The following is a 112,921-nucleotide window of genomic DNA, read 5'->3' on the forward strand; positions in this document are numbered from 1 at the left end:
CAGTGTGTCACAAGCGCCTCAGCAGCGCCGGTGAAGGGGGTTCTAAGCATTACAAACATACACCGCAAGCAGAAAATTCCCGAAACTCTCGAAAATCTTCAAAACAATTATTTACTGAAATAAAACAAATGCTTACAAATAGAACCGCGCCCAAATACGGCGACCAACCGCCAAGATGCGTACGGAAAATTGTGTTTCGCACAGGCTTGCTGGCAGACTCAGGCCGAGTCGGGCGGAATCGCACCTCGGAATCGGCTCATCAGGGTCGAGATCGGTAGGCGCAAAGCAAGCAAAGCCAAAATCACGGACAAATAGATCAAGGGTTCGATCTGAAATCCTTTGGCCTGCATTACATAATGCACGCCCCCCAGAACTGCTGCCGGATAGACCAAACGCTGAAGCGCGCGCCAGCCCGGGCCAAGCTGCCGTACTGAAAAGTTGTTCGACGTCACGGCCAGTGGCAGCGTCAGAACAAATGCCGCCATACCCACAGTTATATAGGGGCGCTTCAGGATGTCCGCCCAGATCTGCCCGGGGGCCTGCACATCCAATACCAGCCAAACCAAAAGATGCAGACTGATATATATAAATGTCAAAACGCCCAGCGCCCGCCTGAACTTGATCAGGTTCACGCCGACAAACCTGCGCAGGGGCGATATAGCCAGAACAACAATCAAAAACTGCAATGCCAGTTTGCCGTACTTATGCTCAAGAGCCTCAATCGGGTCGGCACCCAAACCTCCGGTCAGCCCTTGATAGAACAGCCAGGGTGCCGGCAGGACCCCCAGCAAATAGACGGCCCAATCAGGGATCCGACGGAATATCTGGTTCAGCGCGCTCATACTCTCAATAATGCTTGGACAGATCCATGCCTTCGTAAAGCCCGGCGACCTCGTCCTCGTAGCCATTGAACATGAGCGTCGGGATGCGCTTGGCAAACAGCCCACCGCCGATTTGACGCTCCGAGGCCTGCGACCAGCGCGGGTGATCCACATTGGGGTTCACGTTACTATAGAAACCATATTCGCGCGGACCGGCCATGTTCCAGCTTGTCGGTGGCTCAACATCTGACACCGTAATGCGAACGATCGACTTGATGGATTTGAACCCGTATTTCCACGGAACCACCAGACGCAATGGTGCGCCGTTCTGGTTCGGGATCGGCCGGCCATAAATACCAGTGGCCATCAGGGTCAGCGGGTGCATTGCTTCGTCCAGCCGCAGACCTTCACGGTACGGCCAGTCCAGAACCGGATACTGAACACCCGGCATTTCATCTGGACGATAAGCGGTTTCAAAGGCCACGTATTTGGCGCCTTCCTGAACACCGGCCATGTTCAGCAGGTCGGCCAGTTCAAACCCGTTCCAAGGGATCACCATCGACCATGCCTCGACACAGCGAAACCGGTATATCCGTTCTTCGACGGTCATTTCGGACAGGATGTCCTTGAAATTGTAATCGCCGGGCTTGTCCACCAGACCGTCAATTTTGATGCTCCACGGCTCAGTAACAAGAGTATAGGCGTATTTTGCAGGATCTTCTTTCCGCGTACCAAACTCGTAATAATTGTTATAACCGGTGATCTCTTCCCAGGTATTCGGCTCCAGCGCCTCTTGCGCGGTTGCCCCCTGCGCCAGCCCTGCCAATCCGACACCCGCCATCCCGACCATCATCTGGCGCCGGTTCAGAAACGCCGCCCGGGGGGTGACGTCGGCATGTGTCAATGTGTTGGTCCAGCGATGCGCCATCTAAGTCTCCGTCTTCATACATCCTCTGAGGTGAGGTAGTCTGCTGATAGCATAGAGCCAAGGAAACAGGCCTCACGATTGAGCGACCAGTTTGTAACGTATCAAGGGGGTGAGGCTGTTGTCGCGGCACCACCTGTGGTCACCACCTTTACAACGCAGGCCTCAAAAATGCAGGCTGGGCCGCAGGTATTACCAACAAGGGAAAAGATGGACGACCCATCCAACGATTGAAATCCACCAGTGGGAGAAGAAGAATGTGTGACATCTGCGTTATGAATGCCGTCAAAGACAGAATGCTGTCGCGGCGGAGTTTCTTCAAAGCTGCTGCCGCCACGAGCGTTGCGGCTGCGACCACCGGAGCGATTGCACCAGCAGCGCTGGCCGCAGGTCATGGCGGGGTCGAGGACATGACCCATACGCTCAGCCCCGACTTTCCGACCTGGGGAGGCGAACCCGGCATTTCGGCCGAACAGGCGTTCAACTTCGCGGATCACGGCTTTAACCTGTTCAATCTGTCGATCAACGAACATACCGGCACGCATATAGATGCGCCCCTGCATTTCTCCGCAGATGGCATGTCGGTTGATGAGATCCCGGTGACCGATCTGGTCGCGCCGCTTTGTGTCGTCAATATCGCCGCCCGCGCGGCCGAAGACGCCGACACCCGCGTTACCCCGGACGATCTGAAGGCGTGGATTGCGGCCAACGGAGACATCCCCGACGGCGCTTGCGTAGCGATGCATTCCGGTTGGTCCGGCAAGACCGCCACGGACGGGTTCCGCAATTTCGACGGTGAGGCGCAGCACTATCCAGGGTTTCACGTCGAAGCGGCGCAGATGTTAATGGAAGACACCGGCGCGCGGTCGATTGCGGTGGATACCCTGTCGCTGGATCACGGCATGTCCGCTGATTTCGCCACCCACTATACCTGGCTGCCCTCGGGCCGGTTTGGCATCGAATGCCTTGCGGGCCTGGATCGGGTTCCGACCGCGGGGGCCACGCTGGTCATCGGCGCACCGAAACATGCTGGCGGCACCGGAGGTCCGGCACGGATATTCGCGTTGGTCTAAAGCCACGATGCACTAGTGATACAGCATACCTTCAAAGCACGGACCAATGCCCAAACCCATTGCCGAAATCACGCATCGTTACGATACAGCCGCGCCCCGGTGGCGGGACAAGATGCGCGCGCTTGGGTACTATGATGGCTACCTAGAATTCCTGACCTCGAGATTGCCTGTCGCTGACGACGTGACACATGTGGTCGATATTGGGGCTGGCACTGCGTCCTTCGCCGAGGCCTGGGTAGCGGTCCACGGAAAACCGGCCAGGATAACCTTACTTGAACCCAGCGCGGGGATGATCAGGCAAGGCCAAAAGGCTCTGCGGGCGCGGGGGGTCGAACCAGAACTAGCCCAAGGGGTGCTAGGTAATGTCAATCTAGACCCCGTGAGCGTAGCTCTTGCGGCCCATGTGATTGAACATTGCGCAGATCCGTCCCAAGCCTTGCAAGACATTCACAGACTGCTGCGCCCGGGGGGTCGCCTGTTTTTGGTGGTATCAAAGCCACATTGGTGTAACGCCATCATCTGGTTGCAATGGCGACATAGAACGTTTCAGCGCGCGGAGATCTTAGAGCTGCTAGATGAAGCAGGTTTTGATTGCGAAACGGTCTATTCTTTCCCATCTGGCCCACCCTCTCGGACAAGCCGGGGGTTAGTCGCAAAAAAACGCGGGTAAATTCAAGAATGGACCCACCAGTCAAGCGGGTCCATTCAACAATCAGTTTAGGTTCAATGCACCACGGCATCATCCGGTCGTGGTCGCTCAGACGTGCCCAGCCGATCGCCTATGATCAGGCCCTCGGCCCCGGCGGTGACCGGAATAGACTCGCCATCCTTGATCTCACCCGCCAGCAGCGCCTCGGCCAGCGGGTTCTGCAAGGCGCGTTGGATCACGCGTTTCAGTGGGCGAGCACCGAAGACCGGGTCATAGCCCTCGTTGGCCAGCCATTCCTTAGCCCCGTCGTCCAGAACCAGCTCGATCTTCCGCGCGGCCAGGCGTTTTTGCAGGCGTGCCATTTGGATATCGACAATGCCATCCATATCACCCCGTTTCAGGCGGTCGAAGATGATCGTTTCGTCCAGACGGTTCAGGAATTCGGGCCGGAAATGCGCCCGGACCGCATCCATCACATCCCGCCGCGCTTGTGCACTGTCGGCACCGTCGGGCAACTGGCTGAGCGCCTGAGAGCCGAGGTTCGAGGTCAGGATGATCAGCGTTTGCTTGAAGTCCACGGTACGGCCCTGACCATCGGTCAGCACACCATCATCCAGTACCTGCAACAGCACGTTGAACACATCCGGATGCGCCTTTTCGACCTCGTCAAACAGCACAACCTGATAGGGCCTGCGCCGCACGGCTTCGGTCAGCACACCGCCTTCGTCATAGCCGACATAGCCCGGAGGGGCGCCGATCAGACGGGCAACCGCGTGTTTCTCCATGAACTCGGACATGTCGATGCGCACCATCGCGTTGTCGTCGTCGAACAGGAAGTTTGCCACTGCCTTGGTCAGCTCGGTTTTCCCCACGCCGGTTGGTCCGAGGAACAGGAACGAACCCAACGGACGGCCTTCGTCGTTCAAACCTGCACGAGCACGGCGCACAGCGTTGGACACGGCGGTCACCGCTGCATCCTGACCGATCACGCGTGAATGCAGATCGTCTTCCATCCGCAGCAGCTTTTCGCGCTCACCTTCCAGCATTTTCGAGGTCGGGATTCCCGTCCAGCGTTCGACAACGCTTGCGATCTGTTCGGGGCGCACCGTTTCTTCGGCCATCATCTGGCTGCTTTCGGCGTTTTCGGCTTCGGTCAGCTTCTTCTCAAGCTCGGGGATGACGCCATAGGACAGCTCACCCGCCTTGGCGAGGTTGCCTTCGCGCTTGGCGATTTCCAGATCGGCCCGTGCCTTGTCGAGCTGTTCCTTCAGATCGCGCGCACCAGCCAGCTTGTCACGTTCGGCTTGCCACTGGGCAGTCATCTCGGCAGATTGCTCCTGCAGATCGGCCAGATCCTTTTGCAAGGTTTCCAGACGATCCTTCGATGCCGCATCATCTTCGAGCTTCAGCGCCTGTTCCTCGATCTGCATCTGCAGAATCTGGCGATCCAGCTGATCGAGTTCTTCGGGCTTGCTGTCCACTTCCATCCGCAAGCGAGCCGACGCTTCATCGACAAGGTCGATAGCTTTATCGGGCAGGAAGCGATCAGTGATGTAGCGATGCGACAGGGTCGCTGCCGACACCAAAGCCGAGTCCGAGATACGCACACCATGGTGCAACTCGTACTTTTCCTTGATACCGCGCAGGATGCTGATCGTGTCCTCGACAGTCGGTTCCTGAACCACAACCGGCTGGAACCGGCGCGCCAAAGCCGCGTCTTTTTCCACGTATTTACGATACTCATCCAGCGTGGTGGCACCGATACAATGCAGCTCACCCCGGGCAAGCGCAGGCTTGATCAGGTTGGCAGCATCCATCGCGCCGTCGGATTTGCCCGCACCCACTAGCGTGTGCATCTCATCAATGAACAAGATGATTTCACCGGCGGCTTCGGTCACTTCGGTCAAAACCGCCTTGAGGCGTTCTTCGAACTCACCACGGTATTTCGCACCTGCGATCAGCGCACCCATGTCGAGCGCGAGCAGCTTTTTATCCTTTAGCGATTCCGGCACATCCCCATTGATGATGCGCAGGGCCATACCTTCGGCAATCGCGGTTTTACCCACGCCGGGCTCGCCGATTAGAACGGGGTTGTTCTTGGTGCGGCGCGACAGAACCTGCATCGAGCGGCGGATTTCCTCATCCCGCCCGATAATCGGGTCGATCTTGCCCTCAGCCGCCGCTTCGGTCAGGTCACGCGCGTATTTCTTGAGCGCATCATAGCCCTCTTCCGCCGATGCGGTGTCAGCAGTGCGGCCCTTGCGGATGTCATTGATGGCTTCGTTCAGTTTCTGCGCCGTCACCGCGCCATCTTCCAAAGCATCCTTGGCTTTGGATTTCACCATGCAAAGCGCCATCAGAATACGTTCAACCGGCACGAAACTATCGCCTGCCTTGGTGGCGATCTTTTCAGCTTCATCCAGAACTTTGGCGGTCTGACCATCCAGATAAACCTGGCCCGCATCGCCACTGACCTTGGGAATTTTGGCCATGGACGCATCCAGTGCGTTAACGACACGGCTGGGCGCTCCGCCTGCGCGGGTGATCAGATTGCTGGCCAGCCCCTGATCATCGTCCATCAAGGCTTTGAGTATATGTTCAGGGGTCAACCTCTGGTGCCCCTCGCGCATCGCAATCGTTTGCGCTGCCTGCACGAAACCTCGTGCCCGCTCGGTGAACTTGTTCAAGTCCATATTTTGCTCCTTCTCTAAGCGCCCGGTTTTGACGCGCCCGCCTGGCAGCGCGCGTCGGTCTGGGCCTCACATTCAATCTGGGAAATATCTTGCGCGGTTCAAGGGGTCTGCCAACAGAATCCAACCTACCGACGCGGCACAGAATAAACTGTATACCCCCCAGTTTTCGCCACAGAACGCGCACCGTACATATCGACAAGCGATTGCGCCGCATCGCTGCCTGTCGGGCAGGAAACCAGATCGGCGGCGTCATCCAGAAAATCCACGGTAAAGGCGGATTCCCCTGTAACCTGACAGTCATCATCCATCGAACGATAACCACCAATCAGCCGGAGGTTGTCGTTTGTCGGAGACCTCAGGACTGTATCAGCAGCCTCTTTTTCCAGCGCCATGTCCTGACACCCGGCCAGCATCAGCCCCGCGCAGATTGCGATAGTGGGTTTCGTAAACTGTCTCATTCCGAATTCCGTCCCAGTTGCACAACGCGATAATAGCACAGTTGGAAACCTCTGCCGTGATCTGAATCACGCAAGGCGCGCATGGACAGAAGCGCACGAAACCGTTAGGACGCAGACGTTTGCCAAAAAGGAGCCCCCAATGTCCGATGACCGCCTGATTGTAGCCCTTGATGTCCCCAACGCCCTGGACGGTCTGGCCTTGGCCGAGAGGTTGGGGGACAGTGTCTCATTCTACAAGATCGGTCTGGGAATGCTGACAGGGGGCGGGCTAGCCCTGGCGAACGAGTTAAAGCAGGATCAGGGCAAGCGCATCTTTCTGGACATGAAACTGTTCGACATCGGTAATACGGTGGAAAATGCGGTGCGCGGTCTGGCACAGTTCGATTTGGATTTCCTGACCGTACATGGTGACCCGCACGTGGTGCGGGCCGCCAAAGAGGGTGCGTCTGGCAAAGACCTCAAGATACTGGCCGTGACCATCCTGACCTCGTTGAACCGGGATGATCTGGATGCCAGCCTGCTGAAGTCGGGCGATGTCCGGGACCTGGTTGTCGAACGCGCAGCCAAAGCGTTGGAGGCGGGTGCCGATGGCGTCATCGCCAGCCCGCAAGAGGCCGCGCTGATCCGTGCCCTGCCCCAAGCCGAAAACCGCTTGATCGTGACACCCGGCGTTCGGCCCGCCGGTGCCGCTCTGGGAGATCAGAAACGGGTCGCAACCCCGGCAAATGCCATCGGTGATGGTGCCGATCACATCGTCGTCGGGCGCCCAATCTATCAGGCGCAAGACCCTAAAGCCGCCGCAGAGGCGGTGCTTGCAGAGTTAAATTCCTTATCCCGACACTAGGGCAATCCGGCTAAATCAGGCTAAATTTTCGCAAGAACAACCCGCAAACAGTTGACCTTAGGTCACTTTTCACCTGATCCGCGCCAAATCGTCCCTGTGCCCCAAAACACACATGCAAAACACGAGTTTCCACTGTGTGAACTGGGTTCTATCGAAAAATTCGATTTTGAGAGAATCTAAGTAGGTGATACTCCCCGCGGACCATCTCTTCCTGAGGTCCGTCACCTCCCCCCGCCACTTTGCGGGGGGCCTTCTTTTGGCAGATCTGGTTCCTACCCTCACTGTGCGGGTTTTGCCCGTGGCATGCGAATGATATAGTCACCGAACCTTACGGACCGCATGGAAGACGGGAAAAGAAAATGCCCGGCCTCTGCCGAGATTGCCTGACAGAACTGACTAAGGAACGCCGCTGCCCGGTCTGCGGCAGCCCGCGCGTCAAAACGCATCCTGAATTGTTTGACCTGTCCATCGCACATATGGATTGCGATGCCTTCTACGCCTCTGTCGAAAAACGGGACAATCCGGAGCTGGCCGACAAACCCGTCATTATCGGGGGCGGCAAGCGCGGTGTTGTTTCTACGGCTTGTTATGTAGCCCGGATTCGCGGCGTCCGTTCGGCAATGCCGATGTTCAAAGCGTTGCAACTATGCCCCGACGCTGTCGTGATCAAACCGCGCATGTCGGTCTATGCCGAGGCTTCGCGCCAAATCAGGTCGATGATGGACGAGCTGACGCCGATTGTTGAACCGCTGTCCCTGGACGAAGCGTTCATGGACCTATCCGGCACGCAACGTCTGCACGGCGCTCCACCCGCCGTCATGCTTGCACGATTGGTCAAGCGGATGAAGGCCGAGTTGGGGCTGACCGGGTCAATCGGGCTGTCACATAACAAGTTTCTGGCCAAGGTCGCATCCGATCTGGACAAGCCGCGCGGATTTTCGGTGATCGGCAAGGAAGAGACATCCGCGTTTCTGAACGACAAGCCAGTGCGCCTGATCTGGGGCATAGGCCCTGCGGCGCAGGAATCGCTGGACCGCGCAGGCATACGCTTGTTCTCGGACCTGTTGCGCTGGGACCAAGAGGATCTGACCGCGCGGTTTGGCTCCATGGGCTACCGGCTGTGGCATCTGGCCCGCGGTCAGGACAAGCGCCGGGTTTCGGCACATGAACCGATGAAGTCCATCAGCAACGAAACGACCTTTTTTGAGGATACGGCCAATGCCGACATTCTGGATGGGCACCTTTGGCGGATGGCGGAAAAAGTCTCGGATCGGGCCAAGGCCAAGGGGCTGGCCGGGCGGGTTGTGACGCTCAAACTGAAAAGAGCCAATCACAAACTCATTACGCGACGCGTTTCTCTTCGCGATGCCACACAGATTGCCGATCGGATCTATCGCACAGCACGGGCGCTGTTCGATAAGGTTGGTGATCAGGGCCCCTATCGGCTGTTGGGGTGTGGCCTGTCGGATCTGTGCCCCGAGGATCAGGCGGATATTTCAGGGGATCTGCTGGATCCGGATGCCTCGCGCAGGTCGCAGGCCGAACGCGCCACGGATGAGATTCGCCGCCGTTTTGGGACGGATGCCATCGTCAAAGGACGTGCCCTGCGCTGAGGTTATTCGGCTGCGAGCTGCAGCGGCTCAGGTCCGATCCGCGCAATATCCATGATGATTTCGCCCAGGGTCTCTTTGAAGGCAGCGAAATTGTCATTCGGCTCGATCCTGCTTTCATCCATATACAGGGATCTGTCGATCTCGATCTGTACAGCATGCTGGTGGCGGCTGGGGCGTCCATAGGTCTGGGTCACATAGGCCCCGGCAAACGGCGTATTTCGGGCCACACTCAGACCCGCCGAGACGAAAGCGGCCTCTATCTGTTCGACGACCTCTGGCGCTGCAGAGGCACCGAACCGATCCCCCAGCACGATCTCGGGACGTCTGGAATTGACTGTTGACGCAAGGGCCACGGCTTCGTGCGGCATCGAATGACAGTCGATCAGAATCGCCTGCCCGAATTCCTGATGCGACTCTGCCAACAACGATTTGATCCGGGCATGATAGGGACGCCAACAGGTATCGATTCGCAGACGCGCCTCATCCATGGTCAGCTTACCGCGATAGATTTCTCGACCATTGGCGACCACACGCGGAATCACCCCCAGCCCGGACGCTACCCGCGGGTTATGGCCTTGGCGGCGCGCGCCCTGAATAAGGGCTGGATCCAGCTCTTCTGCGCTGCGGTTCAGATCGACATAGGCGCGTGGCATCATCGCCGAAATCAGTGGCGCACCATGGTCCGCCGCTGATGAAAACAACTGATCCACAAAAGCATCCTCGGAAGATCGAATCACATCTTGGCTGAGAATCGATCGCTTCATCAGCCCATTTGGATAGTTTCGACCGCTATGCGGAGAGGAAAAAACCACACAGGACGTGCGCTTGGCAGGCATATCCAGTAGGTAAGCAGCGTTTTGCATGGCGACTCCTTGTTCGCACCAAACATAGACCGGAAAATAGTTCTACCAAACCCCTTGAACCCTTTTGCGACTCCTTTTATAGACCCCGCTACCGGCGCGGGGTTCCGCGCCCCATTTCGTTATGGGGTTGGCCACGCGACGGTTTCATGGGCGGTTAGCTCAGCGGTAGAGCACTTCGTTGACATCGAAGGGGTCACAAGTTCGATCCTTGTACCGCCCACCATGAACTCACTGCTTCGGATTTCCGGGGCACCCGCAAACCCAGGCGCTGGCCACGTCCTTGATGAAGGCGCCGCAGATTGGAGACAGACCCATGAAGGTCAAGAACTCGCTCCGCTCGCTCAAGAACCGGCACCGTGATTGCCGGGTTGTGCGTCGCAAAGGCCGCGTCTACGTGATCAACAAGACGCAGCGTCGGTTCAAAGCTCGTCAGGGCTAAGAACTGCACATACTGAATTCAAAGAACCGCGCCTTCGGGTGCGGTTTTTTTTGTCCGGCATTTCAACCAGATGTAATGCGGACGGAACTGCAGGAATTCGCTCAGAAAGTTCGGTTCTAAGATTCAACGTTGTGATAGGGCGATCTCGTGCTACGCTTTCCGTGATTTTATGACGGGAGGTCGGATTGGCCAACGATGATCTGGACAAGATATTCGGAACAACTCTGACCGACATGGTAGCCGATATAGGCCGCAGTGTGGCCCAGGCGGCCGAACAGCTTAGCATTGATCAGCTGAAAGCGCTGAAGAACTACCCCCAGGAACTGCGCGATCTTGGCATCCCGCCGGTCTTTTATCACATGCAGGATGTCGATGTGGAACTGAAGGTCGTCATGGAGATGAGCAGTTCCACCGAAGAAGGCCAACGCAGCAGGATTGGCACCTTTATTTTTGGCCCGAAGCTGACTCAGACAGACACGCTCGATTCCAAAAGCGCGTCCACGATGCGAATGCGTTTCGCGCCCGGTCCCGTAGATGAGAGCAGATCTTTGGATGGCAATGATGGCAACTAAGAAAGTCAAAGCCCCAAAAAGAGCGCCCATAGATGTCCGCGTCACCGAGATGCCCGAGGCATTCACCACTCTGCTTCAGTCACTTGAAAACCGCATGACGGCAATGGAGGCGCGCGAAGTCGCGCTGCTCGAGACGATCAACGACCTCCAAGAACGGATCGACGATCTGGAAGAAGGCAGCGGCGGCATGTTGATGGGCGCGGGTAACCCGGTGATGAACCCGATGGCCGAGGGCCGCGCGGCAATGGGAGCGGACGATCCTGACACACAGGTCGTCAACGCGCAGGAATTCTCGCAAGCCCTGGGTGAACAGATCCTCGCCGGGTCTGATGGGAGCAGTGATTTCACCATCGACAACGTCAAAGTCGAAGCGGTTGTTGGGTTGGGTCAGGACGGCACCAAAGCCCAAATCGCGACGAATGCCCGAAAACAGGCGATCAGCCAGAACGCTTCCAAGGTCACTTTTTCCGTCAGGAGGCGGACCGCCACGCAAATTATTGAGAAAGACTGAATTAACAGAGGAGATTGGAAATGAGTATCGGGCAGGAACTGCTAAACGTCCCGTTTGCGGAAATGGTTCAAAAGCTTGCGCTTTCCGTTGCCGAGTCGCAGACCGAGTTGGATCGACATTCTACAGATGTCGCCAAATATATGGCCGATCAGAAGATCCAGCTTCCGGACCTGTCCAATCCCAATGGCCCCCCCAAAGAATTCAGTTTGGTTTCCATGGGCTTTCTACCCGCATTCTACGCGGTGCAAGAAGCCGAAATTGAGGTCAAAATGGCGATCTCAATGACTAAGCAAACCGAAAAAGCGGGCAGCGCTTCGGTCAAAGGTGGTTGGGGCCCTGTCGCAGCGCAGGTCAATGCCAGCTATTCCTCGCGCTATGCTTACAGCCAAGAAGGCGCAAGCAGGCTGACCATCAAACTGGCCCCGGCCGATCCGCCGGTCCTGCTGCAGAAATACATGGAAGCTGTCACACAGGTCATGCTGAAAAAAGAACCGGTGTTGACCGACGACCCGGACCCTGAGCCGGCCCCCGCACCTGTCCCGGACCCGTCTCCACCTGAACCTGAAAAAAGACAGAGAAAGCGCTAAGCAGCGTCTCTCGATCTTTCAGTTTTTAAATCAACACGACTAGGCCAGCCATGACGGCGTAGCCAGGATGGGCTTTGCCGACCCTAAGGCCCCGCTGTGCTGCACCACTTGGTCGGAGCCAGCGACATGTTGGCGGTGATTTGACCAACTAATTTTGTCGGAATTTCTTGCATCCCCCTGAGAATCGTTTAATTGACCATTTCAGTCGGGTTATTACCCGCGCCGATTTTCAATGTTGGGACACATGATGCTGAAATCCTCTACCTGCGTTGCCGCCGCCCTGACGGCCCTGATCGCGACCTCTGCCGCTGCCGAGGGCGAACTGAACCTTTATTCTTCGCGCCACTACGACACTGACGAACGCCTCTATTCCGATTTCGAAGAGGCCACCGGTATCACCATCAACCGCATCGAAGGCAAAGCGGACGAGCTGATTGCTCGGATGGAGGCCGAGGGCGCGAACTCACCCGCAGATATCTTGCTGACCGTTGATACCTCGCGTCTGGCGCGCGCCAAGAACGCAGGTATCCTGCAGCCGGTCGAAAGCGCGGTTCTGGAAGAACGTATTCCCGCCAACCTGCAGGACGAAGACAACCAGTGGTATGGCTTTTCGCAGCGCGCGCGGATCATCTTCTTTGACAAGGCCGATGTGACCAACCCGCCCGCGTCTTATCTGGATCTGGCCAAGCCCGAATACAAAGGTCTGGTCTGCATCCGGTCGTCCAGCAACACCTATAACCAGACCCTGCTGGCCTCGATCATCACAAACCACGGCACGGAAACCGCCAAGACCTGGGCCGAAGGCATGGTCGCGAACATGGCGCGCGAACCGCAAGGCGGCGACACTGACCAGCTGCGCGGCATTGTTTCGGGTGAATGCGAGATCGCCGTTTCGAACTCCTACTACTTTGCCCGTGCAATGCGTAAAGACGTCAAAGGCCTGAGCGCAGAGATTGACATGATCGGCGTCCAGTTCCCAGCGCAAGAAGCCGAAGGCGCACATATGAACTTGTCCGGTGCTGGCGTTGCCGCAAATGCTCCGAACAAGGACAACGCGATCAAGTTTCTGGAATACCTCGCCAGCGATCAGGCACAGGTTTATTTCTCGAATGGCAATGACGAATTCCCGGCGGTCGAAGACGTCGCCCTTGCGGATAACGTGGCAGCGCTGGGTGAGTTCAAAGCCGACGAGATCAACCTGTCCGAGGTTGCCAAGAACATCCCCGAGGCACAGAAGATCTTTAACGAGGCCGGCTGGAAGTAATCTTTCATTCTATCGAGCAGAAGGGCGCAGTTTTCTGCGCCCTTTTTCTATTGTGAAGTTATGTTTTCTGGTCAATAATCTCATATACGGAAATGTTTCCCATATACGAGCTATGCCTGATACCCTATCCGACCGCCTTGCAAACCACCTGAATCATCTTCGCCAAACGCGGAGATGGTCGCTGGATCAGTTGGCGGAACACAGCGGTGTCAGCCGAGCCACCCTGTCGCGTATGGAAAAGGGGGATGTCAGCCCCACCGCGGAAACTCTGGGCCGGTTATGTGCCGCCTATGGGCTGCCGATGTCGCGCCTATTGATGATGGTCGAGGACAGTTTCGCCCCGCGCGTTCCCTTCGAAAATCAACCCGAATGGCGCGACCCCGAAACCGGCTTTACCCGCCGGTCCGTCTCCCCTCCGGCCGCGGGCCTGAGCGGAGAGGTCATGGAAGGCCATCTGCCCCCTGGCGTTGTGATCACCTATGACACGCCGCCAAAACACGGGCAGGAGCATCACCTGATCATGCTGGATGGTGGCCTGACCCTGACCGTGGATGGAACCGCGCATCATCTGACCAGCGGGGATTGCCTGCGCTATCACCTGTCTGGCCCGACACGTTTCGAAACCCACGCCGAGCGCGGTGCGCGGTATTTGATGGTGCTGATATGATATCGCGACTGACAGCCAATGACCTGAACAACGCTCTGGATGACCTGACAGAGATACTGCACGCCTGCGTGCATGACGGGGCGAGTATCGGGTTCATTCAGCCATTTCCGTCGGACGACGCGCAGCGCTATTGGCAGTCCCATGTCTGGCCAAACATCCAGACCGGCGCGGCCGAGATATTCGTCTATCGTGATGGCGAACGGATTGTCGGCACCGCACAGCTGGTGCCTGCCGCGATGCCCAACCAAGCGCATCGCGCCGACGTATCCAAGCTGCTTGTTCATCCCCGCGCGCGACGGCGGGGCATTGGGCGGGCGCTTATGGCGGCGGTTGAGGCGCGGGCACGCGAACTGGGGCGGTCCCTTTTGGTGCTGGACACGCGCAGCACGGACCCGTCGCTCCTCCTCTATCAAAGCCTTGGGTTTGAAATTGCCGGAGAGATTCCGAACTACTGCCGCAGCCCGGAAAATGATCGGCTGGAACCAACAACCTTCATGTTCAAAGACCTTAGCTGAGAGGGCGATCAGTCCACGGTGCTAACGGCAGTATAAAGCCGCCGAAACCGCCCCAGGCGTTCAAATAACGCATACATTTCAACAGGCTCGAACCTGTCCGTCGTCGCAGGTTGCTCGGCCAAATCAGCTATGGTCAGCGCACCGTCAGCACAGGCCGCCAGCCGGGCGGCACCATAGGCCGGGCCGGATTCCGCCCCCACTGATCGCACTATGGGCTTCTCGGTTACGGCTGAAATCAGACCCAGCAACAGATCAGATCGACTGCCCCCGCCAATCGCTGCAAGCTCTGGCAAACTGCCAATGGTGTCGCCAAAACTCTGTGCCGCATCAGCAAAACAAAAGGCAATTGCCTCGACCACCGAGCGGCAGATCTCGGCACGCGTTGTGGCGTCCTCAAGGCCAAAGAAACAGGCTCGGATATGCGGGTCCCCCAGGGGGCTGCGCTCACCTGTCAGGTAGGGCAGAAATATGGGCACGCGATCACCACTGACGGTTTCTGCAAGCCCGACAATCTCTGCAGCAGACAGCCCCAGCTGATCACCAATCCACGAAATGGGCCTTGCCCCGTTCAGCATCGCCGCCATTTGATACCAGCGGTCGGGCAATGTATGCGCAAACGCATGGACATAGCGTTCGGGGTTGGGCTTGTATTTACGATCCGCAACAAACAACTGACCGGATGTCCCCAACGAGATAAACCCACGTCCAGGTTCGGTTGCGCCCAATGACACCGCACCGGTTGCCGCATCCCCTCCCCCGGCCACGACAGGCACGCCGGAGTTCAATCCGGTCTCAGCTGCAGCCCGAACTGTTACCGTGCCAACGACATTGTGGCCGTCGAACATCTGCGGCAGCCAGTCAACAGCGACATCCGTGGCTTCCGCCATTCCGGTATGCCAGCGGCGTGAAGCCTGATCGAGCCACATTGTTCCTGCGGCATCGGAAGTATCGGTTGCCAGCTCTCCATGCAGACGCAGGCCGATATAATCCTTGGGCAGCAGGATATGGGAGAGTCGGGCATAATTGTGCGGTTCATGCCGTTTCAGCCAGGCAATCTTGGGGGCCGTAAAGCCGGGCAAAGGCAGGACGCCTGCGATGTGACCAACCTGTGGCTGTGCCGCGCGAATGTCGTCGCATTCGCGGACCGCGCGGCTGTCATTCCACAGAATTGCCGGACGGATGGGGCATTGGTCGCGGTCCAACAGCACGGCCCCGTGCATCTGCCCCGACAATCCGACTGCTTTCACATCCGACAGGGAGATTTCGCCAGCAAGCAGGCCCAACGCATCGCGCGTCGCCTGCCACCAAATCTCCGGGTTCTGCTCGGACCAGCCGGGCTGTGGCGACGACGTCCCGATGCCGACTGACGAGGTCGCAAGAATTCGGCCGGCATCCGCGCAGACAAGTTTGACCGCTGACGTTCCGATGTCGATCCCAAGATACATTCACACCCCTTGCCTTGCATAATTCCGATATCACCGGCCAGGCTATTGATTTTTTTGCGCGCGCAAAGAATATGTAAAACTATGATAAGATCAAGGCGGACGAACAGACTGGCATGACGAAGATCAGGAACATGGAAGAGTTTGCGGCCCTCAGCGGCATCTCTCGGCCCACAGTATCGAAATATTTCCAGGACCCAGACAGTGTTCGACCCACAACACGGCTCCGTATCGAAGAGGCGCTTGAGCGGTTCGACTATCGCCCCAACATCTATGCGGTGAACCAAAACCGGAAACTGACCAAGAATATCGGCATCGTGGTTCCCTATCTTGCCGATCCGTTCTTTGCCGAAATCGCGCGCTATCTGGAACAAAGCTGTATTGCTGCGGGGTATCGCCCGTCGCTGTTCAGCTCGCATGGTGATCCCAAGCTGGAAATCGAAATTCTTGACGGCCTTAAATCCATGAAGCCTGCCGGGGTCCTGCTGGCACCTTTGGGGCGCACGTCGGATCGGTCAGCGATCGAAAAGTTTTGCGCCAATGTGCCGACAGTCCTGTTTGACAGTAATCTTGAAGGTTTGGGTGCAGCCTTTATTGGATCGGACAATTTCAGTTTCGTCTCGCAGACAGTCGAATACATGACCCGCACCGGCGAACCGCCTTCATTCTTCGAAATGCGCACCCCCGCCAACCCAAACGCCAACAAGCGACGGAAGGCCTATATCGAAGTGATGGAGCGCCTTGGGTTCGATCCTCATATCATCAAAGTCGACGGCAAGGGTTGGGCATTTGAGGAAATCGGTCACAGGGGGGCGCTGAAAGTTCTGTCAGATCGCGAGCTGAGGACGGACTCGGTCTTGTGCAGCAACGACCGTTTGGCCATCGGCTTTCTTGCTGCTTGCTATGAACAAGGGATTCGGGTCGGTCGCAAAGACGATTCTACGCTGCGCTTGGCCTCAAATGATGACCATCCCTTTGCAAAATTCACATGCCCATCCCTGACTACAGCAGCTCATGATTATGACAACGTAGCCGGGCGCAGTGTGGAGACTTTGTTTGAACTCATTGAAAACGGGGGGAAATTTGACACTCGAACCGAGACTCTTTTCCCCGCGAGGTTGGTTTTAAGGGATTCCGCGTGACCTCATATTTTTAACGCGCGTAAAGTTTTTATTGACGGCGCGACAATTTTAAAACTACCCTCTCTGCACGACATCCAAGCTCAGGGAGGACAGGGATGTATCTCAAGAACGCACTTCGTGCGGCGACAGCAATGACTTTCGTCGCCACGGCAGCAGCCCAAGCGGATACCTTAACAATAGCGACCGTGAACAACGGCGACATGATCCGGATGCAGGGCTATACCGATAAATTCACCGAAGCGACCGGCATCGATGTCGAGTGGGTTACGTTGGAAGAGAACGTGCTGCGCCAGCGCGTGACAACGGATATCACGACCAAAGGTGGCCAATTCGACATCATGACCATCGGTATGTACGAGACGCCGATCTGGGGCGCGAACGGCTGGTTGGTTCCCCTAGACGGGCTGTCGGATGAATACGACGTAGGTGACATCCTGCCCGCCATGTCAGGCGGCCTTAGCCATGATGGAACGCTCTACGCGGCTCCGTTCTACGGCGAAAGCTCGATGATCATGTATCGCACTGACCTGATGGAAAAAGCCGGTATGGAAATGCCGGATGCTCCTACTTGGGAGTTCATCCGCGAAGCGGCTGCTGCGATGACCGATCGCGACGCTGATATCAACGGTATCTGCCTGCGCGGCAAGGCCGGTTGGGGCGAAGGCGGTGCTTTCATCACAGCGATGTCCAATTCCTTTGGTGCGCGCTGGTTTGATGAAGATTGGAAGCCGCAGTTCGATCAGCCTGAATGGGCTGACACGTTGAACTTCTACGTAGGTATGATGAACGAGTCCGGCCCCGCAGGTTACGCCACTAACGGATTTAACGAAAACCTGTCGTTGTTCCAGCAGGGCAAATGCGGCATGTGGATCGACGCAACGGTCGCGGCTTCTTTCGTGACCAACCCGACAGACTCGACAGTCGCGGATAGCGTCAGCTTTGCACTTGCACCCGACACGGGGCTTGGCAAGCGCTCGAATTGGTTGTGGGCGTGGGCTCTGGCAATTCCGGCTGGTACGGAACAGGCAGACTCGGCCAAACAGTTCATCGAGTGGGCAACATCCAAAGACTACATCGAACTCGTAGCCGAGAACGAAGGTTGGGCCAACGTGCCTCCGGGTGCACGTACGTCGCTGTACGAAAATCCGGACTATCAGGCGGTTCCGTTCGCCAAGATGACGTTGGACTCGATCCTGTCGGCTGATCCGAACAATCCGACTGTAAAGCCAGTGCCTTACGTTGGTATCCAGTTTGCAGCGATCCCGGAATTCGCAGGTATTGCCACGCAGGTGAGCCAGGAGTTCTCGGCAGTTTATGCCGGGCAGCAGACAGTAGAAGAAGCTCTTGCCAAAGCGCAAGCCTTCACTGCCGAAGAAATGGAAGCCGCAGGCTACTAAGGCCTCCTTCCCAGCGGGTGGACAGAGGTCTGTCCCCCGCTTCACCCTTCCACAACTCGCGTTTTTCTCGCAGGCTGAGCTATGCCTGAACAGAGAGGTTTTGCGTCATGGCTACTCAACATTCCCGATCAGTTGCACGCCTGATGATGGCACCTGCGGTGATCCTGCTTCTTGGCTGGATGCTCGTGCCTCTGACGATGACGCTGTATTTTTCCTTCAAGAAATACCTGCCCCTGCGCGGCGGTGATCTGGGATGGGTCGGCTTGGACAACTACGTCCGGTTCGTCTCCTCCAGTTCCTTCTGGCCCGCGGTTCAGGCCACGCTGATGATCGTCGGCGGCGTGCTTGCCATCACGGTTGTTCTGGGCATCCTTCTGGCAATGCTGCTGGATCAGCCGATGTGGGGCCAAGGCGTTGTCCGCATCCTAGTGATCGCACCGTTCTTTGTGATGCCGACCGTTTCCGCATTGGTCTGGAAGAACATGTTCATGGACCCGGTCAACGGGTTGCTGGCTCATCTGTGGCGCTTTTTCGGGGCTGAGCCAGTTTCCTGGCTATCCGAGGCGTCGATGACGTCAATCATCATGATCGTATCGTGGCAATGGCTGCCGTTTGCGACGCTGATCCTGCTGACCGCGATCCAGTCGCTGGACAGTGAACAGTTGGAGGCCGCAGAAATGGACGGCGCGCCACCGCTCAAGCGCTTTTACCATATCATCCTGCCGCATCTAAGCCGCGCGATCACCATTGTGATCCTGATCCAGACGATTTTCCTGTTGTCGATCTTCGCCGAAATCTTCGTGACCACCGGCGGCGCCTTCGGCACCCGTACACTCACCTACCTGATCTTCCAGCGCGTGCTAGAGGGCCAGAACGTCGGCCTTGGATCAGCCGGAGGTGTCTATGCAATCATCCTTGCCAATATCGTTGCGATCTTCCTGATGCGCATCGTCGGCAAGAACCTGGACGCGTGAGGAGGTAACGATATGAGCCGCTCAGTTACACCCCGTCGCAAGTCGCTTAACACCGCCCTGGCATGGGCCGTTGGTCTGCTGATCTTTTTCCCGATCCTCTGGACCATCCTGACCAGCTTCAAGACCGAAGCACAGGCCATCGCCAGCCCGCCGCTGTTTCTGAACTTTGACTGGACGCTGGAAAACTATGCCATCGTTCAGGAACGCTCAGACTATATGCGGTTCCTGTGGAATTCGGTGATCATCGCGGGTGGTTCGACCATATTGGGCGTGATCATCGCGGTGCCCGCCGCCTGGGCGATGGCCTTTGTGCCATCAAAACGCACCAAGGACATCCTGCTGTGGATGCTGTCCACCAAGATGCTGCCTGCGGTCGGTGTTCTATACCCGATCTACCTGCTGTTCATCCGGCTTGGGCTTTTGGACAGTCGCGCAGGTCTGGTTGTGGTTCTGATGCTGATCAACCTGCCGATCATTGTATGGATGCTCTACACCTATTTCCGCGAAATCCCCGGCGAGATCCTGGAAGCCGCCCGCATGGACGGGGCAACGCTGAAGGAAGAAATCCTTTACGTGCTGACGCCGATGGCGGTGCCCGGTATCGCCTCGACCATCCTGTTGAACTTTATCCTCGCCTGGAACGAGGCGTTCTGGACCCTCAACCTGACCGCAGTTGACGCGGCACCGCTGACGGCCTTCATCGCCAGCTACTCCAGCCCCGAGGGCCTGTTCTTTGCCAAACTCAGCGCGGCATCGACCATGGCAATAGCACCAATCCTGATCCTTGGCTGGTTCAGCCAGAAACAACTTGTCCGCGGCCTGACCTTCGGCGCCGTGAAATAAGGAAAACTCCGCATGGGACGCATTCAACTCAAATCCGTGACCAAGAAATTTGGCGACGTTGAAGTCATTCCGCCGCTGGACCTGACCATTCAAGATGGCGAGTTCACTGTCTTCGTCGGCCCCTCTGGCTGCGGCAAGTCCACCTTGTTGCGGCTGATTGCCGGGCTCGAGGACATCACTTCGGGCAGTATCGACATTGACGGGGCGGACGCCACCGATGTCCCACCCGCAAAGCGCGGTCTGGCGATGGTGTTCCAGTCCTACGCGCTGTACCCGCATATGACGGTGCGCAAGAACATCGCGTTCCCGCTACGCATGGCCAAGCTGGACCAGGCCGAGATTGACCGCCGCGTAGAAGGCGCTGCTGATGTTCTAAACCTGACCGATTACCTGGATCGCCGACCGGGCCAACTGTCCGGCGGTCAACGCCAGCGCGTTGCCATTGGCCGCGCCATCGTACGTGAGCCTGCGGCGTTTCTGTTTGACGAACCACTCTCGAACCTCGACGCCGCCTTGCGCGTTGGAATGCGGCTTGAAATCAGCGAGCTACACAAGCGTCTTGCAACCACGATGATCTATGTGACCCATGATCAGGTCGAGGCGATGACGATGGCCGACAAGATCGTCGTGCTGCAGGCCGGTGTGATCGAACAGGTGGGCAGCCCGCTCGAGCTGTATAAGACTCCGCGAAACCTGTTTGTCGCGGGCTTTATCGGCTCACCCAAAATGAACTTCATTGCGGGCGAAGAGGCCGCGAAACATGACGCCCATACGATCGGGGTCCGCCCCGAGCATCTGGAGGTATCCGACAGTTCCGGCACCTGGTCCGGGGTGGTTGGGGTTTCCGAACATCTGGGCTCGGACACGTTCTTCCACATTCACGAAACCGGCCTTGCGGACACGATCACCGTACGAGCGGGGGGTGAAGTTGGCTTCAACCACGGCGACCGTATCTATCTGACGCCACGCGCGGATGTGATCCATCGGTTTGACGCAAAGGGCCTGCGGATCGAATGACACGTCTGGTCGGTAAAACCGCCCTGATCACCGGGGCCGCGCGTGGCATTGGACTGGCCTTTGCCAAAGCCTATGTTGCCGAAGGGGCCCGTGTCGCGCTGGCCGACATTGACGGCGCGCGCGTGCAAGCCGCGGCCGCCGAAATCGGTGAGGCCGCTTTGGCTATCGAGATGGATGTGACCAACCAGCAGAGCATCGATGCCGCGGTGGCAAAGACGGCTTCACATTTCGGTCCCATCGACATTCTGATCAATAACGCTGCCATCTTTACCGCAGCACCCATCATCGAAATCGAGCGCACCGACTACAACCGAGTTTTCGACATCAATGTCTCAGGCGCCCTGTTCACGATGCAGGCCGTCGCGCGCCACATGATCGAACACGGGACCAAAGGCCGGATCATCAACATGGCATCGCAAGCCGGACGACGGGGCGAGCCTCTGGTCGCCGTCTATTGCGCAAGCAAAGCCGCTATCATTTCGCTTACCCAATCTGCAGGGCTGAACCTGATCCAACACGGCATCAACGTGAATGCCATCGCTCCGGGTGTTGTCGATGGCGAACACTGGGATGGTGTGGACGCCTTTTTTGCAAAGCATGAGGGTAAAGAGCCCGGGCAGAAGAAACGCGAAGTAGCCGCAGCGGTGCCGCTCGGACGGATGGGCCGTGCCGAGGACCTGACCGGAATGGCCGTGTTTCTGGCCTCAGACGAGGCGCAGTATATCGTCGCGCAAACCTATAATGTCGACGGCGGGAACTGGATGAGCTGATGGATCCTCTGGCAAACGCAAATCCCCCGGTGCGGCTGCGGCGCGACAGCCTTGCAGATATGCCTGCGACTGTCAGGACACCGAATTACCTGCCCACAGACCTGAAACCCGGCATCGTCCATATCGGGCTGGGCAATTTTCACCGCGCGCATCAGGCCTGGTATATCCACCAGTTGATGCAACAGGGCCAAGCACTGGACTGGGCGATCATCGGGGCCGGTGTCCGCAGCTATGATGCCGAAATGCGAGAGAGGTTGCTGGCGCAGGACTGTCTGACAACACTGATCGAGCTGGACCCAAAGGGAATATCCGCCGAAATTGTCGGAGCCCTGATCGACTACCTGCCAATCGAAGAGGGCAATGCGACGCTGATCCGGCAGATGGCCGATCCGTCCATCCGGATTGTGTCGCTTACAGTGACCGAGGGCGGCTATTTTCTGGACGCCAATACCGGCGCGTTCAACGCCGATCACGAAGACATTCGATACGATGCCGCCCATCCAGACCAGCCGCGAACCGCGTTTGGCGCCATTGTTGCAGCTCTTCGACAGCGCAAGAAGGAGGGTTTGAAACCCTTTACCACGCTCAGCTGCGACAACCTTCAGGGCAACGGGGTGATCCTGCGAAACTGCATTGTTGGTTTGGCGCGTATGTCTGACCCGAATCTAGCCACATGGATCGACCAATATGGCGCATTTCCCAATTCGATGGTGGATTGCATTGTGCCTGCTACGACAGAGCAGGTTGTTTCGCAATGCCACGGACTTGGAATCGATGACCGCGTCCCTGTCTCACATGAAAACTTTCGCCAATGGGTGATCGAGGACAATTTTTGCGCAGGGCGTCCGCCGCTCGAACAAGTCGGTGTCACACTGACCCACGATGTTCATAGCTATGAGACGATGAAACTGCGTATTTTGAACGGCGGTCATCAGCTGCTTGCGAATGTCGGAGAAATCCTGAACGTCCCGACGATTTCACGATGCATGCAGGACTCTGATATCCTGGCGTTTTTCGCTAAAATTCAGGCAGAAGAAATCCTCCCGCATGTCGCTGCTGTCCCCGGCGCTAAACCAAGTGAATATCTTGATCTGGTCGAAAAGCGATTTGCAAACACCGCCATCCATGACACCACGCGCCGCGTCGCGTTTGACGGATCCTCACGGCATCCCGGGTTCTTGCTGCCTTCGCTGCGTGACGCAGTTGCCTCGGACCCTGCCCCCAGCGGGCTGGCCCTGGCCGAGGCATTCTGGTGCCGGATGTGTGCAGGCAGGCGCGAGGATGGGTCTGAAATTGCGCCAAACGACCCCCATTGGGACACTCTTCAGCACATCGCGCTGGCGTCCAGAGATGATCCGAAACTGTGGATCGAGCAGGATCAATATTACGGCGAGATTGGCCGTGATACCCGCTTTGGTCAGGACTTTTCTTTTTGGCTGACCAAGATCTGGAGACATGGCAGCCGCGCTGCGATAGCAGACTACGTCGCGCAGACGTCCACGTCAGAGTAACCGGTCAAAACACATGGAGATCAGTCGCGGGCCAAGACCGCGCAGTTCCGTGACGTATCACGTGCAAACGCGGCGCAGGGGTTCTGACACTGCAAATTGGCGCGCACCCATAAAAACTGTAGGTGCTCTCATAACGCTGCATCGCCGCCATCGATTTTACTCACAAAAATTGAAGACTTTTGCGCATGAATTTGCACGATTTGCCCATAACATTGCGCGGTTCGAGAAACGCGCTCAATTGATGGTAGTCACCAAACATCTTCTTCAACTAAAGCCGGGCGTTTCTCAATCAAGAGTAAATTCTTATTGGAAATATTCGACCCTGATCATAGGGAAGCAGTTCTTTCGAGGGCTTGTGATAGATCCTCGCTTCGAGAATGGATATTTCCGTAATTGCCAAGTGAGCGCGCCCAAACCGACGCGCTCACTTTGCTTGGTATTGCTTGTCACTACGGAGTTAAGAGCGATGTATCACTCTGCTGCAACAGCTTCCTCTTCCAGTGCCGGGTAGTCGGTGTACCCTTTTTCATTGCCGCCGTAGAGCGTGGTTGGATCGAGCTCATTCAGAGCGGCGCCTTTCTCCAACCGGTTGACGAGATCAGGGTTGGAAATAAACGGCCGGCCAAAGGCCACCAGATCGACGGCTCCGGTTTCAACAGCTTCAACCGCCATTTCCCGGTCATAAGCGTTGTTGCCCATTTTCGCACCGTCAAACAACTCATAGAGCGCCTTCAGATCGCCACCTTCCGGAATTTCGCGGGGGCCGCCGGTCTGCCCCTCCACAAGATGGAGATAGGCCAGCCCATACCCATTCAGCAATTTGACCGCATGAGTGAATGTCGCCTGCGGGTCGCTGTCGGAGATGTTGTTGGCGTCCGAGAACGGGCTTAGGCGGACACCAACACGGTCGGCGCCCCACACGTCAACAACTGCGTCCATGACCTCTTTCAGAAACCGTGCTCTGTTCTCGACAGGACCGCCGTATTCGTCTTCACGCTTGTTGGATTCGTCCCGCAGGAACTGATCGATAAGGTATCCGTTGGCTGCATGGACCTCGACACCGTCGAAACCGGCCTCCTTGGCGTTTTCCGCGGCCCTCCGGTAGTCAGCAACAATGCCAGCAATTTCTTCGACGGCCAGAGCCCGCGGCTCGGATGTTTCGACGAACTGCTCACCATCAAAGGTCTTGGCCTTAGCGCCGATCGCAGATGGCGCAACAGGGGCACCGCCATCCGGCTGTAAGCTTGTATGCGAAATCCGGCCCACATGCCAAAGCTGGATCACAATCTTGCCACCCTCAGCATGGACGGCCTCAGTCACTTTTCTCCAGCCGTCGATCTGCGTTTCGGAATAAATGCCAGGTGTCCAGGCATAGCCTTTGCCTTGGGGCGAGATTTGCGAAGCTTCCGTGATGATCAATCCAGCACCCGCCCGTTGCACGTAGTACTTGGTCTGCAATTCATGGACGCTGTCATCTTCGGCTCTTGCCCGGTTGCGGGTCAGTGGCGCCATGACAACGCGGTTTTTCAGCTCGATTGCACCAGCTTTGATGCCGGAGAACAGTTTTTCATCAGCCATTGCTGCTTCCTTCTTTGGTAAACTTCGTTCAGATATTATTGGACCAATTAGTCCAATATTAGGGTCACTGTCTCTTGTTTGAGTTTGTGTTACGTTTCATACCCTTATTTTTAGGGGAGGCCTTATGGCGAAATCACCAACCGGGCTTGTTTCAGGGTTTGTGATATCTGATCCGCGGGAACACCCGCTTTGCGCAAGGCTAGTGTGCCGATTGCAAGGGAGGCAAAGGCGCGTGCCTTGTTGAGTACCTGTCCCGGATCCGAAGGCTCAAGCGCTCTTGCAATAATCTCGTCAATACTCTCCAAATGCTGTCGCCCGAGAGCCGCCACTTCATTGTCATGCGGGGCAAGTTCCGTAAGGCAATTGATCAGCATGCAGCCGTCACGACCGCCTTGCGGGTTCGCCAAAGCTTCCATAATCGCACCAACGGGGTCATTTCCGCCCGCATCTGCAACGTCACGCAGATTTTTCAAACCACGCCTTGAATAGTGCCTGAGGGCTTTGTGAAACAAAGTCTGCTTGTTGACGAACGTTCCATAGAAGCTGGACCGGCTCAAACCCATGGCCTTGGTCAGATCATCCACAGATGCGGTCTCGTAGCCCTTGTGCCAAAAAACGCACAAGGCTTTTTCCAAAGCCTCAGCTTCGTCAAAGGCGCGAGGCCTACCCGGGCCTGCGGGTGATTTGATGTCGCCAACTGCGAGAGTTTCTTTGCTCATGAGCAAGATGTGGAATGGTTGGCCCAGAAATTCAAGGTGGCGGTAGGGAATTTTTGGAATGGTCAGTCCGTATTGTGACCAGAGAAAGCAATTTAGGTCCGTGGAAATGCAAAACCTCCCCGGCGCGCTTTGTGTCACGCTAATCTTAGGATCAGGACTGTTAGTCTTCTTGCGGGAGTGTCAGATGAAGAGGATCGTGTTCGTAGAAAAGAGAGGCCACGCTCGGTACTCGTTTCCAACACTTGACAGAGTGACTGGCGGCTTTGTCCAATACGTAGATGTTGATCACTCACAAACCAGAGATTGGTTCGGTAGATCCATGGCCAATGCCCTCAAATTGTGAGGATTACTACCCCAATGAGTAACAAAGCCACGAATTCAGAACTGGTTTTATGAGCATCAGTACGGCGGGCCGTTGTAAGCAAACCAACAATAATTTCAGCGCGCTAGGTTAAAATAGCGAGGTTAGCTGAAGTTTAATTCGCCCAATGTGAACTTCTTAACTTTGGCTAGAACGATTTCTTGTCAGTATCGTTTCATGAGTTGTTAGTGAGTTCGGTGAGTAAGTAGATGTATTTGCATAGTTTCGAGGGACATTGTAGCGCAGTCAATGACATCCGGATGGATGATTTTGCGCTTGAGTATCCGTTGTTGGACGATGCCGGAGTGCACGCACAATGGCAAAATGGCTCCTGGCAAATCACGCGGATAGCCGATATCTGGACAAGAACCGGGAAGGTACTTTCTTTGCCTTACAAAGGGGCCAACGCCTATCCATGTTTCCAGTTTGCTGAGGATGGAACCCCGCTTCCTTTGATGGAAAAAGTGTTGAAAGCCCTGCCACGTGAAATGACGCCGTGGCAATGCGCGTTCTGGTTAACCTCACCCAAATTGGAACTCGGAGGGGAAAGCCCGGCAATTCGCATTCAGACCGGCGATGACTGCATAGTCGATATCGCAGGCGAAGCTGGTTGTCTGATGGCAGCTTAGTTTTAGCTTTTGGTCACTCATACGTCGTACAACATCTGGCAAATTCGTGACTCCCCTGCTTTTTCTGCCACCGGCAAGAAAAGCAAGATCAGGGCACTCAACGCAGCACTCTTTAGCGTACTTAACTTAGTGTCTGACGTCAGCGCCAATGGGACAGTTTAGGTTGATTTGATAAGAGAGGGTTTCTGGCTCATCGTAACCGCCAAGGAGTGGAGATGGGAAAGAAACCCGGAACCAAGCAGAGCCACGGCGAGAAGGTTGTTAAAGACATCCGCCGCGCGACGCACAAACAGTATTCTGCCGAAGAGAAGTTCAGGGTCGTTCTGGATGGCCTGAAGGGCGAGGACAGTATTGCAGAGCTATGTCGTCGCGAAGGCATTGCTCAGAGCCTGTATTTCAGCTGGTCCAAGGAGTTCCCGGAAGCCGGAAAGAAACGTTTGGCTGGCGACACGGCACGTGCTGCGACATCAACCGAGGTCAAGGATCTGCGCCGTGAGGCGCGCGATCTGAAGGAGGTTGTTGTTGAACAGGCCCTTGAGCTGCGGCTTCTCAAAAAAAGCATGATCGCGGATGGGGACGACGACGAATGAGATACCCCGCATCTGAGAAGCTGGAGATCATCCAGCTGGTCGAACAATCCCATCTGCCGACCAAACGCACTTTGGAAAAGCTGGGTATCCCGATGACTACATTCTAACGCTGGTACGACCAATATCTTTCCGGTGGTCCTGAGGCGCTTGAAGACCGCTGCCCCCGGCCGTCACGGGTCTGGAACCGCATTCCCACGCCAGTGCGCGAGAAGATCAGGGATCTGGCCCTGAAGGAAAGTGAGCTTTCCCCGCGTGAGTTGGCTGTTCGCTTCGACGGGCCGCGCTGCACCATTCCGATAGAAGGGTGAATGTCCGGTAAGGGCCGGAAACACCAGTTCGGCAGATTGCCACGAACGGCAGAAAAGTCTGCATCTCGGAAACTGCAAAGACTAGTTTTGGATGTCCGCTTCGGGCTAGTAGCGGCTATCCGAAAATCTTCCCCGGTACTACGACTATGCTGCGAAACCAGCCAAGAATGAGACCCGAAGATATCGAACCTCAAACCAAAAAAGTTGTAGGTTAATGCGCCCAAGGTTTTGGGCGAGTTGCAAAGCTATGGGCGCACAAAAAAAATTGTAGGGACGCGCATAACGCTGCGCTTCTGCTATTGATTTCAATCATTAAATTCAGATGTTCTTGCCCATAACTTTGCGTGGTATTTGCGCATAATTTTGCACGATTTACCCAAAAGTTTGCACACTCTCCCTATCTGTGTCCAACTACATCCTTCCGAAAGCCTCTTTGAGTTCTGCGACTTGTTCTACATCCAACATCCGGGTTCGCATACCCTGCAGTGCCACGAGCAGCTTGGCTGTTTCTTCCAACTCTTCCGCTGCACAGACCGCTGAAAAGAGATCCTCTCCTGATACGACGGGACCGTGGTTGGCCAGCAGAACAGCACTATACTTGCCGCCCAGTTCGCGGATCAAATCACCGGATTTTGGATCACCCGGCTTAATGTATGGAACCAGTTTAACCGTGCCTACGCGCATGACCACGTATGGTGTAAGCGGCGGAATACAGTCATTGGGATCGGTGTCTTCCAGACACGACAGCGCGGTCGCCCAGGTCGAGTGCAGATGAACCACGGCGCCCACTTCAGGTCGCGTCTCATAGAAGGCTTGGTGCAGAAAGATCTCCTTGGTCGGCTTGTCACCGGACAGGTGGTTGCCATCCAAATCAATCTTGGCAATTCGCTCGGGGTCAACATTGCCCAAAGTCGAATTCGTTGGCGTCATGAGAATCCCGTCCGGTAAACGCGCAGAGACATTGCCCGCGGTGCCAACGGAAAAGCCACGCACAAACAGCGAGGCGCACAGCTCGGACATCTGCCGTCGCAGTGCCTGTTCTTCAGAACTCATTTGCCTGCCTCCATCATTCTCAGTGCCTTCGAGAAGAAATCTGGAGCGCCAAAGTTGCCGGATTTCAAAGCCATTGCAATGGGTTCAGTTTTTCCAACGCTCAGGACAGGTACGCCCGGGTCAATCTCTGGCCCGATTGACATAGCCGGTGACCCCAGTGCCTCAGAGACAGCCTGGGCGACAGCTCCCGACGTCTCACCTCCAGCTACAACCAACCGCTTGTAGCCCTTTTGGACAAGTTCTCGCGCGGTATCTTCAAAGAGATTGTCCAGCTTTTCCGCTACGGCTTCCTGACCAAACTGACCTTGGATCGCACGCACATCATCCGGGCTCCCCGATGAATACGCGAGCGGCGCCTGACCCGAATGCTCTTCAAAGAAATCCAGAAGCGTTTGCGTGGTCACATCCCCGAACATAACACCCGAAACATCAATTGCGAAAGTCGGATGGGACTTCGCGTGAATTTCAATCTGCCTGCGGGTCGCACCTGAACAAGAACCCGCAAGGATCGCGGCAGGCCCTGCGATACCAGTGAACACAGTGCCAGCACTTTTGGATGAAGTCTCTCTCAGGAAGTTTCTTGGTAGTCCCAGTGCTATACCCGATCCCCCAGTAATGAGCTTAGCATCCTTTAGAGCTTCTCCCCAGGCCAACAAATCTTCATCCGAAATCGCATCGCCAATTACAAATCGTTCGCCGGCCTTCTGCAAAGCATCAGCAATCGCCTCTGATCCTTGCTCCACGGCGTCAATTGACACCAACCCGACCGCTTCTTGGGTCTGATACTGCAACCATCGCCTGATGTTAGCATCCGTCATCGGAGTAAGAGGGTGATTTTCCATCCCCGACTCGTGCAACAGCTTACCTTGCACAAATAGGTGACCGTGATAGACGGTGCGCCCGGTTGTCGGAAAGGCCGGGCAGAAAACCACCTTTTGCGCGTCCAGCTCGTCGGCAAGCGCTTTCGCAACTGGGCCGATATTTCCTTCCGTCGTGGAATCGAAGGTCGAACAATACTTGAAGATGAACTGCTGGCATCCTTGATCCGCGAGCCACCGCAAAGCACTCAGACTGTCTGCAATGGCTTCTTCAACCGGTGCAGTGCGGCTTTTGAGTGAGATCACACCCGCTTCGATCTCTTCGTCGACCGGGATATTAGGAACACCCGGAAACTGCGCGGTTCGTATCCCACCTTCTGGCTCCATGCCCTTCGCCAAGGTGTTCGCAATATCACTCGCACCAGTAAAATCATCCGCTATGACACCAATTTTCATAGTTCGATGTCCCTCGTCGGCCCTGGGTCTAACCTATAGATATGCGGCGCTGCACCGACTGGAAAAACCTCACGCACAAGTGGATCATGGCCGGGCACGATAAGTCGAGGATGCGAGGCCAACCTCTCGAGTGTCTCGAAACCATCCATCATGTCCTGTAGGTCGACGACAATGGGAAAGGCTTTGCGCGCCATGAAATTCTCATAGTAATGCGAGGCATCAGAGGCGAGCACCATCCACCCGGCTTCCGTCCTTACGCGAACGCATTGCAACCCTCGCGAATGCCCACCAATGCAGTGCACCGTGACCCCATCTATAATCTCGGCTTCTCCATCGTAGAACACGACGTTCCCTGAATAGAGACGCTTTACGACCTCGCAAATATGGCTAGCCGTGAAAGGTGCGCGCAGATGGTCGTGGCACATGCAGGGGCCTGTGGCGAAGGCCATCTCCGCCGATTGCATATGCAACTTCGCGTTCGGGAACATATGCAGCCCCCCCGCGTGATCATAATGAAGATGGGTCACGATAACCTCGGTTACCGCTTCCGGTGAAATGCCTAGGGGCCGCAGAGCCTCGCGAGGATCCATCGCAATGGGACGACCACGGGCGGCGGCCTCATCGGAGTCGTAGCCAGTATCGACCAGAATGACTTTGTTGCCGCGTTTGAGCACCCAAACGAAGTAATCCATCGCATGAGGCGCGCTGTGATTATCATCGATGATGAAACTATCTGCTCGCGTCCGCGCATTTCGATCCGCGTATTTCACGGCGTGGATTTCCCAATCGTTCATCGGATGACCTCGGAGTACTGGTGAACTACCTTGGTAGCGATCATATCAGCCACTGCCGTATCGAAGGCCTGAAAATGCGCGCTTTCCAGGTGGGCGGAGAACGCAGCGCCGTCATCATAAACCTCATAGAGAAAAACTGTATCGGGATTGCCGCCGAGGCAAACGTCAAACTGCTGGCATCCGGCTTCTTCACACAAAGAGGTCGAAGCGTTTTCGACCATCAGCGGCAAAAAGATGTCTCTCGTACCGGGCTTGAGAGTGAAGGTGACAGTAACCACAAACATCAGACGGAAAGTCCTTTCAGACGTGAGAAAGCGCGCTTCGCAACGGGCAGTTGGCTGAGGATCAGGCCAATGTTGAGCACCAGCAGAATGGCCGCACCCGGGCGTGAAAAGAAGACCGAAAGATCCCCGTCCGACAAGAACAGCGACCGGCGGAAGGTTTCGTCAAACAGGCTGCCCAGAATAACCCCGATAACCAATGGCGCGATTGGGTATTTCATCAGGTTCATGAAATAGGCAACGGCGCCGACGCCAAGCATCAGGTAAAGATCATTGATGCCACCACCGACGCTGAAAGACCCAATTGTTGTTAGAACCATCACAACCGGCAAGAAGATAGTCTGCGGGATGGCGAGTATTCTGATGAAAACCCGAGCAGTGAACAAGCCCATCAGGAACATTGTCAGGGAGGCCAACACAAGTATTGCAACCACGCGCAGAATGATCTCGGGGTCTATCGTCGGACCTGGGATCACGTTGTTGATCTTGAAAGCCCCCATCAAAGCCGCGGCGGGTGGTGAACCGGGAATGCCCAACACCAAAAGCGGGATTAGTGCGCCCCCAATGCAGGCGTTGTTTGCCGTTTCAGAGCACAGCAGACCTTCCAATGACCCTTTTCCAAACTTATCGCCCTCAGCAGATACGGTCTTACCGACACCGTAGCTGACCCAACCGGCGACATCTTCGCCGACGCCGGGAAGTGCTCCTACCCCTGTCCCGATCACCCCTGACCGGCCAATGGTGGGCAGGTAGCGTCGGATGGAGCGTAGATTCGGAAGGATGCGACCTTTCAGGGCCAGAGCTTTCCCGGCCTCAACGTGCCTTAAACCGTCGATGATTTGGGGAATGGCAAATGCCCCCATCAAAACCGGCACGACCTGAAACCCGCTCATCAAGTAAGACCAGCCGAAGGTATAGCGCGGTTCAGACAACAGAGGGTCAAGCCCCACCATGGACATCGCAAGGCCGATCAGACCGGCGATCCATCCCTTGATCACCAGGTCTTCGCTCATCAAAGTGCCAGAAAGCAGAATGCCGAACAGGGCCAGCAGTGCTTTCTCCGGGCTTGCGATGTTTTTTGAAACCAAAAGCAACGCCCAGACAAAGATCAAAAGCGTGATGGTCCCGATAACTGTACCAATGAAACTGGCCGTTGTGGTCAGCCCTAGTGCTTCGCCCCCTCGACCCGCTTTAGCCAGAGGGTATCCATCCATGGCCGTCGCCGCACTGGCCGCCGTGCCCGGAATGTTCAGCAGGATTGACGGATAAGAGCCACCGTAAATCGCGCCGACATAGGCCCCGAGCAAAGCGATCAGCGAATAGTCCAATGGGATCTTGTTGCCGAAGAAACCCGTCAGGATCGTCACTGCCAGCGTTGCGGTCAGGCCGGGCAATGCGCCAAACGTTATACCCAGGAACACGGATGCAATCAAATACAGATAGGTCAGCGGGTCTACTGCCAGGCCCACGAATGCGGTCCCAAATCCAGCCAGTTGCGAAAGGATAAAGTCCATCCGGTCAATCTTTCCATAGCGGACGAAGCGTCACGTAGTAGTGGTATTCGATTTGCTCGAAGATCAGCCCGCCGCGCGCGGGCACGTTCTGTCGGAAAACAAAGGCCATCGCGCAAACCAGAATGAACGGGGCAAGTACTGCCACCAACGGAACGAATCGCAAAACGCGTTCGGAAACCGCCTTGCTCAACACCACAAGTGTGAGCGAGACCCATAAGGCCAGTGTAAACCAATCATCACTGTGTGCGTTCCAGTCCGCCTGCGCGGGAAATACAGCAAACGCAAATAGCCCGGCAGAGACAACCGCGCTACAGGCCACCAAAGCACGCCGCGCATGACCCCCGTAGTAGCCGTAAGTCAGAGCTGTAATTAGCAACCCAGAACACAGAATGAAGTCCACTCTGGGAACCAGTCCGACGACATATGCAAGAAGGATCAGGCCTATTGTAGAAGCTCGATAGGCTTCCGACTTATCCCATCCGATGCCCAAAGCACTAAGCGCGTTTTGGGCACCACCTGAGCGGATTGAAATAGCAAGCAAAACGAAGGACAAGCCAAGCAATCCACCGAAGATGAACAGCGGTACAATTGCGGCCGAGTTGTACCAATCGGATCCACTTACACCTGCGCGGTTTTCGCCCCAAAGTGGAATGTCCGATGTCTTCCAAAGAAAAAAGACGGACACTGTTATAAGAACAATTGCTGCCCAAAAGTCGCGCGACCGCATGACCAGTGTTTCGTCAGGTTTGTCCATTGCCTGCCTCCTGAGGGAAAGGGCGCGATCAAGCGCGCCCCTTCAAAATTGATCGGATTAGGGCTGCTCGATACCCAGCGAGGCCGGATCCACTGTGGCAGCGCCAAGGTCTTGCAAGGTATAGGCAAAAGTAGCCTCGAGGTTCGCAAACAGTTCTTGAGCTTCTTCACCGTGTTGACCACCGACATCATAATTGTTTGCAGAGGCCCATTCGGCGACGGTGTCGGAGGCAATAGCTTGCTCGAAGGCATCACCAAGCGCGGCCTTTACATCGTCCCCGGCTGAGCTGTGAACTGCAAACCCGATGGCCTGTTTGAGCGGCAAATACTGATCGAGACCGTCATAGATGCCGAAGGCAGAAGGCACTGTTGCCCCTGCAATCTGCGCATCTTCGGGCGTCAACATCGCGAGCGGTTTAAGTTGACCGCCTTCAATCAACGGAGCCTGTTCAGCCAGTGACGTCACAACCAACGCGACTTCGCCCGCTATCGCAGCTTCCTGACCGGGCGCTGAGCCTTTGTATGGAACAAACTTGAATTCTGCACCGGCCCCTTTTTCGATTGCCAGAAGATTCAAGTGGTGGATCGAACCTGCGCCGGAAGCCGCCGCAGGAATAGTGCCAGGAGCTGCTTTCGCAGCGTCGACTAGTTCTTCCAGAGTATTGTAAGGGCTGTCCGCCGGGACCGAGATCAGATCAGGTGATCCACCAACAATGAACGGATACCAAAAATCAAATTTCTTATCCCAACCACCCTGCACAGCAGCGGTGACGTTCGACTCTGACAGACCAACCAATGTATAGCCATCGTCTGGTTGGTTCATCACGTAAACCATACCGTTGGAGCCTGCGACACCACCTGTTTGATTGATCACATTGATCGAGACCGGAAGATGTTTTTCCATCTCGGCCATGATCATTCGGTTGATCGTGTCCGTGCCACCACCGGCCCCCCAGACCACAGCTGTGGTGATATCACGATAGGGATAATCCTGCGCAGCAGCTGCCCCTGTAATCCCGGTCGCCATCACGGCTGCGGCCGCCAACCGCCCTAGCTTTAGTTTCATTTCCAAATCCTCCCAAACAACTTTGCGTTTATTATTGCATTTATTTGCGTATACATTAAAGAATGCGTTGTCAACGGACTGTAGTGAGAGCTGCAATCGCGCTATGAATGCGAAACGGGAAGGAAGCGGGCTAAGATGAAGAAAAGTTATGATGTGGCAGTGTTCCACGGGGACGGAATCGGCCCTGAAATTATGGCCCCTACGCTTGAAATCCTGCGCCAGCTTTCGGGCAACAATCCCAGCTACGAGCTGGCGTTTACATACGCACCAGCAGGCGCAGGCCACTACGCCAAAACTGGAGATTCGTTTCCGGCTGGATCACTCGAAACTGCACGCAATGCTGACGCAATTCTGCTGTCTGCAATGGGCTTGCCGGATGTTCGATATCCTGACGGAACCGAGATTTCACCTCAGATTGATCTGCGAAAGCAACTGGGACTTTTCGCTGGTGTACGACCAGTAAAGGTAAGCAGCGGACAAATGACCCCCTTGACGCTGCCCCCCGGAAAAGAGATCGACTTTGTCTTGATACGCGAAAGCACAGAAGGACTGTTCTTCACCCAAGGCGCTGGCGAAGTTACTGAACACGAAGCACGTGAAACTCTGCTGATCACTCGTGAGGTGTCCGAAAAACTGTTCCGTTTCGCGTTTGAACTCGCCAAGAACCGCAAGGCATCCGGTCGCGGCCAAGGACGGGTTACATGTGTCGACAAAGCCAATGTTTTCAGGGCCTTTGCATTCTTCAGATCTATCTTTGACATGGAGGCCGCACGCCATCCCGATTTGAAAGCTGACCATGCCTATGTTGATGCCACCGCTCTATGGATGGTTCAAAAGCCTTGGGAATTTGACGTTTTGGTCACTGAGAACATGTTCGGAGACATCCTCTCAGACCTTGGTGCGGGTCTCATGGGTGGTCTAGGACTGGCGCCATCAGCGGATATCGGGTTGAATCACGCTGTATTCCAACCCTGCCATGGTTCCGCCCCGGACATTGCGGGACAGGGTATTGCAAACCCTTTTGCGATGATCCTGTCCGCAGCAATGATGCTTGAATGGTTGGGGTTCACCCATGATCATCCAGACCTGTCCAGCGACGGCGAACGATTGCGTGAAGCCGTGGAAAAGGTGACGGCGAACGGACAGAACCTGACCCGTGACCTAGGTGGAACGGCCGGAACGAAGGGTGCCGCCGCATCGGTATTGGAAGCAATGCGGACATGAATACTCAACAAGCCATCAGTGTCGCGTGTGTGGGTGCGGGGTATTTCAGCAGGTTCCACTACGAAAGCTGGTCCCGAATGCCCGGAGCGGTTCCGATTGCATCCTGCAACCGTGATATCAACAAGGCGAAAGAAACAGGACTGGCCGCTTACGATGATCTGTCAAGAATGTTGGAGGCGGAAAAACCAGATCTCGTGGACATCATCCTTCCGCCTGTGGCGCAGGCCGAGGCAATCCGCTCGGCATTGCGGTTTGGTATCAAGTGGCTGATCTGCCAAAAGCCATTTTGCTTATCTCTGGATGAAGCTGAGAAGATTGTTTCAGAGGCTGAGGCGGTAGGTGCAACTATTGTCGTGCATGAGAATTTTCGCTTTCAGCCCTGGTATCGTGCGATCAAGGTGGCGATGACCGAGGGTCGAATTGGTACACCTCTCCAAGCTACTTTCCGGCTTCGGCCCGGCGACGGACAGGGACCACGAGCCTACCTTGACCGGCAGCCGTACTTTCAGGAAATGCCGCGTTTCCTGGTTCATGAAACAGCGGTTCACTGGGTAGACACGTTCCGGTTTCTATTCGATGCGCCAAGCGCCGTTTATGCGGACTTGCGCCAAATTAACCCCGTTATCGCGGGCGAGGATGCAGGTTTCATCCTGTTTGACCACCCAAACGGTTTGAATGCTCTGTTCGATGGCAACAGATGCCTTGACCACAGCGCCAAAAACCTGCGTCAGACCATGGGCGAAGCGCTCATCGAAGGAACGGAAGGATCACTGGTTCTTAATGGCGATGGTTCAGTAGAACTCCGCGGTTTTGGAAAACAGGAGCGACAGCAGATTCTACCTCCAAGCGATCATGATGGATTTGGAGGAGACTGCGTCCACGCCTTGCAAAGTCACGTCATTTCGGGCCTTCTACGGGGCACGCCGCTGGAAAACACGGCCCGAGAATATTTGGATGTGATCCGCATTGAAGAGAATATCTATCTCTCAGCTGCGGAAGGACGAAAAATCAACCTGGAGACCCCGTGAAGGATCAGGACGCAAAAACTCTTTCTAATACACAACGCGCTGTCAGGGATTTGCGACAGATGATCCTGTCCGGCGAACTTGCGGCCGGAACTGATCATCTGGAATCGGAACTCGCCGAAACCCTTGGCATGTCCCGCACCCCGATACGGGAAGCTGCGCTGATGTTGGAAAGTAAAGGGTTGCTTGAAATGCGGCCCCGAAAGGGCGTTCGGATACTGCCTGTTTCATCAGATGATATGCGCGAAATCTACGACATCCTAACGGAACTCGAGAGTCTCGCAGCACAGCGCGCTGCCGAAGCGGGCTACTGCGAAGATGAACTGGCGGTACTTGCCGGATCAATTGCAAAGATGGACCAAGCCATCGAAGCCGAAGACCTTGAAGCCTGGGCCGAGGCCGACGAGTTGTTTCACCAGGAGCTCGTTCGGTTAGGCGGCAACAAACGAGTCGAAGCGATTGTCGCCATGATGAGCGACCAGGTACGTCGCGCGCGCGCAACGACGTTGTTCATCAGGCCCCTGCCCGTTAAATCTAATGAAGATCACCGGGTTGTTTTTCAAGCGATCAGTGAAGGTCGTCCAGATGCCGCCCGTGAACGTCATCGAGAACACAGGCTGCAAGCACAGGCTATGCTTTGCGGGATACTCGAAAAGCATCGGCTCAACAGCCTCTGATCTTCTCGTATCCGGTCGTTAATCACCTAAAATAACTGCCTATTTTCGGCATTAAAGGCGCTCCGAATACTTGTCTTCAACGGCAGTCCGCAGGTGCGTCCGGCTGCAGCCCTAAGGTATATGCTGATCTTGTGGCGTATTGCACGCGCGACACCTGGGCAATGGTCGCAATTCATCAGGAATTGCTGGCGATGTGAACTGTGGCGCGTATCCGCAGGAATTTGAAGCCTAATTTATTTGATCACGCGGGCTTTATCAGTGTTTCCAGATATTCTCGAGTATCGGCGTCCCACGAACTAGGATCTTCTCCATGGGCGACTACCGCGTGCAGTTCCATGAGTTTCCATACTTCGTCCTTAGTCGCTGCAACCACTTTACCTGGGCAGGCCTCCATGCCCTCGCAATCCTTGCAGGCATATGAGTATGCAGTGATCATCGCTTTCTCCTCCGTGCGCTCGGAAAGTTGGTTAGAACTCAAGAAACGTCGGCAGACCGTCGTCGAGTTTTATCCATGGCTGCTGATGTGACACGAAGACGTGGGCCTTGGGTTTCGCAATCGATGGGTCGTCCAACGTTACAGCAGAAAACCAAGCGTCAGCGCTCCAGTCTTGGCCCTCAATTTCATTTAGGGCGGCATAGGTCAACGTCGTTCCACAGTCCCGACAAAACCCGCGGCGAATACCCGGAGTTTTCTCAATGTGTTGGATTTCGCCTTTGATAACGGCGAAGTCTTCGGCGGCTACCTTAGCCCAAGTTACAAAGGCGCCGCCAAGGGCCAATTGGCATGAACGACAATGGCAATGTCCCGACCAGACAGGTGGTGTCGCGATCTGATATCGAACCGCACCACAGTAGCATCCACCTTGAAGTTTTTCCATCGTATGAAGATCTCCTGGCATGCGGCTAGGCTGACATCCATGATGATGCCTATACCTATTTTTCTTGGAGCTTATAAACAGATTTCGATATGAATATTGTCAAGAAAACCGATATCATGCGACTCAAATAGTTTAACCAAGCATTAGAAAATCTACAGTATGGATTGGTTGCACCTTCCCCCGATGAACGCTTTGCGCGCTTTCTCAGCAGTTGCGGAAGCAGGGAGTTACACCGTGGCAGCTGAACGCTTGAACGTGACCCAAGCGGCTGTCAGCCAGCAGGTGAAATCGTTGGAAAGACATTTGGGTGTAGCTCTCGTTGCCAGACGTGGGCGCAGCATTGAATTGACAGAGCCAGGCATCATTCTTTCACGTGAACTGGGTATCGGCTTTGAAATTATCGGAAGGGGTGTCGAACGACTGGCGGAACATGCAGCACACCGTCCCGTTCAAGTGACCATGTCACCAGCATTCGCGGTGGAGTGGCTATTGCCGAGAATGGCAGAGTTTCAACAACAACATCCAGAGATCACTTTGATGCTGAACCCAACTTCTGAACTGGTTCAGATAAAGCCAGGTGGTATCGATGTCGCCATTCGGTATCACGATAGACGCATGTCAAGAAAAGAAGAGGATACTGTCCTTGTATCCGACATGGTCGTGATCGGAGCACCTTCACTGGTGGAAGGCCAAGATCTGCGTGACCCGGCCTCTTTAACGAAACTGCCCTGGTTGCAGGAACTAGGCACAAACGAGGCGGCTGACTGGTTCACCTATCACGGGGTTGTTCCTGCCGAGCCATTGACCATAAATCACATGCCTGGGAACCTGATCATGACTGCGGTTCGCCGGGGTGACGGTATCACGTATTCTGCCAGAGCTTTTTTTGAGGACGATCTGTCATCTGGTCGGATGATTGAGTTGTTCTCTGAGCCACTCTTCGGCGTCTATTACATCCAGACTCAAGCAGAATTTCAGCGTCCCGAGGCTAAGGTGTTCGTCAACTGGCTTATATCTCAGTCGCAAGTCGTATCGAGACACAACTCTGGAAGCTGAGACGTATCTAATTCCCCCCCCCTGCTCTGTTTGCTCAAGACCGTTGGTTTCGCCGTTTCTTAAGGCTGCTCTGTGGAGGAGCCAGCAGCGATCAGAGCCGCCATCCCTCCATCGATGAACTGCACGTTTTGAGAACCCATCGCTGTCAATACATTTGCCGCTGCCGCGCCTCGGTAGCTTGGAGCTCCGCCACAAGTGGTGAAAATTCGCCTTCCACGATCCTGTAACTCTTGAGATCTGTATTCACTTTCAAGGTCTGCCATCCAAGCGACGGCGCGACCAGGAGCCGGAATTGCTCTAGGGCTGATACCTGTAGCCGCCATTTCAGCGCTATCCCTCACGTCCACTACAAGTGCGTTGGGGTCTTCGATCAGTACTGCCAGCGCGTCAGTTGCTGAAATCGGATTTGCTTTGGATATTTCCTGAGCTTCCATTTGTGCGAATGTTAAGACCATATTGCCCCCCGACTGCAAATCCTGCGCTATGCTACCATGCGGCTGATTTACCGCAAATCGGCACCGAAGCGATGCTTGGCAGTCTTGTCGTCGTCCAGACTGTTGCCATCAACGAAGTTAAATAAGTCCCGGTCAACGGCAGAAGCGGGCCTCGCAAATACCCCGGCCATTGCTGTTGATCAGTGATTACTGGGCGGCCAAAGCCTTCTGCCTGCAATAACACGATGCCTTGATCGGCACCTCGGCGCGAGCAGTGGCCTTGTCCAGTTGTGGCTTAATGTGGGCGGCTTCGACCGTTTCACCGCGCCGGGTGAGACATTCGTGCAAGCCATGCAGGCTCCAGACGTTGCCCGGATGCTGACAGGCCCGGCTAAGCGTTGCATCCAGGCCAAGGTCTGCACGGTAAACAGCTTCGGCTTCCTCCATCTGGCCCTGCTCAAGAAGAAGAGCACCCAGCGCATGACGGGTGGGTTGCATCCAGCCCCAAGGCTCGTCGTATGGCAAGTTGTCGTCGATCTCGACTGACTTTCGCAGGTGGTCAAAGGCCGTTTCGTGCTCTCCTGCGTGATAGGCCAACTCACCCAGCATCATTTGCTCAGCGACCTTCAGAATGTCCCGGCATGTGTTGTTGAACAGCATTCGGGTCTCAGGAACTCTGGCCAGAGCATCATAGAACTTGGCTTTTTCACTCTCGGCTTCGGCGACCCTGTGTAGGTTGGCCAAGGCAACCGTCCTTGCATACCGCATCATGGCAATGGTCACGCTGTAAAGCTCTTCATCCTCTGGCAGATCCTGATCGAGAATATCCTGCCAGAGACCAAACCTGATCAGCACATGTTGCTTCATTGGAATGAAGCCTTCAAACCAGTCCGCCATAGGCCGAAGAGTGTCTGACGGCAAGGTGTCGATCAGCTCATCGGCAGCTTCGATTGCTGCCGATGGTTGCCCCAAGAACATCGCACCGTATATTTTAAAGTGATAGTTGTGGCACCGATAGACGGAATAGAAATTGTCAGGGCCTTCGCGCTTCAGAAACTTGCGATCTGCCAATATGGCTTTGTGATTGCGCAGTACCACGTTCATATAGTCTCCGCACAACACGTCGATATGGGTCGGCATGTGCAACAAATGCCCGGCCTCGGGCACCAGCGTGCTGAGCACATCGCCCTGACGCAGTGCCCGTTCGGGGTGGGGCGACATTTCCATAAGGTGAATGTACATGTGCAATAGTCCTGCGTGCTCCCATGCTCCGGAAAGTGTATCGAACGCATTTTCGAGCACGGATATTGCCTCGAGCGTATCGGCCCCTTCGGCGGGCTTTCCGGTCGGCAAATCCCAAAGCTGCCAGGGTGTCCGGTTCATGAGCGACTCGGCCAGAATCGCAGACACGTCCAGGTCCTGATCGAATTCGGTGTGAACCTTTCGCATCGCATCAGCGAAGGCGTCATTCCACGGGCTGAAATCCTCAATATCCGACGAGGATGGATAACGCTCTGGAATGGCATCGATTAGCGCGCGTTCAACAGGCGTCAGCCGGTCCTTTAACGACGCAGCAGCCTCGATTGACGCTTTCGCCAAGGCGATACAGTCAGGCTTCTCGTCTTCTTCGAATGTTTCCCAGGGCTTGTTGTAGTTCGGCCCAATACAATACGCGATGCCCCAGTGCGCCATTGCGCAATTTGGATCCGCAGCCACGGCATTCTGAAAGCATACAATCGCTTCTTCGTGGTTGTACGCGTAAGTCCAAGCCAAACCACGATCAAACCAAAGCTGGGCTTCGTCCGACGAGGTTGTGATCTTTCGGCTGTAGCGACCGAGATCATAGTATTCCATCACAATAACCCCCTAATTAAAGGGAGAAGTTTACCACAATGGGCTGTTTCTCGATACTGGCTACATCAAAGCCGACCTAAGGCATAGACCCGACTTATATGAGCCCCATTTGATCGAAGCACTCTTCTTGGCAACTGATAAACTTGTCGGCCGCGTGAGTGACGGACGGTCCAATCCCTCCACAGTAGCCCGCCGACAAGACCACAATCACCGCTTGCACACCTAAGACGGGCATTTGAGAAAGCTGATGTCAGCAGTCAGATTGTTCTTTTCCGCCAACTAACACTTTTGGGACCTAGTAGCGTCGTGCGACAGCTTCCGTTCAAAGTGGCGTTGAAAACCTGTAATTTGCGCTCATTGCGGGCGTCAAAAATACGGGGGACCCTATTCTTCGAGCGTGGCAACTGCATGGTCGTGAGAGGTATGCGGTCGATGCATGTTGAGAATGCGTTGAGCTTCATTCGATTGTCCCGAAATTGCCAGCGCATGCGCCAATGAAAACTCAATAATGTCGCGTTGCGCCCGGCTACCACCAAGGCGTTCGTGCTCAGACATGACACTTACGAACTTCTCAATCGCTTCATCCGCATTTCCATCCGCCAACGCACGGAATGCGCCTGCGACAGAAACAACGGTGGGGCCTGCGGGTCCCTTTGCGCCGTCAATGGTTGATTCCAGACGCTCTCTGTTTCCAGCCATCGCATGCGCAAGAGCAGCGTGAACATCCGCAAAAGCCAAGCCAGGTGAAGGAAAGAACTCAACAGCATAGTCGCTGAGTTGTTGCCAACGCTCCTGGGGAATTTGCTCGCCAGCCAAAAAGGCGCGGTGAACAATTGCCACACTATCAGTCAGAACGTTCAGTGGTGGCGCAGGAGGTCGGTCGGGGGAAACATAATCATCGAACAGCTTCCACATACCCGCCACATCGCCGCTCTCAAGCGCCCACAGAGCGACGTGCCAACTGAGATGGCAGTGCAGATACGCTGTGGAGGGATAGTCTTGCCAAAACTCGCGCAGATAAGCGTAGCCAGCGTCCGTCTCACCGTTCTCATAGTAGAGATGGGCCCTGACATGTGCAGTGTGTGCGCTGTCTGGCTTCAACTCAAGTGCGCACTCGATGTTTTCCGCGGCCGGGCCAATCTGTCCGGCCTCCATCTGGGCAAATGCATGCTGACAGAGAAACCACCAGTCGTCGCCATAGTGTGGCTTTAACATGGTCGTGTACGCAAGCTGCTCCGCCTCGCGTCCAGCCTGACCTGAAAACCCTATTAAGCCAAATACGCTGGTACAGGTCTGAGCAAGCAAAATATCTCGTGGATGGTCAGCGACGTGATCCCGGATGCGCCTGTAAGCCTGCGGTGCACGCCCCTCAATGAGATCGCTGATAATGTCGATCTGGGCGGCTTCGCGCGAGCTGACGCCATGCGACAGTTCCTTTGCGACGGCTATTTCACGCTTTGCATCTTGTCCACGCCCGACGGTAACAAGGTATCGCGCAAGCCCAACATGGGGCATGGCAAAACTATCATCTGCCTGCATTGCAGAACGGTAAGCTTCTTCAACATCATCAAAAGCACCCAGAAAACGATCGATGCCTTCAACGTAGGCGTCTCGCGCAGCTTGTGATGTGGTCGTTAGCGGGCTTCCGTACCGATCTTCAAGCATCCAAACCTTCCACTATCTGTACCAAACCTGTCCGTCAGTGAGCTATATGAGCATGCCTAGCCATAAACGAGTCAAAGGAAATCGACGTTGCGAGGCGCCCTGATTTCAGCATCCGTTTCTTTCAGAAGTCTCATGAAATCATCGAAATGCCAATCAAACCATAGTTGCTTCATCAAATCCCAATTTCCTAAAATTGGACTCCGAAAGCAATTTTGGGGATTATTCCATACGGCCCGGCCCGCGTCCGGTTAGAGGAGAACGTAGGTATGACAACCCAAACTCGCCCGCTCATTGATACGGCTTGGTTGGCAGATAACCTGACTGACCCGAAACTACGCATCATTGATGTTCGCTGGAAGTTTAGGGAGGAAAACGGCAAAGGCTTGGCCTATGACGATAGGAGCGAGTTCCAAGCCGAGCACATTCCCGGCGCCGTGTATGTAGGCATGTCGACGGAGCTTGCAGACAGCAATCAGAACGTTCCCGATATGATGCTCGGGCCAGAGGATTTTGGGAAAAAGATGCGCGAGTTGGGTGTTTCCAACGACAGTCATGTCTTGGTCTACGATGATTCCGGGCTTCCGTTGGCTTCAGCGCGTCTTTGGTGGGCACTTTCGCACTATGGCCATAAAAACGCGCAGGTCTTGGACGGCGGCTTGCAGCAATGGAAACTCGAAGGTCGACCCACTGAAACTGGCGATCCATCCGTTGAGCCTGGCGACTTCGCTCCCAAGGTGCAGAGCAATTGGATTGCCAGCAAAACTGACGTTCTGGACGCGATAGGAAGGCCTGAGGTCAGAGTTGTGGACTTTCTGCCAAACGACCTCTTCCGAGGCGACGGTGTTCACACATGGGGAGGTCGCTCGGGACATATCCCCGGTGCAGTTAACATACCGGCGATATCGAACATCGATCCGGATTTGGCACACACACCCATTGCTGAGCGGGCAGCGAAACTAAAGGAACGAGGCTCATTCAGGTTGGCGGATCGCCTCCGCCTCCTTCAGCACTATCAGGACAAGGGAATTCAAACCGACGACGAGGTTATCGCGTATTGCGGTCGCGGTATTGCCGCCTCTTGCGGTCTCCTTGCGCTTCGCCACATGGGGTTCGACAAGTCGCGCCTCTATGATGGTTCCTGGGCTGAATGGAGCGCCGATGAGAGCCTTCCGGTTGAAACCTCGTGAGACTACGATTTTGGGTCACTTTGGGTGATCCAATTATTGACGCGTTGCTAGGAGGATATTTTTGATGACGGACAATTTCCGGCTGACCAAAGAAGCTGCGCAGAAGTACAACAACCATAGTGTGCCTGCGATGTTCGGCCCATTGGCTGAAGCAACAATGCAGAAGGTTCAGCTTCGAAGCGGCACTTGTGTTATCGACATTGCATGCGGCACCGGGGCTTTGACGCGAGAGATTGCAAGGAAACTGACGGGCGAAGGCCGGGTTGTTGGCGTAGATCTGAACGAAACCATGATTGAGGTCGCGCAGTCCAATCAGCTGGATTGTCGTCATGTGCTCGAGTGGTATGCAGCAGATGTAACCGAGTTACCTTTCGGAGACGCTACGTTTGACTATGCCTTCATACAACAGGGGCTTCAGTTCTTCCCCGACAAATCCGCCGCGTTGAAAGAAGTTCATAGGATCTTGCGCAATGACGGTCAGCTATTTTTGACATGTTGGCGCGCTGTGTCGCCCTTCAATGGAGCACTTGCAAAAGCTCTCGAACAGCATGTTGGAACAGATGCCGCAGTCAAGGCCAGAGCGCCTTTTTCGTTTCGAGATGGGGACCTCATTTCGAACTTGTTGGTCGATGCAGGCTTTAAGATAGCTCGTCACGAGCCATTGGTACTAGAGCGAAGATTTATTGACCTTCGTGCGCAAATCATGGCGCTGCCAATCGAAACTGATCTTAGGGATGCAGGTGATGACGTCACCAACAAGGTCGTGGAAGAGGTTGCAGACGTTTTGTCTAGATATGACAATGAAGGCGTATTGCACGTACCGCAAGAAGCGCACCTTTTTGTCGCCGCGGCATAGGTCAACGACCACTGGCTCAGTTCTCAATTACGATCTTTGCCATAGTCGAATGACAATGCGGCATTAGTGGCTGCCGAGCGTGGCTCCGCGTTGACGGTAGAGTGTGCATCAAACTATACTTTTGCCATGGCCAGCGGAAAATACATCGACGATTTGTCGGTTGGCGAAACTTTCGAAACCGGTGGCGTTACGCTGACCGAGGGAGCGATTGTTGACTTCGCACTGGTTCATGACCCGCAGCCCTTCCACGTTAACAAAGTGGCTGCTGCAAAGTCGATTTTCGGCGGTCTCATCGCCAGTGGATTTCAAACAATAGCGCTTACTTTCAGGTTGTTCCGCGACACTGGTGTACTTACCGGCACCAATCTGGGTGGACATGGTATGGACGAGGTACGGTGGCTGGCTCCGGTGTATTCCGGTGACACGATCAGCGTGCGCGTCACGGTTGAGGCAATTACACCATCACGTTCGAAGCCAGACCGGGGAACGGTCAAATTCCGATACCAGACATTTAACCAGAACGATGTTGAAGTTCTTAACCTGGTCATGCACCATGTGATGGCATGTCGGAGTTAAGGCGGTTTGCAGCGACTTGGGCGCGGCGATCAATTCGACCTCCCTTTGTCATCTTCAAGAGTATCCTTGGGCTCGCCACATAAGGCTTCTATTCGCAATTGCGGTCGTGGCGTACATGCAAACTAGCTTGTTCGCGTGTTCTCAATCCTTTTTTGCCTAAATAACTACTTGTAGATTGCCGCATAGCGAGGTGCGAAGAACTTAACGAAGGCTCTAACCTCTGGCCGACGATAGGCTTCCAGCGAAATGAGCATTAGGTGCGGCACCGCAAGTTCGGGGATTTCGTCGAAACATCGGATAAAAGACATGTCTGTTTCCACCAGCTTGACATTGCTGATCCCAAGGCCTTGCCCTGACCTGATCGCCGCATGCATTAGCTCCAGTTCAGTGAAAGACATGACGATCTGGTCCGGCTCCACGTGATTGGTCAACCATTCGTGGAATACATTTGGTACATCGTCCCGCTGAAAGGTTACAAACTGATGCCCGGCCAGATCATTCGTTGACCCCGGTAAGCCAAATTTGTCCGCGTAATTTCTGCTGCCGAACAAAGACCAGCGGGCCGTGCTGATCTTACGACAGATCAGGTCAGGATCAGGTTCAGTTCTTGCAAGGCGCAAAGCAATGTCGGCCTCGCCCGCCATCAGGTCCAGCGCCCGAACGCTGGACAAAAACTCGAATGCGACATCCTGATTGTCGGCGGAAAACTCGTTTACGATTTCAATCATGCGTGCAGAGAAGTTTGCTGAGTAAGCGGTGATACGGATGGGTTGTGTCGACGTCAATTCTTTCGCGCAATCGGCAAATTCAAGGACTGAAGTCTCGATTGCTTCGGCGAGGGGAACGAGGCGAAGGGCTTCTGGGGTCGGTTTGAACCCGTGCGTACCGCGCTCAAAAAGCGTCAAGCCTGTTTCTCTTTCGAGAACATCAATGCGTCGGGCAACCGTTGGTTGGGAGACCTTTAGCTTTCTAGAGGCCGCAAGCGTCGACCCTTCTCTGAAGACAGAGAGGAACACACGAATATCCGACCAATTTCGGAACCCGTTCTTCATTTTTGTAGAACAGCACAATTTTGTGCCGGATACCAGAAAAACGGGAGAACAGTTACTGTTGTTGCGACAGTGCAATTAACTCGGAAAGGACCATGAGATGGCTTCCCATACAATGTCACCCAGCCTCTGGGCCGTATTTGGTGGACTGTTCGGTTGGACCAAAAGAGCCTTCCCCGAAACCCGGAAGCTGCGGCCTACAGCCAACGATCTTCACGCGGAACGCGACTATATTAATGACGTGATCTGGAGTAATCCCGATGCGTTTTCGAGTGAGCTTGACGTGCAGAACATGATGAACCTGTATCCAGGAAAGTTCTGACAACACTTGGTGACAATCGGCCGAATAAGGCGATTAGATCGCACCAAAATGCAGCTGCAAGCTGGAAGTGACAGCCACGCACCTGTGTTGTCGCCATAGAGTAAGTAGCAACACGAGACCTTCTGTCATCACACCTATCACTGCGGTCGTTCGAACGTCTGATCAATGCCTGCACGTCTGGCACTTCCTTGGGGCATCACCGACGACAATTAAATATGGACAAAAGATTTGCAGCACCAATTGGGGCGACTGTGACACCAATGGGGGTCTCTTCAACCGCGACTTTCAGGAAGCCTGCGGAAGAACCTATGCCGAATTACTTCGCTCGATCACCCTTTTCTACGCGCCACGACGACAAATTGGGTCATCGAAAAGAAGAAGCGTCCAACTTTTGCAAGGCTGAACTGTTCGTCAAACCACGATTGCGCAACTGCGGGATCAACATAGTCATTTGCGACAGCGTATTGCTTCATGAGGTGCATCATCATGATTGCGAGGCCATCAGGCTTTAGCTGGTGATCTGTCATAGTGAACGACAAGACATCTTCCACATGGTCGCCGCGAGCCTTTATCAGTGCGGGCAGTCTTTCCGGGAGGGAACCACTCACAAAGTGCTGGTTCCAGGAAGTCAGCATCTTTTGCATTCTGTCGGGCTCATCGCTGAACCAAATCAAGCTACCAAAGTGCAGATCACTGATGACAAGCCGCCCGCCGGGTTTGACGCACCGCAGCGTGTCAGCCAACGCACCGTCTACGTCTTCGATGTACTCAAAGACTTGTACCGAGACCGCTTTGTCAGCACTCTCATTCTCAATGGGCAAGCTATTTGCAGCACCAGCACGAAACTCCACGTTTGCGTAGTCGCTGCATCGTTCTTTAGCGGCTGCTGTCATGTCAGTGCTTGGGTCGATCCCGATGACACAGCCATCCGAGCCAACTGCGCGAGCCAACTCTGCTGTCAACAGCCCGTTGCCACATCCGATGTCCAAAATAGTTTCACCGGGAGAAGGGCACAGCGCATCAAATGACACCTGTCGTCGCCGCGTCAATTCGGCTCCCTGATAGGCGGTTTCTAGTAATTTCGTTGTTTCAGCGTCAAACTTAAGCAACTCTCCACCCTTACAAAGCCCACCAGTCCCCGAAACTCTAGTCCGAAATGGCCCATAACATGGGGGCTAGACAGCTTCTTGGCAAGTTCGAGGTTCAGTAGGATGCGGCCTGTGGCAGGTTTACAGCTCCCCCACCGGGTTTTCATCTTTTGAGAATCCTAGTTTCCGTGGGTACAACGCCCAAGCGTGCTGCCCATCCGTCGTTGTGATCAGACACAAACTGCTTCAGGTGCGCACGGTAGAATTTAGCCATTGCATTGGACCTAGTTGCCAAATCAGACCCAGGTCGTGCAGTCATCCGAAGCCGACCGTTGACTGCCAAAGGGTCACCTCAGGGTTCGATAGGTACAGCGCCCAACTGGCCGCGGTGATTTGTTGCCGCGATCAGTGGGCCTATTGGAGATTTCAAATCAGAGGATGCCGCAGCCGCCACGCATTCGCTATCGCCTAAAAGTTGAGTTCGCACTCAAGAAACTAAAAATTTCAACTCTTGATTGCATCGCCAATAGAACTTTGGGCAATTTAGTCAGAGCTTTGGGTCAAAACAGGAATTTGGGCGATCCTACACAAAAATTGTAGGGACGCGCATAACGCTGCATTCTTATCATTGATTTTATTCAGAAAATCTGGGTGTCTTCGCCCATAATTTTGCACAGCATTTGCGCATAGGTTTGCACGATTTTCCCATAAGATTGCACGGTTCACTATACGCGCTCAATTTTCGATTGTCGTACAGTGGCTTGATCAACTTGAACGCACCATAACTCAGCCAAAAGTGCGTTATTCTTGGAACAATTCAACCCAAAACCGAACAAAACAACTCAATTGCGAGGCTATCGTAGATTCCTTTCAATTTAGCTCGGCACGGTTGGTTTAGATAAAAACTATTTAACATCGGCAATTCGACGCATGGGAACAGACGGCAGCAAGCTGTTTAAATTCTAGGGATGCGTCTCATTAAGACTGCATAGGGTGATTAGCCATCGACCATCTGGTTGTCGCTCAAGCACATTCAGCGAAACGCCTTCACCTGTCGTGCCTTCGCTAAATTCTGCAAGACACCAGCCGAGTTCGCCGTCTCGACCTGCACTAGAGACATTGATTTTTTTGTCTTCTCCACCTTCCGCGACCCACTCTGCATGTGTGTCTTCAATAGCTTGCCTTCCAATGGAAGGTGGGCCGAAGGGAGAGTACATCTCTGCTTGCGCTGCAAACACGGAAGCGCATCCATTGGCGTCCCCTTGTCGGTAGCAGGCGACATAGTGGTCGAATACCTCCTGGCACTGTTGTTTGAAGGACATACAAACACTCCTAATTTCGCTGTCCTAGCATCAGGTTCTGCAATTCTACTGTCAAATCAACCTCGATCAGATTGTTTGCGTCGCTTCTACCTAGGACAAACCCGTCTTTGGTTTTGCGCCTGGGAACTGACATCTAAGCAAGATGCAGCATTTGACTCTTTGGGCTCAAGTAGACAATCGCTGTACAAGGCATAAATGACTGCTATGCGGACAAAGCAGGCATTCGAAGACTGGTCTCGCGACCCACAAGTCAACTATGGTCGGAGTTCATCTTGCGATAGTCAGAGGGCGCCAGTCCCGTCAAATTCCTAAATGCGCGGCTGAAATTGTTTGCGGTTTCATATCCTAGCATGGAGGAGATACTGGAGACTGTCTCGCGCGTATCCGTTAGGAGTTCCTCGGCCCTTGCTACCCTAACATCGTTGACGATTTCGCGAAAACGAACCCCTTCGCTTGCTAACTTCCGTTGTAGTGTGCGAACGCCAAGATCGAGCGAACGCGCGGTGGCATCAATCGACATTTCCTCCCGATGAAGTTGTTGCCAAACCACCTCTTCGACTTGTCCTCGAAGTGTTTGGGGGGGGCCGCCCAATCGTTCACGAGAAATATCTCCGACAGTTGTCGAGCCGCCGCTAAGTTTTTTGGGCGTGGCTTCGGCTCGCAAAGTCGATGCATCAAACTCAACCCCAAGCCGGGTGGCGTTCCAGATTACAGGACAAGCGTAGGTGTCTTCTGCCTCGACAAATCCAGGAACCTTCGGGAAGTCCAAGAGCACGGCCGATGGCTTCCAGTCGTTTCCTAAATACGCGCGGAATATGCTCAGAAAAACCCCAACGGCCGAGAAACCGATGTCCGGATACGCGAAATGCGAGCGAAGTCCAAAACGATAACAGTAACGCGCGCTACTGCCCGTAGTTTCAAGCCACGCGCGATCCGCGGACGAATGAAATGGCATGACGGCAGAAGCTCGTATTAGCGCTGCCCCCAGCGTTGGAGCAGAAAGAACGTAGCTCCCCCAGGCGCCGTAATCAGCGACGGTGAGATACGGTGACCACAACAATCCGATGTTTTGTTGTCCCGCGGATCGTGCGGCTTCGTGCACAAAAGTCGCCAAGGCATGCTCCGAGATGTAACCGCCTCTTTCCTCAATGAAGTGAACAGGAAGATCGGCCGAGTCAAAAGCACGCAACAGGCGCCTTTCCCCTGCGGCCTCAAGCACAAACTGGGGCATCGCGCCCAAGGCCTTGGCCGAAATCATCGGTGGTAGGTTCAATCCGTCAACCCGCTTGTTTGCCCGCGTGTCGTGAAATGATACGCATCGGCTGAACGGATGTGCAAGCTTTCCCTAAACAGCAGGGAGCATTGCAATATGAAAATACTTCGGCCATTACACGGCGGTTTTTCGATGCATTTTTTGGGAATGGTGCTCGGCGCAGGTATTTCTGCTTCACCAGTTTTCTCCCAGTCCTTCAACGACACGGGCGACATCCTTGCACGATCAGCCGAGGTCGAGGACATCGAGTACAAGATCATGGTGCAGCGCGCCACTCAGACGGCCATCTGGGGAATGCCCGCCGCTGGTATGATCGATTTTCTGAAGGGTATTCGCCGCGACCTCGGTGGCGACTACAACGACATCATTTATCTCAACAAGCCGTTCGATTCCAAACATGGGTTTCTTACGGCTAACGATGTTACGGCCTATGCTTGGGCTTCAATGACCTCCGAACCCGGTCCTCTTGTCATTGAAGTGCCCGCAGCTACCGACAAGGTGAACTACTTCGGTACAATCGTGAATGCTTGGGATGTTCCTATCGTGGACGTTGGTCCCGATGGTTTCGATGAAGGTGCCGGCGGCAAGTACCTCATGCTACCCCCAGGCTACGAAGGGGATATGTCCCTAGAGGAATTAACTGAGGCGGGATACCTTCCCTTTGAAACAGATACCTACGAGTATGGTTTTTCGTTCCGGCCAAAACTGACGAATGGCGGAACGGACGCCGATGCGGCCGACTACGCTCAGACAATAAAGGTCTACTATTTGTCTGAGGCCGACAATCCACCGCCAAACAACTATTTCGAAGCGTCCGAAGTCCCGTACGACTCGCTTCCTTACTACAACGAGACCTTCTTTCAGGACTTGAACGATTACGTTCAAAACAACCCGATACGTCCACAAGACAAGGTTATGGTGAATTTTTTGAAAGATCTCGGGATCGAAAAGGGAAAGCCTTTCGAGCCAAGTGAACTTCAGATGCAGGCAATGAACGAGGGCTTGCTGCTCGCATATGCCTCGATGCAGAATTACTTTGTGACGCCTGGGAAAGCCATGATCCCACTTTGGGTCGACGATAGCGGCGAGATGAGGAGCCAGTGGCTGATTTGGGACTTCGCCGAAGGTCAACCGGAGGCTGGTTTCCCGTATGAGACAGAGACCGAAGTCCTTGTGGATGCGCGTGCGGGCGGCAGTTATTTCTGGATTACATACCTGCCGAAACAACTGGGCGGAGGTACATTTTATCTGACAGGTCTGCGCGACAGCGACGGAGAAATGTACGATCACAATCAGACCTATAGACTGAACGTCCCAGCGGACACACCTGCCGACGATTTTTGGTCCGTGATTGTTTATTCGATGGAGACCAAGAGCTTCATTCGGAACGTTGATCCTGTCGGTTTGTCCGAGCGCGACACTGATGCGATGCAGGCTAATGAAGACGGCTCCTACGACATTTATTTTGGCCCAGAGGCTCCGGACGGAAAGGAAAGCAACTGGGTACCAACCACAGAGCCGTACTTCCTGTTATTCCGCCTTTACGGGCCGCAAGACGGTTGGTTGGAAAGTGGCTGGATGTTGGGAGATCTCGAAAAAGTAAACTGACCACAAAACCAAAAAAACCAATGGAGGTAATAGTGAAAGCAAAGTCAGTTGCCTCGCTGTTCGCACTAGTAGTCGGATCGCAATCTACAGCCCAAGAGTTCAAAGCCGACGTGCCTGACAATATTCTAACTCCAGACCGAGTCGAGACCCAGACGCTTGGTGATCTTGAATTCTTCGATGGTATGCCATCGCCCGAGACGGTGGAGAAGGTCTTCGATAACCTTGATCTGATTAGGGCTACGACGGCGTTCTTAGATGGTATGAAAATCGCTTCGCTTCGGGCAATGTTTCAGGGGTACGAGGACTTAGGCGTCAATCCTAATGACGTCGTGATTGCAGAAGACCTGCTGGACGCGCGATCCATCTGGCTGACGCCCAATACCACCACAATCTACATTGGTTCGAATGTCGATATCTCTGATGGCCCGATGGTGATTGAGGTTCCGGCAGGTCTGCTTGGGTTGCTGGATGATGCCGCATTTGACTACGTGACGGATATCGGGGCGCTCGGCGCGGATAAGGGAGAAGGCGGCAAATACCTACTCTTGCACAACGATGATGAAACGCCGGTGCCCGACGGGTTCTTCGAGCTTCGCACCAAGACAAACGAGCACTGGTTGTTGCTGAGACGCTCACCGGACGCAGACGGAGATACAGCTGGGCCCGTTGCCGAGATCAAGGCGGGTCTGAATGTATATCCGCTTAGTGAAGCAGATAATCCACCCGCGGAAACTTTCCTGAATATCTCAGGCGTCCAACACAACACCGTTCACGCGAACAACGAAGACTTTTTTGAAGAGATCCACGTCGCGCTCGAAAACAATCCAATTGGTGCGTTCAGTCCGGAAATTGTAGGAACGTTTGCTTCCATAGGGATCAGGAAGGGCGAGCCCTTCGAACCCGATGCCCGTATGCAGGCCATTTTCAAGGAGGCGGCAGCGATAGCAAACGCCACGGCGCGAGCGATTACGTATGCCTCGCGCGATCCGGGAGTTTTCTTTTATGAAGACCGGCAATGGAACTCACCGTTTCAACGTCAGAGCTATCTGTTTCTTGAGGATGGTGCACGCATACTCGATGACCGTTCATACTTTTTCTATATGGCGACGGGCATAACGCCTGCGATGACCTCGCCACCGGTCGGTACGGGGTCTGTCTATGCGATGACGGCGCGAGACAACAACGGACAGTACCTGGATGGCTCAAAAACCTACAAGGTAACTCTCCCGGCACCCGTTCCCGCGAAAAACTTTGCGTCGTTTATGTTGTATAGCGGACAGACACGGTCGATCCTTGAAACTGACCTGGAATCCGGTGGTATCGACTCTAATCGACCGGGGATAAAGCCGAATGAGGATGGGAGTACCAGCATCTATTTTGGCCCGGAAGCCCCAGAAGGTTGGGAGAACAACTGGACGCAAACCATGCCCGGGCAAAGCTTCAACGTGATGATGCGCCTCTACGGACCGCTCGAGCCTTGGTTCGACAAGACCTGGCGTCCTGGTGATCTGGAACTGGTAGAATAAAGCGACAGCCGCGACTATCGGGCGACGCTACTTTTTGGCGTCGTCTTGCATTTTCTTCGGTGTCGGTTTTGGGCTCAAAGCGGTCGTCGGCGGCGGCGTGTCAGAATGGCGGTCTGGACAGTCTTACAAGGGAGCGTGGTGTGGGGAATGGACTTCTACCGCGGATCTGGACGTACTAGGCAACGCAAGGAGCGTGCCAACGGATCGAAGGCAAATGTTGTGATAGCACGACATGCTTCACGCCTGTCCTAAGCGGCGCTAGTCTCCCGTCATAGCAACGCTGAAAGGAGCCGCCCAATGTCCTCTTCTCTAAACTCTTCGGTGGTGGTGAAAAGTCGGAGCCGGAGCCAGTCTCTTACAGAGGGTTCGAAATCTTTCCGGACCTGATGCCCGAAGGTGGCAAGTACCGCCTTATAGCCCGTATCGAAAAGACCATCGGCGGAAATCGCAAGACCCATACAGTGATCCGGGCGGATGTTTTTGAGACCCGGGATCAGGGCGAAAGCTTCAGCATCGCAAAGGCGAAACAGGTGATCGACGAGCAGGGCAACCGCATTTTCGATTAAGCAAACAGACAGCCTAATTTATGCGATGCAATCGACGGATGGTTCCGCAAATTAGACATCCGCCCCGATCTGGTGAAAGAACGCTAAGCAAGCCAAGCAGTCATTGGAAGTCTTAGATGCCCGATACATGCAGCTGCAATCTGGGTCCCAATTTCGTCTATTTTACAGCATGTGCTACCCTGTTGCATTTATCGTATGCAATTGAGGGCTGAAGATATGTGGAACATGGAACAGTTTGTAGCGGACTGCCGGACCGCAGTAGATCAGGACGCGTCTCACAAATCGGTGGCTGAGGCGGTGGACCGGGCGATGCGCGATCCCGCGGGCGTGACGCAAGCCTTGGGAGAGCCGACCGAAAGCGGTATCTTTCCCATTTACAAGTCAGGTGATCTGACAATCGTCAACGTCGTATGGAAGCCAGGAATGACCATAATGCCCCACAATCACGAAATGTGGGCCGTGATCGGTATTTATGGTGGCCGAGAAGATAACATTTTTTGGCGGCGCGTAGCAGATGACCCTAACGGACGCATTGAAGCGGCGGGGGCTCGAGCATTGTCGACGGGTGGATATGCTCCGCTTGGTAAGGACCTCATTCACTCGGTTACAAACCCTATCCCCAAGTTGACCGGAGCAATCCACTTATACGGCGGGGATTTTTTTGAAGCTGAGCGAAGCGAATGGGATCCTGAAAACCTGACGGAACATGCCTATGACATGTCGAAGGTTCGCGCGTTATTCGAGGACTAGTTTGCAGTTTGACAATCTGCGCTGGCAATGCCTTAGGCATGTTCCGTCTATACGTCAGGCTTCGCTGATAGCCGATTACTATCTCGTTGAATTGACACGGGGTGATGATCTCGGATTATGGACAGATGAGCAAATTACAACGCCCCCCGAAGCCTCGGCCACGCCCATTTCTTCCTAATCCGGACCGCTACGAGCAAATGGTCTATCGCCGTTGTGGGCAGTCTGGCATAAAGCTACCCGCGATAAGCCTTGGGCTATGGCACAACTTTGGTGGGGATACCCCGCACCAGACAAAGCGCGATCTCTGCCGCACTGCTTTTGACTTGGGTGTAACGCACTTTGATTTAGCAAATAACTATGGCCCACCACCGGGATCGGCGGAAGAAGCATTCGGTGAAATTTTAAAAACTGATTTCGCAGGCTATCGGGACGAACTCATCATATCTACCAAGGCAGGGTATGATATGTGGCCGGGCCCCTATGGGGAGTGGGGATCACGAAAGTATCTTGTGGCCTCTTGTGATCAGTCGCTCAAGCGGATGGGGTTAGAATACGCAGATATCTTTTATTCCCACCGTTACGATCCAGATACCCCTCTGGAAGAAACTATGGGGGCCTTAGACTATATAGTGCGCTCTGGGCGCGCACTTTACGTCGGAGTTTCAAGCTACAACTCGCAACGAACGCGCGAAGCGCTGGCCATCTTGAAAGACCTTGGCACGCCGTGCCTGATTCATCAGCCGTCGTATAACCTACTCAACCGTTGGGTTGAGCGGGACGGGCTGTTGGATACGCTTGACGAATTGAACGTGGGATCGATTGCGTTCACGCCACTTGCCCAGGGTATTTTGACATCGAAGTATCTGAACGGCATTCCCGAAGACAGTCGTGCGACCCAAGGCAAGTCTTTATTGGACGGCATGATCAACGAACGTTCATTGACGAGTGTCAGGGCTCTAAACGACATAGCGGCGTCACGCGGTCAATCATTAGCTCAGATGGCGCTTGCTTGGGTGCTGAGAGGTGACCGGATTACGACAGCCCTTGTTGGCGCTTCGCGACCTGAGCAGATCGTGGATTGCGTAGGTGCGGTCCAGAATTTGGAATTTACCGAAGCGGAACTCGCTAAGATTGACGAGGTAAGCTCGGAAGAGGAAATCAATCTCTGGGCGCGATCCTCGGAAATTGAGTAAGATTGTTGACCACTGATTTTTGGTGCTAGCAGGTTCTTCTGCTTAATCGCATGGCGTTTCTGCTTTGGGCTCGAAGCAGACGTTCGGTTAATTCCGCTGAATGTCCGCCTTGCGGACCAAGCCGCCCTCAGATGGTATCGCTTGCATGTCTGCGTTACATTGGAACGGTCGTCGCCTAGAACAGCTTGCAATTCTATCGCGACGGAAACCCGAATAGTGGATGTCCATGTCCGACACAATCCTAGCTGCTGAACCAACTATCCGCATTATTGCCTTCCTATCCGTCCTGGCGGCGATGGCACTTTGGGAAGTGGCCGCACCCCGGCGAAGTCGGGATATTCCGCGCGTTATCCGATGGACAAACAACCTTGCGCTCGTGGTGCTCGACACCGCCATCCTGCGGCTGACCTTTCCAATCCTCGCAGTTGGTCTCGCAGCCATGGCCGAGGATCGCGGATGGGGGCTCTTCAATAACATCGAGGCGCCGGTTTGGGTTGCCATCGTGGTCTCCATGCTGCTTCTAGATCTCGCAATTTATCTTCAGCATGTGATGTTCCACGCCGTACCGGGGCTTTGGCGTCTGCACCGGATGCATCACGCCGACCTTGATTTTGACGCGACTACTGGCTTGCGTTTCCATCCGGTAGAAATCCTCATCTCGATGGGGATCAAGCTAGCGGTCGTAGCAACCTTGGGGCCACCCGCTGTCGCCGTGCTCCTTTTCGAGGTGACCCTGAACGCTACCGCGCTCTTCAATCACGCAAACATTGAATTGCCGCGTCCTGTGGATCGAATTCTCAGATGGATCGTCGTCACACCAGACATGCACCGAGTCCACCATTCAGTCGATCCAAGCGAGACCAACTCGAACTTTGGCTTTAATCTACCGTGGTGGGACCGACTTCTAGGCACTTACGTTGCGCAACCCAAGAAGGGGCACAAAAGCATGGAAATCGGCATCAAGCAGTTTCGCACACGCCGAGACCTCTGGCTCGACCGAATGCTGATTCAGCCGCTGCGCGGCCCGGCGAGCGGAGGTGCCCTCGACGCCGCGGGCCAACAGATGCGATCTTCATCTGTCTCGTCCGGGCAAACCAAGCTTGGCAATGACCAAATAGACCAATAGCGCTGATGCGGCCATTCTCCGCGGCTTGCATGTTTGGCAGGTCCAGCCCAATCCGGACACTTAATCCAAGACTTTGCAATTCCGACTTGCGGACAAAACTGACCTTGGCGTCTACACCTTCGCTGACGCAGGATCCACCGCACTGGCAACAACAGCTCTTCCCTTCAACAGGGAAAATCGCCAAGGCGGCCGTTCCACAACGGGCTTTGGAGCTCCTTGGTCGCTCTTTGACCAGACGGCGCTCTGGCATGGAAACAAAGGGGCTTGGCTCAGCGCATAACCAAAGCTAGCGAATAGGCGTCAGGATCATGAAATTGGGCTTCTTCGCGCAAGGAGGGCGAAGACAGGCAACATTGTTACGATCCAGACCACGCTATAAATTGCGGATGGTATGGCATATTCGCTTAACCCATTGGTGTTAGGCAACAGCAAAGTAGCAATTGCGATTCCCAAAGCTCCGTTTTGAACGCCGGTCTCAATTGAAATCGTCTTCGCCTCGATGTCTGTGCATCCGAGCATCCCTGAACTCATGATGCCAATAAACGTGAGTGACGCACCTACAACAAAAAGTGCGGGTCCAAGCCTAAGGTAGTTATCCGCGACCACCACCCAGTTTGAAATGATAGCGCCTCCGATGACCATCGCAAAAAGTAGCATAGAGACCTTGCTAAAGATTGGTTCGACCGCAGCTACAATTCGCGGCGCCAAGGATCGCGCGATCACCCCGGCTAGGATCGGTGAAGCTGTTAAAAAAAACATTGCTAAAGCCGTCGAAGAAATGTCGATAGCGGGCGCAGTTGCCCCCATGAACATCTGCATCGAAAACCCCAGGATGAGCGGTACGGTAACGACACAAGTCAGACTGAAGACTGCTGTAAGAGTAACGGACAAAGCGACATCCCAATTCGAAAGCTTGGTCACGATGTTACTGATCACCCCGCCCGGACAGGCCGCTAAAATCATGATGCCAACGGCTGCCTCAGCGGAAATCCCAAAGATAAAAGTCACCATCAAAGCGATGCAAGGCAGCAAAATGATCTGGTTGAGAGCGCCGACGCAAAAGGCCCGTGGACGTCGTCCGATGCGTTGAAAGTCAGCCGCTGTGAGTCCGAGGCCAAGGCAGAACATGATGACAACAACTGCGAGCGGCAGCAGCACAGATATGAAAATTTCGCCCATCTACCATGACCTCTATGGCTGCATGCTTCCGCACGCTTTCGGACGATACCGTTCAGAAAACCTGATGACGAGTGTTATCAGTTTGGCGCATTTATCCTCAAGCGCCCGAAGATCGAGGCTGTCTCTATTTATTATACCTATCACAGGGTTGGACGATCTGGCGTGAAAGAGCTTTCCAGTGCTAATCTCACTGTATGGCAAGTGTAACTTACGCATTCGCCCGCGCGATGGCCAACGCCGCCGGGATGACGCTAAACGACGATGGCGCCCTGATTTCAAATGGCGCTGTCGTGCTGCGTCTACCAGAAGCTCAAGACGGCCAATTGGCGGATGATGCGTATTTCGATCTGATCGATTGGATTCGTACGCAACAAGCGGACGAGGCCGCGTTGGTTGAGGCCTATGCGAACGCGATTGCGACCGATGATCTCGGCGTCCTTGGCCTAGCCGTAAAGACAGCTCCGACCTTGCGGCAATCTTTGCAACGGATCGAGCGTTATTTTCGTCTCGTAACGGACACCGCAGTTTACAGACTTGATGAAACCGGCGATCCGGTCCTTTGGATTTTTGAGGGACAAACATCACATCGCGCTGCCTTGGAGCTGCGCAACGAATGCGCGCTTGCGGCCTTTGCGAGGAACATGCATCGGTTTGTGGGTGATGGGTTGTCGCTCGCATATGTCACGTTTCAGCATCCATGCAGACAAGAACCAGAGCGTTACGCCGAATATTTCGGGTGCCCGGTTCGATTTGGGAGCGCCCACAACGCCATTGCTATGCGCCCTGCTATGCTGGAAAGCGAAAATCGTCTTGGCGATCCGGGCTTGTCAGATTTCATGACGAAGCACCTGGATGAGGAGTTCAACTCTCGCGATGACGACACCTCACTGAGCCAAGCAATTGTCCACCGGCTTACACCGGCCCTGAGTAACGGCGCGCCGCAAGCAGCGCATGTCGCACAAGAGATGGGAATGAGCGAGCGCACGCTTTACCGCAGGTTGGCCGAGGAAGGGCTGACCTATCGCGACGTTCTTGGTCAGGCACAAGTTGCACTTGCTCGTGACCTGCTCCGTGACGGTAAGGCTTCCATAGCCGAGATCGCCTTTATGACCGGGTTTTCGGAACAGAGCACGTTCAGCCGCGCCTTCAAGCGCTGGGTTGGCCAGGCTCCGGCACGATTCAGGCAGCAAGCGACCTCCGACTAGGCACACACCTCAAGACCACATGGCAGGTTCGGCCAAAACCTTGGCAGGGCGAGCCGATACCTCAATCGATGTGGTGCATAACTTCTTCTTTGTCAGATCCACCTGGGGCGCTGCCGAGTAAAGCAAACCCATTTGCCCCTCTCAGACAAAGGAAATTTGCAATGAGCAATCATGACCACAAACATGGAGCAAGCTGCGCTTGCGACGTCACGCCCGAACGCGTTGATATGGCGCGCCGGCGACTCTTGCAACAAGCCGCCGGTGCGGCCGCGGCAGGTACAACAATAGTGGCTGGCGGGCAGGCCCTTGCCGCGACCGACGAAGCACGCGCCTACTATGCTGACCCGGAAAATCCAGGCCTTCCCCAAATCGACATGACCATCGAGCCGGGGCGTACTGCGCTTGTGGTGACCGACCCCCAGATTGATTTTTTGTCAGAGGACGGTGTGACGTGGGGCGTCGTTGGCGAAAGCGTGACCGAACAGGGCACGGTCGACAATATCGAACGGCTTTTCATTGCCGCCAAGGCTGCGGGGATGCCGGTCTTCATCTCGCCCCACTATTACTACCCACATGACCACAAATGGGAGTTCGAGGGCACTCTGGAAGCGACGATGCACAGCATCGGCATGTTTGACCGCCTGGGACCGCTCAATTTGGACAACTTCGAGGGCTCAGGTGCCGACTGGATGCCGCAATACAAGAAGTACATCGAGGATGGCGAAACCATCATTTGCTCGCCACACAAGGTTTACAGCCCTGCTCAGAATGACCTGAACCTGCAATTGCGTAAACGCAAGATCGACAAGGTGATCCTCGCGGGGATGTCGGCGAACCTGTGTACGCAGGCGCATCTCTACGAGCTGCTGGAGCTGGGCTACGAAGTCGCTGTCGTTCGCGATGCCACAGCCGGGGCCAAGGTGCCTGAAGGTGACGGGTATCTCGCCGCCATCATCAACTTCCGCATGGTCGCCAACGGCGTCTGGTGGACCGACGACGCGGTTGAGCGCATTGGCCAATCGGCCTGACCCAAATCGATCTTCAAATTTGATCCTAGCATCCTGAAAGGACATATCATGACACGCATCTTTACACTTCCCACGCTTACAACAGCGTTGACTCTCGCCCTGGCGGCGGCGGCATTGGCTGACGATGAATACAACGTTTCGAACAGTCTTACCTTGACTGGGCAGCCCCTCGGCATGCATGGCGTCGATCCTGTATCGATGTTTGAAGCCGAAATACCCGAAATGGGCAACGCCACTTTTACATCGGCCCATGATGGAGTGGACTACTATTTTGCGTCGCAGGCAGCGAAAGCCACATTCGAGGCGGATCCGACGGCACATCTGCCTCAATTCGGCGGGTTCTGTGCCTTTGGCGTCTATGTAGGCAAGAAGCTTGATGGCGATGTTCGGTATGCCGATATCGTGGACGACAAGCTCTATCTCTTTGTGAATGAAGAAATCTTCAAGAAGTACCTTGAGGACAAAGAGACCGTGATCCAAGGCGCCCATGCCAAGTGGGCAGACATCCACCACACGCCTGTCGGCAGCCTTTGATCGAGGAATTTGGTGGCTTTTGCCGGTCGGAGCCACCGCTGCCTCTCCCCTCCCCAAAAGGCCGGCATTTCTCCAAGACACCCTGTCCGCAATGACAATTCGCGTGTGTCGAAAACTCTTCCCAAAGGAAACCAGACATGACTGATTTTGAGACATATACAATCGCCTCAGCCCCTGATGCCGCGAAACCAATTCTGGAAGCATCGCTGAAAGGATATGGTTTTGTACCCAACCTTTATGCGGCCATGGCCGAAGCGCCCGCAATTTTGGAAGGCTATACGACACTTTCCAGCATCTTTGGAAAGACCAGCCTGTCAGAGACTGAGCGCCAGATCATCCTTATGACTAACAACCGGTTGAACGGGTGCAAGTACTGCATGGCCGCCCATACCACTCTTTCACAGATGGCCGGTGTCCCCGAAGACGTGATCGCAGCGTTACGCGATGGCAGCCCTATCGCCGACCCCAAATTGGAAGCACTGCGCAAATTCGCCATCGTGATCAACGAAAGCCGAGGCTGGCCCAGCGACGCACAGGTCGAAGCGTTTCTGACGGCTGGTTACACACGCCGATCTATGCTGGAAGTCATCCTCGGCACAGCGTTGAAAACCCTGTCGAACTATACGAACCATGTGGCGGAAACCGCGTTGGATGATGCCTTTGTGCCAAATGCATGGATCGCCTCGGTCGCGGCAGTGGCTGAATAGCGCGACGCCCGCCCATTTGTTAATCTTGCTTTTGGACCTGTGTTTGATTCCCGACAAGAAGGGGATCTGATTTTAGACGTCCGACAGCAAAGTCAACAAAGGTGCGCACCTTCGCAGACACGGTTCGTCCCTCTTGATGCACAAGATGGATGGGGACTTCGGGTGGTTCATACGACTTTAGAACAGTCTTGAGCCGCCCATCTGCAATGTAGGGTGCGACTTGATAGGACAGAAGCCGCCCGACACCATGACCTTGCAAGGCCAACTCGATCACAGCGTCATTTGTGTTCATGCTGATGCGTGGGCTCATGCGTTTGGTGACAGTCTTTCTGCCCCGTTGAAAATGCCATTGGGCCGATGCATTCAAGGCAGTTGAATTAATGATTGCATGGCAGGATAAATCATCGGGCGTATCTGGTTCGCCATATTGGTCAAGATATTTACGGGAAGCAAACGCGACCTGCCTCACCGTACCACACCTGACAGCCATCAAACTGGAATCAGCGAGGTTGCCAATTCTGATCCCGACGTCGAGACCCTCATCAATCAGATTGACCACTCGGTCCACATAGAGCGTGCGCGCTGAGAGCTTTGGATACAGATCCAGAAATTCGCCCAAAATTGGAGTGACGAACATACGGCCAAACAGGACTGATGCAGTAACACTAATTTCCCCGGTCGGTTCGGCATAGGAACCGACAGCGGCGCGCTCGGCCTCTTCAAGGTCAGCCAGAATACGTCTGGCATCCTCAAAAAACCTTTGCCCGCTATCAGTCAGCATCACTGAGCGCGTTGTGCGTACAAAAAGACGTAGCCCGAGGCTGTCCTCAAGCATAGAAACCATTCGGGTCACTGTCGGTGGTGACATGTTGAGGTCGCGGGCCGCAGCAGCGAAACCTTTTAGTTCGGCGACCTTCACAAAGACTTTTAACGCGTGAAATCTGTCCAATATATTATTCCATATTTTTGAATAATATATTGCCAAGTATCCAAATTCCGCAACTTGAAAGCTCCAATTAACTTCACCTCAGTCCCAGGGCATCGCCCAGGCCGAGATGGAGAATTCAATGGCACGACCCTTTGCAGAGATCAGCTTCACGCCCTCCGTTCGCGAAACGCAGGCCAAAAACGGGTCAGCTAACGGCTACGCGAAGTTTCTGGACGGCACGCGTCAGGAGGACTCAATCAGCCCGGTCGAGGCCAGGTTCATCGGGCAAAGAGACGGCTTCTATCAGGCAACAGTCTCGGAAACCGGCTGGCCCTATGTACAATTTCGCGGTGGACCAGCGGGTTTTCTGAAAGTGTTGGATGAACGGACACTTGCCTACGCCGATTTCCTCGGCAACCGGCAATATCTCAGCACTGGGAATCTGCTGGGCAATGACCGAATCTCGCTGATCCTGATGGATTATCCCAATCAGCGACGCCTCAAGATCTGGGGTCGGGCGAAACTCATTGATGCCAATGCCGATCCGGCGCTGATGCAACGCCTGAGTGAGCCGGGCTATCGCGCTCATCCTGAGCGGGCGATTGTGATCAAGCTTGAGGCGATGGACTGGAACTGCCCGCAGCACATCCCCCAACGCCTGACCCTTGAAGAATTTGAAGATTACCTCGTCCCGCTTCGCACTGAGCTGGAAGCACTGAAAGCTCGAAACGCAAGGCTCGAAGAGGCACTGGGTCAGCAAAACTGACTGATATCAAGCCCCGCGCGTTCAAGCACGCACGCCGTAACCTGAAGAAAGGAAATATCCATGTCGCGCAATCTGAAATCCGTCCTGAGCGCCAGCATTCTCGCACTTTCCATTGCTGCGCCATTTACACCGGCGCCAGCAATCGCCGCAGAGACTGGAATTGAAGCTACGCAGGCTGTCAGCTTCCGCACGGAAGAAATCGGCGACATCGCTATCGCCTATCGTGAAGCAGGAGATCCAAACAGACCTACTGTCCTGCTGCTTCACGGCTTTCCGACCTCATCACATATGTTCCGCAACCTTATCCCTGAACTGGCCAAGCACTACCACGTGATCGCACCCGATTTTCCCGGATTTGGAGCGTCGGAGATGCCAAAGGCCGAAGGCTTCGAGTATTCCTTCGCGAATATCTCCGAAATGATGACATCGCTGCTCGACCGGAAGGGAGTCGAACAGTACTCGGTCTATTTGATGGACTATGGTGCCCCGGTTGGTTTCCGAATGTTTGCGGAACAGCCCGAGCGGGTAACCGGCTTCATCATTCAAAACGGGAATGCTTACGAGGAAGGGCTGCGCGAGTTCTGGGATCCAATCAAAGCCTATTGGGCCGAGCCATCGCAAGAGAACGGCGACCAGCTTCGTGGATTCCTCACTCTGGATGCAACCAAATGGCAGTTCACCCACGGCGTTAAAAAACCGGAACTGATCAGTCCCGACAATTATTGGCATGTCCAATACCTGCTCGACCGCGAAGGTAATCAAGAGGTGCAACTTGAACTCTTCCTAGACTACGGCACCAATGTTGCCGAGTACCCAAAATGGCAAGCGCTGTTTCGGAAGCATCAACCCCCGGCGCTACTGATGTGGGGTAAGAATGATCACATCTTTCCGGTCGAAGGCGCCTATCCCTATGAACGCGATCTGAATGATCTCGAGTTTCATCTGCTCGATACGGGTCACTTCGCGCTGGAAGAATATGGGCCCGAGATTGCGGCGCAAATGACCGCCTTTCTGAACCGCATCACCGCCGCCAGCAACTGACGTAAAACTGGCCGCACCATGCTCAAAGGTGCGGCCGACGTATGGAGAAAACCAATGAATACGCAAGCAAATAGTGTCAGACAGGTAACGGTTGAAATCGTACACGGCTTTGTCGACGGTGGCGCCGGTGGAAATCCCGCAGGCGTCGTCCTGGATGCTGATGAATTGGGCGAACAGGATATGCAAACCGTCGCGGCAAGGGTTGGATTGTCCGAAACGGCCTTTGTGTCGCAGTCCAAGACAGAGGGCTTCAAACTGGATTTCTTCACACCGAACAGGCGCATCGCTCATTGCGGTCATGCAACAATTGCCGCCTTCTCTCACCTTGACGCGCTGGGCCGGATTCCCAATCCCAACACCTCGAAGGAGACAGTTGATGGGCCAAGGCGCATACTAATGAAAGAGGGTGCCGCCTATATGGAACAGCTGGCCCCAAAATACGCGATACCAGAGGACTGGGTGGAAAAAGGTGTAAGCATCGACGATGTACTGAACTCCCTTGGGATCAACAGACATCATCTTGATCAGGAAATACCACCGGTTTTAGTCAATACCGGTAATAGTTTCATTGTCATCGGCCTCGCTGATGCCGATGGTCTTGCCAATGTGAAACCAGATTTTGCCAAAATCACGCAAATCAGCGAACGACTGGATTTGATCGGCTACTACGTCTTCACAAGAGACCCATCGGCGACCGACCGAGACGCTACAACCCGCATGTTTGCGCCCCGATACGCGATTGAGGAAGAAGCCGCGACGGGGATGGCTGCGGGGCCCTTAGCATGTGTATTGCACGACTTTGTCGTATCATCTCAACGATCATTTCAAATCGAACAAGGGGTGTTTATGAACCCGGCGAGTCCGAGCCTGATAAAAGTCGATCTGGAAATCGACAATGGAACAATCTCTGGCCTCTTGGCAGGTGGTTTCGGCAAGGTCATGTGCTCGCGTCGAATTAGTTTCTAGCGTTGCGCTCGCGGCGAATGGCTGGCTTGGCGGGCCGCACCGCAGCAACGACGCCCATCGGGCCACGTCCGAATTGGGCCGTCCGCTGAATTTTGCAAAGTCCGGATTCCTGCGCATCGCTGGCCTTACGGCACGGACAAGCACTTTGTGTTCTCGGCTCAACGCTACAACTGATCTAGATTTCACGACTGAGCTGATTGAACGGAATAGTTTCTCCCGCTTGAACTTTAGTGCAGTTTCGAATGTTTGTTGTGAGCTCTTTTAGGCTTTCACCGTCAATGCAGCCATCAACAAGTGGAGGACGGTATTCAGCAGCAACCTCGTGGATCAATTCTGACGCGCGAAGCAGATCAAATTGCTTTCTTGTAACACCAAGGTAGTCTCTGGCCTGCAACCCATCCCAATACCGCTTCCTATCCAGATAGATGTTCGAAATTTCGAAGCGTGGAATCATCGTATGCCGGTGCCCATACCCGCTACGGGCTTGCTTTCCGGCAATTTGACCTGACTGAACCTCAGCCACCAAGCGCTGTGCAGAAATTCCCAGTTCCTTGGCCGCTTGTTTAGCCGAGACTCATTCCCGAGCTTGCAACGGCGTTAGCTTTCCCAGGTAGGTTCCCTTGAACTCGGTTGAAGCAGCACGCGACACTGCATCTCTGAAAGGCTGGTACGCATCATCTTCGAACTTCATAAGTCTTTGATACCAGCTTCCGAGCATGGACGGCACAGAGTTGGATTCTGAATTTCCTGCCAGTATCAACCCTCGAACGTGTTCTTCGAACCCATTTGGCCAATGGTCAAATACAGTTGCCAACGGCTCAATCAGTTCCAACGAATCTGCAACGCTTTTGGGTGTTTGTGTTTTCCCAGACTTGCCCGTGCGGTTCTGAGCGAAACCACTCGCTAGGAAATTAATAAAAGCGCCAATGTCTTTTGGGACCTGACGCCCTCCTGCAAGGTCAAGAAACCGCTTGCCAACCGTTGAATCTCCCGCAATCAAGGCGGAGATGATCACTTCGTGGTCCTTTGCTGCCACCCGTGGGAAATTGGAGTAGCTAAAGCCACATCTGCATTTATCAAAGCCGCCGGACGTCGGACGCAATGTGGTTTTGCAGACAGGGCAAACATCTTGAAGACGCGTTTTGTGATGGTGACAGGCTGTCACCAAGTAATGACGCCAAGTTTGTTGAAAGGGTAAGCCATCGGCAAGACATGAAGGGCAAATCGGATCGCTATGATGCCGCTCGAAACGCCAGTTTAAGCTGGGTGACTCAGGTTTAGCAGAAGGGGAGATAGTAACCAACAAACCTTTCTCTAAGCCCATCTCTTGCTCAAAGTGCTCAATGTTCTCGACTAGAATTCGCCCATACTTCCGCCGGAACCGTGTCAAAAATTCAGAGACATCTCTGTATCCATTTACATGGGCTAGACGACGCAAGTATCCGATAAGGCTCTCGCCTTTCAATGGTGGTACTGCAAACAAACCCGGCACCTCATACACCTCGCATAATCGCAAGCTCATGCGACGTCATAGGCTCTACTTCGAGACCAGCATCTGCCATGACTCTGATGTATGACCTGATCAGCTCAGTATCCGATGGTGGTTCTTCTTGAAAAAACGACTGATACGGATCTCGCTCCAGGCCTGAATCCGTCGCTGCCCTGGCAATCGTTTTGGTGCTGTATTGTGAATTTTGGGCACCCAATGCCAGGGGCGCGCGCAGCACTTCCAACGCCACTGGCACACGTCCGCCGGAAACACCGTACAATCGCCGTACCATATCGTCTTGGTCAAACTCCAAAAGGATGCCGGACTCCTCAAGACAATAGAAGGCAGCAAAGATTGCATCGCAGAACGCGATACGATCAGCCTCAACGCTCCACCAATAGAGGGCGCGACGGACCCAATGATGCTTGGTTTTGTTTGGGACAGTCCACTTGGCACCGCCGCGATTTGGCGAGGAATGGGTGAACTCGCGATATTGGCAATTCTGCTCCCGCGCGTCGGGCAGTGGATCGCTTTGGCGGGCAGCCTTGCCATAGCGATTTCCTTTGCTCAGGTGGGACACTCGCTCGGAGAGCCCAGGGGGCTTCTCGCAGTCTTGCTGGTTCTGCATCTGCTGGCTGCCGCGTTTTGGGTCGGTGCTCTCCTGCCCTTACGCAAAGCAGCGCTCGCTTCCACTGGGGCCGATCTACTGCACCACTTTGGTAGTGCCGCTGCTTATGGAGTTGCCGTCCTGATTGTTGCGGGCGCAGCGCTCGCGTGGTTGCTTTCGGGTTCACTGGCCGCCTTGTTCGGAACGGCCTATGGATTGGTGCTTTTGGTCAAGGTAGTGATCGTTTCCGCCCTTCTTGGCATCGCGGCGCTGAACAAGCTGAGATTTGTTCCGGCTCTCAGGGCTGAGACGCGTGGCGCGACACTTGCTCTACGACGTTCGATTTCGATAGAGATTCTCGCTGTTGTTCTGATCCTGCTTGCAACGGCGACCCTAACCAGTGTGACGACACCTCCCATCAATCTCTGACGGCTTTGGGTCCGAAGCAGGAGCTGCAAATCCTTGTTACGAATGTCTGCTTTGGGCTGGAAGCGGCCATCCGAAAACCTTCCCCGGCAATACGGCGATGGCGCGAAACAAGCAAAGAATGAGACCCGAAGATATGGAGCCTCGAACCAAGAAAGTTGAAGGTTAATGCGCCCAAAGTTTTGGGCTAAAAATGCAACTCTTTGGGCGAAATGCAAAGCTATGGGCGCACCTACAAAAATTCAGAAGTCCAGATTTTCGACGCTCAGAGCATTTTTCTGTATGAATTCACGGCGCGGTTCCACGACATCACCCATCAATTTAGTAAACAGGTCATCAGCTTCGAGCATATCATTCACCCGCACCTGCAACAGCGTCCGTGCATCCGGGTCCAACGTGGTTTCCCACAGCTGATCTGGGTTCATCTCGCCCAGTCCCTTATAGCGCTGCAGGGACAGGCCCTTTTCACCCTCTTCCAGAATGGCACGCAACAGATCCAGCGGACCGTGGATGGCCTGCGACCGGTCGCGGCGGATCAGGGTTGCGGATGTGTTATAGATCTCCTGCAGGCTTTGGGTAAAGCTGCCGGTCTTGCGCGCTTCGCCCGAGCGCAGCATCGGGCCGTCCAGCGTACGCACCTCTTCAACGCCGCGCAGAATACGAGCCAGGCGGATGCCGTGATCCTGCGTGATCCGACCCTGCCAGCCACGTTCGTATTCCAATGCGATCAGGTCAAGACGGGCTGCGACCTTGTCGGCCACGCCTTGCAGATCGGCATCAACCGCACCGGGGACAAAGGCACCGGCCACGGCGGCCTGTTCCAGAATGTGGCGCGGATAGTGCGTCGGGAATGCATCCAGAACGCGTTTCAGCTGGCGCGCTTCGTCAACCACGCGCGCCAAGTCCTGGCCGGACAATTCCTCGCCCGAACCCAGTTTCAGCACCGCACCCTCGACGCCCTGATTGATCAGGTAGTCATCCAATGCCGCCTGATCTTTCAGATACACCTCGGACTTACCGCGCGCGACCTTATAAAGCGGCGGCTGCGCGATATACAGGTATCCGCCCTCGATCAGCTCTGGCATCTGCCGGAAGAAGAAGGTTAACAACAGCGTCCGGATATGTGCACCATCCACATCCGCATCCGTCATGATAACGATCTTGTGGTAGCGCAGCTTTTCGATATTGAACTCATCGCGGCCAATGCCCGTGCCCAGCGCCATTACCAGATTACCGATTTCCTGGCTCGACAGCATCCGGTCGAACCGTGCACGCTCCACGTTCAGGATTTTCCCACGCAGCGGCAACACGGCCTGTGTCAAACGATCCCGACCTGTCTGAGCCGAGCCGCCAGCCGAGTCCCCTTCGACCAGGAAAACTTCGGTCTTTGACGGGTCCTTCTCGGAACAATCCTTCAGCTTGCCGGCCAGATAGTTCACATCCATCGCCGTTTTGCGGCGGGTCAGTTCACGGGCTTTTCGTGCGGCTTCACGGGCCAGAGCAGCCTCGATGATTTTGCCCACGATGATTTTGGCTTCATTTGGGTTTTCCTCAAACCATTCAGCCAGCTTCTCGTTCACCATCCCTTCGACCGCCGGGCGGACCTCGGAACTGACCAGCTTGTCTTTGGTCTGTGAGGAAAACTTTGGATCCGGTACTTTGACCGACAACACGCAGGTCAGGCCCTCGCGCGCGTCATCGCCCGTAAAGCTGACCTTTTCCCTTTTCGCAATGCCGCTAGATTGGGCATAGTTGTTGATCGTGCGGGTCAGCGCACCCCGGAAACCCGCAATATGAGTACCGCCATCGCGCTGAGGGATGTTGTTGGTAAAGGGAAGAACTGACTCGTGATAGCTGTCATTCCACCACATCGCGATTTCGACACCGATATCGTCCCGCTCACCCTTGATATAAATCGGCTCGGGCATGGCAGACGACTTCGACCGGTCGAGGTATTTGACGAATTCCTTCACGCCGCCCTCATAAAACAGCTCGGTTTCCAGCCGTTCTGCGGGGCGTTCGTCGACCAGGATGATCCGCACACCCGAATTCAGGAAGGCAAGCTCGCGCAGGCGCTTTTCCAGCGTCTCGAACGAGTATTCGAGGTTCGAGAACGTATCAGTCGAGGCCAGAAAGCGCACCTCAGTCCCCGTACGGTCACCACATTCGCCGACCACTTTCAGATGCTCGACGGTTTCGCCCCCTTCGAACCGGGCAACATGTTCTTTGCCCTTGCGCCAGACGCGCAGTTCCAACCAGTTGGACAGCGCATTCACAACCGAAACGCCCACGCCGTGCAGACCACCAGACACTTTGTACGAGTTGCTGTCGAACTTACCGCCCGCATGCAGCTGGGTCATGATGACCTCGGCGGCGGACACGCCTTCTTCGGGATGGATATCCACCGGAATACCACGACCGTTGTCGCTGACTGAGACGCTGGAATCGGCGTGAATTTTCACTGTCACATGGTCGGCATGACCGGCCAGAGCTTCGTCAATTCCGTTGTCGACAACCTCATACACCATATGGTGCAGACCCGAGCCGTCATCGGTGTCGCCGATATACATGCCTGGGCGCTTTCGAACTGCCTCTAAGCCTTTGAGAACCTTGATTGAATCCGCGCCGTATTCTTGCGGTGCCTGTGCGTCTTCGGACATGCCGTTAGTACCTATATTATTTTGGTAACTTATACGTTCTCTGGTGGGGAATGTCACGCGATCCCCCAATATTTTGTGCCAGAGTTTGGATTTTCAGCCGATCAAAGCTGATCGAGGTCTGCGGCGATATCTGCGGCGATTTCCTTGGCGTCGACGTCTCTGCGTTCAGCGGACAATCGCAGGCCCAACAGGTCGGATTGATAGCGCGCCGCAAGCCGCTCTGGATCGTGGTCAGGACCGATCTCTCGGGCCTGTTGCGCCTGCCTAAACAGCGTTGCAAAACATTGCTTCATCTCAGCCATATGCCGGCTGGCTTTCTGCGCTAGCTGGTGATCCCTTGCCTGCAATTCGGCAAAGGTCTTGGCGAGCATACAGGCCTGCACCGGCGTTTGGCTGGAATCGATCACAATCTGCGGCTGCGTCTTTAACGCGGCCAGCGGCCCGATGTCTTCTGCCAGCGCTGTCAGCCGCGCTACACCGTCCTGCGTGTAACGTTCCAGCGCCAGCGCATAAAGCGCGTCTTTTGACCCAAAGGCCGCATAGAAACTGCCTGGCTTCAACTTCAGCTCGCGCTCCAGATCCTTCAACGACGTCCCGGCCCAGCCATGGCGCCAGAATATGTCGCGGGCCTGCGCGATCAGCGCGTCTCGGTCATAGGCAGGTTTGCGGGGCATCGACATCACCAATTCTTGAACGGTCACTCAAATATATACTTGAGTGATCGCTCAAGAAAGACTATTTCCGACTCAGACATCAAAAAATGGAGCATCCACATGGCCGATTTCCCATCCCACGACCTGACCACCGCCCCCGAAGGGTCCAAACCTCTGTTGGAAAAATCTCAGGCCGCGTTTGGCCGCTTGCCCGGCCTGCATAAGGTGATGGCCGAAAGCCCACAGCATCTGGAAGGCTACCAGGTTCTACATGGCCTCTTCATGCAGACCGATTTCGACAATGACGAAAAAACCGTCGTCTGGCAGACCATCAATGTCGAGAACGAGTGCCACTATTGCGTGCCCGCCCATACCGGCATCGCCAAGATGATGAAGGTGTCGGATGACATCACCGAAGCGCTGCGCAACGAAACCGCGCTGCCCAATGCCAAGCTCGAGGCGCTGCGGACATTTACGCTGCAGATGATGCAGACCCGTGGCAATCCCACCGAGGCGCAGCTGCAAGCCTTCTTTGACGCTGGTTATTCGCACCGCGCCGTGTTGGACGTGGTGCTGGGCCTGGCGCAGAAAACCATGTCGAATTACGTCAACCACATGGCACAGACCCCAGTCGACGAAGTAATGCGCGGCTTCTTGTGGGAACGTAAGGTCAGCGAACCGGCCTAATCGACGATCGAGCCCTCATCACCTTCGGTGACAACCAAGGTCTGGGCGCGGTCCCCCAATTCTGCAAACAGTTCAGGCCCGGTGCCCGTCATCCAGGCCTGAGCCCCCAACGCGCAAATCTCTTCATAAAGCGCGGCGCGGCGCCCGGCATCCAGATGGGCGGCAACCTCATCCAGCAACACAATCGGCGGTGCCCCGATCATCCCGGCCAAAGCGCGCGCGTTGGACAGGATCAGCGAGACCAGCAGCGCCTTTTGCTCACCGGTCGAGCAATCCTTGGCCGGAACGCCCTTGGCGGCAAAGACGCCGTACAGGTCAGACCGGTGTGGCCCGACCAGTGTGCGCCCCGCCGCCAGATCGCGAAAGCGGCTTTCATTCAGCCCCTCTCGCAGATCATCCGCCGTTTCCGGCATGGCACCTTCGGTTTGAACCAGCTCAAGATCAGCCGATGGAAAACCCGTTTCGGCCTGATCCTGTGCTGTGCGCAGATGATCCAGAGCGGCCATGCGCGCCACATGGATGCGATGTCCGGTTTCGGCCATCTGCCCCTCGAGCGCGGCGTACCAATGGGCATCGCGCACCTGTTCTTTCAGCAGCCGGTTGCGTTCGCGCATGGATTTTTCATAAATCAGTGAGGCTTCGGCGTGGGCAGGATCAAAGCTGAGCGCGATGCGATCGAGAAATCGCCGCCGCCCCTCAGCCCCCTCGATCCACAGCCGATCCATCGAAGGAATCAACCAGACAACCCGCGCCAGTTTACCCAGATCAATCTGACTGGCGGATTTGCCATCAATCCGAACCTGCCGCGCCGTGCCGCCTTCGGACCATGTCTCGATCTCGTAATGCTGTCCCTGTGCTTGCAGCAGACCGGATAGCTTCCAGCCCAGCGCCTCGGGGCGACGCGTCATCTCGGCAGCACTGGCCCGCCGCATGCCACGGCCGGGTGAAAACATCGAAACAGCTTCAAGGATATTGGTCTTACCCGCGCCGTTGGGTCCGTGAATGGCAACCGGGCGGCCATCCAGCGACAGGCGCGCCAGTTTGTGAGAGCGAAAATGCGAGACCGTCAGTTCGGTCAGGGCCAAGGTCATGACCCCTCTCTTTCCTCAGCGATCAGCCCCCAAAGCCGATCAGACACGCATCGGCATGACCACATAGACCGCGCTCAGGTCATTGCCCTCGCGCATCAGGGTCGGATCACCAGCGGAGTTGAACAGGAACACCGCGTTTTCGCGATCCACCTGAGAGGCAATCTCCAGCAGGTATTTTGCGTTGAAACCGATCTCGAGCCGTTCATCTGAATAAGCGACGGCCAGCTCTTCTTCGGCGGCACCGCTGTCCGGGGCATTGACCGAAAGAACCAGTTTATCCGTATCCAGCTGCAGCTTGACCGCGCGCGAACGTTCAGACGAGACCGTCGCAACCCGGTCGACGGCCTGAGCAAACTCAGCCGCATCCACTTCCAGTTGTCGCGTGTTGCCCTGCGGGATGACCCGTGTGTAGTCGGGGAATGTGCCGTCGATCACCTTCGAGGTCAGCGTGATATCCGGCGTTGCGAAACGCACCTTGGTTTCGCTGACGGAAACGGCGATATCCATCTCGTCATCATCCAACAGCTTGCGCATCTCACCCACGGTTTTGCGTGGCACGATCACGCCGGGCATATCCGCAGCCCCATCCGGAAGGTCTGCGTCAATGCGCGCCAGACGGTGACCATCGGTGGCCACACAGCGCAGCACCTTGCCGCCTTCGGAGCCATCTGAAACATGCATATAGACGCCATTCAGATAGTACCGCGTCTCTTCGGTTGAGATGGCGAATTTCGATTTGTCGAACAAACGGCGCAGCAATGCTGCCGAAGCCGTAAAGTTCGACTGGTATTCTGATGAGGCCATAACCGGGAAATCTTCTTTCGGCAGAGTCGCCAGAGAGAAGTTCGATCGCCCGGCTTCAACCGTCAGGCGACCCGCCGCACTGTCGGCGGTCAGGGTGACCAACGCGCCATCGGGCAGTTTGCGCACAATTTCGTGCAGGGTTGTGGCGGCAACCGTGGTGGCGCCGGCCTTTTCCACCTGCGCAGGGGCCTTGTCGACCACTTCGATATCCAGATCGGTGGCGCGGAACATGGCCTGATCGCCTTCGGCCTCGATTAGAACATTAGCAAGTATAGGGATCGTGTTGCGTCGTTCGACGACTGATTGGGCCTGGGAAACGGCCTTGAGAAGGGTGCCGCGTTCGATGCTGATCTTCATACCCTTAATTCCTCTGACTTGCGTGCCGAAAATGGGCGGGACTGGCACGTTAGCGCCTCCGCCCTGAGGCACAAGGATTTTTTATGGATTTCTGAGTCGGTTTGCCCGCAGGGTCAAGAGGCGCGTGACCCTGCGGTCACAGTTCATAGCCAACCGTGGACTATTGCGCACAAAAAAACGCCCCGGCTATCAGGATCCGGGGCGCCTGTTTAATGCCTAGAAGATACTCAGGCTTCCAGCGCGCGACGCAGCATTTCCACGTCTTCGGCGATTTGGCCATCGGTTGTCTTCAGTTCTTCGATGCGCTTGACGCCATGCATGACCGTGGTGTGATCGCGTCCGCCAAACCGACGGCCAATCTCGGGCAAAGAGCGGCTGGTCAGCTGTTTGCACAGATACATCGCCACCTGACGCGGGCGCGCATAGGAGCGCAAACGCTTGGGGCCTATAATGTCGCTAAGGCGGATATTGTAATATTCTGACACTTTGCGCTGAATCTCTTCGACGGTAATCTTGCGTTCTGACGCGCGCAGCACGTCCGCCAGGCAATCCTGCGTCAGCTCCATGTCGATCTCGCGCCCGACAAGCGAGGCAAAGGCAAATAGCCGGGTCAAGGCCCCTTCCAAAACACGCACATTGGTCGAGATGCGATGGGCCAGGAATTCCAGCACCCCATCTACGATAGTCACGTCAGGATAGGTGCGGCTGTATTGCTGAACCTTGGTTTGCAGGATGCCCAGACGCAGTTCGTAATCAGTGGGATGCAGATCAACGACCAGACCGCATTGCAGGCGTGATTTCACACGGTCCTCCAGGTCCTTGATCTCGCCCGGAGCGCGGTCGGCCGAGATGATGATCTGTTTGTTCTGGTCTACCAGCGCGTTGAAGGTGTGAAAGAACTCTTCCTGAGTCGAATCCTTTCCAGCGATAAACTGGACGTCATCAACCATCAGCACATCGACCGAACGGAACAGGTGTTTGAAGTCCATCATCCGGCGTTCCCGCAGCGCCTGCACAAAGCGGTACATGAACTGTTCCGCCGACAGGTACAGAACATTCAATTCGGGATGTTTGGTCTTTAGTTCCCAAGCGATGGCATGCATCAGGTGGGTTTTACCCAGGCCGACACCGCCATACAGAACCAGCGGGTTAAAAGTCACGGGGCCACCTTCGGACACACGACGCGCGGCGGCATGGGCCAGCTCGTTGGGTTTGCCGACCACAAAGCTGTCAAACGTGAAACGAGAATCCAACGGCGCCGCCTGCAGGGATTCCAACGCATCATTCGCGGTCGCGGATAAAGTCTGCGTTTGCGCTTCCTGAACGCGGGCAGGCGCAGTTGCCACGTCGTTCGAAGGACGTACCGGCGAGTTCGCTGCCACTCGGAACGCGAGGCGCTGTACAGATTCTCCAGCGGTGTTCATCTCATACAGGATAAGATCCGCAAAATTCTGGCTCACATAATTGCCCATAAAGTTCGTCGGAACCGAGAACACCGCTACACCGTCCTGCAGCTCTTGGAATTCAAGAGGCTCGATCCAGGTGGTATAGTTGTTCTTTCCGATCGCCTTGAGCAGTTTGTTACGCAGTAGTCCCCATTTCTCTTGTGTCATTAAGCGCCTCACGCATCCCATTCTTTATTGGCCTGTCGGCCTTATTACTAAGCCCCGGTCGCCCGGATCACGATGTCACTCGCAAAAGGATACCCTGCGCCAAACCGCAGAAGTTTGGCGGGTTTGTCCCTGAAAGTCAGCACAATCCAAACTCGTGACATCCAGCACCTGAATATCCCGAAAAGCGGCCTGCGCTTCGCAATCTTATCTTTAGACAGGGCTCGGATCCTCGGTTACCCCAAGACCCTCAGCAGATCAGCAAACCGGTTTATCCGGATGCCAACATTCGTTCCTCGACCGCTCTGATGCCCGTCAGTACAATCGCAGGAACAGCCTGTCCCCCCAAGCGAGTGAATCGCTGTATCAGTGGTAACAAGAGGCCGACGTCTGCGGCAACGAAACTCTGATATTGACTCGGGTCTTTGTGCGAAAGAATCTCTCGGCAACGTGAAGACGCGGTATTCTGGCAACAGCAAAAGGGCGCCGCGATATGCGACGCCCTTCGGAATAGTTCAGCCATGCTTACGTGACCCTAGGTCACATAAAGACTCAGCTCAGCGCTTTGACGCGGGCCGACAGACGGGACATTTTGCGGGAGGCTGTGTTCTTGTGGAAGACGCCCTTTGTGACGCCGCGCATCAGTTCGGGCTGAGCTGCGCGCAGAGCAGCAGTTGCTGCGTCCTTGTCACCGGATGCGATTGCTTCTTCTACTTTGCGCAGATAGGTGCGGATACGCGAACGACGCGCTTTGTTAACGGCGAAACGCTTTTCGTTCTGACGAGCGCGTTTTTTTGCCTGGGGCGAATTTGCCATGTGTCTCTGACCTTTGTTCGGTACGGTTATGTAGAATGCGCGCCGCGGATATCCGCACCGGATCAGAATCACGAGTGTGAGTCGGGCCAAGCGGGCCGCACGCGCATGTATAGCGGCGGTGCATAGCCAAGTTTTCAGGCTTTGCCAAGCCGATTCTTCACTGCTGAACCGCGGGCAAGAAAAAGGCGGGCTCAGCCCGCCTGTTCGATACATATTTCGTGGCCGGTTTACTTGTCCCGGAACTGAGCCGAGCGTTTTTCCAGAAAGGCTGCCATGCCTTCTTTCTGGTCCTCGGTGGCGAACATCGAATGGAACACCCGGCGCTCGAACAACATACCTTCGCTCAACGGCACTTCATAGCTGCGGTTGACCGCCTCTTTTGCCGCCATGGTCGACAGTTGCGATTTCTCGGCAATTTTCTGGGCCACACCAATGGCTTCTTCGATCAACTTCTTGGCCGGTACAATCCGGCTGACAAGACCAGAACGTTCAGCCTCTTCCGCGTCCATGAAGCGACCGGTCAGATTCATGTCCATCGATTTTGACTTGCCGACGAACCGGGTCAGACGTTGGCTGCCGCCCAGCCCTGCAATAACGCCCAGATTGATTTCAGGCTGGCCAAACTTGGCAGTATCGGCGGCAATGATGAAATCGCACAGCATCGCCAATTCACAGCCACCGCCCAGCGCATAACCCGCAACTGCTGCAATGATAGGTTTGCGGATGGCCGAGATACGATCGTTGGCCTCGGCAAACAGGTTGACAGTGAAGACGTCAACAAAGCTCATCTCGGACATTTCCTTGATGTCCGCACCTGCGGCAAAGGCCTTGTCCGAGCCGGTGATGACGACGCAGCGTACCTTGTCGTTTCCATCCGCCTCTTCCAACGCGGTGCACAATTCACCCAGCAACTGAGTGTTCAGCGCATTCATCGCATCGGGGCGGTCGAGTTTGATGAGGGCGACGTGGTCTTCGATTTCGACGATGATCGTCTCAAAAGCCATGAGTTAAAGCTTCCGGTTGTTCCGTTCAGGTACGATTCCTTACCACGCGAAAAACTTGGATCAAGCTATCTTTGGCATTGCACACAATAGAAGGATGAGCGACCGGACTGGGTGATTCTCTTGATTTCTGCCCCGCACCCCCCTGTCCGGCAGGGCGCACCCTCGCGCCCGTAGACATCAAAGCTGTGCTGAAAATATCCAAGTTCTCCATCGGCTTGCCGGAAATCCCGCAGCGACGATCCACCTGCCTCGATCGCCTCCTGCAGCACTTGACGAATGATCGGAACCAACCCGGCAACGCGGGTTGAAGAAATCTGTCCCGCTTTGCGACGTGGCGACACTCGACCCCGATACAGCGCTTCGCAGACGTAGATATTGCCCAGTCCTGCAACGATTCCCTGATCCAACAGCGCTGATTTGACCGGTGTGTTCTTGCCTTTGAACGCTTCGATCAGATGCTGTTCATGAAAATCATTGCCCAAAGGCTCCGGTCCCAGGACCGATAACAGCTTATTATGCTCGGCGGTTGCCGTAGGTAGCAGGTCCATCGCACCAAACCGACGTGGGTCATTGAAGGTGATCCGGGCACCATTGGCCATGTGAAACACCACATGGTCATGTTTCTCGGGCATGGGATGGGTATGCGCAAATTGACCCAGCGGATCACCCGAGACCGTCATTCGCCCGGACATGCCCAGATGAATCAGTAACGTTTCGCCACTGCTAAGATCAGCTAGAATGTACTTGGACCGCCGCCGCAACCGATCGACCCGCTGGCCGGTCAGCCGTTCGGCCATCCGGTCAGGAAACGGCCAGCGCAAATCGGGGCGATTTACATCCGCCTGTTCGATCACGATACCTTCCATCGCCGGGGACAGGCCGCGTCTTACTGTCTCGACCTCGGGCAATTCGGGCATTTCCTGGCTCCTATTCCAAAGGGCCGCATTGTGCCCGGTTCTTATGGCCCTATAACAGAGGCGAAATTCGACAAACGGCAAGGCAAATGTCCGACAACAGCGACAAGACCACTCATTTCGGGTTCGAAACCGTGCGCGAGGCCGACAAGGCCGGGCGCGTGCAGGGCGTGTTCAACTCGGTCGCCTCAAAATACGATGTGATGAACGATGTCATGTCGATGGGCATTCACCGGATCTGGAAAGACGCAATGATGGACTGGCTGGCCCCACGCCCCGGTCAGCGCCTGCTGGACGTTGCGGGCGGCACCGGCGATATCTCGTTCCGGTTCCTGAAACGCGCAGGCCGTGGCCATGCCACCGTTCTGGACCTGACCGAGCCGATGCTGATCGAAGGCCGACAGCGTGCCGAGGCGGATCAGATGTCAGACAGTCTGAATTGGGTGGTGGGCGATGCGATGGCCCTACCGTTCGAGGATAACACCTTTGACGTCTACACGATCTCCTTCGGCATCCGAAACGTGACTCGCCCGCAAGAGGCATTGAACGAGGCCTACCGCGTATTGAAACCCGGCGGCCGCCTGATGGTTTTGGAATTCAGCCAGTTGCCCAATGACGGGCTGCAGAAACTCTATGACCTCTATAGTTTCAATGTCATCCCGCGCATGGGGAAACTGATCGCCAATGATTTTGACAGCTATCAGTATCTGGTCGAATCGATCCGTAATTTCCCGGATCAGGATACTTTCCTGAACATGGTCCGCACCGCCGGGTTCGACAACGCGAAATACCGTAACCTGACCATGGGCATTGCCGCGCTGCATTCCGGCTGGAAAATCTGATGCGCGGCCCTCACAATATCATCCGCTTGATCCGGACCGGCGCGACGCTGGAACGGACAGGTGCCATGAATGTCGTTCTGGACGCGTTCGAAGCACCACGCGCCCTGCGCGTTCTGGCCCACACCCTGGGCAAACCCTTTCAATGGCTGGGTTACAAAGGCGATCCGTCGATGCCCCCAGCCACCCGTGCCCTCACCGCCCTGGGACCTGCCTATATCAAGTTCGGTCAGGTTCTGTCCACGCGGCCCGACGTGGTTGGAGACGAACTGGCCGAACAGCTACGCGTGCTGCAGGACAAACTGCCCCCGTTCTCCAAGGCCGAGGCCATGGCCGAGGTCGAGAAAGAGCTTGGTCAACCCGTCGTAGAGATATTCGATGAGTTCAGCGAACCGATTGCGGCCGCCTCAATCGCCCAGGTCCATAAGGCCAAGTTGGTCAGCACAGGCGAGGATGTCGCCGTCAAGGTTTTGCGGCCGGGGATCGAACGTGCCTTCCGCAAGGATGTTGATGCGTTCTATTTCGCTGCCCGAATCGTGCAACTCTTCGCCCCCGGCGCGCGCCGCCTGCGCCCGATGGAAGTGATCGAACATTTCGACGGCGTCGTGCGTGGCGAGCTGGACTTGCGTCTGGAAAGCTCGGCTGCCTCGGAATATGCCGCAAACACCAAGGACGATTCCGGATTCTGGTTGCCCCCCGTGGTCTGGTCCCTGTCGGCGCGTCGGGTAATGACACTCAGCTGGGCAGATGGCATCCCGCTGGGCGACAATGGCGCACTGGATGCAGCCGGTCATGACCGCCGCGATCTGGCCGAACGCGTGCTGCGCCTGTTCCTGCTGCATGCTCTGCGCGACGGCTATTTCCACGCTGACATGCACCAGGGTAACCTGAAGGTCGCGGCAAATAGCGATATCATTGCCTATGACTATGGCATCATGGGCCATATCGACGAATACACGCGCCGGGTCTATGCCGAGATTCTCTTTGGCTTTATCCGCCGCGACTACAAGCGCGTGGCCGAGGTGCATTTCGAGGCCGGATATGTCCCTGCCAATCAGGATGTCGATGAATTCGCCCGTGCTCTGCGCGCGGTTGGAGAGCCGATCTTTGGTATGAACGCCACCCATATCTCAATGGGACGGTTGCTCAGCTATCTGTTCGAAGTCACTGAACGCTTCGGCATGGAAACCCGTACCGAGCTGATCCTGCTTCAGCGTACAATGGTTGTGGTCGAAGGCGTCGCGCGCTCACTCGACCCGCAAATGAACATCTGGGAAGTCGCCCGGCCCGTGGTCGAAGACTACATCAAACAATCCATCGGCCCCCGCGCCGCACTTCGCGATCTTGGCAAAACAGCAATGGTTCTGGCCCGGTTTGGTCCGCGGCTTCCAGCACTGGTAGAAAACGCATTGATTTCCCAAACCCAAAAGGATGAGCCGACCCGGTCGCGCCTATGGTCCGTTGCCTTGCCCGCCACCATTGGTGCCGCTACCGGCGCGGCCCTCGTCCTATTGCTGACAAGCTTCAGCTAAACCCAATCCCGCCCGCTTCATCCGACCAAAAATACCTTCGGGGGAATTGCGCCACAGGCGCGATGGGGGCCAGACAGCCCCCCTGCTTGGTTCGGTTTCAGAGCAGCTCAAAGGCAATGGCAATGCCCTGACCGCCACCGATGCACATGGTGACCAAACCCTTGGACCCGCCCGTGCGCTCCAGCTCATACAGGGCTTTCAGCGTTATAATCGCACCGGTTGCTCCCACCGGATGGCCCAGCGCAATCGCCCCGCCATTCGGGTTTACCTTGGCGGCATCCAAGCCCAGCTCTTTGTTCACGGCCAACGCTTGCGCGGCAAAGGCTTCGTTGCTTTCGATCACATCGAAATCACCCAGCGTCAGGCCCGTCCGCGCCATCAGGTTTTGCACCGCAGGAACCGGACCAATGCCCATCACCTCGGGGCGTACGCCTGCGTGGCCATAGCCCAGAATGCGTGCCTTGGGTTTCAAGCCGGCCTTCTCGGCCGCCTCCGCCGTGGCCAGTACCATCGCCGCCGCACCATCGTTGATGCCCGACGCGTTGCCTGCCGTCACCCGGCCATCCTTGCGGAAGGCAGGACGCAGCCCGGCCAGCGCCTCGGCGGATGTCTGTTTGGGATGCTCGTCGACCATGAAATCGACCATGTCGCGCTTGACCTTGACCTGAACCGGCGTGATCTGGCTTTGGAAATACCCCGCCTCCAGCGCAGCCGCCGCACGGGTTTGGCTGGCCATCGCGAATTCATCCATCTGCTCACGGGTGATCTGGTGCTCATCAGCAACGTTTTCGGCCGTAATGCCCATATGGCCAGTGCCAAACGGGCAGTTCAACGCGCCCAGCATCATATCCATCGAGGTGACATCGCCCATCTTCGCTCCCCAGCGCGCCTGTGGCACGATATACGGACTCCGCGACATGCTTTCGGCGCCACCAGCTACAGCGAATTCGGCGTCGCCCAGCATCAGGGACTGTACCGCCGACACAATCGCCTGCGCACCGGACCCGCACAGACGGTTTACGTTCATCGCGGGCGTTTCAACGGGGATACCGGCCTGCTTGGCCGCGGCGCGTGACAGGTACATGTCGCGTGGTTCGGTATTAATGACATGACCGAACACCACATTGCCGATTTGCTCGGGCGCAACTCCAGATCGCTCCATCGCCGCTTCAGTCACAACGGTCGCCAGATCAATCGGCGCAGTTGAAGCCAAGGCGCCACCAAATGTGCCAATCGCGGTGCGCGCACCATCAAGAATGACGATATCTTTCATGTCTCTTCTCCTCGTGGATTTGCGGGCACTATGCATCCAGCCATTGGAACTGTCCCATAGGACGTACCGTCACAAGCGGAATTGACATGAGGCCACCAAACGCGCATGAGATTCCGTCATGACGGAAAATTCAGACGATATCCTGACGCGCCTGCCCGCCCGCCTGAAAGAGGCCCGCCGCGCCAAAGGCCTGTCGCTGGAAGCTGTGGCCAATCTCAGCGGCGTGTCCCGATCCATGGTCAGCCAGATCGAACGCGGTGAAAGCAGCCCGACGATCTCGACCCTGTGGAACCTGACCCGCGCCCTGCAGGTGGACTTCGCTGGCCTGCTGGAAGAGGCCAATAACGCCGATCAGATCGAAACCCTGCGCAGCGACGAAGTGCCCAGCATCGACAATATGGGCCAGAATTGCCGCATCCGCATCCTCTCCCCGCCCGAAGAGGCCGGTGGCCACGAGGTCTACGATATCCGCTTTGACAGTGATGGCGCGCTGAACAGCCAACCACACGCCCGCGGCGCGCATGAACAGTTGACGGTACTTGAAGGTGCGGTGCGCGTCACCTCGGGCAGTGCCGTCAGCGAACTGAACCAGGGCGACACCGCGCGATACGCGGCCGACGTTCTGCACTCAATTACTGCCAAGAAGCCAGCAAGGGTGTTCCTGATCGTCAAAAACGCCTGACACCGGCGCATTTCCGCCTTTACGGAAATTTTTCCTTCATACTGTAATTCCCCTATTTGGGAATTTCATCCGTTATGTTAGACATGCGACTCAGTTGAACGGAGATCGCCATGTCAGATGCATTCCTGTCCCATGTCACCGACACCCTCGTGCAGATCGAAGCGGAGGGTCTGTACAAGCGTGAACGAATGATCACCTCGCCCCAGGGCGGCGAGATTACTGTGGGCGACAGGCAGGTCATCAATCTGTGCGCCAACAATTATCTGGGTCTGGCCGATCATCCGGCACTGATCGCCGCCGCCAAAGACGCGATGGAACCCAAAGGGTTCGGCATGGCCTCGGTCCGGTTTATTTGTGGCACACAGGACATTCACCGTGAGCTGGAACAGAAGCTGGCACAATTCCTGAATAAGGACGATGCGATCCTGTTTGCAGCCTGTTTTGATGCCAATGGAGGGCTGTTTGAGCCCTTGTTAGGGCCTGAAGATGCCATAATCTCGGACGGTCTGAACCATGCCTCAATCATCGACGGGGTACGGTTGTGCAAGGCCAAACGTTATCGTTATCTGAACAACGACATGAACGATCTGGAGGCCTGGCTGAAGCAGGCACGCGAGGACGGCGCGCGTCACATCATGATCGCGACAGACGGTGTGTTTTCGATGGATGGCTATCTGGCTAACTTGCCGAAAATCCGCGAACTGGCGGACAAATATGACGCCATTGTCATGGTCGATGACTGCCATGCCACCGGATTCATGGGTCCGAACGGGGCCGGTACACCGGATCATTTCGGTGTCGCTGTTGATATTCTGACGGGAACCTTGGGCAAGGCACTTGGGGGGGCAATCGGCGGTTATATCGCCGGGCCGCAGCCGGTGATCGACCTGCTGCGGCAGCGGGCGCGGCCCTATCTGTTCTCAAATTCGCTGCCGCCTTCAATCGTTGCTGCCGGGATCGAAGCCATCCGTCTGGTCGAAGAGGGCGACATGCTGCGCGCGCAACTGTTCAGCAACGCCAAATATTGGCGCGCGGGGTTGGAAAAGTTGGGTTTTGACCTTCTACCCGGCGAACACCCGATCATCCCGGTTAAGCTGGGCGAAGCACAACTGGCGCAGGACGTGGCCGCAAAGCTGTTTGACGAAGGCGTTTATGTTTCGGGCTTTTTCTTCCCCGTCGTCCCGCGCGGTAAGGCACGGATCAGAACGCAGATGAATGCGGCGCTGACAAAGGATGAGCTGGACCGTGCGCTGGCCGCCTTTAGCAAGGTCGGCAAAGAGCTGGGGATCATCTGATGCGACCCAATACGATGAAAGCGCTGGAAAAATCCAAGCCCGAGGAGGGCTTGTGGATGGTGCAGGCCCCGGTGCCCGAGATCGGCCCTGATGAAGTGCTGATCCGCATCAACAAGACCGGCATCTGCGGCACCGATATCCACATCTGGAACTGGGACGACTGGGCCGCCGCAACTGTGCCCACCCCAATGATCACCGGCCATGAATTTGCCGGTGAAATCGTTGAGATCGGGCGCAACGTGACCGGGCTTGAGATCGGCCAGCGCTGCTCCGGCGAGGGGCACCTGATCACAACCGACAGCCGCCAAAGCCGTGCTGGCAAGTTCCATCTGGATCCCGGCACGCGCGGAATCGGCGTCAATGAACAGGGTGCCTTTGCGCAATACCTGAAACTACCTGCCTTCAACGTGGTGCCCCTGCCCGATGACATTCCCGACGAAATCGGAGCCATTCTCGACCCGTTGGGGAATGCTGTGCACACCGCACTCAGTTTTGATCTGCTGGGTGAGGATGTGCTGATCACCGGTGCAGGCCCCATCGGCATCATGGCCGCCGCCGTGGCCCGCCATGCAGGCGCGCGGCATGTGGTGATCACCGATATCAATCCGGACCGCTTGACGCTGGCTGCGCATGTTGTGCCAACATTGCGCCCTGTCGATGTGACCAAGGAAGATTTGCAGGACGTGATCGCCGAACTGGGCATGCAGCAGGGTTTTGACGTCGGGCTAGAGATGTCAGGTTCACAAATTGCACTGGACCAGATGGTCGAGGCACTGGTGATGGGCGGCAAGATCGCTCTGCTGGGCATCCCACCTGGAAAATCCCCCGTGGACTGGTCCCGCATCGTATTCAAGGCCATCACCATCAAAGGTGTCTATGGGCGCGAGATGTTCGAGACCTGGTATAAGATGATTGCCATGTTACAGAACGGTTTGGATGTCAGCCGAGTGATCACGCACCGTTTCAAGGTTGATGAATTTGCCAAGGGCTTTGGCGAGATGAAATCAGGTCGATCCGGCAAGGTTGTTCTGGATTGGACCTAACCCTCTGGCGTTAAACGGCTTCACCCCCTAAACAGGAGGGAACTCAGGTGTTTGGAGGCGCAGATGAGCGACAAGGACAACCGGTATCTTGAACGCGGGATCGAGGACACTCTGGTCACGGATTTCGCCGAAACCCACCGCAAGAGCTATGGCGACTTCCTGCAGCTCAAAACCCTACTGAATCTGCAAAAGACGTTTCAGGATCCCGCGCAACCAGATGAGATGCTGTTCATCATCATCCATCAGGTCAGCGAGCTGTGGCTGAAGCTGATGCATCACCAGCTGGTCGAAGTGCGCCGCTTTCTGCAAGAGGACGAATTTGGCCCGGCAATGAAGAATCTCGACCGGGTCAAAGCAATCCAGCGGCAGTTGATTTCCGCGTGGGAAACGCTTCTGACCATGACCCCCGCCGATTACATGACCTTTCGGCAAGCACTTGGCAGCTCCTCGGGATTTCAAAGCTATGGCTATCGTCAGATTGAATTCATTCTGGGCAACAAGGATGCCTCGACCCAGAAGGTTCACCAGCATGATCCCGAAGTCATGGAATTATTGGATGCCGCACTGACCAAGCCTTCGCTTTACGACGAAGTGCTGCACATGCTGGCCCGGCAAGGGTTTGACGTGCCTGATGACCTGCTGAACCGTGACTTTGCACAACCCTATTCCGGCGACCCGCGCGTGGTGAAAATCTGGGCTCAGGTGTTTCACAATACCGATCAGTATTGGGACCTCTATGCGCTGGCCGAAAAGCTGATGGACGTGGAATCCCTGTTCCAGCGCTGGCGGTTTGACCATGTCACTGCGGTCGAGAGAGTTATTGGCAACCAGCCAGGTACAGGCGGGTCTAGCGGTGTGTCGTTCCTGCGCAAAGCGCTGGACTTGCGATTCTTTCACGATCTCTACGATGTGCGCACCGAATTGATGTATAGCGGGCAGGAGTAGGCGATGCTGTATCGTGGTTTCACTCAGACAGAGCTGGAGCAGGAGTATTCTCCCAGTTCGATGGTTGGCGGCGATCTGACACCCTATCTTGAAAGCTACGCCGCGCTGAGTGCGCAGAACCGCGCCCGGATGGAATGCCGGGAAAACCTGCCCTTCGGCGAAACATCTGAACAGGTGCTCGACTTCTTTCCTGCGTCGACGGCCAACGCTCCGCTGCATGTCTTTATTCACGGAGGTTACTGGCAGGCGCTCAGTCAGCGTGAGTCCGCGATGATGGCCCCTACACTGGTGGAAAACGGGCAAGCCTTTGCAACGCTGAACTATACGCTCGCACCTGAGGCCCGACTGGATCAGATGATCAAAGAGTGCCGCGATGCCCTGCTTTGGCTGGGATCACAGGCGACGGCCCTTGGGTTCGATCCGGCGCAGATCACCTTGTCGGGGCACAGCGCCGGGGCACATCTGGCGGCCATGATGATGGCGACTTCAGCCGATGCGCTAGCCCGCGCCGGCTTGCGGGTACGAGAGGTGATTCTGATCAGCGGCGTCTATGATCTTGAACCGATCAGCCTGACGCCGGTGAATGACCCGCTGCAACTGACCCCGGTCGAAATACACGATCTCTCACCCATTCTGCACCTGCCCGCCCCCGGTCCGCGTTACCATATAACCGTCGCCGAGCGTGACACACCCGAATTCATTCGTCAAAGCCGGGACTATGCGGAATTGCTGCGTAAGGGCGGGCATTCTGTCAGTTTTGATCTGCAGAAAGGGATGCAGCATTTCGACATCATCATGCACGCAAGCACGTTCCTGCCGGCTCCTCGGTAGTCATAGGTGTTGGGCGAAAGAATATTCTGACCTTTGCGTCATGCACTGAGCAAGTCGCCATATCCCTGCATTTGTGGCGGTACCGCAAGTGTCCGGTTTGAGCCCAGAGTGACAGATGCTGCGCTAGCTAGGAATGGCAGCGGTGCGCCAATGTCGACTCTGCAAAGTTGAACGAACGGAGTACACGGAACTTTTATCGCGCTCTCATCCATTCTGGTGCAGAATTCTCCAAACCGATCGATGATCGAATTCGCAGTTGGTGAAAAAAATCACGCTTTGACTGTCATCTGAAGCATTAGTCACTGGCTCAAAAGAGCCGAAAGCTGCTTCGCTCCCTTCTGAAGTATGCCCAGAAACGACATCAGACTGTTGACGTCATGACGTTGTGTCGGCGCGTGAACCGAAAGTGTGCCTACCAATCGGCCTTGTCCATCCTGAACGGGTACTGCTAGGGCAGTCATTCCGGTCATGAATTCCTCGTCATCGGTGGAATAACTATTCTCAGAGATACGTCGGATCTCCGATCGCAATGCCTTGGGATCGGTCAGCGAGCGTTCGGTTTGTGGTTGTAGATGTCCTGCCGAAAGAAACCCATCCAGCTTTCTTTGCCGTAGTGTGGACAGGTACATCTTGCCGCTGGCCGTGCAATGGAAGGGCACCTGTGTCCCGACCGGCAGTTGAATTCGCAGGGGCCACTTCGTTTCCACCCGGTCGAGATAGATCATGCCCTCGCGGTCTGGAATGGCGAGATTACATGTCTCGCCAACAGTTTCAGCCACACTGCGCAAGATCGCCAGTCGCGCAGTGCGCAAATGCTCGGACGACATAGTGTTGACCGATAGCAGTCGCAGCCGGTGTCCCGGGCCATATGATCTGCCATCGAGATCCCGCTGCAGAAACCCTTCGGCTTCTGCGGTTTGCAGCAGACGGTGAATTGTTGGCTTGGCCAGACCTAATGCCTCAATCAGATCCGATGGTTTTACGGAAACGCCACGCCGCGCCACCTCCTCGAGGATCAGCAGGAGGCGGAGGTTGGTCGGTATTTGAGTTTCTTTTTCTTGTGTTTCCGTCTCGGCCATCCTGCAACAGTCTAGCTATTTGGAAGCAGTATCAAGGCCAGATCGGGCACAAGCGACACTAAAATCCAAACCGAAAGAAGCGCCACCAGATAGGGTACCGTATACCGAAGCAACCGGAAATAAGGTACTCCTGTTACTCCTGAAGCCACATAGAGGTTCAGCCCATAAGGTGGTGTGATGAATCCAATGGACGCCCCCACAAGGAAGATCACCGAGAAATGGATTGGATCAATCCCAACCGAGGCCGCGATTGGCGCAAGAATTGGGGCGAGAATTATGGTTACAGGTAGGCTTTCCAAAACCATACCCGAGAAGAAGACAATCACCATCGACGTGAACAGAACCGCATAGTACCCACCCATCGAGGTTACAAAATCTCCAATGGTTTGTTGCGCGCCGAGCAATGACAAGATCTGTTGCATCACAACTGATATCGCGATCAGCGGCGCAAGGATGCCGGTGATCTGGGCCGAGCGGATGACGATCGAGGGGATCTCGGGGATCGTAAAGCCTTCGACCACGAACATTTCGGCGTAACTCTTCTCGGTTGGCGATATGTCGTTTCTGGCCCCCATAATCCGGTTGATCGGATAGCTGACCAAACCAGCGATCACACAGAAGCCAACTGTCACGCCCGCGGCTTCTGTCGGGGAAAACTTGCCTGTGTAGATGCCCCACAGCACCAGCCCAATGGCGAAAAATCCAAGCCAGGCGCCAAATGCCGTTTTCAGTACCCGGTTGAGCTGCAAAGGGATCAGATGACCCCACCCGTTCATGCGGCAAATGATCCAGCACGCGAATTGCATACCAAAGACCATGAGCGCGCCCGGAAGAATGCCCGCCACGAACAACTCGGAAATAGGAAGGTTCATCAAGAAGCCATAGACGATGAAGATAATGGACGGCGGGATTATGATCCCTACAGTACCCCCTGCCGCAGCGGTCGCCGCGCTGAACCGTTCGTCATAGCCACCTTTGACCATCTCGGGGTGCAGCATCGAACCAATTGTGGCTGTCGTCGCCGAGTTTGATCCCGAAATCGCTGCGAATAACCCGCAGGCACCAAGCGATGCCATCGCCAACCCACCACGTATCCAGCCCAGACAGGCATAGGCGAAATCGCTGAGCCTTCGGGCAATACCAGACTTGTTGATCAGGTCTCCGGTCAGGATAAAGAGCGGCATCGCGAGCAGGGCAAAGCCTTTGTTGAACACGTTCAACAGTTCGGCCCCCATATTGTCCAGCGTCAAGCCAAGGACGAATGAGCAGCCGATCACCCAATAGCCGATGACCAAAAACACCGGCACGCCCAGCATGAACAGAAAGGTAACCCCAAGTGAGATCAGTGTAACCAAAGTTCCGTCTGTCATCAGTCTGCTCCGATCACGGCCTGCTTGATCAGCGGCTCACCTGTTTTCCAGTTTTGCAGATCGTCGGTGAGGTTCTGAAACACACGCCCGATCATCAAAAAGAACGAAAGAGGCGCGGCCAGCAAAAACCACCACTGCATGATATTGTCCGTGCCGAGAACGATCTGAAAATTCGACGCCGATAACGCAACCAGTCGCGTGGTCGTCACGATGACGATCACCGCAAAGATGAACCACAGCACTGCATCAAGGATCAAACAGGCCAACTGCCCGCCTCGGGGCATTGCGGTGCGGAACTCATTGAAACTCAGATGCGTCCGCAGGCGAACATTGTACGTGGCCCCGAACCACGCCATCACCATAAACAACAAGGGAGGGATAGTGGTGGACCACGGTTCTTGATCGTTGAACACGAATCGGTCGATCACGCCCCAGAAAATGATCAACGCAATGGCGAGGTAAGAATATACCATTACCGACCGCTCCAGATGGCGCTCGATAAACGGCACTGTCCGATAGATCAGCATGATCACGAATCCGCCCATGGCTGAAACAACCGCGCCCAACACCCATGCGGCGTCCGATTCCAGCGCTGATTGAATCTCGAACGAATCCTGGCTGAGAAAGGCACTGAAGATCGCGCCTGTGTCTGCCCAAAACGACATGTACCCCGTCCTCCCAGTCGGTGTGTATTAGAACCGGCCCGCTTGGGGCCGGTTCGTCTTTTGTATCAGGCTTCGCCTTTCCACCAACGGCGCGGTTCTACGTTTTCCGGCAGGGTGTCTGCCGGAATCTCACGCGCGATGTCGTAGATTTCCTGATAGGTATCGATGCCACCGGCCCATTTGTTCAAACGCTCACGCCACTGCGCCCAGGGTTCGGGGTTGTAGTTCGGGGCGCACATCTCTTCGGCCAGTTTGATCTGATCATCTGGCAGGAATGCCGGACGTACTCCATTTTCGGCGAAGATAGTATCAGGCAGCTGCGGTTCCGAGAAACCCACAGTGTTCAGCAAAGCCGCTTCATTGGCACCTTGAATCAAAGCCTGCGTAAAGTAGGAAGACTCCATCACAGCATCCTGCAGCTCCCCGCCCAGACTGTCGAACACTTTGGCCGACATTGAGGTATGTTCAGTGCCGCAGAAGAATTTCAGGTTGACTGACTGCGACACCACTGGAGCCATGTTGGCATATGCGACGGCCGATGCCCACGTTTCAGCCCCGTCGATCAGACCAGTCTTCAACGCATCCAGAGTTTCTTCCCATGCAACCGGTACCGGATTCAGGTTCAACAGCTGCATCGCAATGCGTCCCAGCTGTGTACCCGTCACACGGTTCTTTGTGCCGAACAGCTCTTCCAGTTTGGTGACGGTCGGCTTGTCGGCAAAGGTCGAACCCATTTGCAGGCCGCGCAATTCACAGTGGGTAAACAGGAACTTCAGGCCGTGCCGTTTCTCAAGCGGATCACGCAGAATGCGCTGGCTCGCCGGGCTGTAGAAGAAGTGATACTGCGCTGCCCGGCTGGGGAACATGTAAGCATAGTCCAGCACGTTGAGATACGGCGCGCCTCCAGCCGAGTTCTGGGTCGAGGCCGCGTAAATATCAACAATGCCCTGCTGGGTTTTTTCAACACAGCTCAGCTGGCCGCAGATCTGGTTATCACCAATGAACTCGATCCGAATTTCACCGTCCGTGCGCTCTTCCAGATCGCGTGCAAACTCGATCGCGCCGGCGCGTTCGATCAGCAGATTGCGGGTGTTAAAGCCCGATGCGCCAAATTTAAGCGTGTGCTTTGGCTCTTTCGAGAAGCGCTTTTCATAGGTTGATTCGGCTGCCTGCGCCAGATTCGCCAGGCTCATCGCGCCACCGAACCCACCTGCCGCCAGCAGTGTCGAACTCATGCCATACCGCCCGGCCACACGAAAAAAATCTCGCCGGGAAATGCCACTTAGTTTCTTACCGATCTCCATTGCCTACCTCCCTGATCGCAATTAATGAGACGTTTTGTATCAAAAAAGGCTAGTATATTTCTCGCATCTTGCATAGAGTTTTTTTCAGTCGCGTCGGGAGGAGACAGTTATGGAAGTCGATTATGCGGTAGTCGGAGCAGGATCTTCGGGCTGTGTCATTGCCAACCGTTTGAGTGCTGATCCCAATACGACCGTCGCATTGCTGGAGGCTGGCGGTCGCGACACCAACCCGTGGATTCACATTCCGGTCGGATATTTCAAAACAATGCACAACCCGTCGGTTGACTGGTGCTATCGCACTGAACCCGATCCGGGGCTTAATGGACGATCCATAGACTGGCCACGAGGCAAGGTGCTGGGCGGCTCATCCTCGCTGAACGGGCTGCTTTATGTCCGCGGCCAGAAAGAAGACTACGATCGCTGGCGGCAAATGGGCAATGAGGGATGGGGGTGGGACGATGTCTTGCCCCTGTTTAAACGTTGCGAAGATCAAGAACGCGGTGAAGATGAGTTTCACGGCATTGGCGGGCCTTTGTCTGTTTCGAACATGCGCATTCAACGCCCCATCTGCGACGCCTGGGTTGCCGCAGCACAGGTTGCAGGCTACGCGTTCAATCCCGACTACAATGGCGCCGAACAAGAAGGCGTAGGTTATTTCCAATTGACCACACGCAACGGTCGTCGCTGCAGCGCGGCTGTGGCTTATCTCAAACCCATTCGAAGTCGTCAGAATCTTAACATCATCACCAACGCATTTGTGACGCGCGTGGTTTTGGACGGGAAAAAGGCGACCGGGCTGGTTTACCGTGACAGGTCAGGGGTCGAGCAAACTCTGAAGGTTCGACGCGAGATTATCCTGTCTGGTGGCGCGATCAATTCGCCCCAGATCCTGATGTTGTCGGGGATTGGAGACCCGGACCACCTCAAAGAAAACGGAATCGAACCGCTTCACGCCCTGTCTGGCGTTGGTAAGGGCTTGCAGGATCATTTACAGGCGCGCCTGGTGTTCAAGTGCAATGAACCAACACTGAATGATGAAGTCCGCAGCCTCTTCAATCAGGCGCGCATCGCTCTGAAATATGCACTGTTCCGTGCCGGGCCTATGACAATGGCGGCCAGCCTTGCCACCGGCTTTATGAAAACGCGCCCGGATGTAGAGACACCCGATATACAGTTTCATGTCCAACCCTGGTCCGCTGACAGCCCGGGCGAGGGCGTACACCCGTTCTCGGCCTTTACAATGTCGGTCTGCCAGCTGCGCCCGGAAAGCAGGGGGGAGTTGCGCCTGAACGGCCCCGATCCGTCCAAACATGTCAAGATCATACCGAACTACTTGTCCACAGAAACAGATTGCAGGACCATAGTCGATGGCGTGAATATCGCGCGGCGAATTGCCAAGAAAAACCCTTTGGCCTCGAAGATTTCGGAAGAGTTTCGACCAACAGAAGATCTGAATTGCAATGACTATGACGCTACGCTGGATTGGGCCAGGTCGAATTCGACCTCAATCTACCACCCAACCGGCACCTGTGCGATGGGAAGCTCTGAGGCATCTGTTGTCGATCCTAAACTAAGGGTTCACGGACTAGAAAATCTGCGCGTGGCCGATTGTTCGATCATGCCCGAGATCGTCAGTGGCAACACCAACGCACCGGCAATCATGATCGGGGAAAAGGCGAGCGATTTGATAATCGCGGATGCCTGACAGGCCCTCCATCTTGCCTGTGTGCGATGCAGAATGCCCAAAACACCCGCAACCGATGGATCGGTGTGCCAGTCGCGCAAGCTCAAGCTGTTCTGTTGATTATGTCTGATCGCAACTCGCACTTTGCCAACTCTTGTCTCATGACTGACCGTGATCTGGGAGGGCGACTCTTGGTCAACGATCTATGCAGCATCCAGCTCAGATTTTGACGTCAAACCAATCTCGCGAAACATGCATAAGCGGTCGCGGACACTACTTGCTTTTCCAATAGTTCAAATCGGAACCTCCACTTTCCTATTTTTGGCGTACAAGTACTTCACTTGCAGAGAGATATACACAGCACGTGGTCGCGAGCCTGAGCCTGGCTACGGGCACTGCGTCGGTGAACCCTATTGGCCGCTAAGTCCGCATAGCCGACAGCAACCTAGATTTACTTTGCCTCTTGAACCAAGGCTACCCGGTGCGACTTGATGATTAACCTCAGAAAAACTCGCGCGAAAAGTCAAAGGCTCACGTCAGCTCTCCAAAAGAAAAACAGCGGCCCGTTGGAGCCGCTGTTTTCCGAATTTCAGTTCTGTCCGGATCAATCCAGTGTCCGGGTGACCTCTTCGCGCTCGAAGATTTCGATGACGTCGCCGGCGCGGATATCGTCGTAGTTCTCGAATGCCATACCGCATTCCTGACCCGACTGAACCTCGGCCACTTCGTCCTTGAAGCGCTTCAGCGTTTTCAGCGTGCCTTCGTGGATCACGACGTTGTCGCGCAGCAGGCGGACACCTGCGGAACGACGCGCCACGCCTTCTGTAACCAGACAGCCAGCAACCTTGCCAACGCCCGTAACCTTGAAGACTTCGCGGATCTCGGCATAACCGATGAACTTTTCGCGGATCTCGGCGCTCAACAGGCCTGATGCGGCGGCTTTCACGTCGTCGACCAGATCGTAGATCACCGAGTAGTAGCGGATTTCCACGCCCTTTTGGTTCGCGGTGTTCCGGGCTGAAGCATTGGCACGCACGTTGAAGCCCAAGATTGGGGCTCCGGACGCTTCCGCCAAGCCGACATCCGTTTCGGTGATCGCGCCGACGCCTGAATGCAGCACCCGCACGCGTACTTCGTCGTTGCCGATCTTCTCCATCGCCTGAACGATGGCTTCGGCAGAACCCTGCACGTCCGCTTTCATCAGAATTGGCAGCTCGGTGACGTTTTCGTCTTCCTTGGCCTTCTGCATCAGCTGTTCAAGGGTGGTTGCGGCACCGGCGGCGGCGCGTTTGTCCTTGGCGGCCTGTTCACGGTAGGCGGCGATTTCACGCGCCTGCGCTTCAGTCTCGGTCACGTTCAGAACGTCCCCGGCCTCGGGCGTGCCATTCAGACCCAGAACCTCAACCGGAACCGAGGGTCCTGCCTCTTTGACGCGTTCGCCCTTGTCGTTGATCAGCGCACGGACTTTACCGTATTGCTCACCCACAACAAAGATATCGCCCTGACGCAATGTACCGGTTTGAACCAGAACGGTAGCAACAGGTCCACGGCCCACATCCAGCTGCGCCTCGATCACGGCACCCTGGGCGGCGCGATTCGGGTTGGCTTTCAGCTCAAGAATTTCGGATTGCAACGCGATGGCTTCCAGCAGCTCGTCCAGACCCTGACCGGTGATGGCGGACACTTCGACGTCCTGAACCTCACCCGACATTTTCTCAACGATGACTTCGTGCTGCAGCAGATCGGTGCGCACCTTGTCCGGGTTTGCGTCCGGCTTGTCGACCTTGTTGATCGCAACGATCATCGGGACACCCGCCGCTTTGGCGTGGTTGATCGCCTCGATCGTCTGCGGCATCACCGCGTCATCCGCAGCAACAACCAGAACCACGATATCCGTGACCTGTGCCCCGCGCGAACGCATCGAGGTAAAGGCCGCGTGGCCCGGTGTATCCAGGAAAGACAGCGTTGTGCCGCCATCGGTTTTCACCTGATAAGCGCCAATATGCTGGGTAATACCCCCGGCCTCACCCGCCACAACGCGAGCGTCGCGGATCGCGTCCAGCAACGAGGTCTTACCGTGGTCAACGTGACCCATGATGGTAATGACCGGCGGACGCGACTGCAGATCGCCTTCGCTGTCTTCGATCTCTTTGATGACGTCCTCGACGTCAGAGGCCGAGACGCGCGTGACCTTGTGGCCAAATTCTTCGATGATCAGTTCCGCAGTATCAGCGTCAATGGTCTGGTTCTGCGTGACCATCATGCCCATGTTCATTAGCGATTTGACAACGTCCGCGACACGCTCGGCCATACGGTTGGCCAGCTCGGACACGACAATCGCCTCGGGCAGCTGTACGTCACGGATAACCTTTTCCCGCTCGACCGCGCCGCCCATGGCTTTCTGACGCGCGCGCTCTTGCTTACGCTTCATGGCTGCCATCGAACGCTGACGGTTGCCTTCGCCACCCGTCGCCTGACCCAGAGTCAGCTTGCCTGAACGGCGGTTATCGTCACGGCCCTTGGTGCGCGCGCCGCGCTGTTCACGCTCGCGATCCTGCTTGCGTGGCGTTGCTGCAGGCGCAGGCTTGCTGGCCGGGCTGCGGGCGGCTTTTGGCTCTTCTGGAGTCGGGGTCGCCACGACACGCTTAGCGGCATCTTCAGCCTCTTTGCGCTTGCGTTCTTCCTCTTCGGCCTTGGCGCGCGCGCGTTCTTCGGCCTCGCGCTGTTCGCGCTCTTTGGCCTCTAGTTCCGCACGGCGACGGGCACGCTCTTCCTCGCGCGCTTTTTCAGCGGCCTGACGCTCGGCGGCCTCTTCGACCTCACGCGCCTTGGCAGCCTGCAGCGCCTTCATCCGGCGCGCCATTTCCACGTCGGAAATCCCGGCTGGACGACGCGACGGATCACCTGATGGCGTAGCTCCACCACCGGTTTTGGCCGCACCCGGCTTGGGGACCACCACGCGCTTGCGTTTGGTTTCCACCACGACATTCTTGGTACGTCCGTGGCTGAAACTTTGTTTCACATTTCCGGGGCGCGCCCCGCCACGAAGACCCAATGTCTTTTTGCCGTCACTATCGCTCATAAAGCTTCTTACCCTTCCGCGCGGCCCTTGCCGCCGTCATCCGTTTCGCGCAAGCCATGCAGGCGCTGCGCTTCCTCTACAACACGTTTGGCGAGTCCGCCAGAGGCCAAGGCCGCATGAATCACGGTTTGGCGCCCAAATGCCGCCCCAAGTTCGTCTGCGGTCAACCAGCCGATGTATTTCCCAAAGTGCGGCGTGCTGAGTTTCGACTTGCCGCGCCCCGATCCATCGGACGCCTGAAGCAATATCTGGGCCTCTTCCCGGTCCAGCATTGCCTTGACCTTTTCATAGCCAGCAACCGCATCACCGGACTTGCGCGCGAGGCTCAAAAGCTCGATCACGCGCCGCGCAATCTGCTTTTCAACCTCATCGGCCAGATCCTTTGACACAGTGACCTGCGCCTTGAACCCCCGCGCGAACAATTTCTTGCCAATGGCTTTGTCCAACGCGCTGCGGTCAGCCGAGACATAAACACCGCGCCCCGGCAGTTTTGCCGCGACATCAGGAAAGACCTGACCGTCTGGCCCGACCACAAAGCGGATCAGCCCATATCTAGGCTGAACCTCGCCAGTGGCAATGCACTTGCGTTCGGGTCCGTCAGACCGATCCTTATGGACGCCACCGCGACCCATGTGCGCCACCCGAAGCCTGCGATCAGGCCTCGGCTTCCTCGTCGGCCGCTACGCCGTCTTCTTCAGCCTGCTCCAGTTCGGCAGGATCAACCCAGCCCAGCATGATGCGTGCGGTCATGACCAGATCCTGCGCCTCTTCCAGCGTTATGCCAAAAGGCTCCAGAACGCCGTCATCCTTGATACGCTCACCATCAACTGTGGTCCAACCACCAGCCAGTTCCCAGTCAGCGCAGGTGGCAAAGTCTTCCAACGTTTTCACGTCGTCCTTGGCCAGCGCCTCTACCATCTGGGGTGTCAGACCTTCGAATTCAATAAGGCTGTCCTCGACACCCAGCTCACGCGCTGCATCCAGCGCTGCTTTGGCCTGTGCTTCCAGGTGTTCACGCGCACGGGTCTGCAGTTCCTGCGCGGTGCCTTCGTCTACGCCGTCAATGACCAACAGCTCGTCAAGCTCGACATAGGCGACTTCTTCCAGGTTGGTGAAGCCTTCCGATACCAGCAACTGAGCAAAGAATTCGTCTAGATCCAGGCTTTCCATAAACAGGCCGGTGCGGGCTTCGAACTCTTTCTGACGACGCGCCGATTCTTCGGCCTCGGTCATGATGTCGATGTCCAGGTTGGTCAGCTGGCTGGCCAGACGTACGTTCTGACCACGGCGACCGATGGCGAGGCTCAGCTGTTCCTCGGGAACCACAACTTCGATCTTGCCGGCTTCTTCGTCCAGAACCACCTTGGACACCTCGGCAGGCTGCAGCGCGTTCACCAGGAAGGTGGGCTGATCTTCATTCCATGGAATGATGTCGATCTTTTCGCCCTGCAGCTCATTCACGACGGCCTGCACACGGCTGCCGCGCATACCAACGCAGGCACCGACAGGGTCGATCGAGCCGTCATAGGAAATGACAGCGATCTTGGCGCGCGATCCGGGATCACGAGCAACAGCTTTGACCTCGATGATGCCGTCATAGATTTCCGGCACTTCCATCTTGAACAGTTCAGCCATGAATTCAGGCGCGGTGCGCGACAGGAAGATCTGGTGGCCACGAACCTCGCGGCGAACTTCCTTGATATAGGCGCGCACACGGTCATTGGGGCGATAGCTTTCGCGGCCAATCTTGTCGTTGCGGCGCAGAACAGCCTCGGCACCGCCCAGATCGACGATGACATTGCCAAACTCTTCGCGCTTGACCGCACCGTTGATGATGGTACCTGCGCGATCCTTGAAGTCTTCGTACTGGCGATCGCGCTCGGCTTCGCGGACCTTCTGCAGAATCACCTGCTTGGCGGATTGCGCCGCGATCCGGCCCATTTCGACCGGAGGCACTTCTTCGACATAGACGCTACCGACTTCTGGCGCTTCCATGTATTGCTTGGCCTGCTCGACGGTCATCTCGGCCTGATAGTTCTCAAGCTCCTCATCTTCAACCACGGTGCGGACACGGGTAAAGGTCGCCTTGCCGGTCTTGCGGTCGATGCTGACGCGGATATCCATCTCGGCGCCGTAGCGGCTTTTGGCGGCACGGGCGAGCGATTCTTCCATCGCTTCGACAACCAGACCGGGGTCGATCATCTTTTCGCGGGCCACGGCCTCGGCGGTCTGCAGCAGCTCCAGCTGGTTGGCTGAGGTGATTGCCATCAGTTCGTCTCCTCTTCGGACCCTTCGGTCTCAATCTCGTCGAAAGCGTTTTCGTTCAGGGCACCGGCGTCCTTGCGCTGGCGCAGCATCTCTTTGATCAGATCATCGGTCAGGACCAGCTTGGCATCGCTTAGCCAGTCAAACTGCAAGCCGATGGTGATTGTCTCATCTCCCTCGGAGATATTGATCAAAACCTCATCGCCTTCGATCCCGGCCAGCTCACCTTTGAAGCGGCGACGGCCGTCGATCAGTTCGGCGGTTTCAATCTTTGCCTCATAGCCCTCGAACATCTCAAAATCCTTGAGACGTGTCAGAGGCCGGTCGATGCCGGGGCTGGACACTTCCAGCGCATAGGCGTCAAGGATCGGATCTTCGACATCCAGTGTGGCACTGACTGCGTTCGATATCTCGGCGCAATCATCCACTTCGATGCCACCATCGGGCTTGTCGGCCATGATCTGCAAGGTGGTCTGCTTGCCGCTCATCAGGCGGATACGGACCAGCTCATACCCCAGATCTTCGATCACTGGGGTGATGATCTCGGCCAGTCTCCGATCGATGGCAGCTTTGGCTATCAGTTCGTTTGTCATCAGCTACTCTACCCTGTCAGTCGGGCACAAAAAAACGGGCGCGCGGCCCGTCGAAATTCCCGGTGGAGCCCCAGACCAGAAGTCTGACACGCCGCTGTTGCAACTGCATATACGCAGGGTTTCCCGAGTCTGCAACCCCCGGCAGGAACCCTGACCGGAATTTACGCCAACCACCACCGTTCAGCGATGCGTCCGTCGTCCAGCGCGCGCGCGCCGCCGATCTGCTGGGGCATACCAACATGAGCAGCAGCAGCCAGCGCAATATCCGATTCGCTGGGGTGAAGGCGCTGACCGCGCAGTCCATTCAAGCCTTCGGATGATGGCAGGGCAGCAATATCCACATAGCCATCCCGCAATGCTTCGGCCCGGACGCGGGCATCAGGAATGACGATAATCTCAAAAGTATCCGCCCAGCCGGCCTGAGTGCTCTTATAATGGTCAACGACTTTGCGGCCCAGAAAGTGGCGATCATCCTCAGCCCGTTCGACACGGTAGCAACCGGTGCCATTGGCGATCTGCAGCGGTTTGACGCTCTGACCAGCCCGCGGGATGACAAATTGACTTTCGGCCAGCAGGAAAGGCAGGCCGGGATTAGGTTTAGCCAGTTCAAGGTGCAGCCGGTTAGGGGCCAGCGCTTCGGCGCGCCCGACTTCGGCCAAAACCGCCATCACATCAGCGATATCCAATGCTACGCCGTCGTGGAACACCGCATCATCGCGCAGATCAAACGTCCAGATCCGGGCATCCGTATCGGTCTGCCATCCTGTTGCCAGCTCACCTCGCAAGGTACCGTCTGGTGCGATTTCGGTCAGCGTGTCAAACACCGCCCCCCGTGCAACCTGTTCAAGACTGTCGTCACGCGGCACCGCAAGCCGCAGGGTTCCGCCCGGCTTGGGCGTATTCGCCAGTGAGGCGCCTGTTGCCGCCAACAGCGCCGCAGCGGCACCTGATGCAAACAACGCGCGGCGGTCAATGCGGGTCATGCTACCCCCTCGGCCACGCGGTTCATAATGCGGACCAGTTCGGCACTGATGCCGGGTTCAGACAGGGCATGGCCTGCCTGACGGACCATCTTCAATTCGACATTCGGCCAACGCTCGGCCAGGTTCCAGGCAGAATGCGGTGGGCAGATCATGTCATAGCGGCCCTGAACGATATGGCCGGGAATATGAGCGATCCGATCCATCTGCTCCAGAATCTGCCCGTCCTGATCAAGGAAAGCCCGATTGATGAAATAGTGATTCTCAAGCCGGGCAAAGGCGCGCGCATACTCACCCGGGCTTTCTCCGGTGGATCCGTTCGAATGGATTGACGCCAGCGCATTTTCCCAAGCGGACCAGGCCCGTCCGTACAGAACCTCAGTCGCCCGATCCCCTGAGAACAGACGTTTGTTATAGGCCCCAATCGTGTCGGAAAGCTCAGTCTCGGAGAGCAGAGCGGTGAACTTGGACCATTGCTCGGGCCAGAACTTGCCCGCGCCACCACCATAGAACCAGTCCAGCTCGGCCTGCGTTGCCAGAAACACGCCGCGCAATATCAGCCTATTCACCCGGTCGGGATGCGCCTGCGCATAGATCAACGCCAGGGTTGCGCCCCAGCTTCCACCGAAAACGGCCCAGTCACTGATGTTCAACAGGGTGCGCAGCCGTTCGATATCGGCCACCAGATGCCAGGTTGTGTTGTCTGTGACCGACGCGTGCGGGCGCGAGCGTCCACAGCCTCTCTGATCAAACAGAATCACCCGAAAGACGTCCGGATCGAAATAGCGCCGCATTGCGGGGCTGCATCCGCCACCTGGGCCTCCGTGCAACACGACCACCGGCAGGCCATCCGGATTGCCGCATTGTTCCATATAGATAAGGTGACCATCGCCCACATCGACCATTCGCTGATCGAACGGGTCGATCGGCGGGTAAAGATATTGCACTGCGCGCTTTTGGTCCGGGTACTTGTCCATTATGGCCCTATATAGTCCTTAAACGTAAAAGAGCATACGGAGACAGGAATGCAAGCGCATCCGAACACGGTAGACCCGTCCGAGATCGCAAAATTCGAGGCGATGGCCGCCGAATGGTGGGACCCGCATGGGAAATTCAAGCCCCTGCATATGCTGAACCCCTGTCGTCTGGATTATATCACACAGCAAATCGCAGGCGAATTTGACCGTGATCTGAAGGCCCCGCGCCCGTTCGAGGGCCTGCGCCTGCTGGATATCGGATGTGGAGGAGGCTTGCTGAGCGAACCCATGGCTCGCCTTGGCGCCGAGGTCGTGGGCGCCGATGCCGCCGAGGGCAACCTGCCCGTCGCCCGCATCCATGCCGAGCAATCGGGGCTTGGGATCGACTATCGCCACACCACTGCCGAGGCTATGGCCGCCGCAGGTGAGCAGTTTGATGTGATTCTGAACATGGAGGTGGTCGAACATGTGGCCGACCCGCTCAGCTTTCTGACAGCCACGCGGGATTTGTTGAAACCAGGCGGACTTGAGATTTGTTCGACCATCAACCGCAATCCGAAATCCTATGCGATGGCCATCTTTGGTGCCGAGGTGATCATGCGCTGGCTGCCGCGCGGCACGCATGAGTGGAACAAGTTCATCACCCCTGACGAGTTGTTCGACCTGTTGCGTCAAGCCGGGTTGGACCCGGTGGACCGCAAGGGTTTCGTGTTCAACCCGATACTATGGAGCTGGTCGATCTCGGACCGGGATTTGAGCGTGAATTATGTGACGGCGAGCGTGAAGCCGGGGTGAACCTACTCCCCCTCCAACTGCAATCGCAAATCCCGCAGCACGGGCAGCGTGCTGCGCACCCGCTCCAGCCCCAGCTCTCCGACCACGCGATTGATCAGCGGCGCAATGGAGGAGATCGCCTGATCCCGAGCACTCCGCCCAGCGGGGCTGATGGCGACCATCTTGCGGCGGGCGTCGTCCCAGTCGGGGCGGATGTGGATATATCCGGCCCATTCCAGCTTGGCCAAGGTATTGGTCATGGCTCCTCGGGTCACGTGAAACGTATCGGCTAGCTGTGCCGGGCTGCGTTCGTTGCCGACAAAGACAAGATGGTTCAAAACCGAGAAATGCGAAATTTCCATGCCCCTGGGCAGCACCCGGCTGAGCCGGTTCCGCAATAACTGGTCTGCGGTCAGGATCTCGCTGAACAGCGTGACCGCGAGGGCATTGGTATCGTTTGTCATAGTCCAGATTCTGGATCAGGGGCCGTCAAAGGGACGGACATGTGTCAGCGAAGGCACGCGGCTTCGTGCTTCTGTAACAGAACTATCATCCAAATTGAAAAAGTGAATGCCCTGATCGGTACCTGCGTCGATGACGACCTCTCCCCATGGGGCAACGACCATGCTGTGACCGTAGGTTTTGCGGGTCTTTCCCCTGGTTTTAGGGTGTTCACCGGTCTGCGCCGGGGCCAACACCCAGCATCCGTTTTCAATCGCCCGCGCCCGCAAAAGCGACTTCCAATGGGCCTCACCCGTGACCGGTGAAAAAGCGGCTGGAACCGTCAGAATGCGCGCTCCAGCCTGCGCCAGAGATGCGTACAGTTGGGGGAAGCGGATATCATAACATATACTCAGACCCACCTTGCCGAAATCTGTCTCGGCTATGACCGCTCGTGTGCCGGGACGGTAGTTTTTGGACTCGCGAAACGTCTCGGCCTCGGACACCTGCACGTCGAACATATGGATCTTGTCATACCACGCCACGATCTGCCCCTGAGGATCAATCATGAAAGACCGATTGGCAAACCGACCATCCGCATCATGTGTTTTGATCGCCAACGAGCCGATCAATAACCAGATCCCCAGGCTCGCGGCCTGCTCGCGCAGCCCCGCTAGTGTCAGGTCATCTTCTTCGTATTGCAGGATTTCCCGCTGCCGTGTGGACGAGGTGGACACGCAATTCGTCACCTCGGGCGTCAGAACGAACCGCGCACCCTGCCCTGCCGCTTCGGACATCAGGGCGCGCACCATTTTCAGGTTTTCAGCCGGATCATCCGACGAGGTGATCTGAAGCAGGGCGCTCTTCATCAGGCCGCCAGCAAACCGTCCAGCTTGCCCTGACGTTCCAGCTCATACAGGTCGTCGCATCCACCCACATGCTGCGATCCGATAAAGATCTGGGGTACGGTGCGCTTGCCACCGGCGCGCTGGATCATTTCAGGTTTGCGTTTTGGGTTCCTCAGGACATCGACTTCCTGAAACTCGACGCCCTTCTGATTCAACAGCCGTTTTGCAGCGTGACAGAAGCCACAGAGCGGCGAGGTATATATTTCTACCGATTTCATATTCCGTACCTTTGGGTTTCGCACAATCCTGGGCGAGTTAGGTATCCTTGGCAACGCGCGCTAGGGTCAACACAAAAATATGATTTGCCCCGGATGCACGACAGACACGTGCACATGAGGTCAATGTTGCGCCTGATGTCATGACATCATCGACCAGCAGAATATCGCGCCCCTGCATCTGCCGAAGCCGCCTGGGATGCGCTGCAATCGCATTCTCCAGCGTTTCCATGCGCTGTGCGGCTGTTTTTCCATCCAAAACCGGCGTTCTTGTCCGTCGGACCAAAAGGTCCGGACAGGCCTCCAACCCGGTTTGCCGCCCCAGATGCTGCGCCAACAGGGCGGATTGGTTGTACCTGCGTTTCAGCAACCGGGACCAATGCAGCGGTACCGGCGCGATCAGCATGTTCTCGCGAAACAAATCCCGACCCGCCAGGGCCATCCAGCGCGCCGCAGGGCGTGCAAGCTCGGGCCGGTCCCCGTGTTTCAGAGCCAGAATCAGGGATCGCGCCTTGCCATCATACAAAAGCGCAGACCGCCCATCGCGCCAGGGGCGCGGCGTTTTCATACAGTCATCACATTCGATTCGGTGGCCATCGGCCTCACCCGGCAAGGGCACGCCGCAGCTTTCACATACAGCGCCACCGATAAAGGGCGTTTCACGCCAACAGGAGCCACAGAGGCCGAAATCCGACTCGGTCAAATCACCGCATCCCAGACAGCGCGGGGGATAGATCATCTGGACAGCGGTTTGAATCCGCTGCCACATGCGATAGTTGCGCCCTATGAAACTGCCTGATTCCAACGCACCCTCACTGTTCGACCGCGCAATCCTTGCACGGCGTCGGTCCCGCGCACGGGAAGATGCCTTGTTCTTGCACCGCGCCGCAGTTGACGAGGTTCAGGATCGGCTCGCCTTGGTTAATAAAAGCTTTACGGACCCGGCGATCGTGACCCCTTTTGCGCAAGTCTGGCAGGATGTGTTGCCAATGGCGCGGATCATCCCGGATAACGAGGTGCTGGACTTGACCCCCGGTGCCCATGATCTGGTGATCCATGCCATGGCTCTGCACTGGGCTAATGATCCGGTTGGGCAGTTGATCCAGTGTCACCGCGCGCTGCAACCTGATGGGCTGTTGCTGGTGATCTGTCTGGGCGGTGAAACCCTGCGGGAACTGCGCGCCGCACTTGGGCAGGCCGAGGTTGAGGTCACGGGCGGCCTCAGCCCCCGCATCGCGCCTATGGCCGAGCTGCGCGATCTGGGCGGGTTGCTGCAACGCGCCGGACTGGCCCTGCCGGTTGCTGATACCGCGCGGCTGACGGCGGAATATCGCGATCTGACCCACCTGATGCATGACCTGCGGGCAATGGGTGAAACCAACAGCCTGCAAAACCGCATGAAACACCCCACAAACCGGCAGGTCTTTGCCCGGGCGCAAGACATCTATGCCAATCATTTCAGCACTGATCAGAAACGCCTCAAGGCAACATTCGAGCTGGTCTGCCTAACTGGCTGGTCGCCCGATGAAAGCCAGCCAAAACCGCTGCGTCCGGGCTCGGCCCAGATGCGGCTTGCGGATGCTCTGGGCGCAAGCGAAGGCAAACTGTCCGATTGACGAATGCGGAATTCCGGTTATCTCAGCCCGAAGCAAAGACATCTCAGGAAGTGAAACATGTTTGACGCCACACGCCCCGATCATGCCCCGGCGGATCACCCCAAAGTCAAAACGGGCCGCGTCGGCATCCTGCTGGCCAATCTCGGCACCCCAGACGATTACAGCTATTGGCCCATGCGCCGTTATTTGAACGAGTTTCTGTCGGACCAGCGCGTGATCGACTATCCCAAGTGGAAATGGCAACCAATCCTGCAGGGGATCATCCTGACCAAACGGCCCTTCAGCTCGGGTGAGGCGTACAAGTCGATCTGGAACCACGACAAGGGCGAAAGCCCGCTGATGACGATCACCAAAGAGCAGACCGCCAAGATGCGGGACGCGATGACGGAACGCTATGGCGACAGGGTCATGGTCGAGTTCTGCATGCGCTATGGTAACCCATCGACCAAATCAAAGGTCCGGGAAATGGTCGCAGCGGGCTGCGACCGGATTCTGTTCTTTCCGCTTTACCCGCAATACGCAGGCGCCACGACGGCCACGGCCAATGATCAGTTTTTCCGCGCCCTGATGGATGAAACGTGGCAACCCGCCAGCCGTACCGTGCCCGCCTATTTTGACGAACCCGCCTATATCGACGCATTGGCGGGCTCGGTTGAAAAGGCCTATGCCGCGATGGTGGACAAACCGGACATACTGGTCTGTTCCTACCACGGCATGCCGGAACGCTACTTGCAACAAGGCGACCCCTATCACTGCCAATGCGCAAAAACGACTCGGTTGCTGAAAGAAAGGTTGGGCTGGTCTGACGACCAGCTTGTATCGACCTTCCAGTCACGATTCGGCCCGGAAGAATGGCTCAAGCCATATACGGTCGACCATGTGGCCGAGTTGGCAAAACAGGGTAAGAAGAAGATCGCCGTTATCGCACCAGCGTTTTCCTCCGATTGCATCGAAACGCTGGAAGAGATCAACGAAGAGATCAAAGAGAGTTTTGAGGACGCGGGCGGCGAAAGCTTTACCTATATCCCATGCCTGAACGATGACGAATCGCACATAGCGGCCCTGGGCAAGGTGATCGAGGATAATTTGAAGGGTTGGCTGGACTAAGCCACCCAGTCGACTAGGCACAAAAAAAAGGCGGTGGAAAGCTCCACCGCCTTTTCTTTAGATATCGCTTGTCGAATTAGCTTGCTGCAACAGCTGCGGCAACAACAACCAACAGGATCAGCGGCAGGATGATGCCGTTTGACGAACCCTGAGTTTCTTCAACAACAACAGGTGCTTCAACAACCGGCTCTTCCAGGTTGCCTGCATAAGCGGTCGAAGCAGCAGCAGTCAGTGCAGCGGCGAGAACGAGTTTCTTCATATTAACCTCCAGGATACGCACGGTTCCGTATAGTGAAACCATGCACTCAAGACTTACCTCGTGTTTTTTTCTAATCAGCTATCCAACTGGAATGCAAATGGAAGTTGCGCCACAAGCGGGTACCTGCGCGGAAATGTCGTCAAATTAGCAACACTTGCGTGCCAACCCTGGCCATTGAGAACAGTTCGGCAATATCGTTGTTGAAAAGACCGATGCACCCATTCGAAGATCGGCGCCCAATTTTGCGCGTATCATGGGTTCCGTGAATTCGGTAATATTTCCAGCTTAGATATAAAGCATGTGTTCCCAGAGGGTTATCCGGACCCGGCGGGATATAGTCTGGCCATTCCGGATTTCTTTTCTTCATCGAAGGTGTTGGCGACCAGCTTGGGCCCTCGACCTTGCGGATCACACTGGTCCGGCCGCGGCGCGTCAGCTCTTCGGTCAGGGGAACCGACGACGGGTATAGTTTGTACACCGATTGATCGTCAGACCAGTAATGCAGCGCCCGCGACACTGTATCGACAAGGATAGCGCCGTTTTTCGTGTTGGAAAAATAGGGCTGCCAGTCCAGCGCCCTGAAGCCAGAGATGTTACGGCGCACCGCGGGTTCGTCCTCGGGTGCGGGGCGCAGCGGGTCTCCGGGGGTGTATTGGGCAATCGCAGGCGAGGCGACCAGAGCCGAGACACCCGCGACGAATCCGCGTCGGGTTGTATGAGTAATGCTTTTCTTGACCATGATCGCAGGTCCTTTTCACAGAAAATCTAAAAATCCTGTGCATTTTATTGCCAGAATGCTTCAGTCGCAATTGAAACCGGCAGAATCACGCAGAACAAAGCCATTGTGCGTTTGCCCACAGCCTTCTGTCACGCTATGCCGTATGGCAACACAATAATCAGGTCGATCATGACGCGTATCATTTCATTACTGTTTGCTAGCTTTATTGCACTGGCCGCCTGTACGCCGGGTGGATCCCCAACCTATGGGGCAGATGGGCGCCCCCTGCCAACGGTGTACAAGATCCGTGGCAATCCAGAAAAGCTGCAATTCCGGATGTTGGATTCGGTTAACGCCCTCCGCCAGGCATCGGGCCTTCAGCCGGTACAACTGAATGCTCAGCTCAATGCCGCGGCCGCCACCCATTCCAAGGATATGGCGCGACAGAATCGGCCCTGGCACTTTGGCTCGGACGGATCTTCGCCGTTGGATCGGGCGACGCGCGTCGGCTATTACGGCACCTTCCTCGGCGAGGCGATCTCGGAAACCTATGAGACCGAGACCGAAACGCTGGCCGCCTGGATGCAGGAACCCGGACCGCGAAATGTCATCATGGATGCCAAAGCCACTCAGATGGGCTTTGCCTGGCACCAGGAGAACGGCGGGAAAATCTGGTGGACCCTGGAAATGGGAACCGGCGGTTAAAACGCAAAAGCCCCCGAAAACCGGGGGCTTTTTTATTGCCTTTGGGGCAGTTAAGCCGCCTGGACCGACTGCGCCTCGGTCAAAATTGCATAGAGCTTGACCGGATCAGGATTGGCGCGCAGCTTTGCGCAAACCGACGTATTGCGCAGCGTTCTGGACACCAGTGCAAGCGCCTTTAGGTGGTCCACACCTGCCTCTTCCGGGGCAAACAACGCAAAAGCGACATCAACCGGCTGGCGGTCTACCGCACCGAAATCAATCGGCTTTTCCAGCATTACGAAAACGCCAGCCACTTCGGCCAGATCACCCAGCCGCGCATGTGGCAGGGCGACTCCATGACCAACGCCTGTTGGGCCAAGGCTCTCCCGCTCGAGCAGGCCATCCACAACAACCTGCGCTTCAAGACCAAGGGCCCCCTCGGCAACATCGCCGATTTCCTGAAACAACCGCTTCTTGCTGGAAGCGGCGGACAATACACGTACCGCCTCGGGCTTCAGTATGCTCGAAAGCTCCATGATCACGCTCCATGGCCTTGCCCCTGCTTGCGCAGGGGCTTGCCTTGCTATTCTTGCCTGTTACGGATCAATCCAGCCGATGTTGCCGTCCTCACGGCGATACACGACATTCAATCCGTCCTTGTTTTCATTCCGGAACACCAGCACCGGGGCGCCGGCTAGTTCCATCTGCATTACGGCTTCACCAACACTCAACGATGGGATCTTGGTTTCCATCTCAGCCACGATCATCGGCTGCAGCGATTCAGGTTCATCAGCCGACTCTGATTCGTCAGAGGCGAGGATATAAGAGGAAGCACCAAAGAGTTCAACCGGCTCGGATCGGTCCTTGTGATGGTCCTTGAGGCGGCGCTTATACCGGCGCAACTGCGTTTCCATCTTGTCACAGCAGGCCTCGAATGCTGCGTAGATTTCGATAGCGTGGGCCTTGGCCTGCGCAGTCAGGCCGGTCGAAAGATGCACGGTGGCTTCGCAAACATACTCATGCGCAGAACGGGAAAAGACGACATTGGCGTCGGTCGGGCGCTGGGCATATTTTCCAACAACCTCCCCTAGCTCGGTCTGCACATGGGTCTGCAGTGCCTCGCCGATGTCGATCTGTTTTCCGCTAATTTGGTAACGCATGTGATCTCCTTCACAATTCACACCCATTTTGACGCTGCGTTACGCAGCGCACGTGTTTTTATCGGGTGGGGGATATCGGCATATTCCGCAGTTGCTGAGAAACGTACCCCTTAGCAAAGGTGTACCGCGATCCCGACTGGAACTGAAGAAATGCCATAACCCAATTGAGGCAAGAGACGGCGGCAGAGTCAATCAAAACAGGCGTGTATATACGTGATTTCGGCCATGCGCTGGGCGCAATTCCGCGCAAGCCTATGAAATACGGAAGTTTTCGCCCAAATAAACCCGGCGGACATTTTCGTTCTCGACGACTTCATCCGGCGTGCCCGACATCAGCACCTGACCATCATGCAGGATATAGGCCCGGTCCACGATTTCCAGTGTTTCGCGCACGTTATGGTCAGTGATCAGCACGCCGATGCCGCGCTTTTTCAGGTCCGCTACCAGATGGCGGATATCGCCGACGCTGATCGGGTCCACGCCTGCAAACGGCTCGTCCAGCAACAGATATTTCGGATCAGCCGCAAGACAACGGGCAATTTCGACACGGCGACGCTCGCCACCCGACAATGCCAATGCCGGGGCGCGGCGCAGATGTTCGATCGAAAAATCGGACAACAGCTCTTCCAGCCGCTCTTTCCTGCGATGGCTGTGCTTCACGGTGATGTCCAGAACGGCGGCAATGTTGTCTTCGACACTCATCCCGCGGAAAATCGACATTTCTTGCGGCAGATATCCGATCCCAAGCCGCGCGCGCCTATACATCGGCAGGGTCGTCACGTTTTGGCCGTCAATGGTCACAGTGCCAGCTTCGGGAAAGACAAGCCCGGCGACCGAATAGAACGTTGTGGTCTTGCCTGATCCGTTCGGACCCAACAAGGCAACCACCTCGGACCGGCCCAACGTCATCGAGACTTCGCGTATCACGGTCTTCTTACGGTATGATTTCCGCAGTTTCTCGATCCTGAGGCCGGAACCGCCTTCGGCCAAAGACAAATTCGGACGCTCCATCAGTTGCTATCCGGATTCAGAATGGTTTTGACGCGGCCAGTCATCTTTGCCGTTCCGGTCGTCAGATTGGCATTCATCTGATCGCCGCTGATAACGCTGGGGCCTTGCGTCAAAAGCACATTTCCGCGCATCACGATTTCGCCCGAGTCGATTGTGTATTCGGCCCAGTCGCCTTCGGCTGCATCAGGCGGGCTGACAAGAACCACATCATTTGTCGCCTCCATCCGCTCGATTCCAGACCTGTCGGCGTTGTAGATGACCAAGACCCGCTCGGCGGTCAGGCGCATCTCACCCTGCACGATCAGGACGTTACCGATAAACTCGGCCGTGCCGTCTTCTTGATTGACGTTTAGGGATTCCGAGGTGACCTCGACCGGCTGGCTTGGATCCGCCTTGGCTGACCCGAAGGCGACCTGCGTTTCCTGTGCCGACGCCGAAAAGGCACCGACCATCAGCGCAAAACTAACAACAGCAAATCGCAAATCAATCACGGCTTATCTTTCTGTTTTTTCAGGCTCGTATACCAGCTTAACACCATCTGTAAAAAGAATATGGACCGGCCCATCCTTTTTTTCGGTTCCAAATGTCATGCGTCCCGCGGAAAAATCTCCGATGATGCCGGTGCCATCGACCTGACCCGGAGTGTCGCCGCGGATTTCATCCAGAGAGGTATTCAGAAGATCAGTTCTGACCTGAATTCCGTCTGTCGTCGTTATCAGGACGTCCCCAACAAACGTTGCGGAATTCTTGTCCGGGCGGATCATACCGGAATTTGAATCCATCGTTATGACGCCGCCATTCAACAATCCCAACCGCCCTCTAAATTCGGCAGTCGTGGGCAATGACCCTTCGCGCCCCTGGGTCGCTTGGGCCGCCTGAATTTGAACTTCCTCGCCTTTTCTGGTTGTTCCAAGATAATGGGGTTGGGTCACCACTTGGTCGGCCAGACGTTCATCTATGTCTTTTTGGGTAAACGGAACGGACACGCTGGTTTCGATGCTGCGTGACAGCAGGAAAACCGTCGACAGCAGCACAATGGCTGCCAAAGGCAGCAACACCTTCAGAAATTGCACCATCCGGGAATGTCCGTCCATCGAACGCCCCTCTACCCCAAACCAACGCGCAGGCAATCGTGGATATGTAGCACGCCCAGGGCCTGGCGATCACTGCCCTCTTCGACCACAAACAAAGAGGTGATCTTGCGGTCATTCATGATGGCCACCGCCTCTTCGGCCAACGCGCCGGGCGGGATGGTTGTTGGGTTCTGCGTCATCACCTGCTCGGCCGTTTTGCCCAGCAAGCCCTCCATATGACGCCGCAGGTCGCCATCGGTGATGATGCCCACCACCTGACCTTGCGGATCGGTAACCCCGGCAACGCCAAAGCCCTTGCGGCTGATCTCGATCAGCGCATCGCTCATGGGTGTTCCGACCGAAACCAGCGGCAACGCATCGCCCTTGTGCATCAGATCCTGCACCGTGCTCAGCTGTGCACCTAGTTTGCCACCGGGATGAAAGGCGCGGAAATCTTCGGGTTTGAAGTTGCGATACTTCATCAACGCTATCGCCAGCGCGTCGCCCATGGCCAAAGTCAACGTCGTGGAGATCGAAGGCACCATGCCATAGCCGCAGGCCTCGCCCAGTGACGGGATCAAAAGATGCACGTCTGCCTGTTTCATCAGCGTGCTTTCCGGCTTGCTGGACAGGCCAATCAGTGGAATGCCAAAGCGGCGGGTAAAAGCCAGCAGGTTGGCAAGCTCTGGCGCTTCGCCCGAATTCGAGATGGCCAGAACCACATCGCCTTTTGAAACCATGCCCAGATCGCCATGGCTGGCCTCGGCCGGGTGCACGAAATAGGCCGGTGTACCGGTGCTGGCCAGCGTGGCCGCGATCTTGTGCCCGATATGACCCGACTTGCCGATGCCGCTGATGATGATGCGGCCCGAGGCCTGCAAAATCAGCTGAACCGCTTGGGCAAAATGTTCATCCAGACCGTCGGCCAGTACCTCCAGCGCGCGGGCCTCGTCTGTCACCACCTGACGGGCGGTTCTCAGAAATGCTTCGGTATCAGTCATGAGTGCGCAAAAATATCCGTTTCTGGCCAACCGGCGAGATCGAGTTTCGCACGCATCGGCAAGAAGTCAAAACAGGCCTGCGCCATCTCGGTCCGGCCCTCTCGCGCCAGGCGCTTGTTCAACTCCTCCCGCAGGCGGTGCAGATACAGAACATCCGAGGCGGCATAGTCCAGCTGCGCCTCGCTCAACGTTTCGGCGCCCCAATCGCTCATCTGCTGCTGTTTCGAGATATCGACGCCGATCAACTCGTTGCACAGGTTTTTCAGCCCGTGCCGGTC

Annotated in this window: 115 protein-coding genes, 1 tRNA gene and 2 pseudogenes (1 of these 118 cut by a window edge); 56 read left to right on the forward strand and 62 right to left on the reverse strand. The window is 55.8% G+C overall.

Annotation, left to right across the window (positions count from 1 at the left end; genetic code table 11):
- Positions 1-218: 218 nt before the first annotated feature.
- Both msrQ and msrP read right to left on the reverse strand, forming a co-directional pair.
- Positions 219-842 carry a protein-methionine-sulfoxide reductase heme-binding subunit MsrQ gene (gene msrQ / locus AC2FH8_RS11440; protein WP_142639507.1) on the reverse strand — a complete coding sequence of 208 codons (624 nt, stop codon included), beginning with the start codon at positions 840-842 and terminating at the stop codon, positions 219-221.
- 4 nt (positions 843-846) lie between these two features.
- Positions 847-1,749: a protein-methionine-sulfoxide reductase catalytic subunit MsrP gene (msrP, locus tag AC2FH8_RS11445; protein WP_496689812.1), complete on the reverse strand. Its 903-nt coding sequence runs from the start codon at positions 1,747-1,749 to the stop codon at positions 847-849.
- 254 nt (positions 1,750-2,003) lie between these two features.
- Here msrP and AC2FH8_RS11450 point away from each other — a divergent pair, with 254 nt between their 5' ends.
- Positions 2,004-2,819 (forward strand): cyclase family protein, encoded by an 816-nt coding sequence (locus tag AC2FH8_RS11450; RefSeq protein ID WP_496689813.1) that lies wholly within the window; start codon positions 2,004-2,006, stop codon positions 2,817-2,819.
- Positions 2,820-2,931: 112 nt separating this feature from the next.
- The gene (locus AC2FH8_RS11455; RefSeq protein WP_496689893.1) at positions 2,932-3,489 is read left to right on the forward strand and encodes a class I SAM-dependent methyltransferase; all 558 of its coding nucleotides are present in this window, start codon (positions 2,932-2,934) and stop codon (positions 3,487-3,489) included.
- A 53-nt stretch (positions 3,490-3,542) separates the two neighbouring features.
- On the opposite strand, the gene clpB is transcribed toward AC2FH8_RS11455, so the two are convergent.
- Positions 3,543-6,161: an ATP-dependent chaperone ClpB gene (clpB, locus tag AC2FH8_RS11460; RefSeq protein ID WP_142639513.1), complete on the reverse strand. Its 2,619-nt coding sequence runs from the start codon at positions 6,159-6,161 to the stop codon at positions 3,543-3,545.
- Between the two features lie 125 nt (positions 6,162-6,286).
- A complete protein-coding gene (locus AC2FH8_RS11465) occupies positions 6,287-6,619 on the reverse strand; it encodes a hypothetical protein (RefSeq protein WP_142639515.1) in 333 nt (110 codons plus the stop codon).
- 139 nt (positions 6,620-6,758) lie between these two features.
- Between AC2FH8_RS11465 and pyrF the strand changes: the two genes are divergently transcribed.
- Both pyrF and AC2FH8_RS11475 read left to right on the forward strand, forming a co-directional pair.
- Positions 6,759-7,463, forward strand: a complete 705-nt coding sequence (pyrF, locus tag AC2FH8_RS11470; RefSeq protein WP_142639517.1) for an orotidine-5'-phosphate decarboxylase — start codon at positions 6,759-6,761, stop codon at positions 7,461-7,463.
- 359 nt (positions 7,464-7,822) lie between these two features.
- Positions 7,823-9,076 carry a DNA polymerase IV gene (locus tag AC2FH8_RS11475; RefSeq protein WP_496689814.1) on the forward strand — a complete coding sequence of 418 codons (1,254 nt, stop codon included), beginning with the start codon at positions 7,823-7,825 and terminating at the stop codon, positions 9,074-9,076.
- Positions 9,077-9,078: 2 nt separating this feature from the next.
- Here the strand turns inward: AC2FH8_RS11475 and AC2FH8_RS11480 are convergent, their stop codons facing one another.
- Positions 9,079-9,939, reverse strand: a complete 861-nt coding sequence (locus AC2FH8_RS11480) for an N-formylglutamate amidohydrolase (protein WP_142639521.1) — start codon at positions 9,937-9,939, stop codon at positions 9,079-9,081.
- 148 nt (positions 9,940-10,087) lie between these two features.
- Here AC2FH8_RS11480 and AC2FH8_RS11485 point away from each other — a divergent pair.
- The 8 genes from AC2FH8_RS11485 (at position 10,088) to AC2FH8_RS11520 (ending at position 14,494) form a co-directional block, all read left to right on the forward strand.
- A tRNA-Val gene (locus tag AC2FH8_RS11485) sits at positions 10,088-10,162 on the forward strand.
- A 90-nt stretch (positions 10,163-10,252) separates the two neighbouring features.
- Positions 10,253-10,378 carry a type B 50S ribosomal protein L36 gene (ykgO, locus tag AC2FH8_RS11490; protein ID WP_008562923.1) on the forward strand — a complete coding sequence of 42 codons (126 nt, stop codon included), beginning with the start codon at positions 10,253-10,255 and terminating at the stop codon, positions 10,376-10,378.
- Between the two features lie 185 nt (positions 10,379-10,563).
- Positions 10,564-10,950, forward strand: coding sequence for a hypothetical protein (locus AC2FH8_RS11495; RefSeq protein WP_271951870.1), 387 nt, complete (start codon positions 10,564-10,566; stop codon positions 10,948-10,950).
- Positions 10,940-11,461, forward strand: coding sequence for a hypothetical protein (locus AC2FH8_RS11500; RefSeq protein ID WP_142639525.1), 522 nt, complete (start codon positions 10,940-10,942; stop codon positions 11,459-11,461). The genes AC2FH8_RS11495 and AC2FH8_RS11500 overlap by 11 nt, the downstream gene beginning before the upstream one ends.
- Positions 11,462-11,481: 20 nt before the next feature.
- A complete protein-coding gene (locus AC2FH8_RS11505; RefSeq protein ID WP_271951874.1) occupies positions 11,482-12,048 on the forward strand; it encodes a hypothetical protein in 567 nt (188 codons plus the stop codon).
- Positions 12,049-12,295: 247 nt separating this feature from the next.
- The gene (locus AC2FH8_RS11510; protein ID WP_496689815.1) at positions 12,296-13,312 is read left to right on the forward strand and encodes a Fe(3+) ABC transporter substrate-binding protein; all 1,017 of its coding nucleotides are present in this window, start codon (positions 12,296-12,298) and stop codon (positions 13,310-13,312) included.
- A 112-nt stretch (positions 13,313-13,424) separates the two neighbouring features.
- A complete protein-coding gene (locus tag AC2FH8_RS11515) occupies positions 13,425-13,979 on the forward strand; it encodes a helix-turn-helix domain-containing protein (RefSeq protein WP_271951877.1) in 555 nt (184 codons plus the stop codon).
- Entirely contained in the window at positions 13,976-14,494 is a 519-nt protein-coding gene (locus AC2FH8_RS11520) for a GNAT family N-acetyltransferase (RefSeq protein WP_281973692.1), read from the forward strand. Before AC2FH8_RS11515 ends, AC2FH8_RS11520 begins: the two co-directional genes overlap by 4 nt.
- An 8-nt stretch (positions 14,495-14,502) precedes the next feature.
- Here the strand turns inward: AC2FH8_RS11520 and xylB are convergent, their stop codons facing one another.
- Positions 14,503-15,939 carry a xylulokinase gene (gene xylB / locus AC2FH8_RS11525; protein WP_496689816.1) on the reverse strand — a complete coding sequence of 479 codons (1,437 nt, stop codon included), beginning with the start codon at positions 15,937-15,939 and terminating at the stop codon, positions 14,503-14,505.
- 113 nt (positions 15,940-16,052) lie between these two features.
- On the opposite strand from xylB, the gene AC2FH8_RS11530 reads away from it, so the two are divergent.
- From AC2FH8_RS11530 to AC2FH8_RS11560, 7 genes are all read left to right on the forward strand, one after another.
- Positions 16,053-17,078, forward strand: coding sequence for a LacI family DNA-binding transcriptional regulator (locus tag AC2FH8_RS11530; protein WP_496689817.1), 1,026 nt, complete (start codon positions 16,053-16,055; stop codon positions 17,076-17,078).
- 95 nt (positions 17,079-17,173) lie between these two features.
- Entirely contained in the window at positions 17,174-18,475 is a 1,302-nt protein-coding gene (locus AC2FH8_RS11535) for an ABC transporter substrate-binding protein (protein ID WP_142639538.1), read from the forward strand.
- A gap of 107 nt (positions 18,476-18,582) precedes the next feature.
- Complete coding sequence (locus AC2FH8_RS11540; protein ID WP_142639539.1) at positions 18,583-19,449, forward strand: carbohydrate ABC transporter permease; 867 nt, start codon at positions 18,583-18,585, stop codon at positions 19,447-19,449.
- 12 nt (positions 19,450-19,461) lie between these two features.
- Positions 19,462-20,292, forward strand: a complete 831-nt coding sequence (locus AC2FH8_RS11545; protein WP_142639541.1) for a carbohydrate ABC transporter permease — start codon at positions 19,462-19,464, stop codon at positions 20,290-20,292.
- 12 nt (positions 20,293-20,304) lie between these two features.
- Positions 20,305-21,309, forward strand: coding sequence for an ABC transporter ATP-binding protein (locus tag AC2FH8_RS11550; RefSeq protein ID WP_281973690.1), 1,005 nt, complete (start codon positions 20,305-20,307; stop codon positions 21,307-21,309).
- Complete coding sequence (locus AC2FH8_RS11555; protein WP_282027850.1) at positions 21,306-22,079, forward strand: L-iditol 2-dehydrogenase; 774 nt, start codon at positions 21,306-21,308, stop codon at positions 22,077-22,079. The genes AC2FH8_RS11550 and AC2FH8_RS11555 overlap by 4 nt, the downstream gene beginning before the upstream one ends.
- Positions 22,079-23,590 carry a mannitol dehydrogenase family protein gene (locus AC2FH8_RS11560; protein WP_282027849.1) on the forward strand — a complete coding sequence of 504 codons (1,512 nt, stop codon included), beginning with the start codon at positions 22,079-22,081 and terminating at the stop codon, positions 23,588-23,590. Before AC2FH8_RS11555 ends, AC2FH8_RS11560 begins: the two co-directional genes overlap by 1 nt.
- A gap of 471 nt (positions 23,591-24,061) precedes the next feature.
- On the opposite strand, the gene AC2FH8_RS11565 is transcribed toward AC2FH8_RS11560, so the two are convergent.
- Positions 24,062-25,168, reverse strand: a complete 1,107-nt coding sequence (locus AC2FH8_RS11565; protein WP_496689818.1) for an alkene reductase — start codon at positions 25,166-25,168, stop codon at positions 24,062-24,064.
- Positions 25,169-25,290: 122 nt separating this feature from the next.
- Positions 25,291-25,887, reverse strand: a complete 597-nt coding sequence (locus AC2FH8_RS11570) for a TetR/AcrR family transcriptional regulator (protein WP_496689819.1) — start codon at positions 25,885-25,887, stop codon at positions 25,291-25,293.
- Between the two features lie 621 nt (positions 25,888-26,508).
- Here AC2FH8_RS11570 and AC2FH8_RS11575 point away from each other — a divergent pair.
- Positions 26,509-26,877, forward strand: coding sequence for a hypothetical protein (locus AC2FH8_RS11575; RefSeq protein ID WP_496689820.1), 369 nt, complete (start codon positions 26,509-26,511; stop codon positions 26,875-26,877).
- Between the two features lie 215 nt (positions 26,878-27,092).
- Positions 27,093-27,751: pseudogene (locus AC2FH8_RS11580) on the forward strand (transposase); the annotation flags it as partial.
- 435 nt (positions 27,752-28,186) lie between these two features.
- Here AC2FH8_RS11580 and otnC read toward each other — a convergent pair.
- The 7 genes from otnC to AC2FH8_RS11615 are packed head-to-tail and all read right to left on the reverse strand — an operon-like array spanning position 28,187 to position 34,510.
- On the reverse strand, positions 28,187-28,828 hold the full coding sequence (gene otnC, locus AC2FH8_RS11585) for a 3-oxo-tetronate 4-phosphate decarboxylase (RefSeq protein ID WP_496689821.1): 642 nt from the start codon (positions 28,826-28,828) through the stop codon (positions 28,187-28,189).
- Positions 28,825-30,102, reverse strand: a complete 1,278-nt coding sequence (otnK, locus tag AC2FH8_RS11590) for a 3-oxo-tetronate kinase (RefSeq protein ID WP_271951899.1) — start codon at positions 30,100-30,102, stop codon at positions 28,825-28,827. The genes otnC and otnK overlap by 4 nt, the downstream gene beginning before the upstream one ends.
- Positions 30,099-30,896: an N-acyl homoserine lactonase family protein gene (locus tag AC2FH8_RS11595; protein WP_142639560.1), complete on the reverse strand. Its 798-nt coding sequence runs from the start codon at positions 30,894-30,896 to the stop codon at positions 30,099-30,101. Before AC2FH8_RS11595 ends, otnK begins: the two co-directional genes overlap by 4 nt.
- Entirely contained in the window at positions 30,893-31,180 is a 288-nt protein-coding gene (locus tag AC2FH8_RS11600) for a putative quinol monooxygenase (protein ID WP_496689822.1), read from the reverse strand. The genes AC2FH8_RS11595 and AC2FH8_RS11600 overlap by 4 nt, the downstream gene beginning before the upstream one ends.
- Positions 31,180-32,691 (reverse strand): tripartite tricarboxylate transporter permease, encoded by a 1,512-nt coding sequence (locus AC2FH8_RS11605; protein WP_496689823.1) that lies wholly within the window; start codon positions 32,689-32,691, stop codon positions 31,180-31,182. Before AC2FH8_RS11605 ends, AC2FH8_RS11600 begins: the two co-directional genes overlap by 1 nt.
- A 4-nt stretch (positions 32,692-32,695) precedes the next feature.
- Positions 32,696-33,445 (reverse strand): hypothetical protein, encoded by a 750-nt coding sequence (locus AC2FH8_RS11610; protein WP_496689824.1) that lies wholly within the window; start codon positions 33,443-33,445, stop codon positions 32,696-32,698.
- 57 nt (positions 33,446-33,502) lie between these two features.
- Positions 33,503-34,510, reverse strand: coding sequence for a Bug family tripartite tricarboxylate transporter substrate binding protein (locus AC2FH8_RS11615; protein ID WP_281973681.1), 1,008 nt, complete (start codon positions 34,508-34,510; stop codon positions 33,503-33,505).
- A gap of 135 nt (positions 34,511-34,645) precedes the next feature.
- Here AC2FH8_RS11615 and AC2FH8_RS11620 point away from each other — a divergent pair, with 135 nt between their 5' ends.
- Genes AC2FH8_RS11620 through AC2FH8_RS11630 form a run of 3 tightly spaced genes read left to right on the forward strand, consistent with a single transcriptional unit; the run spans position 34,646 to position 37,436 of the window.
- The gene (locus AC2FH8_RS11620) at positions 34,646-35,734 is read left to right on the forward strand and encodes an isocitrate/isopropylmalate dehydrogenase family protein (protein ID WP_281973680.1); all 1,089 of its coding nucleotides are present in this window, start codon (positions 34,646-34,648) and stop codon (positions 35,732-35,734) included.
- Positions 35,731-36,762, forward strand: a complete 1,032-nt coding sequence (locus AC2FH8_RS11625) for a Gfo/Idh/MocA family protein (RefSeq protein WP_142639572.1) — start codon at positions 35,731-35,733, stop codon at positions 36,760-36,762. Before AC2FH8_RS11620 ends, AC2FH8_RS11625 begins: the two co-directional genes overlap by 4 nt.
- Positions 36,759-37,436: a GntR family transcriptional regulator gene (locus AC2FH8_RS11630; RefSeq protein WP_142639574.1), complete on the forward strand. Its 678-nt coding sequence runs from the start codon at positions 36,759-36,761 to the stop codon at positions 37,434-37,436. Before AC2FH8_RS11625 ends, AC2FH8_RS11630 begins: the two co-directional genes overlap by 4 nt.
- Positions 37,437-37,677: 241 nt before the next feature.
- Here the strand turns inward: AC2FH8_RS11630 and AC2FH8_RS11635 are convergent, their stop codons facing one another.
- Together AC2FH8_RS11635 and AC2FH8_RS11640 are read right to left on the reverse strand one after the other, a co-directional pair.
- Entirely contained in the window at positions 37,678-37,872 is a 195-nt protein-coding gene (locus AC2FH8_RS11635) for a DUF1059 domain-containing protein (protein ID WP_496689825.1), read from the reverse strand.
- Positions 37,873-37,903: 31 nt separating this feature from the next.
- Positions 37,904-38,314 carry a GFA family protein gene (locus AC2FH8_RS11640; protein WP_496689826.1) on the reverse strand — a complete coding sequence of 137 codons (411 nt, stop codon included), beginning with the start codon at positions 38,312-38,314 and terminating at the stop codon, positions 37,904-37,906.
- Positions 38,315-38,497: 183 nt separating this feature from the next.
- Between AC2FH8_RS11640 and AC2FH8_RS11645 the strand changes: the two genes are divergently transcribed.
- Positions 38,498-39,370 carry a LysR family transcriptional regulator gene (locus AC2FH8_RS11645; RefSeq protein WP_496689827.1) on the forward strand — a complete coding sequence of 291 codons (873 nt, stop codon included), beginning with the start codon at positions 38,498-38,500 and terminating at the stop codon, positions 39,368-39,370.
- A gap of 59 nt (positions 39,371-39,429) precedes the next feature.
- On the opposite strand, the gene AC2FH8_RS11650 is transcribed toward AC2FH8_RS11645, so the two are convergent.
- From AC2FH8_RS11650 to AC2FH8_RS11660, 3 genes are all read right to left on the reverse strand, one after another.
- Positions 39,430-39,825, reverse strand: a complete 396-nt coding sequence (locus AC2FH8_RS11650) for a rhodanese-like domain-containing protein (RefSeq protein ID WP_496689828.1) — start codon at positions 39,823-39,825, stop codon at positions 39,430-39,432.
- A gap of 186 nt (positions 39,826-40,011) precedes the next feature.
- Positions 40,012-41,658: a tetratricopeptide repeat protein gene (locus AC2FH8_RS11655; protein ID WP_282027846.1), complete on the reverse strand. Its 1,647-nt coding sequence runs from the start codon at positions 41,656-41,658 to the stop codon at positions 40,012-40,014.
- A gap of 384 nt (positions 41,659-42,042) precedes the next feature.
- Entirely contained in the window at positions 42,043-43,323 is a 1,281-nt protein-coding gene (locus tag AC2FH8_RS11660) for a tetratricopeptide repeat protein (RefSeq protein ID WP_142639585.1), read from the reverse strand.
- A gap of 266 nt (positions 43,324-43,589) precedes the next feature.
- On the opposite strand from AC2FH8_RS11660, the gene AC2FH8_RS11665 reads away from it, so the two are divergent.
- The 3 genes from AC2FH8_RS11665 (at position 43,590) to AC2FH8_RS11675 (ending at position 45,942) form a co-directional block, all read left to right on the forward strand.
- The gene (locus tag AC2FH8_RS11665; RefSeq protein WP_496689829.1) at positions 43,590-44,510 is read left to right on the forward strand and encodes a sulfurtransferase; all 921 of its coding nucleotides are present in this window, start codon (positions 43,590-43,592) and stop codon (positions 44,508-44,510) included.
- Between the two features lie 64 nt (positions 44,511-44,574).
- Positions 44,575-45,366, forward strand: a complete 792-nt coding sequence (locus AC2FH8_RS11670; protein WP_496689830.1) for a class I SAM-dependent methyltransferase — start codon at positions 44,575-44,577, stop codon at positions 45,364-45,366.
- Positions 45,367-45,432: 66 nt separating this feature from the next.
- Positions 45,433-45,942 carry a MaoC family dehydratase gene (locus AC2FH8_RS11675; protein WP_496689831.1) on the forward strand — a complete coding sequence of 170 codons (510 nt, stop codon included), beginning with the start codon at positions 45,433-45,435 and terminating at the stop codon, positions 45,940-45,942.
- Between the two features lie 164 nt (positions 45,943-46,106).
- Here the strand turns inward: AC2FH8_RS11675 and AC2FH8_RS11680 are convergent, their stop codons facing one another.
- Positions 46,107-47,069 carry a LysR family transcriptional regulator gene (locus tag AC2FH8_RS11680; protein ID WP_496689832.1) on the reverse strand — a complete coding sequence of 321 codons (963 nt, stop codon included), beginning with the start codon at positions 47,067-47,069 and terminating at the stop codon, positions 46,107-46,109.
- Between the two features lie 22 nt (positions 47,070-47,091).
- Between AC2FH8_RS11680 and AC2FH8_RS11685 the strand changes: the two genes are divergently transcribed.
- Positions 47,092-47,313, forward strand: coding sequence for a hypothetical protein (locus AC2FH8_RS11685; RefSeq protein ID WP_271951927.1), 222 nt, complete (start codon positions 47,092-47,094; stop codon positions 47,311-47,313).
- Between the two features lie 329 nt (positions 47,314-47,642).
- On the opposite strand, the gene AC2FH8_RS11690 is transcribed toward AC2FH8_RS11685, so the two are convergent.
- From AC2FH8_RS11690 to AC2FH8_RS11705, 4 genes are all read right to left on the reverse strand, one after another.
- A complete protein-coding gene (locus AC2FH8_RS11690) occupies positions 47,643-48,422 on the reverse strand; it encodes a methyltransferase domain-containing protein (RefSeq protein WP_281973673.1) in 780 nt (259 codons plus the stop codon).
- Positions 48,386-48,568 carry a hypothetical protein gene (locus AC2FH8_RS11695; protein ID WP_496689833.1) on the reverse strand — a complete coding sequence of 61 codons (183 nt, stop codon included), beginning with the start codon at positions 48,566-48,568 and terminating at the stop codon, positions 48,386-48,388. Before AC2FH8_RS11695 ends, AC2FH8_RS11690 begins: the two co-directional genes overlap by 37 nt.
- Before the next feature lie 795 nt (positions 48,569-49,363).
- On the reverse strand, positions 49,364-49,723 hold the full coding sequence (locus AC2FH8_RS11700; RefSeq protein ID WP_271951931.1) for a YybH family protein: 360 nt from the start codon (positions 49,721-49,723) through the stop codon (positions 49,364-49,366).
- A gap of 250 nt (positions 49,724-49,973) precedes the next feature.
- Positions 49,974-50,981 carry a helix-turn-helix domain-containing protein gene (locus AC2FH8_RS11705; protein WP_281996007.1) on the reverse strand — a complete coding sequence of 336 codons (1,008 nt, stop codon included), beginning with the start codon at positions 50,979-50,981 and terminating at the stop codon, positions 49,974-49,976.
- 111 nt (positions 50,982-51,092) lie between these two features.
- Here AC2FH8_RS11705 and AC2FH8_RS11710 point away from each other — a divergent pair, with 111 nt between their 5' ends.
- From AC2FH8_RS11710 to AC2FH8_RS11735, 6 genes and pseudogenes are all read left to right on the forward strand, one after another.
- On the forward strand, positions 51,093-52,604 hold the full coding sequence (locus AC2FH8_RS11710; protein ID WP_496689834.1) for a DUF1214 domain-containing protein: 1,512 nt from the start codon (positions 51,093-51,095) through the stop codon (positions 52,602-52,604).
- A 32-nt stretch (positions 52,605-52,636) separates the two neighbouring features.
- Positions 52,637-54,130: a DUF1254 domain-containing protein gene (locus AC2FH8_RS11715; RefSeq protein WP_496689835.1), complete on the forward strand. Its 1,494-nt coding sequence runs from the start codon at positions 52,637-52,639 to the stop codon at positions 54,128-54,130.
- A 314-nt stretch (positions 54,131-54,444) separates the two neighbouring features.
- Positions 54,445-54,696, forward strand: a pseudogene (locus tag AC2FH8_RS11720) (HlyU family transcriptional regulator); the annotation flags it as partial.
- A 225-nt stretch (positions 54,697-54,921) separates the two neighbouring features.
- Positions 54,922-55,446: a cysteine dioxygenase family protein gene (locus AC2FH8_RS11725; RefSeq protein WP_496689836.1), complete on the forward strand. Its 525-nt coding sequence runs from the start codon at positions 54,922-54,924 to the stop codon at positions 55,444-55,446.
- Between the two features lie 125 nt (positions 55,447-55,571).
- A complete protein-coding gene (gene mgrA, locus AC2FH8_RS11730) occupies positions 55,572-56,639 on the forward strand; it encodes an L-glyceraldehyde 3-phosphate reductase (RefSeq protein WP_142639603.1) in 1,068 nt (355 codons plus the stop codon).
- A 226-nt stretch (positions 56,640-56,865) separates the two neighbouring features.
- Positions 56,866-57,765, forward strand: a complete 900-nt coding sequence (locus AC2FH8_RS11735) for a sterol desaturase family protein (protein ID WP_496689894.1) — start codon at positions 56,866-56,868, stop codon at positions 57,763-57,765.
- Positions 57,766-58,071: 306 nt separating this feature from the next.
- On the opposite strand, the gene AC2FH8_RS11740 is transcribed toward AC2FH8_RS11735, so the two are convergent.
- Positions 58,072-58,944 carry a bile acid:sodium symporter family protein gene (locus tag AC2FH8_RS11740; protein ID WP_142639611.1) on the reverse strand — a complete coding sequence of 291 codons (873 nt, stop codon included), beginning with the start codon at positions 58,942-58,944 and terminating at the stop codon, positions 58,072-58,074.
- A 227-nt stretch (positions 58,945-59,171) separates the two neighbouring features.
- On the opposite strand from AC2FH8_RS11740, the gene AC2FH8_RS11745 reads away from it, so the two are divergent.
- The 4 genes from AC2FH8_RS11745 to AC2FH8_RS11760 all read left to right on the forward strand — a co-directional run bounded on the left by AC2FH8_RS11745 (position 59,172) and on the right by AC2FH8_RS11760 (position 62,418).
- Positions 59,172-60,149, forward strand: coding sequence for an AraC family transcriptional regulator (locus AC2FH8_RS11745; protein WP_246097325.1), 978 nt, complete (start codon positions 59,172-59,174; stop codon positions 60,147-60,149).
- A gap of 161 nt (positions 60,150-60,310) precedes the next feature.
- Complete coding sequence (locus AC2FH8_RS11750; RefSeq protein ID WP_058282012.1) at positions 60,311-61,177, forward strand: cysteine hydrolase family protein; 867 nt, start codon at positions 60,311-60,313, stop codon at positions 61,175-61,177.
- 48 nt (positions 61,178-61,225) lie between these two features.
- Complete coding sequence (locus AC2FH8_RS11755; RefSeq protein WP_281995600.1) at positions 61,226-61,711, forward strand: YHS domain-containing (seleno)protein; 486 nt, start codon at positions 61,226-61,228, stop codon at positions 61,709-61,711.
- A gap of 137 nt (positions 61,712-61,848) precedes the next feature.
- Positions 61,849-62,418 carry a carboxymuconolactone decarboxylase family protein gene (locus AC2FH8_RS11760; RefSeq protein ID WP_142639617.1) on the forward strand — a complete coding sequence of 190 codons (570 nt, stop codon included), beginning with the start codon at positions 61,849-61,851 and terminating at the stop codon, positions 62,416-62,418.
- A 19-nt stretch (positions 62,419-62,437) separates the two neighbouring features.
- On the opposite strand, the gene AC2FH8_RS11765 is transcribed toward AC2FH8_RS11760, so the two are convergent.
- Positions 62,438-63,403, reverse strand: coding sequence for a LysR family transcriptional regulator (locus AC2FH8_RS11765; RefSeq protein WP_246097326.1), 966 nt, complete (start codon positions 63,401-63,403; stop codon positions 62,438-62,440).
- An 82-nt stretch (positions 63,404-63,485) separates the two neighbouring features.
- On the opposite strand from AC2FH8_RS11765, the gene AC2FH8_RS11770 reads away from it, so the two are divergent.
- The 3 genes from AC2FH8_RS11770 to AC2FH8_RS11780 are packed head-to-tail and all read left to right on the forward strand — an operon-like array spanning position 63,486 to position 66,119.
- Positions 63,486-64,112, forward strand: coding sequence for a pyridoxamine 5'-phosphate oxidase family protein (locus AC2FH8_RS11770; RefSeq protein WP_281995598.1), 627 nt, complete (start codon positions 63,486-63,488; stop codon positions 64,110-64,112).
- A 60-nt stretch (positions 64,113-64,172) separates the two neighbouring features.
- On the forward strand, positions 64,173-65,153 hold the full coding sequence (locus tag AC2FH8_RS11775) for an alpha/beta fold hydrolase (protein ID WP_281995597.1): 981 nt from the start codon (positions 64,173-64,175) through the stop codon (positions 65,151-65,153).
- Between the two features lie 18 nt (positions 65,154-65,171).
- On the forward strand, positions 65,172-66,119 hold the full coding sequence (locus tag AC2FH8_RS11780) for a PhzF family phenazine biosynthesis protein (protein WP_496689837.1): 948 nt from the start codon (positions 65,172-65,174) through the stop codon (positions 66,117-66,119).
- A 175-nt stretch (positions 66,120-66,294) separates the two neighbouring features.
- Here AC2FH8_RS11780 and AC2FH8_RS11785 read toward each other — a convergent pair whose 3' ends face one another.
- From AC2FH8_RS11785 to AC2FH8_RS11795, 3 genes are read right to left on the reverse strand one after another with little or no spacing between them, the layout of a single operon-like run.
- Complete coding sequence (locus AC2FH8_RS11785; protein WP_496689838.1) at positions 66,295-66,642, reverse strand: hypothetical protein; 348 nt, start codon at positions 66,640-66,642, stop codon at positions 66,295-66,297.
- 51 nt (positions 66,643-66,693) lie between these two features.
- Positions 66,694-67,641 carry a TniQ family protein gene (locus tag AC2FH8_RS11790; protein WP_496689839.1) on the reverse strand — a complete coding sequence of 316 codons (948 nt, stop codon included), beginning with the start codon at positions 67,639-67,641 and terminating at the stop codon, positions 66,694-66,696.
- Positions 67,613-68,236 (reverse strand): hypothetical protein, encoded by a 624-nt coding sequence (locus tag AC2FH8_RS11795; protein WP_496689840.1) that lies wholly within the window; start codon positions 68,234-68,236, stop codon positions 67,613-67,615. The genes AC2FH8_RS11790 and AC2FH8_RS11795 overlap by 29 nt, the downstream gene beginning before the upstream one ends.
- Here AC2FH8_RS11795 and AC2FH8_RS11800 point away from each other — a divergent pair.
- Complete coding sequence (locus AC2FH8_RS11800; protein WP_496689841.1) at positions 68,222-68,644, forward strand: CopD family protein; 423 nt, start codon at positions 68,222-68,224, stop codon at positions 68,642-68,644. The two genes, AC2FH8_RS11795 and AC2FH8_RS11800, sit on opposite strands and share 15 nt — an antisense overlap.
- A gap of 239 nt (positions 68,645-68,883) precedes the next feature.
- Here AC2FH8_RS11800 and gyrB read toward each other — a convergent pair whose 3' ends face one another.
- Both gyrB and AC2FH8_RS11810 read right to left on the reverse strand, forming a co-directional pair.
- Positions 68,884-71,301 carry a DNA topoisomerase (ATP-hydrolyzing) subunit B gene (gene gyrB / locus AC2FH8_RS11805; protein WP_496689842.1) on the reverse strand — a complete coding sequence of 806 codons (2,418 nt, stop codon included), beginning with the start codon at positions 71,299-71,301 and terminating at the stop codon, positions 68,884-68,886.
- A 101-nt stretch (positions 71,302-71,402) separates the two neighbouring features.
- Positions 71,403-71,975 carry a TetR/AcrR family transcriptional regulator gene (locus tag AC2FH8_RS11810; RefSeq protein WP_282027287.1) on the reverse strand — a complete coding sequence of 191 codons (573 nt, stop codon included), beginning with the start codon at positions 71,973-71,975 and terminating at the stop codon, positions 71,403-71,405.
- 99 nt (positions 71,976-72,074) lie between these two features.
- Here AC2FH8_RS11810 and AC2FH8_RS11815 point away from each other — a divergent pair, with 99 nt between their 5' ends.
- The gene (locus tag AC2FH8_RS11815; protein ID WP_142638218.1) at positions 72,075-72,641 is read left to right on the forward strand and encodes a carboxymuconolactone decarboxylase family protein; all 567 of its coding nucleotides are present in this window, start codon (positions 72,075-72,077) and stop codon (positions 72,639-72,641) included.
- On the opposite strand, the gene recF is transcribed toward AC2FH8_RS11815, so the two are convergent.
- The 6 genes from recF to mutM form a co-directional block, all read right to left on the reverse strand.
- On the reverse strand, positions 72,638-73,732 hold the full coding sequence (gene recF, locus AC2FH8_RS11820; protein WP_496689843.1) for a DNA replication/repair protein RecF: 1,095 nt from the start codon (positions 73,730-73,732) through the stop codon (positions 72,638-72,640). The genes AC2FH8_RS11815 and recF overlap by 4 nt on opposite strands.
- Before the next feature lie 39 nt (positions 73,733-73,771).
- Positions 73,772-74,893, reverse strand: a complete 1,122-nt coding sequence (dnaN, locus tag AC2FH8_RS11825; protein ID WP_271950744.1) for a DNA polymerase III subunit beta — start codon at positions 74,891-74,893, stop codon at positions 73,772-73,774.
- A gap of 227 nt (positions 74,894-75,120) precedes the next feature.
- Entirely contained in the window at positions 75,121-76,506 is a 1,386-nt protein-coding gene (gene dnaA / locus AC2FH8_RS11830; RefSeq protein ID WP_142638224.1) for a chromosomal replication initiator protein DnaA, read from the reverse strand.
- Between the two features lie 549 nt (positions 76,507-77,055).
- Entirely contained in the window at positions 77,056-77,319 is a 264-nt protein-coding gene (gene rpsT, locus AC2FH8_RS11835) for a 30S ribosomal protein S20 (protein WP_496689844.1), read from the reverse strand.
- A 227-nt stretch (positions 77,320-77,546) separates the two neighbouring features.
- On the reverse strand, positions 77,547-78,323 hold the full coding sequence (acuK, locus tag AC2FH8_RS11840) for an acryloyl-CoA hydratase (RefSeq protein ID WP_496689845.1): 777 nt from the start codon (positions 78,321-78,323) through the stop codon (positions 77,547-77,549).
- A 65-nt stretch (positions 78,324-78,388) separates the two neighbouring features.
- Complete coding sequence (gene mutM, locus AC2FH8_RS11845; RefSeq protein ID WP_496689846.1) at positions 78,389-79,240, reverse strand: bifunctional DNA-formamidopyrimidine glycosylase/DNA-(apurinic or apyrimidinic site) lyase; 852 nt, start codon at positions 79,238-79,240, stop codon at positions 78,389-78,391.
- A gap of 86 nt (positions 79,241-79,326) precedes the next feature.
- Between mutM and ubiE the strand changes: the two genes are divergently transcribed.
- Complete coding sequence (gene ubiE, locus AC2FH8_RS11850; protein WP_496689847.1) at positions 79,327-80,079, forward strand: bifunctional demethylmenaquinone methyltransferase/2-methoxy-6-polyprenyl-1,4-benzoquinol methylase UbiE; 753 nt, start codon at positions 79,327-79,329, stop codon at positions 80,077-80,079.
- Positions 80,079-81,608, forward strand: a complete 1,530-nt coding sequence (gene ubiB, locus AC2FH8_RS11855) for a 2-polyprenylphenol 6-hydroxylase (protein WP_496689848.1) — start codon at positions 80,079-80,081, stop codon at positions 81,606-81,608. Before ubiE ends, ubiB begins: the two co-directional genes overlap by 1 nt.
- Positions 81,609-81,705: 97 nt before the next feature.
- Here the strand turns inward: ubiB and AC2FH8_RS11860 are convergent, their stop codons facing one another.
- The gene (locus AC2FH8_RS11860) at positions 81,706-82,881 is read right to left on the reverse strand and encodes an acetyl-CoA C-acyltransferase family protein (protein ID WP_281973592.1); all 1,176 of its coding nucleotides are present in this window, start codon (positions 82,879-82,881) and stop codon (positions 81,706-81,708) included.
- Positions 82,882-82,999: 118 nt separating this feature from the next.
- On the opposite strand from AC2FH8_RS11860, the gene AC2FH8_RS11865 reads away from it, so the two are divergent.
- The 5 genes from AC2FH8_RS11865 (at position 83,000) to AC2FH8_RS11885 (ending at position 87,677) form a co-directional block, all read left to right on the forward strand.
- Positions 83,000-83,563, forward strand: coding sequence for a helix-turn-helix domain-containing protein (locus AC2FH8_RS11865; protein ID WP_271950762.1), 564 nt, complete (start codon positions 83,000-83,002; stop codon positions 83,561-83,563).
- 110 nt (positions 83,564-83,673) lie between these two features.
- Complete coding sequence (locus tag AC2FH8_RS11870; protein WP_496689849.1) at positions 83,674-84,858, forward strand: glycine C-acetyltransferase; 1,185 nt, start codon at positions 83,674-83,676, stop codon at positions 84,856-84,858.
- A 14-nt stretch (positions 84,859-84,872) separates the two neighbouring features.
- The gene (tdh, locus tag AC2FH8_RS11875; RefSeq protein WP_496689895.1) at positions 84,873-85,901 is read left to right on the forward strand and encodes an L-threonine 3-dehydrogenase; all 1,029 of its coding nucleotides are present in this window, start codon (positions 84,873-84,875) and stop codon (positions 85,899-85,901) included.
- A 63-nt stretch (positions 85,902-85,964) separates the two neighbouring features.
- Positions 85,965-86,846: a tryptophan 2,3-dioxygenase gene (locus AC2FH8_RS11880; protein WP_496689850.1), complete on the forward strand. Its 882-nt coding sequence runs from the start codon at positions 85,965-85,967 to the stop codon at positions 86,844-86,846.
- Positions 86,847-86,849: 3 nt separating this feature from the next.
- Positions 86,850-87,677: an alpha/beta hydrolase gene (locus tag AC2FH8_RS11885; protein ID WP_496689851.1), complete on the forward strand. Its 828-nt coding sequence runs from the start codon at positions 86,850-86,852 to the stop codon at positions 87,675-87,677.
- A 299-nt stretch (positions 87,678-87,976) separates the two neighbouring features.
- Here the strand turns inward: AC2FH8_RS11885 and AC2FH8_RS11890 are convergent, their stop codons facing one another.
- From AC2FH8_RS11890 to AC2FH8_RS11905, 4 genes are all read right to left on the reverse strand, one after another.
- Positions 87,977-88,756 carry an IclR family transcriptional regulator gene (locus AC2FH8_RS11890; RefSeq protein WP_142638245.1) on the reverse strand — a complete coding sequence of 260 codons (780 nt, stop codon included), beginning with the start codon at positions 88,754-88,756 and terminating at the stop codon, positions 87,977-87,979.
- Between the two features lie 11 nt (positions 88,757-88,767).
- On the reverse strand, positions 88,768-90,126 hold the full coding sequence (locus tag AC2FH8_RS11895) for a TRAP transporter large permease (protein WP_496689852.1): 1,359 nt from the start codon (positions 90,124-90,126) through the stop codon (positions 88,768-88,770).
- A complete protein-coding gene (locus AC2FH8_RS11900; RefSeq protein WP_496689853.1) occupies positions 90,126-90,791 on the reverse strand; it encodes a TRAP transporter small permease in 666 nt (221 codons plus the stop codon). The genes AC2FH8_RS11895 and AC2FH8_RS11900 overlap by 1 nt, the downstream gene beginning before the upstream one ends.
- 65 nt (positions 90,792-90,856) lie before the next feature.
- A complete protein-coding gene (locus AC2FH8_RS11905; protein WP_142638251.1) occupies positions 90,857-92,095 on the reverse strand; it encodes a TRAP transporter substrate-binding protein in 1,239 nt (412 codons plus the stop codon).
- Positions 92,096-92,204: 109 nt separating this feature from the next.
- Between AC2FH8_RS11905 and AC2FH8_RS11910 the strand changes: the two genes are divergently transcribed.
- Entirely contained in the window at positions 92,205-93,800 is a 1,596-nt protein-coding gene (locus tag AC2FH8_RS11910; RefSeq protein ID WP_271950774.1) for a GMC family oxidoreductase, read from the forward strand.
- 583 nt (positions 93,801-94,383) lie between these two features.
- Here AC2FH8_RS11910 and infB read toward each other — a convergent pair.
- From infB to pip, 6 genes are all read right to left on the reverse strand, one after another.
- Positions 94,384-96,861 (reverse strand): translation initiation factor IF-2, encoded by a 2,478-nt coding sequence (infB, locus tag AC2FH8_RS11915; protein ID WP_281973586.1) that lies wholly within the window; start codon positions 96,859-96,861, stop codon positions 94,384-94,386.
- Between the two features lie 8 nt (positions 96,862-96,869).
- The gene (locus AC2FH8_RS11920) at positions 96,870-97,493 is read right to left on the reverse strand and encodes an RNA-binding protein (protein ID WP_142638257.1); all 624 of its coding nucleotides are present in this window, start codon (positions 97,491-97,493) and stop codon (positions 96,870-96,872) included.
- Between the two features lie 22 nt (positions 97,494-97,515).
- On the reverse strand, positions 97,516-99,129 hold the full coding sequence (nusA, locus tag AC2FH8_RS11925; RefSeq protein WP_142638259.1) for a transcription termination factor NusA: 1,614 nt from the start codon (positions 99,127-99,129) through the stop codon (positions 97,516-97,518).
- On the reverse strand, positions 99,129-99,719 hold the full coding sequence (gene rimP / locus AC2FH8_RS11930) for a ribosome maturation factor RimP (RefSeq protein ID WP_142638261.1): 591 nt from the start codon (positions 99,717-99,719) through the stop codon (positions 99,129-99,131). Before rimP ends, nusA begins: the two co-directional genes overlap by 1 nt.
- Positions 99,720-99,880: 161 nt before the next feature.
- Entirely contained in the window at positions 99,881-100,702 is an 822-nt protein-coding gene (locus AC2FH8_RS11935) for an ABC transporter substrate-binding protein (protein WP_496689854.1), read from the reverse strand.
- On the reverse strand, positions 100,699-101,676 hold the full coding sequence (gene pip, locus AC2FH8_RS11940; RefSeq protein ID WP_142638265.1) for a prolyl aminopeptidase: 978 nt from the start codon (positions 101,674-101,676) through the stop codon (positions 100,699-100,701). Before pip ends, AC2FH8_RS11935 begins: the two co-directional genes overlap by 4 nt.
- A 48-nt stretch (positions 101,677-101,724) precedes the next feature.
- Between pip and ubiG the strand changes: the two genes are divergently transcribed.
- Complete coding sequence (gene ubiG / locus AC2FH8_RS11945; RefSeq protein WP_142638267.1) at positions 101,725-102,471, forward strand: bifunctional 2-polyprenyl-6-hydroxyphenol methylase/3-demethylubiquinol 3-O-methyltransferase UbiG; 747 nt, start codon at positions 101,725-101,727, stop codon at positions 102,469-102,471.
- Between the two features lie 2 nt (positions 102,472-102,473).
- Here ubiG and AC2FH8_RS11950 read toward each other — a convergent pair whose 3' ends face one another.
- From AC2FH8_RS11950 to AC2FH8_RS11965, 4 genes are read right to left on the reverse strand one after another with little or no spacing between them, the layout of a single operon-like run.
- Complete coding sequence (locus AC2FH8_RS11950; RefSeq protein WP_142638269.1) at positions 102,474-102,914, reverse strand: MarR family winged helix-turn-helix transcriptional regulator; 441 nt, start codon at positions 102,912-102,914, stop codon at positions 102,474-102,476.
- 15 nt (positions 102,915-102,929) lie between these two features.
- On the reverse strand, positions 102,930-103,760 hold the full coding sequence (locus AC2FH8_RS11955; RefSeq protein ID WP_496689855.1) for a carbon-nitrogen hydrolase family protein: 831 nt from the start codon (positions 103,758-103,760) through the stop codon (positions 102,930-102,932).
- A complete protein-coding gene (gene grxC / locus AC2FH8_RS11960; protein WP_142638273.1) occupies positions 103,760-104,017 on the reverse strand; it encodes a glutaredoxin 3 in 258 nt (85 codons plus the stop codon). The genes AC2FH8_RS11955 and grxC overlap by 1 nt, the downstream gene beginning before the upstream one ends.
- A 37-nt stretch (positions 104,018-104,054) precedes the next feature.
- Positions 104,055-104,783 (reverse strand): ComF family protein, encoded by a 729-nt coding sequence (locus AC2FH8_RS11965; protein WP_142638275.1) that lies wholly within the window; start codon positions 104,781-104,783, stop codon positions 104,055-104,057.
- A gap of 16 nt (positions 104,784-104,799) precedes the next feature.
- Here AC2FH8_RS11965 and AC2FH8_RS11970 point away from each other — a divergent pair, with 16 nt between their 5' ends.
- Both AC2FH8_RS11970 and hemH read left to right on the forward strand, forming a co-directional pair.
- On the forward strand, positions 104,800-105,630 hold the full coding sequence (locus AC2FH8_RS11970) for a methyltransferase domain-containing protein (RefSeq protein ID WP_281995590.1): 831 nt from the start codon (positions 104,800-104,802) through the stop codon (positions 105,628-105,630).
- A gap of 57 nt (positions 105,631-105,687) precedes the next feature.
- The gene (gene hemH / locus AC2FH8_RS11975) at positions 105,688-106,737 is read left to right on the forward strand and encodes a ferrochelatase (protein WP_281995589.1); all 1,050 of its coding nucleotides are present in this window, start codon (positions 105,688-105,690) and stop codon (positions 106,735-106,737) included.
- A 76-nt stretch (positions 106,738-106,813) separates the two neighbouring features.
- On the opposite strand, the gene AC2FH8_RS11980 is transcribed toward hemH, so the two are convergent.
- Complete coding sequence (locus tag AC2FH8_RS11980; protein ID WP_142638281.1) at positions 106,814-106,996, reverse strand: hypothetical protein; 183 nt, start codon at positions 106,994-106,996, stop codon at positions 106,814-106,816.
- Positions 106,997-107,135: 139 nt separating this feature from the next.
- Positions 107,136-107,735, reverse strand: coding sequence for a L,D-transpeptidase (locus AC2FH8_RS11985; protein WP_142638283.1), 600 nt, complete (start codon positions 107,733-107,735; stop codon positions 107,136-107,138).
- A gap of 168 nt (positions 107,736-107,903) precedes the next feature.
- Between AC2FH8_RS11985 and dalA the strand changes: the two genes are divergently transcribed.
- Entirely contained in the window at positions 107,904-108,419 is a 516-nt protein-coding gene (gene dalA, locus AC2FH8_RS11990) for a divisome-associated lipoprotein DalA (protein WP_142638285.1), read from the forward strand.
- A gap of 50 nt (positions 108,420-108,469) precedes the next feature.
- Here the strand turns inward: dalA and AC2FH8_RS11995 are convergent, their stop codons facing one another.
- The 7 genes from AC2FH8_RS11995 to AC2FH8_RS12025 form a co-directional block, all read right to left on the reverse strand.
- The gene (locus AC2FH8_RS11995) at positions 108,470-108,934 is read right to left on the reverse strand and encodes a PTS sugar transporter subunit IIA (protein WP_281973576.1); all 465 of its coding nucleotides are present in this window, start codon (positions 108,932-108,934) and stop codon (positions 108,470-108,472) included.
- 60 nt (positions 108,935-108,994) lie between these two features.
- Positions 108,995-109,558, reverse strand: a complete 564-nt coding sequence (hpf, locus tag AC2FH8_RS12000) for a ribosome hibernation-promoting factor, HPF/YfiA family (protein WP_142638289.1) — start codon at positions 109,556-109,558, stop codon at positions 108,995-108,997.
- Between the two features lie 252 nt (positions 109,559-109,810).
- Positions 109,811-110,569 (reverse strand): LPS export ABC transporter ATP-binding protein, encoded by a 759-nt coding sequence (gene lptB, locus AC2FH8_RS12005; protein WP_496689856.1) that lies wholly within the window; start codon positions 110,567-110,569, stop codon positions 109,811-109,813.
- Positions 110,569-111,021: an LptA/OstA family protein gene (locus AC2FH8_RS12010; protein ID WP_142638458.1), complete on the reverse strand. Its 453-nt coding sequence runs from the start codon at positions 111,019-111,021 to the stop codon at positions 110,569-110,571. Before AC2FH8_RS12010 ends, lptB begins: the two co-directional genes overlap by 1 nt.
- Before the next feature lie 42 nt (positions 111,022-111,063).
- Positions 111,064-111,663, reverse strand: a complete 600-nt coding sequence (locus AC2FH8_RS12015) for an LPS export ABC transporter periplasmic protein LptC (protein ID WP_142638293.1) — start codon at positions 111,661-111,663, stop codon at positions 111,064-111,066.
- 11 nt (positions 111,664-111,674) lie between these two features.
- Positions 111,675-112,643, reverse strand: a complete 969-nt coding sequence (locus tag AC2FH8_RS12020) for a KpsF/GutQ family sugar-phosphate isomerase (protein WP_281973575.1) — start codon at positions 112,641-112,643, stop codon at positions 111,675-111,677.
- Positions 112,640-112,921, reverse strand: partial view of a ribonuclease D gene (locus AC2FH8_RS12025; RefSeq protein WP_281995587.1) — the 3' portion only. 333 nt of this gene lie beyond the right edge of the window; only the last 282 of its 615 coding nucleotides appear in the window; the start codon falls outside the window, past its right edge; it ends in the stop codon at positions 112,640-112,642. Before AC2FH8_RS12025 ends, AC2FH8_RS12020 begins: the two co-directional genes overlap by 4 nt.

This window comes from Ruegeria sp. CDSC025 (assembly GCF_059610805.1).

Coding starts and splice junctions, on each gene's coding strand:
- AC2FH8_RS11555 (WP_282027850.1), top strand. CDS start 21,306: ATGACACGTCTGGTCGGTAAAACCGCCCTGATCACCGGGGCCGCGCGT.
- AC2FH8_RS11910 (WP_271950774.1), top strand. CDS start 92,205: ATGGAAGTCGATTATGCGGTAGTCGGAGCAGGATCTTCGGGCTGTGTC.
- AC2FH8_RS11795 (WP_496689840.1), bottom strand. CDS start 68,236: ATGCAGAACCAGCAAGACTGCGAGAAGCCCCCTGGGCTCTCCGAGCGA.
- AC2FH8_RS11600 (WP_496689822.1), bottom strand. CDS start 31,180: ATGTTTGTGGTTACTGTCACCTTCACTCTCAAGCCCGGTACGAGAGAC.
- AC2FH8_RS11735 (WP_496689894.1), top strand. CDS start 56,866: ATGTCCGACACAATCCTAGCTGCTGAACCAACTATCCGCATTATTGCC.
- AC2FH8_RS11475 (WP_496689814.1), top strand. CDS start 7,823: ATGCCCGGCCTCTGCCGAGATTGCCTGACAGAACTGACTAAGGAACGC.
- AC2FH8_RS11480 (WP_142639521.1), bottom strand. CDS start 9,939: ATGCAAAACGCTGCTTACCTACTGGATATGCCTGCCAAGCGCACGTCC.
- AC2FH8_RS11550 (WP_281973690.1), top strand. CDS start 20,305: ATGGGACGCATTCAACTCAAATCCGTGACCAAGAAATTTGGCGACGTT.
- AC2FH8_RS11610 (WP_496689824.1), bottom strand. CDS start 33,445: ATGGACAAACCTGACGAAACACTGGTCATGCGGTCGCGCGACTTTTGG.
- lptB (WP_496689856.1), bottom strand. CDS start 110,569: ATGGAGCGTCCGAATTTGTCTTTGGCCGAAGGCGGTTCCGGCCTCAGG.
- AC2FH8_RS11705 (WP_281996007.1), bottom strand. CDS start 50,981: ATGATTTCGGCCAAGGCCTTGGGCGCGATGCCCCAGTTTGTGCTTGAG.
- AC2FH8_RS11515 (WP_271951877.1), top strand. CDS start 13,425: ATGCCTGATACCCTATCCGACCGCCTTGCAAACCACCTGAATCATCTT.
- AC2FH8_RS11465 (WP_142639515.1), bottom strand. CDS start 6,619: ATGAGACAGTTTACGAAACCCACTATCGCAATCTGCGCGGGGCTGATG.
- hpf (WP_142638289.1), bottom strand. CDS start 109,558: ATGCGTTACCAAATTAGCGGAAAACAGATCGACATCGGCGAGGCACTG.
- xylB (WP_496689816.1), bottom strand. CDS start 15,939: ATGTATCTTGGGATCGACATCGGAACGTCAGCGGTCAAACTTGTCTGC.
- ubiB (WP_496689848.1), top strand. CDS start 80,079: ATGCGCGGCCCTCACAATATCATCCGCTTGATCCGGACCGGCGCGACG.
- ubiG (WP_142638267.1), top strand. CDS start 101,725: ATGCAAGCGCATCCGAACACGGTAGACCCGTCCGAGATCGCAAAATTC.
- AC2FH8_RS11760 (WP_142639617.1), top strand. CDS start 61,849: ATGACTGATTTTGAGACATATACAATCGCCTCAGCCCCTGATGCCGCG.
- AC2FH8_RS11770 (WP_281995598.1), top strand. CDS start 63,486: ATGGCACGACCCTTTGCAGAGATCAGCTTCACGCCCTCCGTTCGCGAA.
- AC2FH8_RS11605 (WP_496689823.1), bottom strand. CDS start 32,691: ATGGACTTTATCCTTTCGCAACTGGCTGGATTTGGGACCGCATTCGTG.
- AC2FH8_RS11570 (WP_496689819.1), bottom strand. CDS start 25,887: ATGAGCAAAGAAACTCTCGCAGTTGGCGACATCAAATCACCCGCAGGC.
- otnK (WP_271951899.1), bottom strand. CDS start 30,102: ATGAAAATTGGTGTCATAGCGGATGATTTTACTGGTGCGAGTGATATT.
- mgrA (WP_142639603.1), top strand. CDS start 55,572: ATGAGCAAATTACAACGCCCCCCGAAGCCTCGGCCACGCCCATTTCTT.
- AC2FH8_RS11900 (WP_496689853.1), bottom strand. CDS start 90,791: ATGTCGTTTTGGGCAGACACAGGCGCGATCTTCAGTGCCTTTCTCAGC.
- msrP (WP_496689812.1), bottom strand. CDS start 1,749: ATGGCGCATCGCTGGACCAACACATTGACACATGCCGACGTCACCCCC.
- AC2FH8_RS11640 (WP_496689826.1), bottom strand. CDS start 38,314: ATGGAAAAACTTCAAGGTGGATGCTACTGTGGTGCGGTTCGATATCAG.
- AC2FH8_RS11905 (WP_142638251.1), bottom strand. CDS start 92,095: ATGGAGATCGGTAAGAAACTAAGTGGCATTTCCCGGCGAGATTTTTTT.
- rimP (WP_142638261.1), bottom strand. CDS start 99,719: ATGACAAACGAACTGATAGCCAAAGCTGCCATCGATCGGAGACTGGCC.
- AC2FH8_RS11980 (WP_142638281.1), bottom strand. CDS start 106,996: ATGAAGAAACTCGTTCTCGCCGCTGCACTGACTGCTGCTGCTTCGACC.
- AC2FH8_RS12020 (WP_281973575.1), bottom strand. CDS start 112,643: ATGACTGATACCGAAGCATTTCTGAGAACCGCCCGTCAGGTGGTGACA.
- AC2FH8_RS11755 (WP_281995600.1), top strand. CDS start 61,226: ATGACACGCATCTTTACACTTCCCACGCTTACAACAGCGTTGACTCTC.
- hemH (WP_281995589.1), top strand. CDS start 105,688: ATGTTTGACGCCACACGCCCCGATCATGCCCCGGCGGATCACCCCAAA.
- AC2FH8_RS11870 (WP_496689849.1), top strand. CDS start 83,674: ATGTCAGATGCATTCCTGTCCCATGTCACCGACACCCTCGTGCAGATC.
- AC2FH8_RS11660 (WP_142639585.1), bottom strand. CDS start 43,323: ATGCTTGAAGATCGGTACGGAAGCCCGCTAACGACCACATCACAAGCT.
- AC2FH8_RS11920 (WP_142638257.1), bottom strand. CDS start 97,493: ATGGGTCGCGGTGGCGTCCATAAGGATCGGTCTGACGGACCCGAACGC.
- recF (WP_496689843.1), bottom strand. CDS start 73,732: ATGACCTTGGCCCTGACCGAACTGACGGTCTCGCATTTTCGCTCTCAC.
- AC2FH8_RS11560 (WP_282027849.1), top strand. CDS start 22,079: ATGGATCCTCTGGCAAACGCAAATCCCCCGGTGCGGCTGCGGCGCGAC.
- nusA (WP_142638259.1), bottom strand. CDS start 99,129: ATGGCAATCACCTCAGCCAACCAGCTGGAGCTGCTGCAGACCGCCGAG.
- AC2FH8_RS11450 (WP_496689813.1), top strand. CDS start 2,004: ATGTGTGACATCTGCGTTATGAATGCCGTCAAAGACAGAATGCTGTCG.
- AC2FH8_RS12015 (WP_142638293.1), bottom strand. CDS start 111,663: ATGGACGGACATTCCCGGATGGTGCAATTTCTGAAGGTGTTGCTGCCT.
- AC2FH8_RS11520 (WP_281973692.1), top strand. CDS start 13,976: ATGATATCGCGACTGACAGCCAATGACCTGAACAACGCTCTGGATGAC.
- ubiE (WP_496689847.1), top strand. CDS start 79,327: ATGTCCGACAACAGCGACAAGACCACTCATTTCGGGTTCGAAACCGTG.
- AC2FH8_RS12010 (WP_142638458.1), bottom strand. CDS start 111,021: ATGGTCGGTGCCTTTTCGGCGTCGGCACAGGAAACGCAGGTCGCCTTC.
- acuK (WP_496689845.1), bottom strand. CDS start 78,323: ATGGCTTTTGAGACGATCATCGTCGAAATCGAAGACCACGTCGCCCTC.
- AC2FH8_RS11565 (WP_496689818.1), bottom strand. CDS start 25,168: ATGGCTGATGAAAAACTGTTCTCCGGCATCAAAGCTGGTGCAATCGAG.
- AC2FH8_RS11995 (WP_281973576.1), bottom strand. CDS start 108,934: ATGGAGCTTTCGAGCATACTGAAGCCCGAGGCGGTACGTGTATTGTCC.
- AC2FH8_RS11540 (WP_142639539.1), top strand. CDS start 18,583: ATGGCTACTCAACATTCCCGATCAGTTGCACGCCTGATGATGGCACCT.
- clpB (WP_142639513.1), bottom strand. CDS start 6,161: ATGGACTTGAACAAGTTCACCGAGCGGGCACGAGGTTTCGTGCAGGCA.
- AC2FH8_RS11685 (WP_271951927.1), top strand. CDS start 47,092: ATGGCTTCCCATACAATGTCACCCAGCCTCTGGGCCGTATTTGGTGGA.
- AC2FH8_RS11530 (WP_496689817.1), top strand. CDS start 16,053: ATGACGAAGATCAGGAACATGGAAGAGTTTGCGGCCCTCAGCGGCATC.
- AC2FH8_RS11645 (WP_496689827.1), top strand. CDS start 38,498: ATGAACGCTTTGCGCGCTTTCTCAGCAGTTGCGGAAGCAGGGAGTTAC.
- AC2FH8_RS11595 (WP_142639560.1), bottom strand. CDS start 30,896: ATGAACGATTGGGAAATCCACGCCGTGAAATACGCGGATCGAAATGCG.
- AC2FH8_RS11670 (WP_496689830.1), top strand. CDS start 44,575: ATGACGGACAATTTCCGGCTGACCAAAGAAGCTGCGCAGAAGTACAAC.
- AC2FH8_RS11955 (WP_496689855.1), bottom strand. CDS start 103,760: ATGAAGAGCGCCCTGCTTCAGATCACCTCGTCGGATGATCCGGCTGAA.
- AC2FH8_RS11625 (WP_142639572.1), top strand. CDS start 35,731: ATGAATACTCAACAAGCCATCAGTGTCGCGTGTGTGGGTGCGGGGTAT.
- AC2FH8_RS11740 (WP_142639611.1), bottom strand. CDS start 58,944: ATGGGCGAAATTTTCATATCTGTGCTGCTGCCGCTCGCAGTTGTTGTC.
- AC2FH8_RS11665 (WP_496689829.1), top strand. CDS start 43,590: ATGACAACCCAAACTCGCCCGCTCATTGATACGGCTTGGTTGGCAGAT.
- AC2FH8_RS11895 (WP_496689852.1), bottom strand. CDS start 90,126: ATGACAGACGGAACTTTGGTTACACTGATCTCACTTGGGGTTACCTTT.
- AC2FH8_RS11775 (WP_281995597.1), top strand. CDS start 64,173: ATGTCGCGCAATCTGAAATCCGTCCTGAGCGCCAGCATTCTCGCACTT.
- AC2FH8_RS11790 (WP_496689839.1), bottom strand. CDS start 67,641: ATGAGCTTGCGATTATGCGAGGTGTATGAGGTGCCGGGTTTGTTTGCA.
- pip (WP_142638265.1), bottom strand. CDS start 101,676: ATGGACAAGTACCCGGACCAAAAGCGCGCAGTGCAATATCTTTACCCG.
- AC2FH8_RS11700 (WP_271951931.1), bottom strand. CDS start 49,723: ATGTCCTTCAAACAACAGTGCCAGGAGGTATTCGACCACTATGTCGCC.
- dnaA (WP_142638224.1), bottom strand. CDS start 76,506: ATGACACAAGAGAAATGGGGACTACTGCGTAACAAACTGCTCAAGGCG.
- AC2FH8_RS11545 (WP_142639541.1), top strand. CDS start 19,462: ATGAGCCGCTCAGTTACACCCCGTCGCAAGTCGCTTAACACCGCCCTG.
- AC2FH8_RS11935 (WP_496689854.1), bottom strand. CDS start 100,702: ATGACCCGCATTGACCGCCGCGCGTTGTTTGCATCAGGTGCCGCTGCG.
- mutM (WP_496689846.1), bottom strand. CDS start 79,240: ATGCCCGAATTGCCCGAGGTCGAGACAGTAAGACGCGGCCTGTCCCCG.
- AC2FH8_RS11860 (WP_281973592.1), bottom strand. CDS start 82,881: ATGAAAGATATCGTCATTCTTGATGGTGCGCGCACCGCGATTGGCACA.
- AC2FH8_RS11965 (WP_142638275.1), bottom strand. CDS start 104,783: ATGTGGCAGCGGATTCAAACCGCTGTCCAGATGATCTATCCCCCGCGC.
- AC2FH8_RS11970 (WP_281995590.1), top strand. CDS start 104,800: ATGAAACTGCCTGATTCCAACGCACCCTCACTGTTCGACCGCGCAATC.
- dnaN (WP_271950744.1), bottom strand. CDS start 74,893: ATGAAGATCAGCATCGAACGCGGCACCCTTCTCAAGGCCGTTTCCCAG.
- AC2FH8_RS11810 (WP_282027287.1), bottom strand. CDS start 71,975: ATGCCCCGCAAACCTGCCTATGACCGAGACGCGCTGATCGCGCAGGCC.
- AC2FH8_RS11635 (WP_496689825.1), bottom strand. CDS start 37,872: ATGATCACTGCATACTCATATGCCTGCAAGGATTGCGAGGGCATGGAG.
- AC2FH8_RS11615 (WP_281973681.1), bottom strand. CDS start 34,510: ATGAAACTAAAGCTAGGGCGGTTGGCGGCCGCAGCCGTGATGGCGACC.
- dalA (WP_142638285.1), top strand. CDS start 107,904: ATGACGCGTATCATTTCATTACTGTTTGCTAGCTTTATTGCACTGGCC.
- tdh (WP_496689895.1), top strand. CDS start 84,873: ATGAAAGCGCTGGAAAAATCCAAGCCCGAGGAGGGCTTGTGGATGGTG.
- AC2FH8_RS11745 (WP_246097325.1), top strand. CDS start 59,172: ATGGCCAACGCCGCCGGGATGACGCTAAACGACGATGGCGCCCTGATT.
- grxC (WP_142638273.1), bottom strand. CDS start 104,017: ATGAAATCGGTAGAAATATATACCTCGCCGCTCTGTGGCTTCTGTCAC.
- AC2FH8_RS11655 (WP_282027846.1), bottom strand. CDS start 41,658: ATGGAATACTATGATCTCGGTCGCTACAGCCGAAAGATCACAACCTCG.
- AC2FH8_RS11710 (WP_496689834.1), top strand. CDS start 51,093: ATGAAAATACTTCGGCCATTACACGGCGGTTTTTCGATGCATTTTTTG.
- AC2FH8_RS11620 (WP_281973680.1), top strand. CDS start 34,646: ATGAAGAAAAGTTATGATGTGGCAGTGTTCCACGGGGACGGAATCGGC.
- rpsT (WP_496689844.1), bottom strand. CDS start 77,319: ATGGCAAATTCGCCCCAGGCAAAAAAACGCGCTCGTCAGAACGAAAAG.
- ykgO (WP_008562923.1), top strand. CDS start 10,253: ATGAAGGTCAAGAACTCGCTCCGCTCGCTCAAGAACCGGCACCGTGAT.
- AC2FH8_RS11985 (WP_142638283.1), bottom strand. CDS start 107,735: ATGGTCAAGAAAAGCATTACTCATACAACCCGACGCGGATTCGTCGCG.
- AC2FH8_RS11455 (WP_496689893.1), top strand. CDS start 2,932: ATGCGCGCGCTTGGGTACTATGATGGCTACCTAGAATTCCTGACCTCG.
- pyrF (WP_142639517.1), top strand. CDS start 6,759: ATGTCCGATGACCGCCTGATTGTAGCCCTTGATGTCCCCAACGCCCTG.
- AC2FH8_RS11500 (WP_142639525.1), top strand. CDS start 10,940: ATGGCAACTAAGAAAGTCAAAGCCCCAAAAAGAGCGCCCATAGATGTC.
- AC2FH8_RS11535 (WP_142639538.1), top strand. CDS start 17,174: ATGTATCTCAAGAACGCACTTCGTGCGGCGACAGCAATGACTTTCGTC.
- AC2FH8_RS11815 (WP_142638218.1), top strand. CDS start 72,075: ATGGCCGATTTCCCATCCCACGACCTGACCACCGCCCCCGAAGGGTCC.
- AC2FH8_RS11695 (WP_496689833.1), bottom strand. CDS start 48,568: ATGAAAACCCGGTGGGGGAGCTGTAAACCTGCCACAGGCCGCATCCTA.
- AC2FH8_RS11885 (WP_496689851.1), top strand. CDS start 86,850: ATGCTGTATCGTGGTTTCACTCAGACAGAGCTGGAGCAGGAGTATTCT.
- AC2FH8_RS11725 (WP_496689836.1), top strand. CDS start 54,922: ATGGAACAGTTTGTAGCGGACTGCCGGACCGCAGTAGATCAGGACGCG.
- otnC (WP_496689821.1), bottom strand. CDS start 28,828: ATGAGTTCTGAAGAACAGGCACTGCGACGGCAGATGTCCGAGCTGTGC.
- AC2FH8_RS11780 (WP_496689837.1), top strand. CDS start 65,172: ATGCTCAAAGGTGCGGCCGACGTATGGAGAAAACCAATGAATACGCAA.
- AC2FH8_RS11880 (WP_496689850.1), top strand. CDS start 85,965: ATGAGCGACAAGGACAACCGGTATCTTGAACGCGGGATCGAGGACACT.
- AC2FH8_RS11505 (WP_271951874.1), top strand. CDS start 11,482: ATGAGTATCGGGCAGGAACTGCTAAACGTCCCGTTTGCGGAAATGGTT.
- AC2FH8_RS11950 (WP_142638269.1), bottom strand. CDS start 102,914: ATGACAAACGATACCAATGCCCTCGCGGTCACGCTGTTCAGCGAGATC.
- AC2FH8_RS11865 (WP_271950762.1), top strand. CDS start 83,000: ATGACGGAAAATTCAGACGATATCCTGACGCGCCTGCCCGCCCGCCTG.
- gyrB (WP_496689842.1), bottom strand. CDS start 71,301: ATGTCCGAAGACGCACAGGCACCGCAAGAATACGGCGCGGATTCAATC.
- AC2FH8_RS11575 (WP_496689820.1), top strand. CDS start 26,509: ATGGATGATTTTGCGCTTGAGTATCCGTTGTTGGACGATGCCGGAGTG.
- AC2FH8_RS11750 (WP_058282012.1), top strand. CDS start 60,311: ATGAGCAATCATGACCACAAACATGGAGCAAGCTGCGCTTGCGACGTC.
- msrQ (WP_142639507.1), bottom strand. CDS start 842: ATGAGCGCGCTGAACCAGATATTCCGTCGGATCCCTGATTGGGCCGTC.
- AC2FH8_RS11650 (WP_496689828.1), bottom strand. CDS start 39,825: ATGGTCTTAACATTCGCACAAATGGAAGCTCAGGAAATATCCAAAGCA.
- infB (WP_281973586.1), bottom strand. CDS start 96,861: ATGAGCGATAGTGACGGCAAAAAGACATTGGGTCTTCGTGGCGGGGCG.
- AC2FH8_RS11510 (WP_496689815.1), top strand. CDS start 12,296: ATGCTGAAATCCTCTACCTGCGTTGCCGCCGCCCTGACGGCCCTGATC.
- AC2FH8_RS11890 (WP_142638245.1), bottom strand. CDS start 88,756: ATGGCCGAGACGGAAACACAAGAAAAAGAAACTCAAATACCGACCAAC.